Source organism: Bacillus sp. 1NLA3E (genome assembly GCF_000242895.2).
Classification (GTDB): Bacteria; Bacillota; Bacilli; order Bacillales; family Cytobacillaceae; genus Bacillus_BU.
Genome location: NC_021171.1, coordinates 115343 through 230685, shown reverse-complemented (window position 1 = coordinate 230685; position 115343 = coordinate 115343). Strand labels below are relative to the sequence as shown.

General features: G+C 40.1%; 110 protein-coding genes, 20 tRNA genes, 6 rRNA genes, 1 pseudogene, 1 riboswitch and 1 other annotated feature (2 of these 139 running past the window's edge). Of the genes and pseudogenes, 10 read left to right on the top strand and 127 right to left on the bottom strand.

Annotation, left to right across the window (positions count from 1 at the left end; translation table 11 throughout):
- From B1NLA3E_RS01250 to moaC, 4 genes are all read right to left on the bottom strand, one after another.
- A protein-coding gene (locus tag B1NLA3E_RS01250) for an FAD-dependent oxidoreductase (RefSeq protein ID WP_015592049.1) crosses the window boundary here: on the bottom strand, window positions 1-213 show its beginning. It extends 1512 nt beyond the left edge of the window; the window shows 213 of its 1725 coding nt (coding positions 1-213); it begins with the start codon at window positions 211-213; the stop codon falls past the left edge of the window.
- Between the two features lie 210 nt (window positions 214-423).
- Window positions 424-1875 carry a PucR family transcriptional regulator gene (locus B1NLA3E_RS01245; protein WP_187292133.1) on the bottom strand — a complete coding sequence of 484 codons (1452 nt, stop codon included), beginning with the start codon at window positions 1873-1875 and terminating at the stop codon, window positions 424-426.
- Window positions 1876-2512: 637 nt separating this feature from the next.
- Window positions 2513-3166, bottom strand: a complete 654-nt coding sequence (locus tag B1NLA3E_RS01240) for a redox-sensing transcriptional repressor Rex (RefSeq protein WP_015592047.1) — start codon at window positions 3164-3166, stop codon at window positions 2513-2515.
- 25 nt (window positions 3167-3191) lie between these two features.
- A complete protein-coding gene (moaC, locus tag B1NLA3E_RS01235) occupies window positions 3192-3686 on the bottom strand; it encodes a cyclic pyranopterin monophosphate synthase MoaC (protein ID WP_015592046.1) in 495 nt (164 codons plus the stop codon).
- A gap of 144 nt (window positions 3687-3830) precedes the next feature.
- Between moaC and B1NLA3E_RS01230 the strand changes: the two genes are divergently transcribed.
- Window positions 3831-5756, top strand: coding sequence for an ABC-F family ATP-binding cassette domain-containing protein (locus tag B1NLA3E_RS01230; RefSeq protein ID WP_015592045.1), 1926 nt, complete (start codon window positions 3831-3833; stop codon window positions 5754-5756).
- Between the two features lie 901 nt (window positions 5757-6657).
- On the opposite strand, the gene tsaD is transcribed toward B1NLA3E_RS01230, so the two are convergent.
- The 20 genes from tsaD to B1NLA3E_RS01130 all read right to left on the bottom strand — a co-directional run bounded on the left by tsaD (window position 6658) and on the right by B1NLA3E_RS01130 (window position 16400).
- Complete coding sequence (gene tsaD, locus B1NLA3E_RS01225; RefSeq protein ID WP_015592044.1) at window positions 6658-7680, bottom strand: tRNA (adenosine(37)-N6)-threonylcarbamoyltransferase complex transferase subunit TsaD; 1023 nt, start codon at window positions 7678-7680, stop codon at window positions 6658-6660.
- Window positions 7677-8126: a ribosomal protein S18-alanine N-acetyltransferase gene (rimI, locus tag B1NLA3E_RS01220; protein WP_015592043.1), complete on the bottom strand. Its 450-nt coding sequence runs from the start codon at window positions 8124-8126 to the stop codon at window positions 7677-7679. Before rimI ends, tsaD begins: the two co-directional genes overlap by 4 nt.
- A 20-nt stretch (window positions 8127-8146) precedes the next feature.
- Entirely contained in the window at window positions 8147-8848 is a 702-nt protein-coding gene (gene tsaB / locus B1NLA3E_RS01215) for a tRNA (adenosine(37)-N6)-threonylcarbamoyltransferase complex dimerization subunit type 1 TsaB (RefSeq protein ID WP_015592042.1), read from the bottom strand.
- Entirely contained in the window at window positions 8848-9300 is a 453-nt protein-coding gene (gene tsaE, locus B1NLA3E_RS01210; protein WP_015592041.1) for a tRNA (adenosine(37)-N6)-threonylcarbamoyltransferase complex ATPase subunit type 1 TsaE, read from the bottom strand. The genes tsaB and tsaE overlap by 1 nt, the downstream gene beginning before the upstream one ends.
- A gap of 221 nt (window positions 9301-9521) precedes the next feature.
- Window positions 9522-9595: transfer RNA gene (locus tag B1NLA3E_RS01205), tRNA-Met, on the bottom strand.
- 60 nt (window positions 9596-9655) lie between these two features.
- A 5S ribosomal RNA gene (gene rrf / locus B1NLA3E_RS01200) occupies window positions 9656-9772 on the bottom strand.
- A 74-nt stretch (window positions 9773-9846) separates the two neighbouring features.
- Window positions 9847-12783: ribosomal RNA gene (locus B1NLA3E_RS01195) — 23S ribosomal RNA — on the bottom strand.
- A gap of 204 nt (window positions 12784-12987) precedes the next feature.
- Window positions 12988-14537, bottom strand: a 16S ribosomal RNA gene (locus B1NLA3E_RS01190).
- Together the 16S, 23S and 5S rRNA genes with 12 tRNA genes alongside form the textbook arrangement of a ribosomal RNA operon.
- A 113-nt stretch (window positions 14538-14650) precedes the next feature.
- Window positions 14651-14724 (bottom strand) — tRNA-Gly (locus B1NLA3E_RS01185).
- A gap of 28 nt (window positions 14725-14752) precedes the next feature.
- A tRNA-Pro gene (locus B1NLA3E_RS01180) sits at window positions 14753-14829 on the bottom strand.
- A 6-nt stretch (window positions 14830-14835) separates the two neighbouring features.
- Window positions 14836-14912 (bottom strand) — tRNA-Arg (locus B1NLA3E_RS01175).
- A gap of 73 nt (window positions 14913-14985) precedes the next feature.
- Window positions 14986-15071: transfer RNA gene (locus B1NLA3E_RS01170), tRNA-Leu, on the bottom strand.
- Between the two features lie 62 nt (window positions 15072-15133).
- Window positions 15134-15218: transfer RNA gene (locus B1NLA3E_RS01165), tRNA-Leu, on the bottom strand.
- A gap of 15 nt (window positions 15219-15233) precedes the next feature.
- Window positions 15234-15309: transfer RNA gene (locus B1NLA3E_RS01160), tRNA-Lys, on the bottom strand.
- Window positions 15310-15319: 10 nt separating this feature from the next.
- Window positions 15320-15394: transfer RNA gene (locus B1NLA3E_RS01155), tRNA-Gln, on the bottom strand.
- Between the two features lie 22 nt (window positions 15395-15416).
- Window positions 15417-15493, bottom strand: a tRNA-Asp gene (locus B1NLA3E_RS01150).
- A gap of 13 nt (window positions 15494-15506) precedes the next feature.
- Window positions 15507-15578, bottom strand: a tRNA-Glu gene (locus B1NLA3E_RS01145).
- A gap of 11 nt (window positions 15579-15589) precedes the next feature.
- Window positions 15590-15680 (bottom strand) — tRNA-Ser (locus B1NLA3E_RS01140).
- 7 nt (window positions 15681-15687) lie between these two features.
- A tRNA-Asn gene (locus B1NLA3E_RS01135) sits at window positions 15688-15762 on the bottom strand.
- 164 nt (window positions 15763-15926) lie between these two features.
- A complete protein-coding gene (locus tag B1NLA3E_RS01130; protein WP_015592040.1) occupies window positions 15927-16400 on the bottom strand; it encodes a SprT family protein in 474 nt (157 codons plus the stop codon).
- 94 nt (window positions 16401-16494) lie between these two features.
- Here B1NLA3E_RS01130 and cmpA point away from each other — a divergent pair, with 94 nt between their 5' ends.
- Window positions 16495-16608, top strand: coding sequence for a cortex morphogenetic protein CmpA (gene cmpA / locus B1NLA3E_RS24585; RefSeq protein ID WP_144061411.1), 114 nt, complete (start codon window positions 16495-16497; stop codon window positions 16606-16608).
- Between the two features lie 18 nt (window positions 16609-16626).
- On the opposite strand, the gene B1NLA3E_RS01125 is transcribed toward cmpA, so the two are convergent.
- The 6 genes from B1NLA3E_RS01125 to acpS form a co-directional block, all read right to left on the bottom strand.
- Complete coding sequence (locus B1NLA3E_RS01125) at window positions 16627-18804, bottom strand: Tex family protein (protein WP_015592039.1); 2178 nt, start codon at window positions 18802-18804, stop codon at window positions 16627-16629.
- 279 nt (window positions 18805-19083) lie between these two features.
- Window positions 19084-19434, bottom strand: coding sequence for a type II toxin-antitoxin system PemK/MazF family toxin (locus B1NLA3E_RS01120; protein WP_015592038.1), 351 nt, complete (start codon window positions 19432-19434; stop codon window positions 19084-19086).
- Window positions 19435-19438: 4 nt separating this feature from the next.
- Window positions 19439-19720 (bottom strand): CopG family ribbon-helix-helix protein, encoded by a 282-nt coding sequence (locus tag B1NLA3E_RS01115; RefSeq protein WP_015592037.1) that lies wholly within the window; start codon window positions 19718-19720, stop codon window positions 19439-19441.
- 164 nt (window positions 19721-19884) lie between these two features.
- On the bottom strand, window positions 19885-21045 hold the full coding sequence (alr, locus tag B1NLA3E_RS01110) for an alanine racemase (RefSeq protein ID WP_041580210.1): 1161 nt from the start codon (window positions 21043-21045) through the stop codon (window positions 19885-19887).
- A gap of 259 nt (window positions 21046-21304) precedes the next feature.
- On the bottom strand, window positions 21305-22318 hold the full coding sequence (locus B1NLA3E_RS01105) for a LolA family protein (RefSeq protein ID WP_015592035.1): 1014 nt from the start codon (window positions 22316-22318) through the stop codon (window positions 21305-21307).
- 183 nt (window positions 22319-22501) lie between these two features.
- Window positions 22502-22867, bottom strand: coding sequence for a holo-ACP synthase (acpS, locus tag B1NLA3E_RS01100; RefSeq protein ID WP_015592034.1), 366 nt, complete (start codon window positions 22865-22867; stop codon window positions 22502-22504).
- Between the two features lie 108 nt (window positions 22868-22975).
- On the opposite strand from acpS, the gene B1NLA3E_RS01095 reads away from it, so the two are divergent.
- The gene (locus tag B1NLA3E_RS01095; RefSeq protein ID WP_015592033.1) at window positions 22976-23710 is read left to right on the top strand and encodes a rhomboid family intramembrane serine protease; all 735 of its coding nucleotides are present in this window, start codon (window positions 22976-22978) and stop codon (window positions 23708-23710) included.
- 42 nt (window positions 23711-23752) lie between these two features.
- Here the strand turns inward: B1NLA3E_RS01095 and B1NLA3E_RS01090 are convergent, their stop codons facing one another.
- The 8 genes from B1NLA3E_RS01090 to B1NLA3E_RS01055 form a co-directional block, all read right to left on the bottom strand.
- Complete coding sequence (locus B1NLA3E_RS01090) at window positions 23753-25192, bottom strand: PH domain-containing protein (protein WP_041580209.1); 1440 nt, start codon at window positions 25190-25192, stop codon at window positions 23753-23755.
- On the bottom strand, window positions 25185-25664 hold the full coding sequence (locus B1NLA3E_RS01085) for a PH domain-containing protein (protein ID WP_015592031.1): 480 nt from the start codon (window positions 25662-25664) through the stop codon (window positions 25185-25187). The genes B1NLA3E_RS01090 and B1NLA3E_RS01085 overlap by 8 nt, the downstream gene beginning before the upstream one ends.
- Before the next feature lie 368 nt (window positions 25665-26032).
- Window positions 26033-26998 carry a UV DNA damage repair endonuclease UvsE gene (gene uvsE / locus B1NLA3E_RS01080; RefSeq protein WP_015592030.1) on the bottom strand — a complete coding sequence of 322 codons (966 nt, stop codon included), beginning with the start codon at window positions 26996-26998 and terminating at the stop codon, window positions 26033-26035.
- Window positions 26999-27098: 100 nt separating this feature from the next.
- Window positions 27099-28556: a DEAD/DEAH box helicase gene (locus B1NLA3E_RS01075; protein ID WP_442852653.1), complete on the bottom strand. Its 1458-nt coding sequence runs from the start codon at window positions 28554-28556 to the stop codon at window positions 27099-27101.
- Between the two features lie 325 nt (window positions 28557-28881).
- A complete protein-coding gene (gene hemY, locus B1NLA3E_RS01070; protein WP_015592028.1) occupies window positions 28882-30282 on the bottom strand; it encodes a protoporphyrinogen oxidase in 1401 nt (466 codons plus the stop codon).
- 288 nt (window positions 30283-30570) lie between these two features.
- Window positions 30571-31947 carry a UDP-N-acetylmuramoyl-tripeptide--D-alanyl-D-alanine ligase gene (locus B1NLA3E_RS01065; RefSeq protein WP_015592027.1) on the bottom strand — a complete coding sequence of 459 codons (1377 nt, stop codon included), beginning with the start codon at window positions 31945-31947 and terminating at the stop codon, window positions 30571-30573.
- Between the two features lie 82 nt (window positions 31948-32029).
- Window positions 32030-33112 (bottom strand): D-alanine--D-alanine ligase, encoded by a 1083-nt coding sequence (locus tag B1NLA3E_RS01060; RefSeq protein WP_015592026.1) that lies wholly within the window; start codon window positions 33110-33112, stop codon window positions 32030-32032.
- 171 nt (window positions 33113-33283) lie between these two features.
- Window positions 33284-34060 (bottom strand): hypothetical protein, encoded by a 777-nt coding sequence (locus tag B1NLA3E_RS01055; RefSeq protein WP_015592025.1) that lies wholly within the window; start codon window positions 34058-34060, stop codon window positions 33284-33286.
- 257 nt (window positions 34061-34317) lie between these two features.
- On the opposite strand from B1NLA3E_RS01055, the gene mgtE reads away from it, so the two are divergent.
- On the top strand, window positions 34318-35676 hold the full coding sequence (mgtE, locus tag B1NLA3E_RS01050; protein ID WP_015592024.1) for a magnesium transporter: 1359 nt from the start codon (window positions 34318-34320) through the stop codon (window positions 35674-35676).
- 126 nt (window positions 35677-35802) lie between these two features.
- On the opposite strand, the gene B1NLA3E_RS01045 is transcribed toward mgtE, so the two are convergent.
- Entirely contained in the window at window positions 35803-37128 is a 1326-nt protein-coding gene (locus tag B1NLA3E_RS01045) for a hemolysin family protein (protein WP_015592023.1), read from the bottom strand.
- 361 nt (window positions 37129-37489) lie between these two features.
- Here B1NLA3E_RS01045 and B1NLA3E_RS01040 point away from each other — a divergent pair, with 361 nt between their 5' ends.
- Together B1NLA3E_RS01040 and B1NLA3E_RS25085 are read left to right on the top strand one after the other, a co-directional pair.
- On the top strand, window positions 37490-38356 hold the full coding sequence (locus B1NLA3E_RS01040; protein WP_015592022.1) for an SPFH domain-containing protein: 867 nt from the start codon (window positions 37490-37492) through the stop codon (window positions 38354-38356).
- 12 nt (window positions 38357-38368) lie between these two features.
- Window positions 38369-38533 carry a hypothetical protein gene (locus B1NLA3E_RS25085; RefSeq protein WP_015592021.1) on the top strand — a complete coding sequence of 55 codons (165 nt, stop codon included), beginning with the start codon at window positions 38369-38371 and terminating at the stop codon, window positions 38531-38533.
- Window positions 38534-38614: 81 nt separating this feature from the next.
- Here B1NLA3E_RS25085 and B1NLA3E_RS01035 read toward each other — a convergent pair whose 3' ends face one another.
- From B1NLA3E_RS01035 to B1NLA3E_RS01005, 7 genes are all read right to left on the bottom strand, one after another.
- A complete protein-coding gene (locus B1NLA3E_RS01035) occupies window positions 38615-40138 on the bottom strand; it encodes a putative bifunctional diguanylate cyclase/phosphodiesterase (RefSeq protein ID WP_015592020.1) in 1524 nt (507 codons plus the stop codon).
- 134 nt (window positions 40139-40272) lie between these two features.
- A riboswitch (cyclic di-GMP riboswitch) is annotated at window positions 40273-40353 on the bottom strand.
- A gap of 116 nt (window positions 40354-40469) precedes the next feature.
- On the bottom strand, window positions 40470-41159 hold the full coding sequence (locus tag B1NLA3E_RS01030; protein WP_015592019.1) for a DUF421 domain-containing protein: 690 nt from the start codon (window positions 41157-41159) through the stop codon (window positions 40470-40472).
- A gap of 129 nt (window positions 41160-41288) precedes the next feature.
- Window positions 41289-41912, bottom strand: coding sequence for a GyrI-like domain-containing protein (locus B1NLA3E_RS01025; protein WP_015592018.1), 624 nt, complete (start codon window positions 41910-41912; stop codon window positions 41289-41291).
- 314 nt (window positions 41913-42226) lie between these two features.
- Entirely contained in the window at window positions 42227-43384 is a 1158-nt protein-coding gene (locus tag B1NLA3E_RS01020) for a mannitol-1-phosphate 5-dehydrogenase (RefSeq protein ID WP_015592017.1), read from the bottom strand.
- A gap of 1 nt (window position 43385) precedes the next feature.
- On the bottom strand, window positions 43386-43823 hold the full coding sequence (locus tag B1NLA3E_RS01015) for a PTS sugar transporter subunit IIA (protein WP_015592016.1): 438 nt from the start codon (window positions 43821-43823) through the stop codon (window positions 43386-43388).
- 2 nt (window positions 43824-43825) lie between these two features.
- Window positions 43826-45949 carry a BglG family transcription antiterminator gene (locus tag B1NLA3E_RS01010; RefSeq protein WP_015592015.1) on the bottom strand — a complete coding sequence of 708 codons (2124 nt, stop codon included), beginning with the start codon at window positions 45947-45949 and terminating at the stop codon, window positions 43826-43828.
- Between the two features lie 422 nt (window positions 45950-46371).
- Window positions 46372-47793, bottom strand: a complete 1422-nt coding sequence (locus tag B1NLA3E_RS01005; RefSeq protein WP_015592014.1) for a PTS mannitol transporter subunit IICB — start codon at window positions 47791-47793, stop codon at window positions 46372-46374.
- A gap of 157 nt (window positions 47794-47950) precedes the next feature.
- Here B1NLA3E_RS01005 and B1NLA3E_RS24580 point away from each other — a divergent pair.
- A pseudogene (locus B1NLA3E_RS24580) lies at window positions 47951-48258 on the top strand (IS110 family transposase); the annotation flags it as partial.
- 511 nt (window positions 48259-48769) lie between these two features.
- Window positions 48770-49915: an HD-GYP domain-containing protein gene (locus tag B1NLA3E_RS00995; RefSeq protein ID WP_015592012.1), complete on the top strand. Its 1146-nt coding sequence runs from the start codon at window positions 48770-48772 to the stop codon at window positions 49913-49915.
- On the opposite strand, the gene B1NLA3E_RS00990 is transcribed toward B1NLA3E_RS00995, so the two are convergent.
- The 21 genes from B1NLA3E_RS00990 to B1NLA3E_RS00890 form a co-directional block, all read right to left on the bottom strand.
- Window positions 49907-50350, bottom strand: a complete 444-nt coding sequence (locus B1NLA3E_RS00990) for a hypothetical protein (protein ID WP_015592011.1) — start codon at window positions 50348-50350, stop codon at window positions 49907-49909. The two genes, B1NLA3E_RS00995 and B1NLA3E_RS00990, sit on opposite strands and share 9 nt — an antisense overlap.
- Before the next feature lie 443 nt (window positions 50351-50793).
- Window positions 50794-51411, bottom strand: coding sequence for a nitroreductase family protein (locus B1NLA3E_RS00985; RefSeq protein WP_015592010.1), 618 nt, complete (start codon window positions 51409-51411; stop codon window positions 50794-50796).
- 381 nt (window positions 51412-51792) lie between these two features.
- A complete protein-coding gene (glmS, locus tag B1NLA3E_RS00980) occupies window positions 51793-53595 on the bottom strand; it encodes a glutamine--fructose-6-phosphate transaminase (isomerizing) (RefSeq protein ID WP_015592009.1) in 1803 nt (600 codons plus the stop codon).
- 475 nt (window positions 53596-54070) lie between these two features.
- Entirely contained in the window at window positions 54071-55423 is a 1353-nt protein-coding gene (gene glmM, locus B1NLA3E_RS00975) for a phosphoglucosamine mutase (protein ID WP_015592008.1), read from the bottom strand.
- 33 nt (window positions 55424-55456) lie between these two features.
- Window positions 55457-56689, bottom strand: coding sequence for a CdaR family protein (locus B1NLA3E_RS00970; RefSeq protein WP_015592007.1), 1233 nt, complete (start codon window positions 56687-56689; stop codon window positions 55457-55459).
- Window positions 56682-57509, bottom strand: a complete 828-nt coding sequence (gene cdaA / locus B1NLA3E_RS00965) for a diadenylate cyclase CdaA (protein ID WP_015592006.1) — start codon at window positions 57507-57509, stop codon at window positions 56682-56684. The genes B1NLA3E_RS00970 and cdaA overlap by 8 nt, the downstream gene beginning before the upstream one ends.
- 302 nt (window positions 57510-57811) lie before the next feature.
- A complete protein-coding gene (locus tag B1NLA3E_RS00960; protein WP_041580208.1) occupies window positions 57812-58441 on the bottom strand; it encodes an anti-sigma factor family protein in 630 nt (209 codons plus the stop codon).
- Window positions 58442-58457: 16 nt separating this feature from the next.
- Entirely contained in the window at window positions 58458-59021 is a 564-nt protein-coding gene (gene sigW / locus B1NLA3E_RS00955) for an RNA polymerase sigma factor SigW (protein WP_015592004.1), read from the bottom strand.
- 278 nt (window positions 59022-59299) lie between these two features.
- Window positions 59300-60196 carry an arginase gene (rocF, locus tag B1NLA3E_RS00950; RefSeq protein WP_015592003.1) on the bottom strand — a complete coding sequence of 299 codons (897 nt, stop codon included), beginning with the start codon at window positions 60194-60196 and terminating at the stop codon, window positions 59300-59302.
- 161 nt (window positions 60197-60357) lie between these two features.
- A tRNA-Lys gene (locus tag B1NLA3E_RS00945) sits at window positions 60358-60430 on the bottom strand.
- A 4-nt stretch (window positions 60431-60434) separates the two neighbouring features.
- Window positions 60435-60509: transfer RNA gene (locus tag B1NLA3E_RS00940), tRNA-Gln, on the bottom strand.
- A 68-nt stretch (window positions 60510-60577) separates the two neighbouring features.
- Window positions 60578-60662 (bottom strand) — tRNA-Tyr (locus tag B1NLA3E_RS00935).
- A gap of 6 nt (window positions 60663-60668) precedes the next feature.
- Window positions 60669-60744: transfer RNA gene (locus B1NLA3E_RS00930), tRNA-Thr, on the bottom strand.
- Between the two features lie 18 nt (window positions 60745-60762).
- A tRNA-Val gene (locus tag B1NLA3E_RS00925) sits at window positions 60763-60838 on the bottom strand.
- A 6-nt stretch (window positions 60839-60844) separates the two neighbouring features.
- A tRNA-Glu gene (locus B1NLA3E_RS00920) sits at window positions 60845-60919 on the bottom strand.
- Window positions 60920-60938: 19 nt separating this feature from the next.
- Window positions 60939-61011 (bottom strand) — tRNA-Thr (locus tag B1NLA3E_RS00915).
- Between the two features lie 40 nt (window positions 61012-61051).
- A tRNA-Asn gene (locus B1NLA3E_RS00910) sits at window positions 61052-61126 on the bottom strand.
- 20 nt (window positions 61127-61146) lie between these two features.
- Window positions 61147-61263: ribosomal RNA gene (rrf, locus tag B1NLA3E_RS00905) — 5S ribosomal RNA — on the bottom strand.
- A 118-nt stretch (window positions 61264-61381) separates the two neighbouring features.
- A 23S ribosomal RNA gene (locus B1NLA3E_RS00900) occupies window positions 61382-64318 on the bottom strand.
- Between the two features lie 200 nt (window positions 64319-64518).
- A 16S ribosomal RNA gene (locus B1NLA3E_RS00895) occupies window positions 64519-66068 on the bottom strand.
- A 272-nt stretch (window positions 66069-66340) separates the two neighbouring features.
- Complete coding sequence (locus B1NLA3E_RS00890; protein ID WP_015592002.1) at window positions 66341-66571, bottom strand: hypothetical protein; 231 nt, start codon at window positions 66569-66571, stop codon at window positions 66341-66343.
- 132 nt (window positions 66572-66703) lie between these two features.
- On the opposite strand from B1NLA3E_RS00890, the gene pdaB reads away from it, so the two are divergent.
- On the top strand, window positions 66704-67456 hold the full coding sequence (gene pdaB, locus B1NLA3E_RS00885) for a polysaccharide deacetylase family sporulation protein PdaB (RefSeq protein WP_015592001.1): 753 nt from the start codon (window positions 66704-66706) through the stop codon (window positions 67454-67456).
- 80 nt (window positions 67457-67536) lie between these two features.
- Here pdaB and B1NLA3E_RS00880 read toward each other — a convergent pair whose 3' ends face one another.
- On the bottom strand, window positions 67537-68166 hold the full coding sequence (locus B1NLA3E_RS00880; RefSeq protein WP_041580207.1) for a KinB-signaling pathway activation protein: 630 nt from the start codon (window positions 68164-68166) through the stop codon (window positions 67537-67539).
- Window positions 68167-68371: 205 nt separating this feature from the next.
- Between B1NLA3E_RS00880 and gerD the strand changes: the two genes are divergently transcribed.
- Window positions 68372-68962 (top strand): spore germination lipoprotein GerD, encoded by a 591-nt coding sequence (gerD, locus tag B1NLA3E_RS00875; protein WP_015591999.1) that lies wholly within the window; start codon window positions 68372-68374, stop codon window positions 68960-68962.
- A gap of 66 nt (window positions 68963-69028) precedes the next feature.
- Here the strand turns inward: gerD and B1NLA3E_RS00870 are convergent, their stop codons facing one another.
- The 59 genes from B1NLA3E_RS00870 to sigH form a co-directional block, all read right to left on the bottom strand.
- On the bottom strand, window positions 69029-70087 hold the full coding sequence (locus B1NLA3E_RS00870) for an Mrp/NBP35 family ATP-binding protein (RefSeq protein WP_015591998.1): 1059 nt from the start codon (window positions 70085-70087) through the stop codon (window positions 69029-69031).
- A 149-nt stretch (window positions 70088-70236) separates the two neighbouring features.
- Window positions 70237-70956 (bottom strand): N-acetylmuramoyl-L-alanine amidase CwlD, encoded by a 720-nt coding sequence (gene cwlD / locus B1NLA3E_RS00865; RefSeq protein ID WP_015591997.1) that lies wholly within the window; start codon window positions 70954-70956, stop codon window positions 70237-70239.
- A gap of 114 nt (window positions 70957-71070) precedes the next feature.
- Window positions 71071-71514: a YbaK family protein gene (locus B1NLA3E_RS00860; RefSeq protein ID WP_015591996.1), complete on the bottom strand. Its 444-nt coding sequence runs from the start codon at window positions 71512-71514 to the stop codon at window positions 71071-71073.
- A 133-nt stretch (window positions 71515-71647) separates the two neighbouring features.
- Window positions 71648-73231, bottom strand: a complete 1584-nt coding sequence (locus tag B1NLA3E_RS00855; RefSeq protein ID WP_015591995.1) for a SagB family peptide dehydrogenase — start codon at window positions 73229-73231, stop codon at window positions 71648-71650.
- Window positions 73232-73255: 24 nt separating this feature from the next.
- Window positions 73256-75196 carry a TOMM precursor leader peptide-binding protein gene (locus tag B1NLA3E_RS00850; protein ID WP_015591994.1) on the bottom strand — a complete coding sequence of 647 codons (1941 nt, stop codon included), beginning with the start codon at window positions 75194-75196 and terminating at the stop codon, window positions 73256-73258.
- Window positions 75196-77145, bottom strand: a complete 1950-nt coding sequence (locus B1NLA3E_RS00845) for a putative thiazole-containing bacteriocin maturation protein (protein WP_015591993.1) — start codon at window positions 77143-77145, stop codon at window positions 75196-75198. The genes B1NLA3E_RS00850 and B1NLA3E_RS00845 overlap by 1 nt, the downstream gene beginning before the upstream one ends.
- A gap of 424 nt (window positions 77146-77569) precedes the next feature.
- Window positions 77570-77860, bottom strand: coding sequence for a heterocycloanthracin/sonorensin family bacteriocin (locus tag B1NLA3E_RS23465; protein ID WP_083935033.1), 291 nt, complete (start codon window positions 77858-77860; stop codon window positions 77570-77572).
- A gap of 275 nt (window positions 77861-78135) precedes the next feature.
- Entirely contained in the window at window positions 78136-78528 is a 393-nt protein-coding gene (rpsI, locus tag B1NLA3E_RS00835) for a 30S ribosomal protein S9 (RefSeq protein WP_015591991.1), read from the bottom strand.
- A 21-nt stretch (window positions 78529-78549) separates the two neighbouring features.
- A complete protein-coding gene (rplM, locus tag B1NLA3E_RS00830; RefSeq protein WP_015591990.1) occupies window positions 78550-78987 on the bottom strand; it encodes a 50S ribosomal protein L13 in 438 nt (145 codons plus the stop codon).
- A 190-nt stretch (window positions 78988-79177) separates the two neighbouring features.
- A complete protein-coding gene (truA, locus tag B1NLA3E_RS00825) occupies window positions 79178-79915 on the bottom strand; it encodes a tRNA pseudouridine(38-40) synthase TruA (RefSeq protein ID WP_015591989.1) in 738 nt (245 codons plus the stop codon).
- A gap of 13 nt (window positions 79916-79928) precedes the next feature.
- Window positions 79929-80726 carry an energy-coupling factor transporter transmembrane component T family protein gene (locus B1NLA3E_RS00820; protein ID WP_041580205.1) on the bottom strand — a complete coding sequence of 266 codons (798 nt, stop codon included), beginning with the start codon at window positions 80724-80726 and terminating at the stop codon, window positions 79929-79931.
- Window positions 80723-81592: an energy-coupling factor ABC transporter ATP-binding protein gene (locus B1NLA3E_RS00815; protein ID WP_015591987.1), complete on the bottom strand. Its 870-nt coding sequence runs from the start codon at window positions 81590-81592 to the stop codon at window positions 80723-80725. Before B1NLA3E_RS00815 ends, B1NLA3E_RS00820 begins: the two co-directional genes overlap by 4 nt.
- Window positions 81568-82407, bottom strand: a complete 840-nt coding sequence (locus B1NLA3E_RS00810) for an energy-coupling factor ABC transporter ATP-binding protein (RefSeq protein ID WP_015591986.1) — start codon at window positions 82405-82407, stop codon at window positions 81568-81570. Before B1NLA3E_RS00810 ends, B1NLA3E_RS00815 begins: the two co-directional genes overlap by 25 nt.
- Window positions 82408-82842: 435 nt before the next feature.
- Window positions 82843-83205, bottom strand: coding sequence for a 50S ribosomal protein L17 (gene rplQ, locus B1NLA3E_RS00805; RefSeq protein WP_015591985.1), 363 nt, complete (start codon window positions 83203-83205; stop codon window positions 82843-82845).
- Between the two features lie 80 nt (window positions 83206-83285).
- Window positions 83286-84230 carry a DNA-directed RNA polymerase subunit alpha gene (locus B1NLA3E_RS00800; RefSeq protein ID WP_015591984.1) on the bottom strand — a complete coding sequence of 315 codons (945 nt, stop codon included), beginning with the start codon at window positions 84228-84230 and terminating at the stop codon, window positions 83286-83288.
- A gap of 170 nt (window positions 84231-84400) precedes the next feature.
- Window positions 84401-84790, bottom strand: a complete 390-nt coding sequence (rpsK, locus tag B1NLA3E_RS00795) for a 30S ribosomal protein S11 (RefSeq protein WP_015591983.1) — start codon at window positions 84788-84790, stop codon at window positions 84401-84403.
- Window positions 84791-84814: 24 nt separating this feature from the next.
- Window positions 84815-85180, bottom strand: coding sequence for a 30S ribosomal protein S13 (rpsM, locus tag B1NLA3E_RS00790; RefSeq protein ID WP_015591982.1), 366 nt, complete (start codon window positions 85178-85180; stop codon window positions 84815-84817).
- A gap of 24 nt (window positions 85181-85204) precedes the next feature.
- The gene (gene rpmJ / locus B1NLA3E_RS00785; protein WP_000868344.1) at window positions 85205-85318 is read right to left on the bottom strand and encodes a 50S ribosomal protein L36; all 114 of its coding nucleotides are present in this window, start codon (window positions 85316-85318) and stop codon (window positions 85205-85207) included.
- Between the two features lie 36 nt (window positions 85319-85354).
- On the bottom strand, window positions 85355-85573 hold the full coding sequence (infA, locus tag B1NLA3E_RS00780) for a translation initiation factor IF-1 (RefSeq protein WP_015591981.1): 219 nt from the start codon (window positions 85571-85573) through the stop codon (window positions 85355-85357).
- A 111-nt stretch (window positions 85574-85684) separates the two neighbouring features.
- A complete protein-coding gene (gene map, locus B1NLA3E_RS00775) occupies window positions 85685-86431 on the bottom strand; it encodes a type I methionyl aminopeptidase (RefSeq protein ID WP_015591980.1) in 747 nt (248 codons plus the stop codon).
- A complete protein-coding gene (locus B1NLA3E_RS00770; protein WP_015591979.1) occupies window positions 86428-87078 on the bottom strand; it encodes an adenylate kinase in 651 nt (216 codons plus the stop codon). The genes map and B1NLA3E_RS00770 overlap by 4 nt, the downstream gene beginning before the upstream one ends.
- A 58-nt stretch (window positions 87079-87136) precedes the next feature.
- Complete coding sequence (secY, locus tag B1NLA3E_RS00765; protein WP_015591978.1) at window positions 87137-88426, bottom strand: preprotein translocase subunit SecY; 1290 nt, start codon at window positions 88424-88426, stop codon at window positions 87137-87139.
- Entirely contained in the window at window positions 88426-88866 is a 441-nt protein-coding gene (gene rplO, locus B1NLA3E_RS00760; RefSeq protein WP_015591977.1) for a 50S ribosomal protein L15, read from the bottom strand. Before rplO ends, secY begins: the two co-directional genes overlap by 1 nt.
- A gap of 30 nt (window positions 88867-88896) precedes the next feature.
- A complete protein-coding gene (gene rpmD / locus B1NLA3E_RS00755) occupies window positions 88897-89079 on the bottom strand; it encodes a 50S ribosomal protein L30 (protein ID WP_015591976.1) in 183 nt (60 codons plus the stop codon).
- A 13-nt stretch (window positions 89080-89092) separates the two neighbouring features.
- Entirely contained in the window at window positions 89093-89593 is a 501-nt protein-coding gene (rpsE, locus tag B1NLA3E_RS00750; RefSeq protein WP_015591975.1) for a 30S ribosomal protein S5, read from the bottom strand.
- Window positions 89594-89617: 24 nt separating this feature from the next.
- Window positions 89618-89980: a 50S ribosomal protein L18 gene (gene rplR / locus B1NLA3E_RS00745; protein ID WP_015591974.1), complete on the bottom strand. Its 363-nt coding sequence runs from the start codon at window positions 89978-89980 to the stop codon at window positions 89618-89620.
- A 32-nt stretch (window positions 89981-90012) separates the two neighbouring features.
- Complete coding sequence (gene rplF / locus B1NLA3E_RS00740) at window positions 90013-90549, bottom strand: 50S ribosomal protein L6 (protein WP_015591973.1); 537 nt, start codon at window positions 90547-90549, stop codon at window positions 90013-90015.
- A 31-nt stretch (window positions 90550-90580) separates the two neighbouring features.
- Entirely contained in the window at window positions 90581-90979 is a 399-nt protein-coding gene (gene rpsH, locus B1NLA3E_RS00735; RefSeq protein WP_015591972.1) for a 30S ribosomal protein S8, read from the bottom strand.
- 30 nt (window positions 90980-91009) lie between these two features.
- The gene (locus tag B1NLA3E_RS00730) at window positions 91010-91195 is read right to left on the bottom strand and encodes a type Z 30S ribosomal protein S14 (RefSeq protein WP_015591971.1); all 186 of its coding nucleotides are present in this window, start codon (window positions 91193-91195) and stop codon (window positions 91010-91012) included.
- Between the two features lie 25 nt (window positions 91196-91220).
- The gene (gene rplE, locus B1NLA3E_RS00725) at window positions 91221-91760 is read right to left on the bottom strand and encodes a 50S ribosomal protein L5 (RefSeq protein ID WP_015591970.1); all 540 of its coding nucleotides are present in this window, start codon (window positions 91758-91760) and stop codon (window positions 91221-91223) included.
- Between the two features lie 26 nt (window positions 91761-91786).
- Window positions 91787-92098, bottom strand: a complete 312-nt coding sequence (gene rplX, locus B1NLA3E_RS00720) for a 50S ribosomal protein L24 (RefSeq protein ID WP_015591969.1) — start codon at window positions 92096-92098, stop codon at window positions 91787-91789.
- 37 nt (window positions 92099-92135) lie between these two features.
- Window positions 92136-92504, bottom strand: coding sequence for a 50S ribosomal protein L14 (gene rplN / locus B1NLA3E_RS00715; protein WP_015591968.1), 369 nt, complete (start codon window positions 92502-92504; stop codon window positions 92136-92138).
- Window positions 92505-92544: 40 nt separating this feature from the next.
- Window positions 92545-92808, bottom strand: coding sequence for a 30S ribosomal protein S17 (rpsQ, locus tag B1NLA3E_RS00710; RefSeq protein WP_015591967.1), 264 nt, complete (start codon window positions 92806-92808; stop codon window positions 92545-92547).
- Between the two features lie 20 nt (window positions 92809-92828).
- Window positions 92829-93032 (bottom strand): 50S ribosomal protein L29, encoded by a 204-nt coding sequence (gene rpmC / locus B1NLA3E_RS00705; protein ID WP_015591966.1) that lies wholly within the window; start codon window positions 93030-93032, stop codon window positions 92829-92831.
- Complete coding sequence (gene rplP / locus B1NLA3E_RS00700) at window positions 93022-93456, bottom strand: 50S ribosomal protein L16 (protein ID WP_015591965.1); 435 nt, start codon at window positions 93454-93456, stop codon at window positions 93022-93024. Before rplP ends, rpmC begins: the two co-directional genes overlap by 11 nt.
- A 1-nt stretch (window position 93457) precedes the next feature.
- Window positions 93458-94114, bottom strand: coding sequence for a 30S ribosomal protein S3 (gene rpsC, locus B1NLA3E_RS00695; RefSeq protein WP_015591964.1), 657 nt, complete (start codon window positions 94112-94114; stop codon window positions 93458-93460).
- Window positions 94115-94117: 3 nt separating this feature from the next.
- Window positions 94118-94459: a 50S ribosomal protein L22 gene (gene rplV / locus B1NLA3E_RS00690; protein WP_015591963.1), complete on the bottom strand. Its 342-nt coding sequence runs from the start codon at window positions 94457-94459 to the stop codon at window positions 94118-94120.
- A gap of 18 nt (window positions 94460-94477) precedes the next feature.
- Entirely contained in the window at window positions 94478-94756 is a 279-nt protein-coding gene (gene rpsS / locus B1NLA3E_RS00685; RefSeq protein ID WP_015591962.1) for a 30S ribosomal protein S19, read from the bottom strand.
- Window positions 94757-94816: 60 nt separating this feature from the next.
- On the bottom strand, window positions 94817-95647 hold the full coding sequence (gene rplB, locus B1NLA3E_RS00680) for a 50S ribosomal protein L2 (RefSeq protein WP_015591961.1): 831 nt from the start codon (window positions 95645-95647) through the stop codon (window positions 94817-94819).
- Between the two features lie 29 nt (window positions 95648-95676).
- Window positions 95677-95961, bottom strand: coding sequence for a 50S ribosomal protein L23 (gene rplW / locus B1NLA3E_RS00675; protein WP_015591960.1), 285 nt, complete (start codon window positions 95959-95961; stop codon window positions 95677-95679).
- On the bottom strand, window positions 95961-96584 hold the full coding sequence (gene rplD / locus B1NLA3E_RS00670) for a 50S ribosomal protein L4 (protein ID WP_015591959.1): 624 nt from the start codon (window positions 96582-96584) through the stop codon (window positions 95961-95963). The genes rplW and rplD overlap by 1 nt, the downstream gene beginning before the upstream one ends.
- Before the next feature lie 27 nt (window positions 96585-96611).
- Window positions 96612-97238 carry a 50S ribosomal protein L3 gene (gene rplC / locus B1NLA3E_RS00665; RefSeq protein WP_015591958.1) on the bottom strand — a complete coding sequence of 209 codons (627 nt, stop codon included), beginning with the start codon at window positions 97236-97238 and terminating at the stop codon, window positions 96612-96614.
- Between the two features lie 38 nt (window positions 97239-97276).
- The gene (rpsJ, locus tag B1NLA3E_RS00660; RefSeq protein WP_009791329.1) at window positions 97277-97585 is read right to left on the bottom strand and encodes a 30S ribosomal protein S10; all 309 of its coding nucleotides are present in this window, start codon (window positions 97583-97585) and stop codon (window positions 97277-97279) included.
- Window positions 97586-97909: 324 nt separating this feature from the next.
- Window positions 97910-99097, bottom strand: a complete 1188-nt coding sequence (tuf, locus tag B1NLA3E_RS00655) for an elongation factor Tu (RefSeq protein WP_015591956.1) — start codon at window positions 99095-99097, stop codon at window positions 97910-97912.
- Between the two features lie 128 nt (window positions 99098-99225).
- Window positions 99226-101304 (bottom strand): elongation factor G, encoded by a 2079-nt coding sequence (gene fusA, locus B1NLA3E_RS00650; RefSeq protein WP_015591955.1) that lies wholly within the window; start codon window positions 101302-101304, stop codon window positions 99226-99228.
- A gap of 54 nt (window positions 101305-101358) precedes the next feature.
- Complete coding sequence (rpsG, locus tag B1NLA3E_RS00645; protein ID WP_015591954.1) at window positions 101359-101829, bottom strand: 30S ribosomal protein S7; 471 nt, start codon at window positions 101827-101829, stop codon at window positions 101359-101361.
- Between the two features lie 38 nt (window positions 101830-101867).
- Window positions 101868-102290 (bottom strand): 30S ribosomal protein S12, encoded by a 423-nt coding sequence (gene rpsL / locus B1NLA3E_RS00640; RefSeq protein ID WP_015591953.1) that lies wholly within the window; start codon window positions 102288-102290, stop codon window positions 101868-101870.
- Window positions 102291-102393: 103 nt separating this feature from the next.
- Window positions 102394-102642: a 50S ribosomal protein L7ae-like protein gene (locus tag B1NLA3E_RS00635; protein WP_015591952.1), complete on the bottom strand. Its 249-nt coding sequence runs from the start codon at window positions 102640-102642 to the stop codon at window positions 102394-102396.
- Between the two features lie 163 nt (window positions 102643-102805).
- Window positions 102806-106405, bottom strand: coding sequence for a DNA-directed RNA polymerase subunit beta' (rpoC, locus tag B1NLA3E_RS00630; RefSeq protein ID WP_015591951.1), 3600 nt, complete (start codon window positions 106403-106405; stop codon window positions 102806-102808).
- 131 nt (window positions 106406-106536) lie between these two features.
- Window positions 106537-110097, bottom strand: a complete 3561-nt coding sequence (gene rpoB, locus B1NLA3E_RS00625; RefSeq protein WP_015591950.1) for a DNA-directed RNA polymerase subunit beta — start codon at window positions 110095-110097, stop codon at window positions 106537-106539.
- 270 nt (window positions 110098-110367) lie between these two features.
- Window positions 110368-110970 (bottom strand): class I SAM-dependent methyltransferase, encoded by a 603-nt coding sequence (locus B1NLA3E_RS00620; protein WP_015591949.1) that lies wholly within the window; start codon window positions 110968-110970, stop codon window positions 110368-110370.
- Window positions 110971-111103: 133 nt separating this feature from the next.
- A complete protein-coding gene (rplL, locus tag B1NLA3E_RS00615) occupies window positions 111104-111463 on the bottom strand; it encodes a 50S ribosomal protein L7/L12 (protein WP_015591948.1) in 360 nt (119 codons plus the stop codon).
- A gap of 54 nt (window positions 111464-111517) precedes the next feature.
- A complete protein-coding gene (gene rplJ / locus B1NLA3E_RS00610) occupies window positions 111518-112018 on the bottom strand; it encodes a 50S ribosomal protein L10 (protein ID WP_015591947.1) in 501 nt (166 codons plus the stop codon).
- Window positions 112019-112051: 33 nt separating this feature from the next.
- Window positions 112052-112190: a sequence feature (ribosomal protein L10 leader region), on the bottom strand.
- A 49-nt stretch (window positions 112191-112239) separates the two neighbouring features.
- Window positions 112240-112938 (bottom strand): 50S ribosomal protein L1, encoded by a 699-nt coding sequence (gene rplA, locus B1NLA3E_RS00605; protein ID WP_015591946.1) that lies wholly within the window; start codon window positions 112936-112938, stop codon window positions 112240-112242.
- Between the two features lie 115 nt (window positions 112939-113053).
- Entirely contained in the window at window positions 113054-113479 is a 426-nt protein-coding gene (gene rplK / locus B1NLA3E_RS00600; protein ID WP_015591945.1) for a 50S ribosomal protein L11, read from the bottom strand.
- A 172-nt stretch (window positions 113480-113651) separates the two neighbouring features.
- Window positions 113652-114185: a transcription termination/antitermination protein NusG gene (gene nusG, locus B1NLA3E_RS00595; RefSeq protein WP_015591944.1), complete on the bottom strand. Its 534-nt coding sequence runs from the start codon at window positions 114183-114185 to the stop codon at window positions 113652-113654.
- A gap of 146 nt (window positions 114186-114331) precedes the next feature.
- Window positions 114332-114514, bottom strand: coding sequence for a preprotein translocase subunit SecE (gene secE, locus B1NLA3E_RS00590; protein WP_015591943.1), 183 nt, complete (start codon window positions 114512-114514; stop codon window positions 114332-114334).
- A 39-nt stretch (window positions 114515-114553) separates the two neighbouring features.
- On the bottom strand, window positions 114554-114700 hold the full coding sequence (gene rpmG / locus B1NLA3E_RS23460) for a 50S ribosomal protein L33 (RefSeq protein ID WP_083935032.1): 147 nt from the start codon (window positions 114698-114700) through the stop codon (window positions 114554-114556).
- Between the two features lie 118 nt (window positions 114701-114818).
- A protein-coding gene (gene sigH / locus B1NLA3E_RS00585) for an RNA polymerase sporulation sigma factor SigH (protein WP_015591941.1) crosses the window boundary here: on the bottom strand, window positions 114819-115343 show its 3' portion. 126 nt of this gene lie beyond the right edge of the window; only the last 525 of its 651 coding nucleotides appear in the window; its start codon lies beyond the right edge, outside the window; it ends in the stop codon at window positions 114819-114821.

Sequence of the window (115343 nt, the reverse complement as noted above, 5' to 3'; positions counted from 1 at the left end):
GTCAGCTTTAAGAGTCTGTTTAATTTTCGAATCAGAAATTTCAGGTGCCTTACCCAGCCAATCTTCGGACGAAGTTTCTGCAGAAGCTCGTGCAGTATCCGCTTTCTCGGAACAACCAGCCAGTAGTCCCGCGGAAGCAACCCCCAAAGCTGCAATTGCTGTTCCTTTAACAAAGTTCCTTCGACTTAACCCCTTCTTCTCGTTTTCGCTCATTAGTACTCTTCCTTTTCTCTATATATTTTGTACTACACAAAAATGCTATCATTTTGTAATTTTCGGCAACATATATCATGGTACAGAATTTACATCGTGATCATTTTCACAATTTGTACTTTCATACTATAAAGTTAAATCAAACAAAAATACCCTGCCAGCTTTGTAGCTGGCAGGGTATTTTTGTTTAGCAAGAAGCTTTATATCGAACTAGAAGAAACTTATTTTATTGTTAGTCCGGTGTGCTATAAACTCAAGTCCTTTAAAGGAAATATATAACTGAAAGAATGTTTCGCCATCGTGTAGGTCAATGTTTGTGATTTCTTGAATTTTATTAATGCGGTAAACCAGGGTGTTTCGATGAATATAAAGGATTTCCTTCGTCTTTAATAAAGCTTTTAGGTTAATAATATAATAGTATAGTGTTTTCATAAATTCAGTATGGTTTTCTTTATCGTAGTTTACCAGACAAAATACAGCTGGATGCAAATAATCCGTAATATCGGTAGTCTTGTTGCCCAATTCAAACAATCGGTAAATAGATAGTTGTTGAAAAAAGAAAACTTTTCCCGGCTTTTGTAAAGATAAACCAATATCCAGAGCATCTTTTGCTTGTTGATAATGTCGCTTGATTTGACAGGGATCGTGAAAGCACATACTAAAACCAGCAGCCATATCACAAGCGTTAAGATAAGTGTTGAGCCTCTCCTGCTCCTGACCCGTCAATTCCTGATTTTCATTATTATGATGGATCAATACAATATGATCTGTGTATACGGCAAAAATACTGTTTTTAAAAATCTTTCCTAGTTCCTTTAATATTGGATGTAATTGCGAGTTTAAATGAGTTGGATTTACTGATTGAATCACAGCCATATAAATATTTTTATTCAATTTCAAATTCAAGGTGCTGATTCGTGCTTCGATAAATTCTCTTTTTTCAATTGAATTTTCCAGCATATCCCTAAGAAAATGCTCATGTAGCATACCCTTGATATTTTTATTAAAGTAGTTGTTTTTCATTTCAAGGGAGATAATCTTGCATATTTTATCAGTCAGAATAAGGTCGCTTTCATCCCAATCAACATATCCTTTCATTACCACTGCATATCCAATGATAACTTTATCCAACATAATGGGCGCATGTATCAGTATGGTATCTTCCGGCAAAGGTTTGTCATGGCCGTAGCACTTCCAAAAATAGGAAGAACCTTTCTCTCGCATCGTATCTAACGCTTTTACCTGAAAAAAAGCTGCCATTGTTTGTTGAATCATCTGCTCATCCTGTCCGGCCATTTTATAAATCTCATTCTCAGGTCTTAAGTTTTGAGAAAAAGCAAGAATTTGAAAACCTAAATCATATATTATAATAGGGTTTCCAAGTAAGGAACAAGCTGTGTCCGCAATGGTTTGCAGATTTCCGGAACATGCAGCGTCTAAAAGCTTTTGAGGAATATAACCTTCATCACTAGATGTGAGGATAATGTTTTGTATCCGCGCATATAACGTATTAACGCTGACCGGCTTCTTAATTAAAATAAGATTGAGCATATCACAAGAAGTCAACTCAGTTGGAATTTCAAGGTCACATAGACACACTAAATTAATAGATGAACAAAACTGCGCTGGGTCTTGGAGTATGAAATCTTTGCAGATATACAAAATGTCATCCTTGAATTCTGACGGGATTTCCTCTATTAAAATGACTGTAGTTACCTTTTCATTTTTCCTGTTATTAATATATAGTTGGGGTTCGAATTCATCAAGCTCACATGAAACTCTGCGCATATTGGTTGTCATATCGGTCACCTCCAAATAAAAGAGCTGTTAACACAAAAAAAGAGGGAATCTCCTCCCTTTCCGCGGACGAACTGCCAAGCCCCCTCGTTCGAGCCTCGCGTGGGGTCATCCCCTTCTTTTTCCGCTGGAATATCGCAAATTCCCTTACAATCAACAAACATCGTTTAACAGACACCCATGCCAATCCCCTCGGCACATCTATAAATAAAAATAACAAAGGAAGTTATCCACAGTTATTTTTTGGGTAGGGCCTATTATTTAAATAAATAGGTCAAATGTGTTGAAAAAACTTAATCAAATACCATTGTATAATTGTCCCATTGAAATAACACAAAGAATAAAAGAATATATCATGACAAAATGCAAAAGTTTTATAGTGAATTCGTATGCAAGGGAAAATTGGAAATTCCCCATATAAAAAACCTGTATAGAATAAATTCTACACAGGTTTGAAAATCATATTAGTTTATCAACGGCCCTCTATGGGTACATTTTTTCCTTATTCCTCTTCTACCTTTGGATAGTGCTTTAAGAAATACACAAGTGATTGTAATTCTACGGCCAAATCAATATGATGAACACGAATGTCCGAAGGAACATTCAATCGTGCTGGCGTAAAATTTAGAATTCCTTTAATAGGACCACTGGTTAACCGATCAGTTGTCGCTTGCGCTACTGGAGCTGGAATCGTCAGAATCGCCACATGAATATTCTCTTCTTTGATTTTTTTCTCTAAATCATCCATATGAGCAACAGGAACATCAAGAATACTTGTTCCAACCTTTGCTGGGTCTACATCAAATGCAATGGCGATCTTCGTATTATTATTTTTTAAAAAATTATAATTTAATAAAGCTGTGCCTAGATTACCTACACCAATTAAAGCTACTTTTGTCAATTCATCCTGATCAAGCGTTTTCCGAAAAAAAGTTAACAGGTAATTCACATTGTAACCGTAGCCCTTTTTCCCTAACGCACCAAAATAAGAGAAGTCTCTGCGTATCGTCGCAGAATCTACTTTGACTGCCTCGCTTAGTTCTGCAGATGAAACGCGCTGTTTTCCGGATGTATGTAAATTTTTTAAGAAACGATAATACAGTGGTAATCTTTTTGCAGTGGCCTGTGGTATTTTGGATGAACCCTCATTTGCCATAACAACTCTCCTCTCCAATATAAAATTATTTCACACGGTTTTCTCTATGAAAATCTCCGCTTTTCCCACCTGTTTTTTCAACTAAAAACGTTTTTCCAATTACCATACCTTTATCGACTGCCTTACACATATCGTAAACCGTTAAAGCACAAACCGAGGCTGCTGTTAACGCTTCCATTTCCACACCTGTATTTCCTTTTGTTTTAACCTTTGCTGAAATGTGCAAAATATAGTCATTATTTTCTTTTCCCCATGAAAAAGAAATATCTACACCATTTAAGGGAATCGGGTGACACATTGGAATAATATCCCAAGTTTTTTTACATGCCATTACTGCTGCAACTTGTGCAACTGCTAGGACATCCCCTTTTTTCATTTCATTATTGGTTATTTTTTCATAAATATCACAGCTAACAGTAATACTTGAATAAGCGAGAGCTGTTCTAATTGTTTCAGGTTTACTGCTAACATCGACCATTTTAGCACGGCCTTCTTCATTAAAATGCGTAAATTCTCCCATATGTACACACCTTTCTAACAAAATCATACACTATTTTTCCAAACATGTATGTATCAACTTGTATTTTCCTTCACAAGATTGGAGTTATTGCTGATATGATAGGAATACGATAAACTTACTCTATCGCAATAGAGGTGAAAAACAATGATATTATTACAAGTAAACCAATTAAATAAATATTATGGTGCAGATCTTATTTTATCTAATATTAAACTAGAAGTACAAACTCGAGATAGAATTGCCTTAGTCGGCCGTAACGGTGCTGGAAAATCTACTCTGCTAAAAATCATTGCTGGGCAGATGTCCTTTGATTCTGGAGAAATCATGAAACCAAAGGAAGTTACGATTGGGTATTTAGCACAAAATACAGGGCTGGAATCAAGCCTTTCCATTTGGGAAGAAATGCTTACGGTTTTTGCTGGATTACGAATTCTTGAACAAAAGCTTCGACAATATGAAGAACAAATGTCTGATCCAGCAATATTAAAAGAAACAAGCACTTACGAAAAATTATTAAAGGATTATGACCTCTTGCAGGTTCAATTTAAAGACCTTGGAGGGTACCAATACGAGGCCGATATTCGTTCCGTTCTTCACGGTTTAAATTTTCATACCTTTGATTATTCTACCAAAATTTCCAGCCTGAGTGGTGGCCAAAAAACGCGGCTTGCACTTGGAAAATTATTATTAACCAAACCCGATATTCTTATTTTGGACGAACCCACCAACCATTTAGACATTGAAACATTGTCCTGGTTAGAACAGTATTTACAAAATTACGAAGGAGCTATTTTAATTGTTTCTCATGATCGCTACTTTTTAGACAAAGTTGTCAACCAGGTTTATGAAATGTCACGGCAACAAATCCTAAAATTCACAGGAAATTATAGTTCCTATCTCGTGCACAAGGCAGAAAACTATGAACGTGAAATGAAGATGTATGAAAAGCAGCAGGATGAAATTACGAAGTTACAAGATTTTGTTGCTCGAAACCTCGCCCGTGCATCCACTACAAAAAGGGCGCAAAGCCGGCGGAAACAACTTAATCGAATGGATGTTATGAACCGGCCTCTAGGAAATGAGAAATCAGCTACATTCTCTTTTGATATTGAAAAACAAAGCGGAAATGAAGTGTTAAACGTCCATTCTGTCGCTGTTGGTTATGGTGAAGAAAGGGTATCTGAAAATATATCCATTCGAATTACCCGTGGGGAAAGTATCGCGCTGGTTGGGCCGAATGGGATCGGTAAATCCACCTTATTAAAAACTATTGTACAAAAACTAGATCCGTTAGCTGGCACATTCCAATTAGGCTCCAACGTCTCGATTGGCTATTATGATCAGGAACAAGCTGAATTAACATCAAATAAACGTGTGTTAAATGAACTATGGGATGAATATCCGTTAAAGCCTGAAAAAGAAGTTCGAACTGTTTTAGGTAATTTTTTATTTTCGGGTGACGATGTTTTGAAAATTGTTTCAACCTTAAGCGGCGGAGAAAAAGCTCGACTTGCCCTCGCCAAGCTTATGATGGAAAAAGCTAATCTCCTCATTCTTGATGAGCCCACGAACCATCTGGATTTAGACAGCAAAGAGGTACTAGAAAACGCCCTCATCGATTATCCTGGAACTATTTTATTCGTTTCACATGACCGTTATTTCATTAATCGAATCGTTACAAAAGTGATCGAATTAGGGAAGAACGGCGCTGTCGAATATTTAGGTGATTATGACTACTACGTTGAAAAGAAACTCGAACAAGTTGAGCTAAAAGCACTTGAGAATACACCTAAGGTGGGGACAACACTTGCTGGCACTCCAGTAAAAAATACTTATCAACAGGATAAGGAAACAAAAAAATTGGAGCGCCAACGACAGAGAAGAATGGAGGAAATTGAGGCGAGTGTCGAAAAATTAGAGACACTGATCTCAACTAACGAACAGCTATTATGTGACCCAGAGATATACCAAAACCATGAAAAAGTGTTGGAGCTTAACGGCCAAAACGAGGCGGCACATTCCACGCTTGAAGAACTGATGGAGGAATGGGCTGAACTTGCTGAGGACTAGGGAAATCTTGAAACGGTAATTATTTTATGCTGTTTTCTAAAAGATTGAATGTATACCTTTAAAAATGAAACTGATTGGAGCGGAAGGTGCTCGACTCCTGCGGGAGCAGCGGGACAGGTGAGACCCCGCAGGCGTAAAACGAGGCCACTGAAAAAGGCTGAGAAATTTTGAGAAAAGCAATTCCCTGAAAAATCCATCCCCACTTTCGATTTAATAATGAGGAGTAAATCGGACTGAATCCTCCACTTCGATAGAGGAAAATGGCGGGATTTTGGGATTGTGTATTGTCAAAAACTTCATTTTAAATAGAAAAGGACTTTTTCAGCAGCCTCCGTAAAACGCCGAGGAGGCTCACCGCACGCCCCGCGGAAAGCGAGCACCTGGAGCGGAAATCAGCCTCTACTCTCATAAGTAAATAGCAACAAATTTTACGAAAACAGCCTTATTTTATAATAAAAAGGCTGTGTTAAAACTCATTGTTGATTGTAGCGGAAATCAACATTCTAATTTTACACAGCAAATAAAAAAACCACAAAACTGACGACTTTTGTCATAACTTTTGTGGTTTTTTTCAAGTTGTTTTTTCGAGATTTATCTACTTTTTTCGATATTTTTCATCCAAATTCGTGAAAATATGTGGGAAATCATAACTGAAAAAGTTATTCATTACTTATTAACAATTTTATTCACATTAAGCTTATTATTTTTACAGCATCCACAGGGGTTTTCCACATTATCCACAATTTCCGCTATACTTATCCACACTATACACATGTTATATACACTTATCCACAAAAAAACTCTTCTTGGCGTAAGAAGAGTAAAATGTTTTTTCGGATTAATTGTGGATAGAAGGATCTGTTTTCAATTAAATGTTGTCGAAAGAACAGAGATTTTCGATTTAATTGTAGATCGTGATGTCCAATCCAGGATTGCCATTTAATGAAAGGTTAGCACGCTTTCCTTTTTCAAATAAAACGCTACCGACTGCTGCAATCATCGCGGCATTATCCGTACATAAGGATAATGGTGGAATGACCAACTCGATTTCGGGAATTTTAGTAAATGCCTCTGTTAGTGCCGCTCTTAATCCCTTATTGGCTGCTACACCACCTGCGAGTAGGACCTGCTTAACTTGATATTCTTTCGCAGCTTTTACGGCTTTTGTAACTAACACATCAATAACACTTTGCTGAAAGCTTGCTGCAAGATCCTCTGGTTTGATGCTCTCTCCACGTTGCTCTGCATTATGAACTGTATTTATTACAGCTGATTTTAATCCACTAAAACTAAAATCATATGAGCCTTCTTCTAGCCATGCTCTTGGCAAGTTGATCGTAGGCTTTCCTTCTTGTGCCATTCGGTCAATATGAGGACCACCCGGATAAGGTTGATTCAGCGTTCGGGCAACCTTATCATATGCTTCACCTGCTGCATCATCTCTTGTTTCACCAATAACCTTAAAATCTCCATGTTCCTTCATATAGACTAGCTCAGTATGACCACCAGAAACAACTAAGGAAAGGAGTGGGAAATTCATTTCAGTCACAAGACGATTCGCATAAATATGACCGGTGATATGATGGACACCGACGAGTGGAATACTATGAGCAAAAGCGATTGCTTTAGCTGCATTTACCCCAATTAAAAGAGCACCAACTAACCCTGGGCCTTCGGTAACTGCAATGGCATCTAAGTCTTTAAAGGTGACTCCTGCTTGTTTCATTGCTTCCTCTAAAACAATTGTAATCTGCTCAACATGGTGTCGCGATGCTATTTCTGGAACAACACCACCAAACCGTTTATGACTTTCAATTTGTGAAGCAATAACATTCGAAACGATTTCCCGTCCGTTTTTTACAATAGCAACTGCCGTTTCATCACAACTTGACTCAATGCCCATTATTAATAGATCTTTTCTCATAACTCCACCCACATTACTAAAGCATCTTCACGGTTATCAGTATAATACCCTTTACGAATTGCACCATCTTTAAACCCTAGCTTACGGTATAAAGCCAGAGCTACTGAATTAGTTACCCTCACTTCAAGTGTCATCTTTACTGCACCCAATTTCTTCGTTACCTCCATTACCTTCAATAACAATGCTTCCCCTAGCTTTTTCCCCCTATGTTCTGGAAGTAGTGCAATATTTGTTATATGAGCTTCATCCACAATCACCCATACACCACAATATCCAACTACCTGTTCGGCCTCTTCAATGACAATATAGACTGCGAACCGATTGCTTGTCAGTTCATTGACAAATGCCTCACGACTCCAAGGGGCAGTAAACGATTCATGCTCTATTTTTAGTACATCATCGATATCTTTTAATTCCATATCTCGGAAAGTTAGTGATCCGTTCATATCATTCTTCCTTCTTTAAACTATTGCATTTCTTTTTTTGCTTCCAACCATTTTGCCTCTGCCTCAGCAAGTCTTATGTAATTCGGTACAAAGGAATGAACATCCTCCCCGGGTAAATCCCTTCCTAACAAAGCCAACTCGGAAGGACGTGGGTTATGTTCTGTTATCTCTGCAAAGTATGCTTGATGTGTAAGAACTTCTTCAATCCCATTCCGATGAATCGGTAAATCATTACCAATAAATAAGATGCTTTCAGATCGTTTTTTCAAGTCCTGCGCCCAGTCCTGTGAAAGTACAAGCTGGTCTTTTTTGATAACTTGCAGTTTTCCTTCATTGAATTGGTAAAGCCCGGTATAAACTTGTCCTCGTCTAGCATCAAATAATGGCGAAATGCTTCCTTGGAAATAACGACCGACTGATGCAGCCAATACTTCTAAGCTGGAAACCCCTACTAGCGGAATATTCAATGTCCAAGCCAGTGTTTTGGCAATCGTTACACCGATTCGCACACCCGTATATGAGCCTGGCCCTTTTGCAACAACTATCTTGGTTAAATCTGAAGGAAGGATATCACAAACCTTCATCAACTCCTCAATTGCTGGCATGACTCGGACAGAATGATTTTTCTTTACATTCGTAATGTATTCACCAATAACCTTATCTTCATCAATGAGTGAAATTCCTAAAGCATAATTAGAAGTATCAATTGCTAATACCTTCATTAGTTAATCTCCTTACATAATTCCTCATAGCGAGTCCCTCGCGGTTTTAAAACAATTTTACGTGCATATTCATTTTCATGGTATAGGTAAATCGTCAATATACTATCAGGTAACTGATCCTTAATGAGATGAGCCCACTCCACAACAGTTACACCATTTCCTTCGAAATACTCATCAAAACCTAGATCTTCAAAAGAATCCTCTACTCTATATACATCCATATGATAAAGCGGAATTCTCCCTTGATATTCTTTTATGATCGTAAAAGTTGGGCTATTGACCGTTCTACTGATACCTAACCCCTCTGCAAGCCCTTTTGTAAAAGTGGTCTTCCCCGCACCTAAATCACCCTCAAGAGCAATCACATCTCCAGGTTGAAGTTTTTGAGCTAGTTGTTTAGCAAATTCTGTTGTTTGTTGCGGATTATTTGAAATGAACTCAAATTCACTCATACCATTTATCACCTTTTTTGTATATTCTTTATACTTTTTCAATAAAAAAACCCTAGGATTCCTCCTAAGGGAAAACATTCTATATGTAGTGTACATGATTTTTACCCTTTGAGCAAAAACAACCATAAAGAATTACTCAATACAGGCTTTGCTCAGAATTTAATATTTTCTTAACTTTGAACAAAAAAAAAGACGAAACAATGTTTCGCTTTTTTAAAGGATTGCGGGGGCAGGATTTGAACCTGCGACCTTCGGGTTATGAGCCCGACGAGCTACCGGACTGCTCCACCCCGCGACGGTATTAATTATTGATTTTCTTACAAACAATCATAACATAAATTATGATTAAAAAACAGCCCGGCAACGTCCTACTCTCACAGGGGGAGAACCCCCAACTACCATCGGCGCTGAGAAGCTTAACTTCCGTGTTCGGTATGGGAACGGGTGTGACCTTCTCGCTATCGCCACCAGACTATTTAATTGGGAATTTTCATTCCCTCAAAACTAGATAATGCAGAAGAAGTTGTAAAACTAATAACACCGTTTTTGGTTAAGTCCTCGATCGATTAGTATCAGTCAGCTCCACACGTCACCGCGCTTCCACCTCTGACCTATCAACCTGATCATCTTTCAGGGATCTTACTAGCTTGCGCTATGGGAAATCTCATCTTGAGGGGGGCTTCATGCTTAGATGCTTTCAGCACTTATCCCTTCCGCACATAGCTACCCAGCTATGCCTTTGGCAAGACAACTGGTACACCAGCGGTGCGTCCATCCCGGTCCTCTCGTACTAAGGACAGCTCCTCTCAAATTTCCTGCGCCCACGACGGATAGGGACCGAACTGTCTCACGACGTTCTGAACCCAGCTCGCGTACCGCTTTAATGGGCGAACAGCCCAACCCTTGGGACCGACTACAGCCCCAGGATGCGATGAGCCGACATCGAGGTGCCAAACCTCCCCGTCGATGTGGACTCTTGGGGGAGATAAGCCTGTTATCCCCGGGGTAGCTTTTATCCGTTGAGCGATGGCCCTTCCATGCGGAACCACCGGATCACTAAGCCCGACTTTCGTCCCTGCTCGACTTGTAGGTCTCGCAGTCAAGCTCCCTTGTGCCTTTACACTCTACGAATGATTTCCAACCATTCTGAGGGAACCTTTGGGCGCCTCCGTTACTCTTTAGGAGGCGACCGCCCCAGTCAAACTGCCCACCTGACACTGTCTCCTACCCCGATCAGGGGTATGGGTTAGAATTTCAATACAGCCAGGGTAGTATCCCACCAATGCCTCCACCGAAGCTAGCGCTCCGGCTTCTACGGCTCCTACCTATCCTGTACAAGCTGTACCAAAATTCAATATCAGGCTACAGTAAAGCTCCACGGGGTCTTTCCGTCCTGTCGCGGGTAACCTGCATCTTCACAGGTACTATAATTTCACCGAGTCTCTCGTTGAGACAGTGCCCAGATCGTTACGCCTTTCGTGCGGGTCGGAACTTACCCGACAAGGAATTTCGCTACCTTAGGACCGTTATAGTTACGGCCGCCGTTTACTGGGGCTTCGGTTCAAAGCTTCGCCTTGCGGCTAACCTCTCCCCTTAACCTTCCAGCACCGGGCAGGCGTCAGCCCCTATACTTCGCCTTGCGGCTTTGCAGAGACCTGTGTTTTTGCTAAACAGTCGCCTGGGCCTATTCACTGCGGCTCTTCAAGGCTATTCACCCTAAAGAGCACCCCTTCTCCCGAAGTTACGGGGTCATTTTGCCGAGTTCCTTAACGAGAGTTCTCTCGCTCACCTTAGGATTCTCTCCTCGCCTACCTGTGTCGGTTTGCGGTACGGGCACCTTTTATCTCGCTAGAGGCTTTTCTAGGCAGTGTGAAATCAGGAACTTCGGTACTATATTTCCCTCGCTATCACAGCTTAGCCTTCACGGTAACGGGATTTTCCTCGCTACCAGCCTAACTGCTTAGACGCGCATATCCAACAGCGCGCTTACCCTATCCTTCTGCGTCCCCCCATTGCTCAAACGATAAAGAGGTGGTACAGGAATATCAACCTGTTGTCCATCGCCTACGCCTTTCGGCCTCGGCTTAGGTCCCGACTAACCCTGAGCGGACGAGCCTTCCTCAGGAAACCTTAGGCATTCGGTGGATGGGATTCTCACCCATCTTTCGCTACTCATACCGGCATTCTCACTTCTAAGCGCTCCACCAGTCCTTACGGTCTAGCTTCAACGCCCTTAGAACGCTCTCCTACCACTGACATCTAAGATGTCAATCCACAGCTTCGGTGATACGTTTAGCCCCGGTACATTTTCGGCGCAGAGTCACTCGACCAGTGAGCTATTACGCACTCTTTAAATGGTGGCTGCTTCTGAGCCAACATCCTGGTTGTCTAAGCAACTCCACATCCTTTTCCACTTAACGTATACTTTGGGACCTTAGCTGGTGGTCTGGGCTGTTTCCCTTTTGACTACGGATCTTATCACTCGCAGTCTGACTCCCACGGATAAGTCTTTGGCATTCGGAGTTTGTCTGAATTCGGTAACCCGATGAGGGCCCCTAGTCCAAACAGTGCTCTACCTCCAAGACTCTTACAACGTGAGGCTAGCCCTAAAGCTATTTCGGAGAGAACCAGCTATCTCCAAGTTCGATTGGAATTTCTCCGCTACCCACACCTCATCCCCGCACTTTTCAACGTGCGTGGGTTCGGGCCTCCAGTAGGTGTTACCCTACCTTCACCCTGGACATGGGTAGATCACCTGGTTTCGGGTCTACAACCACATACTCATTCGCCCTATTCAGACTCGCTTTCGCTGCGGCTCCGTCTTATCAACTTAACCTTGCATGTAATCGTAACTCGCCGGTTCATTCTACAAAAGGCACGCCATCACCCATTAACGGGCTTTGACTACTTGTAGGCACACGGTTTCAGGATCTATTTCACTCCCCTTCCGGGGTGCTTTTCACCTTTCCCTCACGGTACTGGTTCACTATCGGTCACTAGGTAGTATTTAGCCTTGGGAGATGGTCCTCCCTGCTTCCGACCGGATTTCTCGTGTCCGGCCGTACTCAGGATCCACTCAGGAGGGAACGAAGTTTCAACTACAGGGTTTTTACCTTCTTTGACGGGCCTTTCCAGACCTCTTCATTTACCCCGTTCCTTTGTAACTCCATGTTGAGTGTCCTACAACCCCAAGAGGCAAGCCTCTTGGTTTGGGCTATTTCCCGTTTCGCTCGCCGCTACTCAGGGAATCGCATTTGCTTTCTCTTCCTCCGGGTACTTAGATGTTTCAGTTCCCCGGGTCTGCCTTCAATACCCTATGTATTCAGGTAAAGATACTACTCCATTACGAGCAGTGGGTTTCCCCATTCGGAAATCTCCGGATCAAAGCTTACTTACAGCTCCCCGAAGCATATCGGTGTTAGTACCGTCCTTCATCGGCTCCTAGTGCCAAGGCATCCACCGTGCGCCCTTTCTAACTTAACCTAAAGGTTAATCTCTTATTATATAAGAGAGAAAAAAACTAATGTGGTGTTTCTCGGTCTTACAATTCTTCTTCTTACGATTATCTAGTTTTCAAGGAACAAAAAAGCTTTAAGAGATTGCTCTCTCAAAACTAAACAAACAAACCATCAACATCACATCACTATAAGTGTTGTGTTCCGATTGTCTTTACGACAATATCCTTAGAAAGGAGGTGATCCAGCCGCACCTTCCGATACGGCTACCTTGTTACGACTTCACCCCAATCATCTGTCCCACCTTAGGCGGCTGGCTCCTTACGGTTACCCCACCGACTTCGGGTGTTACAAACTCTCGTGGTGTGACGGGCGGTGTGTACAAGGCCCGGGAACGTATTCACCGCGGCATGCTGATCCGCGATTACTAGCGATTCCAGCTTCATGTAGGCGAGTTGCAGCCTACAATCCGAACTGAGAGTGGTTTTATGGGATTGGCTCGACCTCGCGGTTTTGCAACCCTTTGTACCACCCATTGTAGCACGTGTGTAGCCCAGGTCATAAGGGGCATGATGATTTGACGTCATCCCCACCTTCCTCCGGTTTGTCACCGGCAGTCACCTTAGAGTGCCCAACTGAATGCTGGCAACTAAGATCAAGGGTTGCGCTCGTTGCGGGACTTAACCCAACATCTCACGACACGAGCTGACGACAACCATGCACCACCTGTCACTCTGTCCCCCGAAGGGGAACGTCCTATCTCTAGGAGTGTCAGAGGATGTCAAGACCTGGTAAGGTTCTTCGCGTTGCTTCGAATTAAACCACATGCTCCACCGCTTGTGCGGGCCCCCGTCAATTCCTTTGAGTTTCAGCCTTGCGGCCGTACTCCCCAGGCGGAGTGCTTAATGCGTTAGCTGCAGCACTAAAGGGCGGAAACCCTCTAACACTTAGCACTCATCGTTTACGGCGTGGACTACCAGGGTATCTAATCCTGTTTGCTCCCCACGCTTTCGCGCCTCAGCGTCAGTTACAGACCAAAGAGCCGCCTTCGCCACTGGTGTTCCTCCACATCTCTACGCATTTCACCGCTACACGTGGAATTCCGCTCTTCTCTTCTGCACTCAAGTTCCCCAGTTTCCAATGACCCTCCCCGGTTGAGCCGGGGGCTTTCACATCAGACTTAAGGAACCGCCTGCGCGCGCTTTACGCCCAATAATTCCGGACAACGCTTGCCACCTACGTATTACCGCGGCTGCTGGCACGTAGTTAGCCGTGGCTTTCTGGTTAGGTACCGTCAAGGTACCGGCAGTTACTCCGATACTTGTTCTTCCCTAACAACAGAGCTTTACGACCCGAAGGCCTTCTTCGCTCACGCGGCGTTGCTCCATCAGACTTTCGTCCATTGTGGAAGATTCCCTACTGCTGCCTCCCGTAGGAGTCTGGGCCGTGTCTCAGTCCCAGTGTGGCCGATCACCCTCTCAGGTCGGCTACGCATCGTCGCCTTGGTGAGCCGTTACCTCACCAACTAGCTAATGCGCCGCGGGCCCATCTGTAAGTGACAGCCGAAACCGTCTTTCAGCTTTTCCTCATGGGAGGAAAAGGATTATCCGGTATTAGCTCCGGTTTCCCGAAGTTATCCCAGTCTTACAGGCAGGTTGCCCACGTGTTACTCACCCGTCCGCCGCTGATATCAGGGAGCAAGCTCCCATCAATCCGCTCGACTTGCATGTATTAGGCACGCCGCCAGCGTTCGTCCTGAGCCAGGATCAAACTCTCCAAGAAAGTTGATTGACTCATAAAAGTTACGTTGGCTAGTGATCACGACCGAAGTCATTCACACTATAAAAAAATTATATTGTTGACGTTTGTTTGTTTAGTTTTCAAAGAACAATTTTTGGAGCGGGTGATGGGAATCGAACCCACAACAACAGCTTGGAAGGCTGTGGTTTTACCACTAAACTACACCCGCATATTCATTTAAATTCCACTTAAGAAAATGGTCGGGAAGACAGGATTCGAACCTGCGACCCCTTGGTCCCAAACCAAGTGCTCTACCAAGCTGAGCTACTTCCCGTATATATGGTGCGCCCGACAGGGGTCGAACCTACAACCTTCTGATTCGTAGTCAGATACTCTATCCAATTGAGCTACGGGCGCATTAACTAAAAATTAGCAACTTAATTATTATAACAAAACCAATTAACGTTGTCAACATCTTTTTGTGTTTTTTTGGTGCGGCCGAGAGGACTTGAACCTCCACGGGGTTGCCCCCACTAGGCCCTCAACCTAGCGCGTCTGCCATTCCGCCACGACCGCAAATTCACAGCGACAATAAACATTGTACCACCGACTAATAACCACAATCAACTGGTAATTAGTGGTGCGGGTGAAGGGAGTCGAACCCCCACGCCTTGCGGCGCTAGATCCTAAGTCTAGTGCGTCTGCCAATTCCGCCACACCCGCGTATGAAAATGAAAATGGTGAGCCATGAAGGACTTGAACCTTCGACCCTCTGATTAAAAGTCAGATGCTCTACCAACTGAGCTAATGGCTCGAACAAAAAATGGCTGGGCTAGCAGGGATCGAACCTACGAATGACGGAGTCAAAGTCCGTTGCCTTACCGCTTGGCTATAGCCCAATAATTTAAACTTTTAAAAAAATGGCGGTCCGGACGGGACTCGAACCCGCGACCTCCTGCGTGACAGGCAGGCATTCTAACCAACTGAACTACCGGACCAAAATTATTAAAGTGACCCCTACGGGACTCGAACCCGTGTTACCTCCGTGAAAGGGAGGTGTCTTAACCACTTGACCAAGGGGCCTATATATTAACTGGCGGAGAAGGAGGGATTTGAACCCTCGCGCCGGTCACCCGACCTACACCCTTAGCAGGGGCGCCTCTTCAGCCTCTTGAGTACTTCCCCAAATAAATGGCTCCGCAGGTAGGACTCGAACCTACGACCGATCGGTTAACAGCCGATTGCTCTACCACTGAGCTACTGCGGAACAATGATATAGGAAATCTTATTTCGTAATCAACAGTGATATAAAACTTAATATCATCTTATCGACTTTTTTAATTATAAGGACTCTTTGACCAAATGTCAAGAAAAAATTATCACTCATGATTAGCTAATATAGCAGTCACGGTATGTAAATTTAACATGAATTTATTTCTCTGTCAACTCTTTTACTAACACTAGTTTCCCTTTACATTTACCACATACGTATTTTGAAGTATTCACCGCTCTTTTCCGTTTATACAATTGAGAACACTCTTGGCAATTATAGATCAGGACCTTTTTTACCGTTCTCCGTTTCGTTCGGCCAGGAAGAGGCGTACAAAAACGAGGTGCTTCCACCTTCTTAAGCAGTTGTTTAAAATCGTGATCACGATGACGGTATCCCCTACCTTCAAGATGCAGATGGTAATGGCAAAGCTCGTGCTTAATAATACCAATTAGTTCTTTTTCGCCAAAAAGTTCAAAATACTTCTTATTAATATCAATATTATGATTCGCCAGAAGGTATCGTCCACCTGTAGAACGCAATCTCGGATTGAAAAAAGCTTGATGCAGGAAGGACTTTTGAAAAAATCGTATTGAAATTTCTTCAACCATTTCTTGAAGTTTATTGTTATCCAAACCTAATTTCCTCCTCAACACCGAACATGACAAGCTATTATATCATATAATATTGTTAGCTATTTAGTGAAATACTTTTCAGGGGGTTTTGCTAATGCCGACTTGGTTTCAGAACCAAATGCAAAGGGCATATTATGAGAAAAACCGTCATCAAATTAAACTATTAAACCAATGTTGGTTTATATACAGAAAAAAACACTGCCCCTAAGCAGTGTCTTTTTTCTCATTATTTGGAGGGCTCTAACATAGATAAGGAGACTCTGCCCTTTTTCATATCTACTCCATCAACCCAAACCGTTACAACATCACCGACAGAGACAATATCCAGTGGATGTTTAACAAAACGACGACTAAGCTTTGAAATGTGAACAAGACCGTCTTGCTTCACGCCAATATCGACAAACGCGCCAAAATCGACAACATTTCGCACCGTTCCTTGAAGTTCCATACCGGCATGGATATCCTCAAGCTTAAGTACGTCTTTTTTTAACAACGGTGCAGGAAGCTCATCTCGAGGATCTCGTTCTGGTCTCATTAATGCATCGACAATATCCTTCAAAGTTAACTCCCCTATTTGAAGTTCCTCAGCAGTTGCCTTTAAATCAAGGTTAGCTAATACGGATTGCAGCTCTTCGCTTCCCAAATCAGTTGTTTGATAGCCTAAATTTGAAAGTAGGAGTTTTACTTCCCGATAGCTTTCTGGGTGAATGCCTGTCCGATCAAGCGGTTCTGACCCATCAATGATTCTTAGGAATCCAATTGCTTGTTCATATGTTTTAGCCCCGAGACGTGGAATTTTTTTTAGTTGTTTTCGATCTGAAAACTTCCCTTCTTCTTCTCGTTTCTTAATGATATTGTTTGCTACTGTTTTCGAAAGACCTGAAACGTGTTGAAGCAAGGATGAAGAAGCTGTGTTAACATTTACCCCTACTTGGTTAACAGCTGTCTCTACCACGAAAGTTAATGAATCTGATAATTTCTTTTGGGAAACGTCATGTTGATACTGTCCCACCCCAACCGATTTTGGATCAATTTTAACTAATTCTGCAAGGGGGTCTTGCAACCTCCGGGCAATAGAAACAGCACTTCTTTCCTCAACTTTGAAATCAGGGAACTCTTCTCGTGCTAAATCTGAAGCAGAATAGACACTTGCACCAGCTTCATTCACTATCAAATAAAAAATATCTTCACTTTGATCTTTCAGGATGTCAGCGACAAATTGTTCTGACTCACGCGAGGCGGTTCCATTCCCGATTGCCACCATTTCAACTTTATACGTTTCTAGTAGAGAAATGAACTTTTGGCGGGCTTCCTTTTGCTTTGAAACAGGCGGATGCGGATAAATCACATCAATCTTCAATACCTTGCCTGTCTCATCAACAACCGAAAGTTTGCAGCCTGTCCGATATGCTGGGTCTAAACCAAGTACAACCTTCCCCTTTAATGGAGGTTGAAGCAACAGTTTGCGTAAGTTTTCCGAAAAGATATGAATAGCTTGTTCTTCGCCTTTATCTGTCAGTTCATTTCGGATTTCACGCTCAATTGAAGGTTGAATAAGGCGTTTGTATCCATCCTCAATTGCTTCTGTTACTAGTTGAACCGTAACGGAGTGCGGAACCTTTATCCACTTTCGTTGTAAATAGTTCAAAACAGCATCATTGTTCGGCTTAACTGCAACACGCAGAATGTCCTCTTTTTCACCACGGTTTAGTGCTAGGACCCGGTGTGGAACGATCTTACTTACTGGTTCCTCATATTGATAGTACATTTCAAAAACAGCTTTTTCATCTTTATCCTTTTCTTTAACTGAGGATTCCACTATTCCGGTTTTAAATGTTTCTTGACGAATCCACTTACGACTTTCTGCATCATCAGAGATCCATTCTGCGATAATATCCTTGGTACCCGCCAAAGCATCTTCTACCGTTAGTACTTCAGTTTCTTCAGATAGGAATTCCTTTGCTTTTTGTTCAGGATCCCCTGTTTTCGGGAAATTCATAATCCATTCAGCAAGCGGCTCTAACCCCTTCTCCTTGGCAATCGTAGCCTTTGTACGCCGTTTTTGCTTATAGGGACGATATAAATCCTCAACTTCTTGAAGCTTGATCGCCTTATCAATTTGTATTTTTAGGTCTGGAGTAAGCTTGCCCTGCTCTTCAATTATCCGAACAACTTCTCCTTTTCGTTGTTCTAGGTTTTGTATGTATTGCCATCTTTCGATAATATCCCTGATTTGGACTTCGTCTAATGCTCCCGTTTGCTCTTTTCGGTAGCGTGCCATAAAAGGAACCGTATTTCCATCATTGAGAAGGTTAATAACACTTCGAACCTGACCTAATTTCAATGTTTGTTCAGTTGCAATTTGTTTTAAATATTGTTCTTGTTTATCAACGGTTTGTTCCAATTGATTATCCTCCAACGTTCAAATTTTCCCTTTTCATTATTGTAACAAATTTACACACTCATTTGCACAAAGTGACGAGCTTGCTATTAGATAGTATGCTTTTTAAGCATTGTCTCTCAAATATAAAAGGCAAGCCTGTAATAGGCTTGCCTTAATGTTGTTTTAGGATATGTAAAAGAAACAGGCAAACAAACGTCGCCGTTCCCTTGTAAAACTGTGTTTCGAATAAAAAAATTGAATCATGACAGAAAATGCAATTGAAGCAGTGTACCGATTTTTCTAAAATTCGATGAGCCCTAAACTAACTTGTAAGGCGTCATCCACTTTATCCATCATTTCGTCGTCGAGATGGGTAATTTTATCGGTAAGTCGTTGTTTATCAATTGTTCGAATTTGTTCTAAAAGAATGACCGAGTCTCGTTCAAAGCCGTAACGCTTTGCATCAATTTCAACATGGGTAGGCAGCTTTGCTTTTTGTATTTGAGCTGTAATTGCTGCAATAATGACTGTGGGACTAAACCGATTCCCGATGTCGTTTTGAATGATAAGCACAGGACGAACACCGCCTTGTTCTGAGCCAACAACTGGGGATAGGTCCGCAAAATATACGTCACCACGTTTGACAATCAAGAGATTACCCTCCGCTTACTAGGCGTTCTACTGCGTGTTCTGCCTCATACTCTGCTTGGAATGCTTCCGAAGCAATTGTCAGATTAATTTTGGCCATTTCCATGTAGCCTCGTCTCATAGATTCGCGAATTTGTCTCTTTTTTCGTTCGCGAAGATACATTTTCGTTGCTTGATAAATAAATTCACTACGATTACCGTTTTCCTGTTTTACGAAACCATCCAACTCGATTAAAAGATGTTGCGGTAATTTTACCAAAATCTCAGTTGTTGCGCTGGATTCAGACACAAACATACACCTCCACCATCACTACACACCATTTATCTCTATCCTTTTTTATATTACCACTATTCACCCAGAAAGCAAAGGCAATTCCTGATTATCCTGGATATTCCTCCATTAATAATCGGATTCATATGCACGATATTAGTTATTGCCTATTTAAATTCATTTTACTCCGCAATTGGATTATATATATCAACAACCTCACCTTGCTGCTTATAAATACGGGGAACACGGTTTGAAATGATACATGGAATTTCATAATTAATCGTTTCCGCCCGCTTAGCTATCTCATTCACAGAGATCATATCTCCATCTTGCTCCCCTATCAAGGTAACCTTTGTTCCAACCTGCATCTCATACGGAAGTTTAATCATACACTGATCCATACAAATACGCCCGACGATCGGCACTCTAATTCCATTCACTAAAACTTCTTGCCCTTGCAGTTTACGAATCCATCCGTCTGCATAGCCAATTGGAATGGTTCCAATCCATTCTTCACCTTCCGCTTCATAGGTGGCACCGTAGCTGACCTTTTCTCCCTTTTGGAGCCTTTTTACATGGACTAGGCGCGAATGTAAAGAAAAGGCTTCTTTTAATGGAAACGGAATCTCCGTTTCCATTTCTATTGATGGCGTCAAGCCATACATTGAGATACCCATTCGAACTGCATTAAAGTTTGCATCCTTAAATCTCAATGAGGCAGCGCTATTACTGCAATGAATATATTTTGGACGAATTCGAAACCAATCAACCATTTGTTTAAAGCGTTCAAACTGTTGCATAAAATATTCGGTATTGATTTCGTCAGCAGTGGCAAAATGGGTGAAAACCCCTTCTAGCTCCATTCGGTTATCTTCAATAATCCTATTTTCCACTAATTGAAGTTCCTGTTTATCCCGAATTCCAATCCGTCCCATTCCTGAATCAATTTTTACATGAAGCTTTAAGACTTGATCTCCTGTTAAATAGGCCTTCGCTTCTTCAAGCCAATCTACTCGAAACACGGTTAGGGTTACGTGATGATCTACCGCAAGACTCACATCCTGTGGTCGACTTGCCCCCAACACAAGGATTGGTGCCTTAATCCCTTTTTTTCTTAAGGAAAGAGCTTCATCTAAAAAGGCTACCGCCAAATAGCTTGCACCTGCAACAATAGCGGTGTTGGAAATTTGAACATCTCCATGCCCATAAGCATTTGCCTTAACAACGGCCATAATCCCCACATTATCTGGTAATCTCTCTCTTAAGCCCTTTATGTTTTCCGAGACCCGGTCTAAATCGATTTCCACCCAGGTATCTCGGTAAAAATATCCTTGCTCATCCAATCCGTCCACTTCCTTAACCCCGTTCATTTTTCCCGTTTTAACAGGCAGTTAAATTCCAGTATGAAATTTCACTTTATACTATGTTGATTATCAAACTCCTTATTTTTTTTGTCAAATAAATTTCGTTATTTTTACAGGGTAAAAAGGTTTTGGGTATTAAAAAACAGGCCCGGAAAAATCGAGCCTGCCAACCTGATGCTAATTTCACTCGGATTGAATTTTCTTCTACGCTTATCACCCTAAAATAACAAACGCCGTTCTACTTCACTGCATCCCCTGAAACCGTACGGGCAACCATTGCCATTTCATCTGGACTTAGATCTTTAGATGCTATCGTGTAATCCACCCCTTGGTATGTCCAAGTAACCCGGTTTTGCGACATGACTCCAATTGTATAACCTAAATCAACTGGTTCTCCAACCACTGAAGCTGCAGAAGCTGTCGCCGGCATGATTTCGGTCTTCTCCTGAACTAAAGTAAAAGATTTATCTCCCCCAAAGGTTAAGACAACCCGTTTGCCTGTTTCAGTTTTGAACTCTTTTTCACTGATAAGACTAACACCCGGAAGGTTTTCAGTCGGATATTTGACCGAAAATTCTTTGGATTTTACATCGCCCATTACTGGTACTTCTAATTGTGCACCTGTCATATTCTTTTGCATATCGAAGTCATTCTTGTCAAAACTTGCATCAAACTTGACTGCTGAAAACCGAACAGTAACTAACGCATTCCGATCGGAGTCCATTACTTTAACACTTATCGGGGATAAATCTTTTTTGTTTATCGTAATTTCTTGAAGTGGAAGCATTTTATTATTTTGATATCTCGTTTTCGTTTCAAATACATAATGGTCTTTTGTTGAAGTGAATTTCGCCTGTTTATCTTGGATAATATCCTTAATTAAGGATTCATATAGGTAAGCTTGGCTGCTATTTTGCGGCCAATTGCTTTGGAAACGAAAACTTTTATTAAGAGCAGGTGTAAGCACAAAAACGCCTTGGTCGTTTCGTAAAATCATTTGGCTTTGATCCTTTTTGGCATTTTTTAAATTCACACGGTAGAATGAAGGATCTTTATGCCAAATTTGCACCTCGTATGTTTGTGGCTCCGTTCCCATTTGCAACGTCATTTTGGCATTCGCTTTATAGGAACTTAGTTTAGCAAGTTTTCCATTTAAATCTCTTACCACATCTTCCTGTGTTTTTGTACCGCAGGCTGCCAATACAAAAAACACCATGAGCCCGGCGAGAAGCAACAACCCGTTTTTCCTCATTTCTTCAACCCCTTTAGTCTCATTTCTTCGTAGAAATGGAGAGCCAGCCAGGAATTAGACAATGACGATTGATTGCTCCCGTCCTTTACGTCAATGTTCCCGCCGCCTAACCTTGTCTCTCCTATCGCACTACGAATATATGAGACAACCTAAAGGAATATGCCGGGGAGTGTGTGTTATGTGTTAAATAATTTCTTCCCTTTTTTCAATCACTACTTGAGCAATTGCATATTGTTCGCTATGAGAAATAGACAAATGTACACCCTCGGAAAATGGTTTTATGATAAAGGGTTTTCCTTTTTCATCTTTCTGTATTTCAATATCGAGAAAAGAAAGGTTCTGACCAATTCCTGTGCCAAACGCTTTGGAAAACGCCTCTTTTGCCGCAAATCGCCCTGCTAAAAATTCAATTCTTCTTTTTTCTGAAAGGGCTTCAAAATGATCCTTTTCTAAAGGGGTAAGTACTCGATTTATAATTTTCTTTTGGCGCTGCAATAAATCCTTCATTCGGTTCAGTTCTACGATATCAATTCCAATTCCTTTAATCATATGTCTCTTCCTTCTATTTAATATTGTTCTCGCATAAACTTGGGTACGAGCGTGTTTAGCGCATGGATTTATGTATAATGGTATTATGTAAAAAAAGGTGGGATCCTAATGTTCTCTAGAACGGAAAATTTCCAACAATTTATCCGCTATTATCCAATCGTCTCTACTATTATACTCATACACATTTTATTATATCTAGTTACGCTCATCCCAATTTTCCCAAGCAGACTAATCTTTGAAACTTTGGCCGGGGTCAATCTTTATATAGCAGAAGGGGAATATTGGCGATTCATTACCCCCATTTTTTTACACAGCGGATTTGCCCATATGTTATTTAATAGCTTTTCCCTAGTACTCTTTGGACCAGCCTTAGAGAAAATGCTTGGAAAAACAAAATTCACTCTTCTATATCTTGCTGGAGGAACTTTAGCTAATGTCGCGACATATCTAGTTAATCCTTTATCTTATTCGCATGTAGGATCAAGTGGCGCCATTTTTGCCTTGTTCGGCTTTTACCTCGCCATCATCTTGTTTAAAAAGCACTTATTATCACGCCAGAACTCGCAAATCGTCTTAACCATTACCGTCATTGGGCTAGTGATGACTTTTATTCAACCAAACGTAAACGTTGCTGCACATGTATTTGGCCTGATTTCGGGCTTTTTAATTGGTAGTATCGTATATTTTGATAAAAATGTAAAAGTTACTATACCGTTTTCTGGAAAATTCCAATCAACTAATATTCGCTCGGTCAAACAAAACCTAAAGTCCTTGTCCCCGGGAAAATTAATCTTTTGGGGAGTAGTCCTCGTCCTTGCCATCGTTGGCTTAATCGGTCGTTAAAAAACCTATCCATAAATTGGATAGGTTTTTTCTATATATTTATTATCTCTTATCATGCGAAAACCATTTGAAGACCATCGCAGCATCCTCACGTTCAACATCCACAACTCTACCTCCCCCTCCGCCAAGTCCTGATTTGACTAAAGCATGAATGGACTGGAGTTGGTTTTTCCTTTGAAAAAAGCTTTCATCAGTTCGCAGCGATTGTATTTTCTTCTTTTTCATAAACACAATATGCTTGATCATTCGGCGATATCTTAGGGTAAGCTGATCATCTTCAATACTCCATCCTACATCGCGATAGGACAGATATTGAATGTATGAAACCGGCAAGACCAACAGGAAGGCTAGCCATCCCCATGGTCTACTCACAAAAGGTGGAATGATCACAATCGGCAAAATCACCAGCCATCCTTTTAAAAGATACCTCTTTAAAGCCCGTTTCGGAGCGGGCTGAAGCTTAGGATTAAAATTGTATTCTGGTAGCCACTCCCCTAATATTTCTTGAATCTTGGTTCTACTTACTATCGGAAGCATCATCACTTTTGCCAAATCACCATTCTCAGCCGATCCTCCCGCATTCTCTAAATAAACCGTTCCATAGCCAAACGGTTGCCTCAGCAGGTTCTGCGTTATCCTAATTGATTGAATTCGGTTTAATGGAACGGTGATTTGCCTTTTCTCGATTAATCCCCTAGAAATCACCAAATCATCTGCAGTTTTCGTCACGGTAAACTGGGCGTATTTTATCATCGTTCCAATTAACGCAAGGATCCAAACCAATAAAAATCCGATAAACACGAGCGTGCTTACCAATACTATTCCATTCTCAATCAAACTTTCAAATCGCTTAAACACACGTTCAAACGGAATGATCTCATCAAATTGTGATAGGAAGGCGATTATTGCTGACATAATTACGCCCACTCCACCAGATGTGGTGGCCAACAATATTAACTCCTTTGGAGAAATTTTATAAATGACATTCGACTCAGGTGCTGAATCAGCCTCTATACTTGTACCTGAACTTTTCACTGCAGATAAGATTGCTTGGAATTGTCTAGCCTCTTCTTTTGAAATGGCTGCAAATACGGCTTCAGCATCTTCATTGCCATTCCCTCCATGCGCCGCTGTTTCAACTTTTAGCTTAACCAGTCCAAATACACGATGAAGAATTCCTTCTGATTGATCAAGGCTTTGGATTCGCTCAAGCGGAATATATCGTTTTTTTCTTACAAATACACCAGATTCAACCCGGAGTTCACCCTCTTCAATCCGGTAAGTAAATCGAAGCCACGAGATAATACCTGTAATCAACGCAAAAATAATAACAGCAAGGGGTATCAACAATGAAAAGATCCCTCTTTCCGAACCTCTACCACCAAATACGGTGAAAGCAAGAATCGGAAAAATCATATCTTTCAATTGTTTTAAAACTGTGGATATAACAGCAACTGGGTGTAGTCGTTTTGGCTCAGACATCCTCATCAGCTACCCTCGCCAATTTTCCTATTTTGAATCGAAGTTCTTCCGCTTCTTCGATATCCAAAGCCGGTATTTCATGGGTTGTTGCCGCAGTCGAAATGGCCACGGTCGCCAAGTTATATTTTTTCAATAGCGGGCCTTGGTTTGTATCAACATGCTGAACACGAATCATTGGGATCAAGGTTCTTCTTGTAAAAATAACCCCATGTTGCAGTTCAATTTCACTTTCTCTTACTTCATACCGCCAGCGCTTCCATTTTAGTTTAGGCATAACGAGGATAAACACGTATGTATAGCTTCCCATAGCGATGACTGCTATCGCCATAATCCAAACAGGCCATTCAAAAATAATGGCTAAGGTCAATATCCCTCCCAAAATAAGTAGGGCAAATATCGAGTTCAGTGCTCCATGGATTCTCCATACCTTTAGTGCCCGTCCAGATATTCTTGTCTGCGGTTCCATTAACATGACGTACCTCCTGCCACTTTTTCTTCCTTAATTATACAGAAGGGATTGAAAATGATAAATACATGGTTAAGAGGTTTTGTTTACAGTAAAAAAACACGCTTGATATACTCCCTATATGAAAAGGAGGTAATCAGCATGTCATGTCCAAAAAGGGCATAATGATCAAAATTTTTTTATTTTAGGCTCTGTTAAACTAGAATGTTGATTTCCGTTCCAGGCGCTTCGCTTTCCGCGGGGCGGGCGGTGAGCCTCCTCGGCGCTAAAGCGCCTGCGGGGTCTCACCTGTCCCGCTGCTCCCGCAGGAGTCTTCGCGCCTTCCACTCCAATCAACATTGTGCAAAAAATCAACATTGTGCTTTAACACAGCTTTATTTTAATAGGAAGCTCGTTTGATCAATTTGCTCAACAGATTCCCAATCGCTTAATTGTTTTGCCAACTGGAACAAGGCCTGATCCTTTTCCTTAGCCTCAATCATACAGTGAATTTCGGGGACTGAATCATTTACCTTTTTTAGAAAGGAAAAAAACAACTCAGGGTCAACATAATCGGCATGCGCACGAAAATCCTGTTTCGATCTTGGACTGGAAATATGCATTTTAAGTGGCAGCTTTGAATGACTCCACGTATTAACCACACGGTCCCAGTCGTTTTCCCACAACGGTTCCTGATGATTAGCTAAATGGTGATGGTAATCGAACACGAGCGGAATACCTAATTTTTCACATAGGTATAGAGTGTCTCCCAGGGTAAAGGAGGTATCATCATTTTCAAGTATGATCATCTTTTGGAGCGATTGTGAAATAAAGCCCCAATTATGAATAAACTGTTCCAATGCCTTCTCCTTATCATGATAAGCTCCGCCTACATGGAGGACGCAACGGTGCTCAGAATCAATTTCCATTTCTTTGAGTAGCGCTTCGTGCATGGCAAGTGTTTTAATAGATGTATTTAGGATGTCTGATTTTGATGAGTTTAAGACGACAAAATGGTCGGGATGGAAGTCAACACGCATTGGGTAAAGCTTAAGATATTCCGCGATTTTAGTGAGTGGATCTGATAAGGCCGTCATATAGTTCCAATCGGCTAATTCCTCATGATTGGCAAGAGGAACAAGCCTTGAGCTTAAACGGAAAAAATGAATGTCATGGCTGACATTGTGCTTTAATAAACGTAGGCAATTATCTAAATTTTTCACGGCAATTCGTTCCAGCTTTCTAATCGCTGCCTCTCGATCCTTTGTTGCAGAAAACTGTTTAAATGTCATCGTTTGAGATGGTGAACAGTTTTGCAGTTGAACACTCATTGCAACATACCCCAAGCGGATGATTGTCATATTAGACCTCCCCTTTCTTTCTCTGTAGTATTCCCATCAGGATAAAAAGGCCAACAAAAAAAGACTGTTGAGAAGTCTCAACAGCCTTTTTTTTGTAAAATTATTTAAAAGTTTTAGTTGGTTTTGAACTGCTATGATTAGTGCGCTTCGCACCACCTGTGCGGTGATTGCTTGGACCTTTTTTTCTGCTGTTGTAATCATTACTTCTTCGTTGATCACGATCATTTGGCTTCCGGTCTCGTCTTTGCGGAAGTGGGCTTTCTTCTGTCAATTGAACTGACGCAGTATCTGGCTTTACTAACATTTTTAACATAGCCGCAACTACTGTACTTGGATCTTGCTGATCAAGCAATTCATCAGCAGCTTCCTTATAATATTGCAAATTATTTGCTTCAATTGTCTGTAGAATTTTCTCGACCACCGCTTTTTGTTGACCTTCAAGAGCCTGGTCTACTGTTGGTGGAACCATCTTTTCCATTTTACGTTTTGTCGTTCTTTCTACGACACTTAAATATGATTTTTCTCGATGAGTTACAAATGTCAATGCCACACCTGTCTTACCGGCACGTCCAGTACGGCCAATACGATGAACATAGCTTTCTGGATCCTGAGGAATATCAAAATTATAGACATGGGTAACACCAGAAATATCTAAACCGCGGGCTGCGACATCAGTAGCTACAAGAACATCTATCGAGCCTTCTTTAAATTTCTTCAACACCGAAAGACGCTTAGCTTGGCTCAAATCCCCGTGGATTCCTTCCGCCATATAGCCTCTTAAATTAAGTGCTTCTGCCAATTCATCCACGCGTCGCTTCGTTCTTCCAAACACGATTGCGAGTTCTGGCGATTGGATATCAAGTAATCTAGTCAGAACATCAAACTTATTTCTTTCTTGTACTTCCACATAAAATTGCTCAACAGAAGATACAGTCATTTCTTTTGTTTTCACACGAACCACTTGAGGTTCCTTCATGAACTTTTCGGCCATTCTTTGAATTGGCATCGGCATGGTTGCTGAGAATAATAGTGTTTGTCGTTCAGCAGGAATTTGGGATAAGATTGCTTCAATATCCTCAATAAAACCCATGTTAAGCATTTCGTCTGCTTCATCAAGAATAGCTGTGTGAACACGGTCCAAACGAAGGTTTTTACGATTAATGTGGTCAATCAAACGACCAGGTGTCCCCACGATAATATGTGGGTTTTTTTTCAAAGCACGGATTTGGCGGTTGATGTCCTGCCCACCATAAATAGGGAGAACACGAACCCTTTTTCCGTATCCGATCTTGTATAACTCTTCCGATACTTGAATCGCAAGCTCACGTGTCGGTGCTACTACAATCCCTTGAATGTAATCAGCATCCTTATCTACCTTTTCAATAAGTGGGATTCCGAATGCTGCCGTTTTCCCCGTACCAGTTTGCGCTTGACCAATTAGATCTTTATTTTCTAAACTTAACGGGATCGTTTCTGCTTGAATTGGAGTAGCTTCCTCAAAACCCATTTTTTTAATTGATTTCATCATTGCTGGGCTAAGGCCCAAATCTTGAAACATTGTCAATTTTTTCAATCTCCTTTTATTGCCTTTAACAAGAATAGTTTTATTTTTATCATTATGTAAAAAGCGATTTTTGATTTGTACTGATTTTCTCAAAAAAAGACATTCTCCAAATGGAGCATGCCCTGTTGTAAGCAATGTTGGCCCGTGTGCTTTGGTATTAATCTTAACACTTTAGCGTACTGATTGCAATAAAATGGATTTGCCAGAAATGGGGTAGTTACGACAATCTCCGCCAGAAATCCCCATAAACATAGGGAGCGGTTAATGATAACGCTACCGCTCTCTTAAACCGCTTATTTAAATCCAGATAATATTTATTTTATAAAAAATCCAATACCTTTTTCATCGCGCCAATACCTTGGTCGATACAATCCGGTATACCTACACCTTCAAACGAACCACCCGCTAAGAAGACGCCTGGTAGCTCTTCACTTAGGGATTCCTTTACGGTCTTCATTCTTTCCTTATGCCCAACTGTATATTGTGGCATGGACTTTTTCCATCTGGTCACAACATGGAATAGAGGTTTTTCGGTAATATCCATTGTTTTATTTAAGTCCTTCAGAACAATTTTAATAATTTCCTCGTCTGACAGATTTACCGCTTCTTGATCTTTCGGTTTTCCGACGTAGCAACGTAGCAGCGCCATACCTTCTGGTGTTGAGCCTGGCCATTTTTTATGGGTCCAAGTGCATGCGGTAATTCGATAATCACTATTACGAGAAACAACAAAACCTGATCCATCGATATCCTGTTTGATTGCTGACTTTGGAAATGCGATCGCCACATTAGCAACTGATGTCGACGGCATTTGCTTAAATGAATCCATAAAGGAATATTCTGCAAGCATTCTTTGGGCATGGAAATGATCTGTCGTAATGATCACACTATCCGCTTTTTCAACTGTGCCATTAGAGAGGGTTACTTCATAGCCATCTGCAGTCTTTTTGACTTTATCAACGGCAGTTCCTTTCATGATTGAACCCTCTAATCGTTTCTCTAGTTGGACAACAATTTCTTCAAGGCCCGTCGAAAGGGAAATGAACATCCCTTTTTTGGCTCCTGGTTTTTTTGCCGTTTTTGGAGGTTCCGGCATCGTCTTCTTTAATCCAAGTACTAGGCTTCGGTAATCCTGTTCCATTTGATAAAAGTTAGGAAATAACGACATTAGGCTTAAATTATCAATATCCCCAGCATAAATACCTGCTAGAAGCGGCTCAATTAAATTTTCGACTACTTCATTTCCTAATCTTCTTCTGAAAAATTTACCTAGAGATTGGTCTGACTGCGGTTTTCCCTTCGGTAGGACAAAATCACCTGCAGCACGCAGCTTTCCTAGTGGAGAAAATAAACCAGAAAAAGCAAACGGAGTCACCTTGGTCGGGATTCCCATAAAAGAGCCCTCTGGCATTGTGTGGAGTTTGCCATCGACAAGAATAAATGATTTACCGGCTGTATTAGAAATAACTTTATCCTTTAGTCCAAGTTCTTCGATTAAATTTAGCCCGCTCTTTTTCCGAGCAATGATCGAATCCGGTCCTTTTTCAATCACAAATCCGTCTTTCTTGACCGTTTCAATCACACCACCAACACGGTTGCTTGCTTCAATCAATTTGATCTCAATCGGCAAAGCTTTTTCTTGAGCTTCCTTTTGTAAATAATAAGCGGCAGATAAACCTGTAATACCGCCACCAACAATGATTACCTTCTTTTTATCCATTAACACGTCACCTGCTTTGTATTTTTCCCCTTCAACGCTTTAACGCATCGGGGGTCAGGCACCCATTAGTACTTTACAGCTTTAATGCACCAACTAGCAGCCCCTTGTTTAGTTTCTATTTTAGCTTAAGTTGGGGTGGAAATAAGGTGGATTCCTTTTTTGTTAGAAAATGTTTGATTTTGTAGTAATATGTAGAAATATTATTCTCTATTAAAAACCCCCTCTTTTTCAAGGTTCTTAGAGGGGGTGTTCAATATTATTTCCAATAAGGATTTTTGTATCCTGCATTTATTTTTTTTGAAGTGAAGTTACTACTTCCTCTAATCTCATTCCCCGGGATGCTTTAACGAGAAGCAACGTGCGATCGTCTGTGTGTTTTTTCAATTCATCGATCAGTGTCTGTTTATCGGAAAAGGAAAGGATTCGTGCTTGTGGTAGCACTGTTTCAGCCCCTTCAGCTATCTTTTTCCCAAGCGGTCCATAAGTAAACACATAATCAATTTTATTTGGGTCTATTGACTGACCAATTTTAAAATGAAATTCTTCTTCCTGTGGCCCGAGCTCAAGCATATCACCTAGGACGAGAATTTTTTTCTGGTAACCTGACAGATTGGAAATAAGCTCTATCGCGGCATTCATGGATGTAGGGCTGGCATTATAGGCATCGTTAATGATTTTCTCACCATTTTCACCATCAACAAGCTCCATCCTCATATTGGTTAACTTTAAGCTTGCAAATCCAACATTCATCTTTTCAAAAGGAACACCAAAATAAGCAGCAGTTAACATGGCTGCAAGTGCATTTAGCACATTATGAGTTCCTAATACCGGTAATGAGAACATCTCACTTACCCCGTTAATTTTAAAGAGATTGCCTTTATCATTTTGACTCATTTCAATTGGATATAGATCATTATTTTCATTTCTTCCAAACGTTTTGACATTTCTTTCACCGGTGTTTTCCAAGCGATTTCTCAGCAACGGTTCATCACCAAGGTAGACAATTAATCCATCTTCAGCCAGTCCAGAGATGATCTCAAGCTTCGCCTCGGCTATACCTTCTCTAGAACCGAGATCTAATAAGTGAGATTCACCTATATTGGTTATGATGACGGCATCAGGTCTTGCCAATTTCGTTAAAAATTGAATTTCTCCCCGTCCGCTCATACCCATTTCAAGTACTGCCACATTCGTGTCCTCATCAAGCCCTAGAATGGTTAATGGGAGGCCAATATGGTTATTATAATTCCCTTCCGTTTTTTGCACTTTATATTTAAGGGAGAGGAGATTGGCAGTCATATCCTTTGTTGTCGTTTTTCCATTACTACCAGTAATCCCAATTACCTTAATATCTAACTCATTTCGATAACTTTTTGCTAACTCCTGCAATGCGGCAAGCGTATCCTCGACCACTACGATCGGCAGGTGCAGTGGTGGATTTGGAACATCCTTTTGCCATAAGGCCGCAGCTGCACCTTGTTTAAGTGCTTGTTCAACAAAGCAGTGCCCGTCTGCCTTTTCCCCTTTAAAAGGGATAAATAAATTTCCATGGCTAATTTTCCGAGTATCAATGCACACACCGCTGATCTCGACATCAGCAAAGGATGACAAATCGTTTTCAACCGAAATCATTTTTTCAATCTGTTTTAGGTTCCTGTTTATCATTTGTTGTGTTGGCCTCCTTTTTTATTTTTATAAAAGGGATTATAAAGAAGGGACACGGCCAAAAGGCCGTGTCATCAAGGGTCTAAAATGTATATTTGATTTGTTGTTTTTCACCATGTCGCTCTAATGCTAGATTTACTAACCGTTCAATTAACTGAGGATACTCAATTCCCGTTTCCTTCCAAAGCAACGGAAACATACTAACCGGTGTAAAGCCAGGCATTGTATTGACTTCATTAATTAACCATTTCCCTTCTTTAGTAAGGAAAAAGTCAGCCCGAACGAGTCCTGCACAATCAAGCGATTTGAAAGCTCTAATCGCTAGTTTATTCATTTCTTGATATTCAGACTCAGTGATAACAGCAGGTATGATTAAGCCTGTATTCCCATCCTCATATTTTGCTTGATAATCGTAAAAATCGGTTTTTGGAACAATTTCTCCTGCAACAGAGCATTCTGGTTCATCATTTCCAAGCACGGCAATTTCAATTTCTCGTGCCACTACACCTTGTTCAATGATAATTTTCCGATCGAATTGAAAAGCCTCTTGAAACGCCTTTTCAAGCTCAACGCGGTTTACACATTTACTGATTCCTACACTTGAGCCTAGATTAGCAGGCTTAACAAAGCAAGGATATCCTATTTCACTTTCAACCTTTTCATAGGTTGCATCTTCAGCATTTTGCCATTCACTACGAATAAACCAAACATAATCCACCTGTGTGAGGCCGGCTTGCGCAAACACATTTTTCATAATGACCTTATCCATTCCAGCTGATGAAGCTAGCACGCCATTACCGACATATGGTAAATTCAGAAGTTCCAACAGCCCTTGAACCGTTCCATCTTCTCCATTCGGTCCATGAAGCAATGGAAAAATAACATCCAATGTTTGTTGGTTCCCCTCTGTTTCAACTTGAAACAGGTTTGGCACTAAACTATCTGAAGGCATTCCCACAGGCGGAGCGAATTCAAGAGCTTCAACATCTTCAACTGGTGCGAATAGCTGTGGGCCCTTTACCCATTGTCCCTTCACTGTTATGTATATAGGAAAAATATCGAATTTGCTTAGATCAAGAGCTTTTATAACAGCCATAGCTGTTCTCATGGACACTTTATGTTCTGCAGATTTCCCACCGTATAATAAACCCAGTCTCGTTTTCATAAACTGAACCTCCATTTTTTTCAATCAAACCTTTTTTTATTTTACCACTTTATTAACAAAGTTGTTCAATGAATTTCCATTACTTTTAATGTATGAACGATTTATCACAGTACAAACCAGTATTCAAAAAAACAACTAAAAAACGGCCGAACATTCGGACCGTTTTAAACTCTATTGGGTAAACAATGCCCACTCTCTTGTCTTTTTTTCTAATACTAGCTTAGCATCACATTTTTCTCTTTTCATTTGGTCAAATTCTTCAATCATGTCATCCATATTGTCAAAGTCACCAATCACCCAGATTGGAATTTCGATACGATTCCTGTTTTGGGTAATATTTCTCAACGAGATTACGGTGCCTTCTCTCATAAATTTTGATAATGAAAGGATAATATCTAAATTTACTGGAGGATAAGATCTTTTTTTTCGGATTCCGATTAGTGTTTTTTCAATCTTCAGTTCTTCCAATTTTATAGCAATCACATTACCTAACATTCGATAAAAATCATTTATTTGGCGATAATACGTTTTGTTAAACCAGCTATCGTAACGGGACAAATAGACATAACGATTTCCGAGCTTGTTATAAAATGGCCCCTTTAAATGTCGCTTCTGGTGCCCTAAGAAGAGTAGTTCAGCTATTTCTTGCCCAGATAATTCATCCAACCCGTCGATTTCCTCAAAGTCGACCCAGCAAAAATCTCCGTAGGCGTAAATATTATCTTTAACTAATTTTCGAAGGCTGTCTCTTGGTACATATTCTAACAATGTGTGGCGATTTAATTCCCCATCGTCAAATTGGTGTTTTATTAACAAAAGATGATTTAAAGACCGCGACAAAGACTGGGCGAACACAGAAAATTCCACTCCATAGGAAATCACATATTGACCGTTTTCATTTAGATGAACATATACTAAATCGCGAATTTCATGATTGTGTTTCTTCAATTGAGATACCCCCGAACATCAAAGCTGGTTCATTTATTAAAAAAGTGGAAAGCTCTAGCCTTAAGAAAAAGACAGTCTCTTATGAAACTGTCACCATGGTTGCAATTCGAACATTCTATCTCTCCTTATTTTAGCAAAAATAACGAAAAATATCTTACCTTCATATAAAAATAAAATTATATTTGGAAATAATTGATTTAGCAAATAAGTTATATATGCATAACATATATATATTGGCGGAAGGAGTGCGAAACTGGATGATCCAAAACATGACTGAAGATCAAATTACCCTACAAATGATTAAAATGTTAAAAGACAGTAGAAAGCAAGAATTTGAGAAAATCCTTGACGAACTCCAACCATATGATATTGCCCACATTTATGAGAATTTACCTGAGAAGCACAAAACTCGCTTTCTTCTATATTTAAACATCGATCGCCTAGCCGACTTAATTCAAGAGCTAAATAAAGAAGAACAAATAGAAGTTTTAAATAAATTGGGTCTTGAACGCAAAGGGAAAGTTCTTGATGAAATGGACAACGATGACCTGGCTTCCCTGCTGGAGGACTTGTCACCTAAAAAAATGGACGCGCTCTTAGCAGAGATGAAGAAAGAGGAATCAAAGATTGTCCAGGATCTCATGAACTACCCTCCAGAAACAGCCGGACGTTTAATGACAAATCGGTTTGTTTGGATTCGTAATGATTATTCAGTCCATGAGGCAGTTGTAAAACTTAAATCTTTCGCAGATTTTGCTGAAACGATTAATTATTTGTATGTAATCGATCAAGACAAGAAGCTAGTAGGGGTTGTGTCTTATCGAGATTTACTGATCTCGGAGCCGAATGAAATGATTAAAAACATCATGTATGAACGGGTCATTTCAGTTTTAGTGACAATGGATCAAGAAGAAGTGGCCACGATGATTCAGCGATATGACTTTTTAGCCATTCCTGTTGTTAATGAGGAAAGTACACTAGTAGGAATCGTTACAGTCGATGATATGATTGATGTTGTTTTAAAGGAAGCCAATGAAGACATCGAAAAGCTATCAGCATCAGGTAAATCCATCGACTTTGATACTAAAGCACTTGTAGCCGCATCGAGGCGGTTGCCTTGGCTCATTTTATTATTGTTTATTGGTCTTGTTTCTGGAAGGATTATCAGTGGCTATGAGGAAACCCTTAAAAAGGTAGTAGCGTTAGCATTTTTTATGCCAATGATTGCTGGAATGACTGGTAATACGGGTACACAATCTCTTGCAGTTGTGGTTAGAGGACTTGTAGCTAAGGACATTGATAAAAAAGTGGTCACAAAACTAATCATGCGTGAACTCATTGTAGGTTTGATTATTGGAGTTACTTGCGGAATATTAATTTCAATTATTGCCTATGTTTGGCAAGGTAATGCCATATTAGGGATTGTTGTTGGTTCCTCGCTTCTCCTAACATTAATCATCGGGACATTAGCTGGAACTATCATCCCACTAATTTTGTATAAGCTAAACATTGATCCAGCAGTAGCCTCAGGTCCACTCATTACCACGCTCAATGATATTTTCTCATTGATCACCTATTTTGGGATTGCCACTACCTTTATTAACCATTTTATGTAGATTTATTGGACACTTCTTTTAAAAGTAGGCTATATTAAAGCTCTATGTTGATTTTGCTCACATGTAGCTAGGAGCAGCAATCACCAGGCAAGTTTAACACAGCCAATAATAAAAAACCGGTGAAGGCTATTCCTCACCGGTTTTAACATTTTCTATTGAAGATTTTTGCTTTTGCACTTCAACATAGAGGATATGGTGGCCATCTAATTCTTTTACTTTAAATTCAAAACCCTCAAAATTCACTATATCACCCAGCTTGACGTCATATTTTTGCGTTAATATCCAGCCGCCAATTGTATCCACATCATCATCTGGAATATGCGTAGCTAATAGATCATTTACATCTTCAATTAATAATTTTGCATCAAAGATATAATGGTTAGTATCCACTTTCCTAATTAACGGAATCTCATCTGAATCAAATTCATCACGAATTTCGCCGACAATTTCCTCCAAAATATCTTCAACCGTAACTAAACCTGCAGTTCCACCGTATTCATCAAGTAAAATCGCCATATGATTCCGTTCCTTTTGCATTTTGAGCAATAGGTCATGGATGGGAATCGTCTCGATCACCCTTATCACTGGGTTAATAAACTGTTCGATTGAGAAGCCTTCCGAATTAACTATTAAAGTTGCGGTTAACAACTCTTTGATATTAATAATCCCGATAATATTATCCTTATCGCCATCAACAATTGGGTATCTGGTAAACTTCTCCTCACTTATCACGACGAACATTTCTTCAAGAGAAGCATCCTTTTCTAAGGTAACAATTTCTGTCCGTGGGACCATTATTTCCTTTGCTAGTCGATTATCGAATTCAAAAATATTGTTCACATAGCTGTACTCTGACTGGTTGATCTCCCCCTGCTCGAAGCTTTCAGATAAAATAATCCGCAGCTCCTCTTCACTATGGGCAATCTCATGCTCAGAAGCAGGTTTCAGTCCAAACAATCCAGTGAATAATCGAGCTGAAGTATTAAGAGTCCAAATAAAGGGAAACAAAATTTTATAAAACAAGATTAGTGGCTTTGAAAAAGATAAAGCAATCTGTTCTGCCTTTTGAATAGCGAACGTTTTTGGTGATAGCTCTCCAATTACAACATGTAAAAACGTGACGATAGAAAAGGCAATGCCAAATGAGATAATGTGTTCAATTGATTCGTTTAGTGGTAAATGTTTGAACACCGGGCGCATAATTGACTCAAAGGTTGGTTCACCAAGCCAACCTAGTCCTAAAGCAGTGATCGTAATCCCTAATTGACACGCCGATAAATATTCGTCCAAATGGGTGATGACTTTTTTTGCAGAAACGGCATTTTTTTTACCCTCTGCCAACAGTTGGTCAATTCTACTTGAGCGGACCTTTACAATCGCAAACTCCGATGCAACAAAAAAAGCTGTCAATGCAATTAAAACTGCAATAATGAAAAGGTTAATAAGTTCCAATGATGAGTCCTACTTATAAAGTAAGACACTCACCTCCCTAAAAATGAGACAGACTTGAATACAGAAGAGCAATAATCAAAATTTCAATTTACATTCATTATCTCCATTATACCTTTTTAACATGAACAACGATGAAAGAAAATGCCTTCAGGAACTTTTTCCTTTATCATTTCCTTCAAAATCACTTGATTTTGACATTCCTTTAAATCATTATCTTTCAATAATTTGCTCATTTTGCTACCGTAATGTTTCTTAGACAAATGGATATCATTTTGTCCGTATTGAAAGTTTTAGATTTGATATTAATGTGATATCATATTGGTATCAAAATAATTTCAGTAGGAAGTGGAGAGTGGTCCTTTTGAAAGAGAAAGAAATATTTAAAGTGAACGGATTTGGTGGGGTTTTAATCGAGTTATTGTTGTTTATAATCATCATTTATTTAATTAGAATTTTTTCACTTAATCAAAATCCAGTCATCCTCATACCATTTGTCGTACTTGCTCTAATTGCTGCCGTTCTATTAACCGGATTTACCATTAATCAACCTAATCAAGCTAAAGTAATCACTCTTTTTGGTTCCTATTTAGGCGTAATTAAGCAAGAAGGATTTTGGCTCTCCATTCCCTTGACCTTAAGAAAAAATGTATCTTTAAGAGTGATTAATTTTAACAGTGAGAAACTAAAGGTTAACGACTTGGAAGGAAATCCAATCGAGATTGCCGCTGTTGTTGTTTACAAGGTTTTTGACTCTGCCAAAGCAGTCTATGATGTTGAGGATTATAAAGAGTTTGTTCATACCCAAAGTGAAACTGGCTTGCGTCACATCGCCAGTCAATATCCATACGACAATTTCAACAATGATTATGAGATATCTTTAAGACAGCACTCTGATGAGGTTGGCGATGAATTAACGAAGGATCTACAAAAACGATTAGTAGTTGCAGGGGTAGAGATTATCGAAGCGCGTATTATGCATTTAGCCTATTCGAGTGAGATTGCCTCATCCATGTTGCAGCGACAACAGGCAAAAGCCATACTTGCAGCCCGAAAGGTGATCGTCGATGGTGCAGTTTCGATGGTTAAATCAGCGATTGAGCAACTAAGCAGTGAAGGTGTCGTGGAACTAGATGAAGAAAAGAAAGCACAGATGGTGAATAACCTTATGGTGACAATCGTCTCAGAAAAAGGGACCCAACCAGTAATCAATACAGGAACCATCTATTAAGGTAGTGATACTATGTCTGAAAAAAAGAAGTTCCTTCTTCGAATAGACCAAAGGACATATGATACACTCGAAAAATGGGCAAGTGATGAGCTCCGAAGTGTCAATGCCCAAATCGAGATCATATTAAAGCATGCTATAAAAGCAGCCGGACGAGGCAAAAAAGAGGAAACAAACTAAATTTGCACCAATTACTCAAAAAGAGGCTGGGTTTCAGATATATCTGAAGCCCAGCCTCTTTGCGTATTTATCTAGCATGATTTAATGACTTAAATTTAGAAGTTTTTCAAATTCTGTTACTTGTAACGGTGGACTATAATAAAAACCTTGAACCACATCACATTTTTTTAAACGTAAGGTTTGGAGTTGTTCTTTCTTCTCAACTCCTTCTGCGATCACAGACATATTAAAACTGTGGGCAACTGTGATGATTGCTTGGACAATACTTAAATTGTTTTCCGAATGATTCATCTGTTGAATAAACGACTTATCAATTTTTAAAAAGTCGAAAGGGAATTTATTTAAATAGCTTAGCGAAGAATATCCCGTTCCAAAGTCATCTAGCGAAAGGAGCACCCCAAGCTTTTTAAGATCTCTCATTTGCTTAGTTGAGTGGCTAACATCAGCCATGGCCATTGATTCTGTAATTTCAAGATTTATATATTTTGGGTCAAGGTCAAGTTCCTTTATGATTGAATCTATTTTGCAAACTAAGTCCCTATTAAGAAACTGCCTTGCTGAAATATTTACAGAAACCATCAGGTTTTTTACCCCTGATCCCTGCCATACCTTAAGCTGTCTATAAGCTTCCTTCATTACCCAGTCACCAATTGGGACAATTAACCCAGTTTCCTCCGCGATCGGAATAAACTCAGCTGGTTGAATGGTCCCCAGTTCGGGATCATTCCAGCGAATTAATGCCTCAACCCCAATCATCTCATTAGTATTTAGAGCAAATTTCGGCTGATAATGGAGCTCAAACTCTTGATTATGTATTGCTTTCCTTATTTTACTCTCTAATTCAAATTTTCTATGGATAAAAGCTTCAATTTCAGATCGGTAAAATTGATAGTTATTTTTTCCCTTTTCTTTTGCTAAATACATGGCGATATCTGCGTTTCGAATCAAAGTATCTACTTCATTTCCATCAAGTGGGGAAAGACTAACCCCAATACTGGACGTGATAACTACTTCATGAACCATAATCTCAAATGGTAGGGATAAGGTTTGTAGAATTTTTTGAGCGATCGCTTCCGCTTCTTTTCTATTGCTATCAGGGAGGCAAATGATGTATTCATCTCCTCCTTGCCTTGCGATTAGTCCTTTAGCTCCAATACAGTCTATTAAACGAATAGCGACCATCTTTAGCAACTGATCACCTATTTTATGTCCCCACGTATCATTTATAGACTTAAACCGATCCAAATCGATAAAAAGAATAGCGACACTTTGATTTTCTCTTTCTGAAATTAATAATTCCTGACCTAAATGTTTACGGACCTTATTCCGATTTGCTAACCCTGTTAATGAATCATGGTAAGCAATATATTTAAAAAGTTTTTCGCTTTCATTCAAACTTTTATTATATTCACTCGTTAGTTTATTCTGGACATTTTTTAAGTCTCTACGTAAAAATACCGCTTTATCATAATGTCTTCCAAAAAACCATCCAAGAGGAATTCCTAACCCAAACTGAAATACTAGAAATTCATGATCAATCCAACTCTCTATGACAAGCCATATGATAGTGACTAATACGGCAACTGTCCTCCCGGTATATTTCATTTCCTCACTCCAGTACATCCAACATGTGGTTAGTTATTTCTTGTGGAACAGCTTTGGTATGTCAATCAATTTTTTTCAAAAAAAATATTCGTACCCAAAGAGACATAACTAGGAGGGTAGAATCATTTTCATTCATCGGTAACCCAGCCGTCATAGATTTCCTTAGACCTGTGGCTTTGCGTCCTTATCTTTCAATAAGTTTGCCTTTATCTGACTATTAAGTTGAATAATTGCTATTCACTGATACTATTTTACTATATTTAATGAAAAATAAGTGTATTTTTAAAAATTTGTATTAAATTCACAGCACTACATTTTTAGGTAATAAGTGTTAATTGTCTCGAAACAAGTCGATAAATAGAGTTCCATTTGTACTAATTACAGCATACTGTACCTGTTCCCTTTTTAAATTTCTTAATTGAAGTTGCTGATTAAGCCATTCCCTTGTGTATTTATCATCAAAATTCTTTTCGATTAGGCTACCCTCCACAATCAGTTCAATCGGGAAATTCAACTTTTGAGTCTGAGCAAACGGAAATAGATCATTTTTGGTAAGGCTTTGGTATTTTGCTTTTTTTAAAACGGATAAATTACCGCTTACCTCTAATAACGCAAACTCCACCTCAGATACATCAAAAATACCTAACTCCCTCAGCTGCTGATTTAAATTATCCAACGTGAATTTGATTTTCTTCATATCTCCCTCTAAGATTTTTCCGTCTTTAATGATCACTGTCGGTTTTCCAGAAAACCAATGGCTGAACCTTCTGCTTCTATAGGAGATTTTTGCTATGAGAAAATACACAATAATAATCGTTAAAAATCCAGCGAGCATGGGAATAAATTTGATATTCGTATCGAACCCCATATTTGCCACAAACGAACCAATTATAAGTGATAAAGCGAAATTATAATAGTTCTTATGAGAATTAACTTGCTTTCCAAGACATATTGCGACCAACATTAACACTAAAAACGCAGTAAATGACCTGACAATAGAAAGTAATACATGCTCAATCATGATATAACATCCTTGATATGAATTTTGTTCTAATTAATTATTCACACTAAAAGTGGAGGTCATACAGAATTGATTCAAACGATTTTAAAAAACCACCTATTCGTTTTCGAATAAGCGGTCTAATATCCATTATTTTTTTGAAACGGGCTGTCTAATGATTGTCTTTAATTTACTAGGGTCTACCTTTCGAAAATCACTTAAATAAATTTCATGGTGTTTTCCTTCAATACGATATCCATTCGCTTGAGCAAACTCATGTAGCTTTACAATGGTTGGATGCTCATCATCAAATTGTCCAACATAAAGAACCTGTGCTGATAAACCCTCATTGTATCCTTCAAATCTTATTTTATCTAATGAAGCTAAGCCCTTCTTTTTTCTTACCGATTCGATTGCATCGTTCATCATTTCTTTAGAGATATGACTTGGCTGCATAATCATCGCGGTCCATTCCCACTCATCTTTTGGAACATGAATAAAATCATTCATCTCATCAATAAACCAAAGTGCTTCCAGCGGCATAACGACATAGTCCAAACCGTTCTTTTTTGATAAAAATTTAACAGAATAGGAGACTGAATATAGTGCTTCAATCGCATCCTTAAAGGCTATGGCAGTGTTCGGGTCCCCCTTGCCATCAATCATTAAATAATTCATCTCAGGTACATCGACAAGGACATTCTTTTTTGGGCAACTGTAAAATTCCTTCAGTTCCTTTTTAAAGTCTACTTTTTGGGCTGATTTTACATCCATTTCAAAATCCTCCTATTTCAACAAATACTCCAACTCTATTTTATCTCAAAATATAGTAATTATTGAGTGTCATCTTTCAAAAAGGCTGATTTCCGCTTCAGGTGCTCGCTTTCCGCGGGGCGGGTGGTGAGCCTCCTCGGCGCTTAAGCGCCTGCGGGGTCTCACCTGTCCCGCTGCTCCCGCAGGAGTCGAGCACCTTCCGCTCCAATCAGTTTCATTTTCAAGGATATGAGTTCAAAAACAACAAAAAAGACTTCCCAATGCAACAGCTTTTCTAATTCAAGCGGTTGCGCTAGGAAGGCTATTTTAATGTATTATTTATTCATCTTCAATTGGTTGTATTGCTCAACAATTCCTTCGAACAAAGGTGATGTTTGATTAAGTTTTGTATACTCCGCAATGGCAGCAACAAGTCCCTTTTCCTTAATGGTGTTTTGAACATGAACAGCATCTTGATCGCCTTCAAAATCATAAAGAAGCGCTGCCGCTATTCCCTTCATGAGGTAGGTCGGCTCTTTCCCTACTACTTCAATAAATTGCCTAGCTGGGCTAACGAGACGATCATTTGGTCCAAGCTTGCGAATAGGCGAACGTCCAACTCTCGTAACTTCATCAATAATATAAGCGTTGGCGAAACGATGTAGAATTTTTTGAATGTATTTGCCGTGTTCATCACGGTTAAATCCATATTTTTCCACCAAAAACTCACCACTTTCTCTAAGCGCGCCTTCAACCAAACCGTTTATTTGTTCATTTTCCATTGCAATGTTAATCGTTTCAATGCCGAAATAATAGCCAAAATATGCAGCCAGCGCATGACCTGTATTGACCGTAAACAATTTCCGTTCAATAAATGGCACTAAATCTTGAACAAAAGTAATTCCGGCAATTTCCGGTTTTTCGCCAACTATTTTTGTTTCTTCAACGACCCACTCATAAAATGGTTCAACCTTCACCATTAACTTATCTTCGTTGATTTGATTTGGAACAATGCGATCAACTGCTGAATCGGGAAAGCCGAAACGTTGGTCAAATAATGACTTTTCCTCATTGGTTAATTTTTCAAATACCTTCTCTTTTAATAAAGAACTGCCGCCAATCATATTTTCACAAGCAATCAGATTTAATGGTTTGTCCGTTATTTCGATTCGCTTACGCAAGCCATCTGCAATTAAATTAGCGATAAGCGGGAGAATGTTTGGACCAATCGCCGTCGTTAAGATATCCGCTTTGGCAATCGCCTCGATCACAAGCTCCGGGTTTGCCTGACTATTAATCGCGCTAACATTGTTAATGACCATTTCTTGTTGAGATGGATCAGCTAGAACAACACGATATTCCTTCTTTTCATTGAGTAAATTTACTATTTCGCTATTTACATCAACAAAACAAGTTTCATATCCAGAATGATAAAGTAAGTTCCCAATAAAACCACGACCAATATTACCTGCTCCAAAGTGTACGGCTAACAAATTAATTCACCCCTTCAAAGATCGACAAAATTTCTTCTGCTGTTGTAGCGTTAACCAACTTTTCGATATTTTCTTCTTCAGAGCAAACGATGGCAATGTTAGATAGAATGTCTAAGTGTTCATTATTTTTTCCGGCAATTCCGATGAGAAGCTTGACGATATTTCCGTTGCCAAAATCGACTCCTTGTGGAACTTGAATAAATGAAATACCAGATTCTTTAACAAACTGCTTTGAATCTTCTGTTCCGTGTGGAATAGCCAAAAAGTTCCCCATATAAGTAGAGGTCAATTCTTCCCTTTCAAGCATTTTCTCGATATAGCCTGCATCCACATAGCCTTTGTCAACAAGGATACTACCCGTTAATCTAATTGCTTCTTCTTTTGTCCCCACAGTTTCATTTAAGCGAATGTTATCTTTAGTTAGAATTGAGTTTGACATATTTATACACTCCTTATTTCCAGTAATTTCTCGTTAAAAAATGTATCAAATCTTGCAGTTAATAGGGCTAAAATTTTCTCATCGTCATTTGATTCAAAAATGGTGATACTTTCTTCGCTTTCTATTAATAAAGAGCTTACATAACTTAATACTTCTAAAGCTCCTTCGGATGCCACCTCTGGGGATAACAGCAACACAATCTGGTTCATCTCCATGATTGAATCATCCATGCCCCGAACCTTTATCGGCTCACGGGTGACATAAATGGTGAAGGATGGTGTAATGACGTGTGTCGATCGAGCATGAAAGAGTGCCATTGTTGTATCAGGAATCCCTAAACCTCCGAGATTTTCCCGTTCAACGATTGCATGAACAACCTTATCAATATCATCGATTAGCTGTTTATCATATAAATCTTGGCAAGCCTGGATTAATATTTCTTTAGTCGTTAAACCCGCTTCCACTTCTTTCATGTCGAAGTCCTGTAATATAGCAGTAATGGCTCCGGCATACTCTTGCAAATCGTACATTTCTTTTAGTAACTTTTTGGATGTTTTCTTGCTCATCCTCTCCGCTTGCGGAAGGTCTAGCTTGGTGTCGCGTCCATTCGTATTGAAACGCTCTTTGATAAAACTACGAATCTTTTCTATTTCTTCTTTATTTAAAATGGGACTGACTAAGATATATTCCATATGAAAATCTGGAATAGGAATCGTGGATATAATCAATTGATAATCCCATTTGTCTAACTTAATTAGATCAAGAACAGATGCACTTTGAATTTCCTTCATCTCCGGAAATTCTTTTTGTAATCTCGTCACAAGCATTTTGGATGTCCCAATGCCACTGGAACATAAAACTAAGGTTTTTATACTTTTAATTTCCTTATTCCCAAGCACCGCTGCACCAAAATGCATGACCAGATAACCTGTTTCTTCTTCTGGAACGATAAACTCCGAAAACACCTCATCAGTTGCTTGTTTCACAATTGAAAATAGTTCGCCATAATCTCGTTTAATCCGATCAAGTAATGGATTGCTTATCCCCATATTTTGTTTAAGGCGAAATATGGCCGGTTTTAAATGCATCGCTAATCCTTCGAATAACGACCGGTTGGTTGATAAGTCTCGTCCTAACCGATTCCCCACATTTTGAATGAGATTTTTCGTCTTTAGCGCAATCTGTAAGCTGGTGTCTTCGATCAAATATTCTTTATCGTGACGTAATTTAGCACCTTTTAAGTGCATCGTAATATAACCGATCTCTGCCTCTGGTATGTTAATTTGAAAAACCTGCTCCAGTTCCTCAACTATCTTTTCTGCAAATTTATATTCTTTGGTTGATTTTTGATTTTCAAGGTAGGATGTATCAATAGAGATCCCTTCCCCTTTTTGAATTCGTTCAACTGCAAGCGCCAAATGAACAACTAAACCAATATAGGCACTATCAGCCATTGAATACGGTAAGTCCTGATTGATCGACTCAATTACCTTTTCAACGATGATGAGTTTGTTCTTCTCGACAAGACCTAAAAGTCGTTCCGAAATCGTATTGATCTGCTGCGATGGCCGTTTTTGAATATTTTCCCTTGCCAGCGCTAAAATTTCTGACTCATCTAGATGCTCGGCAATGATGCCCCGCATCGCTCTTCTTTTAGAACTTTCTGGGCCTTCTATTTCTACGCCATACCCTCTTCTTCGAATTAGTAATAATCCAAGTGAGGAAAGCCGCTCCTCTAATTTCGTCAAATCGTTACTAACTGTTGCAATCGTCACATTTATATCATTTGCGAGCGCAACTAGCTTAACAGGTCCATTTGACTCCAATAAAGCACACAAAATCATCGTTTGCCGTTCATCAGGGGTATACTCTGTATGAAAGAGATTAAACAAAAAAAGTTCAAGTTCCCGAATCTTACCTTTATCTCCCGTCACTTGGACGCCAACACCTGACTTCTTTTGTAAGGAAAGGTCGTATTCTGTTAAAATATCTTCTACATTCTTTAAATCACGATGGACGGTCCTTCCACTCACACCAATTTGATCAGCGAGGTCTTTCACAGTTAACTCATTCGTTTCTGTTAGCAAGATTTCAAGGATTTGTCTTTCTCTTGCGGAAATATACATATTCCTCACTCCGTGGGTACAGTTTACTAAAACCTCGTCCTCCATTCATATCATGTTGACATAATTATCATTTGATATTCACAATATAATAATATAGTGGTATAACGCTCTAAACAACAAGAGGAAAAGTCGATTTAGTCAGAAGAGTTGTTGACAAAATTTTAATGGCTATATTATTCAAAAAAACTTTGTTAAACTAGAATGTTGATTTCCGTTCCAGGCACTCGCTTTCCGCGGGCGGTCCGGGAGCCTCCTCGGCGCTTTCACGCCTGCGGGGTCTCCCGTGACTCGCTTCTCCCGCAGGAGTCTCGCGCCTTCCACTCCAATCAACATTGTTCAAAAAATCAACATTGAGCTTTAACACAGCCTTCGAAAGAAATGAAAAGCCTAGCTGTCGTTATTCAGCTAGGCTTTTCCTAATATTATTTCTTAAAGCTATCTACTAATTCATCATATTTAGGACTATTTAAGAAGTTTTCAACTGAGATGTGCGCAGCATTTGGAAGTTTAGCCTTGGCACGGTCTGTTAAATCCTTATGGGTAATAACCACATCAGCATCAGCAGGTAGATTGTTAATAGCTGTGTTAATTACATTAATATCAAGCCCTGCTTTTTTCATTTTATTTCTTAGGATGGAAGCACCCATGGCACTTGAACCCATACCTGCATCACAAGCAAACACAATTTTGTTTACTTTATCAGTATTAATAGCAGCTTCATTGTTTAACATAGAAGTTACCGAGCTTTTCTTACCTTTCATTTCTTCCATTTTTGCTGCTGCAGAAGTAAGATCTTCCTCTTCATCAGTCGCTTTACTTGTTTTTAGGATCAATGCTGCTACTGCAAATGACACTACTGTAGCCACTAACACACCTGCAAGAACTCCTACATAATTTCCTTTTGGAGTCATTGCAAGTAGAGCGAAAATACTGCCTGGTGATGGAGCTGCAACTAAACCTGCATCCAAAAGATTGAAGGTGAATACGCCACTCACGCCACCAGCCATAGCTGCAAAAATTAACATTGGCTTCATTAAAATATATGGGAAGTAAATTTCATGAATACCACCAAGGAAATGGATAATCACTGCACCAGGAGCTGTTTGTTTTGCTGCTCCTTTGCCAAATAACCAGAAAGCAAGTAGAATTCCTAAACCAGGACCAGGGTTTGTTTCTAACAAGAACAGAATCGATTTGCCTGCTTTTGCTGCTTGATCAATTCCTAATGGACTTAGAATACCATGGTTTATAGCATTATTTAAAAATAGTACTTTTGCTGGTTCAATAAAGACGTTTGCTAAAGGTAACATGTTATGGTCGACAATAAATTGAACGCCTGATGCTAGTACTTTACTCAAACCTTCAACAACTGGTCCGATACCTTTATATGCTAATAACGTCAACGCACCGCCGAGAATTCCAGCTGAAAAGTTGTTAACAAGCATTTCAAAGCCTGATTTAATTTTTCCATGAAGAGCTTGGTCAAGCTTTTTGATCATAAAACCACCTAGTGGTCCCATTATCATAGCTCCTAAAAACATCGGGATATCTGTACCAACGATCACACCCATCGTTGCTGTAGCACCAACAACACCACCACGGATATCATAAACCATTCTACCACCGGTAAAACCAATTAATAATGGCAATAAAAACGTAATCATTGGTCCAACTAACTTAGCTAGATCTGCATTAGGCAACCAGCCTGTTGGAATGAATAAGGCAGTTATAAGTCCCCATGCCATGATTGCACCAATATTCGGCATTACCATGCCGCTTAAATAACTACCGAATTTCTGGATCTTAACTTTAACATCTGATTTATCTTTAACCGATTGGTTCATTATGTTAAATCCCCCTTCAATATGTCTTGTTTATCTTTCTATCTTTATATTAAAGCGTTTGCAAAGCTAAATCTATTTATACAAAATCGCATTTTGTCATTGTGATTGTTGCCAAGATTATTATTTTAGGCAAACAAAAAAGTAATGAAGTGGGCCATTAAATCCGTACCATGTAAAAAGAAATAAAGAGAATCGGGATAATACCCAATCAAAAAGTGACAAAAAGGATGCACTAGTTATCGCTGATATGGTGAAGAATGGTTACTATTCCATCGTTCTTCCAACTTCTGAATCATTTGAAAAACTTCGAGTTCTTATGTCTAACCGTGAGGTGATTGTTAAGTCGTCAGTTCAATCAACCAATTAAATCGTTGGGTAGATATTGTCTTTTCAGAGCTTCGACAAGTGGTTAAAGACGTGACAGGTAAAGGGGCAATTGCAAGCCTTGGCTTATTTCCACCCCCACCGAATTGCGTTTAATACAACCTGACATTTTGTTGAATTTTTGTCACAATAAAACATAAAAATTATTTCAATTTAACATATAATTAATTCGAGATTTATTAATTAAAAGTGTGAGGAGGAGAAAAAATGGCACAAGCATGTGGTTGTGGAAACACCAAAAATCCTAACGGAAACTGTGATGGTTCTCACGCAAATAATAACTGCAAAAAATAAAGAAAAAAGGCTGTCCTTTTTGTTGATTAAAGCAAATTGGACTGCCTTTTTTATACAAATTAATCAATGCATACAAGTTCTGAGCAAAATCCCTTTTTTGCCTCTTTATTATATAAACGCTTTTTGTTCAAAATGGTTTCGTTCATTCCACAAACTGGTTTACTATCTTAAAATAGAATTACATTAATATTAACAATAATGAATGCATCCTCAACTATTGATGATGCAAACACAATAAATTACTAAGAAGACTGTAAACCAAGATTATTCGGAAGTTTAAAGTTTCGAGGAGACAAAAATGAAGATTAATGAAAGATCATTAATAGAAGGATTATCATATGCTTTGGACGTGGCTGAGAAAAACTATTTCTCTCACTCAAAACATGTTGCCTACACATCATTTATGATCACTAAGGAATTAAAATTACCAAAGGAACAACAAAAAGATATTTATTATGCTGCCTTATTGCATGACATAGGTGCAAGTAATTCCACTTCAATTGAAGATCACTGTGTAGTTGGCAGAGATATCATGAAAAATCTTCCAGTAAAAAAAATAATCTCAGAATATGTTTTTTACCATCATGAGCATTTTAATGGCACTGGACCGTTTCAATTGAAAGGAGAAGAAATTCCATTACCTGCGCAAATTATATGTTTTGCAGATTTGTTTGATACTAGCTTTAGACTCCCAGAAAACTTGAATTCAGCTACGCTAAACGAAATAAGTGGTTGGATGAATGATATTCAAACTCTTTTTGACCCATTAATATTGACTACTTTTCATAAACTAATCAAGAAGGAATATCTCCTCTTAGACTATTTCAATTCTGATTTTAATATGATCTTATCTAGAAGAATAGAAATACAAGAGAAATATTTGGATATGGAAAGTATAAAAAGGTTTGCACACGCATTTTCTGAAATTATTGATAGAAGGAGTCCTTTTACCTATCGTCATTCTGTTGGTATTTCTGATTTAGTTACCAAAATAACGAAAAAGTTAAGTTATGATTGTGAAATTCAAAATAAAATGTATGTTGCAGCTTTATTGCATGATGTAGGTAAGTTAGCCATTTCTAATGATATATTAGATAAAGAAGGCAAGCTAACTGAGCAGGAACGTTTTGAAATTAATAAACATGCATATTACACCAGATGGATATTAGAACAAATTGACGGATTTGAAGAAATTACGGAGTTTGCATCCAATCATCATGAAAAGCTTAATGGACATGGCTATCCTTTACATTTATATGGTAATCAAATAGGAGAACTAGATAGGATAATGGCCATATGTGATATCTATCAAGCATTAACCGAGGAACGATCTTATAGAAAGCAAATGCCAATCGAAAAAGTTTGGGCAATTATTGATGAAATGGTTAACCGTAATGAATTAGATGAAGTTTTAGTAAGTAAAATAAAGACTATTTTAAAATAAAAGTAAAAGAGTCCTCCCCTTCATGGAAGACGGGGACTCTTTGTCTTCCACAGAATTGGGTCTAGAAGTAATTTTGATTATAATATGACGAATAATAAATTCAATTCCTAACACAGGAATTAAAGACAACATTTGAATCCAAATAGGACTAAATGATATTCCTAAAATTATATTAGGTGAGTAAATAAGTCCTATTGTGACAAAATCTGCTGTAAAGGCAAATGGGACAAACGAAAAACGAGGATTCTCCCCATCCGCATATTTATAAGCATCGTATATTGCAAACATATAAACACAGGGATAAAACATAGGCCATTGGTGATCCACCACTACTACAGCTTCTTTTGATTTTCCCAAGAAAACTAAACGTGATACCCTGGTAAAAAAACTTCTAACATTAATAGTAAATTCTAAAATGATAAACAAAGTGGCCATTTAAGAGTTGACCAAATCCTGGAAAAGCAACACTCCAGAGAATTGCTTCTAACTTATACGTTTTCTTCATAGTATCAACCTTTAAGATTCGGTTATATCTTGCTTACCTTTTAACTTATCTAATAGTTTTAATACACAAACCCTCTTATCGTAAACAAAGTAAAATTAACACTGGCAAAAGTATGGACAGGTGACCCAAAATTATCAATGTATGATTTTTTGACCCAAACCACACTTAAATTGGGAAAAATAATATATCATAAATGATGTTAGTCATCCCTTCTAAGGGTTCAAATACTTTTGATCATTACTAGGCAATATATATATTTTCGATAAAAAAAGCCTGATTGAATAAATGTATGAAGTATCTTTTTTCTTCTCTTCTAACCGCTTCCCGTCAATAGTAAACGTAACATCATTCTTGTAAATTAAACTATGTAATATTAGTCAATAAAATGTACAAACTCTCCAACAGGCTTTCGATATCCCCGTGGACGAATATTATGTGTGGTCATTTTCCCTATCGGAATCATTAAGATTGGTTGATGATGTTCTGGAATACCATAGATTTTTTTAATTTCCTCGGCATTTTGCACATGCATTGGACATGTATCCCACCCTTTATCCTTTGCAGATAACATAAAGAGCATGGCAGATAAGCAAGCATTTCGGATGTTATCTTCTTCAACAAATTTAGGATTATTTTCAAAAAGGTTATTAATTAATTCAATGGTTCGATTATATTCACATTCGTCAATAATTCCCAATATTTTCATTCCTTCGTACAAGTGAGGAGCTTCTTTGTACCCTTCTTTATTTCCACACACTATTATCGTGGCAGAAGCACTATAGGTTTTGTGCTGTCCAAATGATGCTTCTTTAACCTTTGCTTTCTTTTCCTCTGATGTGACGACATAATAATGCGTTGTTTGAAGATTGTAACTGGAGGGATGGTTCTTAACGGCCTCAAAAATATCTCTTAATTCATTTACTGTAATTTTAATATTTGTTTGGAAGTTTGTGGCCGACCGTCTTGCTTTAGCTAATTCAATAAACTCCATTTTTTATACACATCTCTTTCTATCCTTACTATTATTTTCCGAAAGCACCATTAAAAATATCTTCAAATAAAATATCTCAAGGATGAGATAATAATAAAACGTAGCTTCTTTTATGTCAATAAACTATATTTTATTACTATAATTTCTGTTTTAATATTACTAAAGGGATATTGTAGTCATATTCGATAAACATTTCTTCTCCTCCGAATTCAAAAGAACCCTATCAATTCAATCTTAGATAGGGTTCTTTTGATGTTGTAAATTCTTATTTAATTAAGCAAATCTAAAAAAATTGTTAAACAATAAAATGTAGGTTCCTGACTTTATTGTTATTTCCAATCATTCTTGTCATTCAACAATAAAAACTAATTTCACTTACCCTTATTCAACGGTTACGCTCTTTGCCAGGTTTCTTGGCTTGTCGACGTCACATTCACGGTGAAGTGCAGCATAGTAAGCAAGCAATTGCAATGGTACTACAGAGATAAGAGGTGTTAATAGTTCATTCACTTCAGGAAGTATGAAACGATCTCCGTCTGTTTCTAGCCCCTTCATGGAAATGATACATGTATTGGCACCACGAGCAGCGACCTCTTTGACGTTGCCGCGGATATTCAAACTAACTAGATCTTGAGTTACTAAGGCTATAACCGGTGTGCCTTCTTCGATTAATGCAATCGTACCATGCTTTAATTCACCACCAGCAAAACCTTCCGCTTGGATGTAGGAAATTTCTTTAAGCTTCAATGAACCCTCTAGACAAACATAGTAGTCAGCGCCACGACCAATGAAGAAAGCGTTACGTGTTGTCGTCATGTATTCCCAAGCCATTGCTTCAAATACATCTTTAGAATCAACTAACCCTTCCATTACATTGGCAATGATTCCAAGCTCATGAACTAAATCAATATCAAGCTCCAATCCTCGATAACGACCAACTACTTCAGAAAGAATGGCTAATACAGCAATTTGCGCTGTGTAAGCCTTCGTTGAGGCAACCGCAATTTCAGGACCAGCATGAAGCAACAAAGTATAATCCGCTTCCCTTGAAAGAGTGGATCCTTGGACATTGGTAACGGTTAAGGCTTTATGGCCTAATTCTTTTATTTGAACTAGAACGGAACGACTATCTGCTGTTTCACCACTTTGGGAAATGAAAATAAATAGCGGCTTCTCAGAAAGAAGTGGGATATTATAACCAAATTCACTAGCAATATGAACCTCAACAGGGATTTTGGCCATTTTTTCGATTAGCTGCTTACCAACCAAACCTGCATTATACGAAGTTCCAGCCGCAATAATGTAGATTCTGTCAGCAGCTGCAACCGCATCAATAATATCCTGGTCAATCGTTAATAAGCCTTGTTCATTCTGATACGTTTGAATAATTTTACGCATAACAAGTGGCTGTTCATCAATTTCCTTAAGCATATAGTGGGGGTAGGTTCCCTTTTCAATATCACTGGCATCAAGTTCAGCAGTATACGGTTTACGGGTCATTACGTCACCGTTTAGGTTTTGAATGGTTACTCCGTCTTTCGTAACAATAACCATTTCTTTATCCATTAATTCAACGTACTGATTCGTTACTTGAAGCATTGCCATTGCATCACTGGCAACCACATTGAAATCTTCACCTAATCCAACTAAAAGCGGACTCTTATTTTTTGCAACAAAAATAGTTGCTTCGTTTTGATTGTCTAAAAGAGCAAGTGCATAAGATCCCTTTAATAGTGTTAGCGTTTTACGTAACGCTTCTTCAACAGTTAAGCCTTGACCAACAAATAGTTCAATAAGTTGCACAATGACTTCTGTATCCGTGTCACTTTTCAAAGTAGTATCCTGTAAATACTCGCGCTTTAGAAGATCATAATTCTCAATAACTCCATTATGAACAAGGGTGAAACGGCTAGAATTACTTTGGTGTGGGTGAGCATTGACTTTGCTAGGCACGCCGTGGGTAGCCCAACGAGTATGACCAATTCCTGTGTTGGTAGCAACGGTTGTGTCAACAACCTCTCTCAAGTCAGCAATGCGTCCTTTTTCTTTAAATACTTGAACACCAGCGCCTGTCATAACAGCGATTCCAGCTGAGTCATATCCTCTATACTCCAGCTTTTCTAAGCCCTTTAATAGAATTTCCTTTGAATCTTGACTTCCTATATATCCAACAATACCGCACATTCGTGTGTTCCTCCTTGTTAGACAAGGGGGCAAGTTGCCTTTGGGGGCGGGACTCGCCCCCTTATCTCTGTGTTTTATTTTTATGTCAGCTAGGTTTTCCCCTAACCTTCTCGCGCATGTTCCTTTCTTTTGTCCATCAGGTTACCCCGGTGTTTTGGAAAAAAGGAATTTCGGTTGTGCGTCATCAACCGGGAGGCATCCGCCGAATGTTCGATAAACCTCCTCCTCGTCAACTAATCTACTCTGATTAGTTCAGGCGCTTCTTATATTCGTATTTTTAACCTACTATCCTCCTTAAAAAAGCATAGAAATGCAGGATAATCATATAACAGTTTTCCCTATTAGTCAATTGTTGAACAATCCAAAAAATTGGAAAATCTCAATTCAATCACCTAGGTTCCCTGCAGTTCAACATTTATCCCCTAATAAAAAATATGCATAAGGAGAACCAATGGTTCCCTTATGCATATCCCACTTATTCTTCAGTTAAACCCATTTCGTCTTTGACAACTTCAGCGATTGCTTTAGCAAAGGCTTGGCAGCTTTCTTCAGTCGGTGCCTCAACCATGACCCGAACTAAAGGTTCTGTTCCGGACGGACGAACAAGGACACGACCATTCCCGTTCATTTCTGCCTCCACAACATCAATAACTTGCTTCACTTTTTCATTATCTGTTACATGATATTTATCAGTTACTTTAATATTGACCAATGCTTGCGGGAACTTTTTCATTTCTGCTGCAAGCTCTGACAATGGTTTTTCTGTAACTTTCATGATGTTTACAAGCTGCAACCCTGTTAGAAGTCCATCCCCTGTTGTATTATAATCAAGGAAAATAATATGCCCTGACTGCTCCCCACCGAGATTATATCCATTCTTTCTCATTTCCTCTACAACATAACGATCGCCAACGGCTGTTTGAACGCTTTGAATATTATGTGCTTCCAATGCCCTATAAAAACCAAGATTACTCATTACCGTCGACACAACGGTGCCATGCTTTAATCTACCTTGCTCTTTAAGATATTTTCCGCAAATATACATGATTTGATCGCCGTCGACTATCTCACCATTTTCGTCTATGGCTATTAAACGATCCCCATCACCATCAAAAGCAAGACCTATATCAGCACCTTTTTCTTTAAGAAAAGCGGCTAAGCTTTCAGGGTGGGTTGAGCCAACACCCTCGTTAATATTCAAGCCATTCGGAGAGGCTCCCATCGTGGAAATGTTCGCATCCAAATCGGCAAATAAGTAAGTTGCCAATGATGAAGTGGCTCCATGTGCGCAGTCTAGAGCAACATGAATTCCTGAGAAATCCTCATCCACCGTTTGTTTTAAGTACTGCAGATATTTTTGTCCGCCTTCAAAATAATCATTAACTTGTCCAAGTTTTGCTCCAACTGGTCGTGGGAGTTCGTCAGCTTCCAAATCTAATAACTGCTCTATTTCTAATTCCTGATCATCTGATAGCTTAAAGCCGTCAGGACCGAAAAATTTAATTCCATTATCGGCAACCGGATTATGTGAAGCAGAAATCATAACTCCTGCCTGTGCACCAAGTGCTTTTGTTAAATATGATACTCCTGGAGTCGAAATAACGCCTAATCTCATCACTTCCGCACCTATGGACAACAACCCGGCAACAAGTGCCCCCTCAAGCATATGGCCTGAAATTCGTGTGTCCCTTCCGATTAAAACCTTTGGACGGTCTTTATCCTTTGTTAACACATATCCTCCAAATCGGCCTAATCTAAATGCTAGTTCCGGTGTTAATTCGCTATTTGCAATCCCGCGAACACCATCGGTACCGAAATATTTTCCCATTATGACTATCTCTCCTTCATCAATTCCTAGGTTTTAAACTTCTTTTTTGACAATCGATACTGTTGCAGTTTCCCTCTCCAATTTGACTGTAACGTTGTTGGGACCATTTGTAGAAATTGGAACTTCATGGTCTCCTTCAGTTAAATTGGTGATATTTACCGAAACTTCAAAATCAGAGGCTGTTAATGGCCCTACCACTTCACTTGGTCCCGAAACCGAAAGGTATATTTTACCGCTCGATGGATTCTTAAAAATTAAGTCGTATAATGCCCCTAACCCCTCAGGTTTAATCGAGACATTAGAGATTGTTTTTTGTTCTTCTTTTTTCACCTTAATGGTCGCCTTTACGACTTCTGGTGTTACTTTTGTGACACCATCTGGTACGATGACTGGTACAGTTATCACTGTATCTTCAGTTATCTTACTGATATCTACCTCTACTCGTACACTCTCTGTTGCTTTGACCACATCATCTTTACCAGTTATTTTTGCTTCCTTAATATCCAGGGTGATATCATCAATTGAAATACCATTTTGAGCTGTTCCTGTTTGAATAACATGAATCGGAACAGACTTATTTGAATTTTTAACTGGGATCGTGACCTTAACTGTTGCTGGTTCAATGGTAACATTCAGTTTATTCAATTGCTGATCAAGTACTAATACCTGTGCTTGTTTTACAATCGTTTCTTGTATTGGTCCCTTTACATCAACTGTTGCCTTTACATAATTGATTTTCTCAATATCACCTTTTGCACCAGTTATCTTGACCTTATTTGGTTGAACTACAGGAGGATCAGCTATATAACCCTCATCTAGTAAGTTACGATTATATTCTGCTTCTACTTTAAATTCCTTTGTTACTTTTTCTTGGACAGATACATTAGCGGTTGCCGGATTAACCGTCACCTTCAGTTTATCTGATATATTCTTTACTTTTATTTTTACCTTTTGTTTTCCAATTTTAGCATCCGTTAAATCGACATACACTTCAAAATCCTTTATCGACTTAGCTGTCTGTACAATACTTTTTGGCCCTTGAATAGTGAGTTTCACCGTATTAGGAACACCCGAAACCACAAAATTCTCTGTATCGAAGTAACTTTTTACTGGCACATCTTCAATGGTTTCCACCTTTTGACTAGCTGGAACGTTCTCATCTGTTGCTTTATTTCCTCCTCCATCTGGTACGGATGAAAAAAGGAGAAAAGCTAGTACTAAAGCTACACCTTTCAAAAACCATGGATTATCCATTAGTTTATCCATTTCTTTTTCCCCTCCAGTTCCAACGAGCGGAAGAAGTTGGTTTTAATTTAAACCTACTAACCAATTCATTCTCTAATAACATTTTAAAAGCTTCCAAAGTCAAATCACGATGTAATTCGCCATTTTTGGTTAACGATATATTTCCTGTTTCTTCAGACACTATGACAGTAATACTATCTGTTACTTCACTTATCCCAAGTGCAGCCCGATGACGAGTTCCTAATTCTTTTGAAATAAATGGACTTTCTGATAATGGTAAATAGCATGCTGCTGCAGCTACAAGATTTCTTTGAACAATCACTGCCCCATCATGAAGCGGGGTATTTGGAATAAAAATATTAATGAGCAACTCTGATGATATCTTCGAATTTAATTCAATTCCCGTTTCGATGTAGTCACTCATCCCCGTTTCTCTTTCAATGGAAATAAGTGCACCAATTCTACGTTTAGCCATATAATCCGTCGCTTTTACAATCGCTTCGATAATTTTGTCCTGGTCCTCTTCCTCTGGAGTACCGCTTCTTGAGAAAAACCTACCCCTACCTAGTTGTTCAAGCGCTCGGCGAAGCTCCGGCTGAAAAATAATAATAATAGCAAGGAATCCCCAGGTTAGTGCTTGTTCCATTATCCAGCTTAATGTGTTAAAACCCATATTGTCACTGATAAACTTCACAAGTAGGATGACAAAAATACCTTTCAACAATTGGACAGCTTTTGTTCCTTTGATTATATTGATTAGCTTATATATAACGTACCAAACAAGGAGAATGTCGACGATATCGGCTAAAGAACCCCATATACTAAAATTTGCTAACGACATTGTATTTCCCCCAACATTATAGTGGAAAGCGAAAACGCCCTCGATCAACAAAGATCCATATCCACCTAAGAAAATCTTCACACTATGAGATGGATTAGCTCTAAATTAGTTACTGATATTTAAAAAACTAATATGTTAAATTGATTATAGCCATATGTAACTTTTTTATTATACCATACCTCCCTAAACTTTTATGATTCTTTGTCATTATTGAGGATTTTCCCCCTGAGGTTACAAAAGGGAACATATGACTTTCAAACCAAATCTAATTTAGAAACAGTCACCCATTTTGAGTGACTGTCCTATTTTTCTCCACTATTAAAAACTGATAACATATCATTTGAGGTTTTTTTAATATGATACCATAACCAATCAAATACTTTATTGACCTCTTCAATGTCACCCGTAACCTTCCCAGCAGAAGCAACGTACTGGTCACCGTTTATCACCGTTACATCACCCTGTACTTCCCCTTCTATTCTTAATTTCCCATTTTTTACGATAATGTCACCTTTAACAATCTCGCCTTTTGGCACAGTTACCATATTATTATCAACGACTAAATTTGACTGCTTTGAAACAGAAAATTTTTGATCCTTCTCCCAACTCGAAATAAGGCTACCTGTCATCAATATGATAAATAATGAGGCAGCTGTTAATATTGGATGAAAGGCCAACCAACGCTGGAAACTATTTTTCTTCATTTCATTAGGAAGGTTTGCCATTACCTTTGCCGTAAAGTCTTTAGGTGCTTGTATTGTGGATGTACCTAGACAGTGGAATATAGCAGTTGTCTTTTTAATTTGCTCGAAAAATGCCTTACAATCCTTACAAGTATCTAAATGTTCTTGTAAAACCTTTTCACTTTCGGGTGAGATATCATCATCTAAAAGGCCATGTATAAGTTGGATTACTTCTTCTGGACATTTCAAGGTTTTCACCCTCTCATTAAACATACCGTAATTGATGTCGTAGCGCTTCGCGTCCACGATGAATTCTTGTTTTAACCGTCCCAAGCGGTAACTCCAAAATTTCACTAATCTCGTTTAACGAAAGCTCTTCAATATATTTTAGGATAATTACTGCTCGGTACTTATCCGGCAATTTGGATATTTCCTTCTGAATCTGGTCTTGAACCTCTAGGGTTTCAAGTTCTTCTTCCGGTAAAGCCGTATCTGCAGGTATCTGTGAATACATGGTTAAACCCTCTGTTCCTGACACCTCCGCATCTAAATAGTAATCAGGCTTTTTCTTCCTCAGACGGTCAATACACAGATTTGTTGCTATACGATACAACCATGTCGAAAATTTCAATTTGATATTAAAGCTACTAATATTTACATAAGCCCGGATAAAAGCCTCTTGAGCAATGTCTTCAGCTTCATGACGATTTCCTAACATTCGAAAACAAAGATGAAATACTTTATCTTTATATATCTCAACAATCTCCCCGAAAGCGTTTTGGTCGCCTTTTAGTACCTGCTTTATCCTTTTCTTTACGATTTCTTCCATTCATTTACCTCCGCTCTATGCGGCTATACGATATTACGAATCGATAGCAGAAAAGGTTTCATTTTCTTTAAAATTTTTTCTCCCTTTATCTTAGCAAATCTCTCTTAATAAGTTTAGAACAATCTTGCCGTGAAGTAATAATTATTTATCCTCTCTTTCCAAATTCTCTCTCAAAACCAACATATACACAGAAAAGAGCTACCGCAAAACTCGGCAACTCTTAATTTTGGTTATTAATCATGACTCTTAAAAGATATTATTGTTCAAACCCTTCATTACTATAAGAGTTTTTCACCAAACAAGGAACCCATTAAAGAAACAGCTACGGTAGCTGTTTTATTTTTTTCATCTAAAATCGGGTTTACTTCCACAAATTCTGCAGAAGTAATAATATTTGCTTCAGAAAGCATCTCCATCGCCAAATTACTCTCACGATAACTGATCCCGCCTATAACAGGTGTTCCCACCCCAGGTGCATCGTTTGGGTCTAATCCATCGAGATCCAATGATAAATGAACCCCGTCAGTTTTATCCTTTAAATAGTCAATCGTTTCTTCCATGACTTTTGTCATTCCTAAACGATCAACTTCATGCATGGTGTAAACCTTTATACCTTTTTCTTTAATTAATACTTTTTCTCCGTCATCTAATGCCCTTGCCCCAATAATAACAATATTTTCGGGCTTGATTTTCGGACAATACCCTGCAATTTCAGTGAGAGTAGGATGGCCAATTCCAATACTAATAGCCAATGGCATACCATGAATATTTCCTGATGGAGAGGTTTCTGCTGTATTTAAGTCACCGTGGGCATCATACCAAATGACACCCAAATTTTGATAATGTTTTGCCACCCCTGAAAGGGTCCCAATCGCAATACTATGGTCTCCACCAAGGACAAGTGGAAATGATCCAGCGCTGACCACCTCATCTACCCTTTTTGCAAGGAGCTCGCTTTTTTCGGCAACAAGTTCTAGATTTCGTAAATTGGTGTCCTTCCTGACGACAACTTCTGGTCTTCCAATTGGAATATCTCCTAAATCATCTATCTCATATTGTAAAGTTTTTAGTCTTTCAATCATCCCTGCATATCTCATCGCACTTGGACCCATGTCAACTCCTCGTCGTAATTGCCCCAAGTCCATCGGCATACCAATAATCGAAATCTTTCTCATCGACTTTTCCTCCTCGTGCCTTTTATATATTTTAACTGTTCTGAATTTAATCACCCTTCTATTGTAACCTCTTGGAATTAAATGACTCAACTCAACAAAGTTCTGTATATATATACAGAAAAAGACCTTAATCCAAAAGGATTAAGGTCTTTAATACATAATGAGCCATGAAGGACTTGAACCTTCGACCCTCTGATTAAAAGTCAGATGCTCTACCAACTGAGCTAATGGCTCGTAATGGCTGGGCTAGCAGGGATCGAACCTACGAGTGACGGAGTCAAAGTCCGTTGCCTTACCGCTTGGCTATAGCCCAATAAATTAATTAATAATTTCAAAATAAAAAGGACACCAATTTACTTGTCCATTTTCTTGATATTAAAATGGTGGAGGGGGACGGGTTCGAACCGCCGAACCCCAAGGGAGCGGATTTACAGTCCGCCGCGTTTAGCCACTTCGCTACCCCTCCAAAAAATGGTGCCGGCGAGAGGACTTGAACCCCCAACCTACTGATTACAAGTCAGTTGCTCTACCAATTGAGCTACCCCGGCAAACTTTTGAAAAATATATGGTGGAGGATGACGGGCTCGAACCGCCGACCCTCTGCTTGTAAGGCAGATGCTCTCCCAGCTGAGCTAATCCTCCACATTTTGGTGACCCCTACGGGACTCGAACCCGTGTTACCTCCGTGAAAGGGAGGTGTCTTAACCACTTGACCAAGGGGCCATTATAAAATTCCTATAAGAGCTCCCAACCGGACTCGAACCGGTGACCTCTTCCTTACCATGGAAGTGCTCTACCTGCTGAGCTATGGAAGCATAATACCAAGCCCATAAACCTTTGGTCTATTTAAAAGTTTGGCTCCGCAGGTAGGACTCGAACCTACGACCATTCGGTTAACAGCCGAATGCTCTACCACTGAGCTACTGCGGAATAATAATAATAATGGAACAGCCCGGCAACGTCCTACTCTCACAGGGGGAGAACCCCCAACTACCATCGGCGCTGAGAAGCTTAACTTCCGTGTTCGGTATGGGAACGGGTGTGACCTTCTCGCTATCGCCACCAGACTATTTTTTTCATAAGACATTATTTATTATAATGACTTTTTGAAGTTTTGCAAGAGAAATTTTCATTCCCTCAAAACTAGAAAATGCAGAAGAAGTTGTAAAACCAATAACACCTTTTTTGGTTAAGTCCTCGATCGATTAGTATCAGTCAGCTCCACACGTCACCGCGCTTCCACCTCTGACCTATCAACCTGATCATCTTTCAGGGATCTTACTAGCTTGCGCTATGGGAAATCTCATCTTGAGGGGGGCTTCATGCTTAGATGCTTTCAGCACTTATCCCTTCCGCACATAGCTACCCAGCTATGCCTTTGGCAAGACAACTGGTACACCAGCGGTGCGTCCATCCCGGTCCTCTCGTACTAAGGACAGCTCCTCTCAAATTTCCTGCGCCCACGACGGATAGGGACCGAACTGTCTCACGACGTTCTGAACCCAGCTCGCGTACCGCTTTAATGGGCGAACAGCCCAACCCTTGGGACCGACTACAGCCCCAGGATGCGATGAGCCGACATCGAGGTGCCAAACCTCCCCGTCGATGTGGACTCTTGGGGGAGATAAGCCTGTTATCCCCGGGGTAGCTTTTATCCGTTGAGCGATGGCCCTTCCATGCGGAACCACCGGATCACTAAGCCCGACTTTCGTCCCTGCTCGACTTGTAGGTCTCGCAGTCAAGCTCCCTTGTGCCTTTACACTCTACGAATGATTTCCAACCATTCTGAGGGAACCTTTGGGCGCCTCCGTTACTCTTTAGGAGGCGACCGCCCCAGTCAAACTGCCCACCTGACACTGTCTCCTACCCCGATCAGGGGTATGGGTTAGAATTTCAATACAGCCAGGGTAGTATCCCACCAATGCCTCCACCGAAGCTAGCGCTCCGGCTTCTACGGCTCCTACCTATCCTGTACAAGCTGTACCAAAATTCAATATCAGGCTACAGTAAAGCTCCACGGGGTCTTTCCGTCCTGTCGCGGGTAACCTGCATCTTCACAGGTACTATAATTTCACCGAGTCTCTCGTTGAGACAGTGCCCAGATCGTTACGCCTTTCGTGCGGGTCGGAACTTACCCGACAAGGAATTTCGCTACCTTAGGACCGTTATAGTTACGGCCGCCGTTTACTGGGGCTTCGGTTCAAAGCTTCGCCTTGCGGCTAACCTCTCCCCTTAACCTTCCAGCACCGGGCAGGCGTCAGCCCCTATACTTCGCCTTGCGGCTTTGCAGAGACCTGTGTTTTTGCTAAACAGTCGCCTGGGCCTATTCACTGCGGCTCTTCAAGGCTATTCACCCTAAAGAGCACCCCTTCTCCCGAAGTTACGGGGTCATTTTGCCGAGTTCCTTAACGAGAGTTCTCTCGCTCACCTTAGGATTCTCTCCTCGCCTACCTGTGTCGGTTTGCGGTACGGGCACCTTTTATCTCGCTAGAGGCTTTTCTAGGCAGTGTGAAATCAGGAACTTCGGTACTATATTTCCCTCGCTATCACAGCTTAGCCTTCACGGTAACGGGATTTTCCTCGCTACAAGCCTAACTGCTTAGACGCGCATATCCAACAGCGCGCTTACCCTATCCTTCTGCGTCCCCCCATTGCTCAAACGATAAAGAGGTGGTACAGGAATATCAACCTGTTGTCCATCGCCTACGCCTTTCGGCCTCGGCTTAGGTCCCGACTAACCCTGAGCGGACGAGCCTTCCTCAGGAAACCTTAGGCATTCGGTGGATGGGATTCTCACCCATCTTTCGCTACTCATACCGGCATTCTCACTTCTAAGCGCTCCACCAGTCCTTACGGTCTAGCTTCAACGCCCTTAGAACGCTCTCCTACCACTGACATCTAAGATGTCAATCCACAGCTTCGGTGATACGTTTAGCCCCGGTACATTTTCGGCGCAGAGTCACTCGACCAGTGAGCTATTACGCACTCTTTAAATGGTGGCTGCTTCTGAGCCAACATCCTGGTTGTCTAAGCAACTCCACATCCTTTTCCACTTAACGTATACTTTGGGACCTTAGCTGGTGGTCTGGGCTGTTTCCCTTTTGACTACGGATCTTATCACTCGCAGTCTGACTCCCACGGATAAGTCTTTGGCATTCGGAGTTTGTCTGAATTCGGTAACCCGATGAGGGCCCCTAGTCCAAACAGTGCTCTACCTCCAAGACTCTTACAACGTGAGGCTAGCCCTAAAGCTATTTCGGAGAGAACCAGCTATCTCCAAGTTCGATTGGAATTTCTCCGCTACCCACACCTCATCCCCGCACTTTTCAACGTGCGTGGGTTCGGGCCTCCAGTAGGTGTTACCCTACCTTCACCCTGGACATGGGTAGATCACCTGGTTTCGGGTCTACAACCACATACTCATTCGCCCTATTCAGACTCGCTTTCGCTGCGGCTCCGTCTTATCAACTTAACCTTGCATGTAATCGTAACTCGCCGGTTCATTCTACAAAAGGCACGCCATCACCCATTAACGGGCTTTGACTACTTGTAGGCACACGGTTTCAGGATCTATTTCACTCCCCTTCCGGGGTGCTTTTCACCTTTCCCTCACGGTACTGGTTCACTATCGGTCACTAGGTAGTATTTAGCCTTGGGAGATGGTCCTCCCTGCTTCCGACCGGATTTCTCGTGTCCGGCCGTACTCAGGATCCACTCAGGAGGGAACGAAGTTTCAACTACAGGGTTTTTACCTTCTTTGACGGGCCTTTCCAGACCTCTTCATTTACCCCGTTCCTTTGTAACTCCATGTTGAGTGTCCTACAACCCCAAGAGGCAAGCCTCTTGGTTTGGGCTATTTCCCGTTTCGCTCGCCGCTACTCAGGGAATCGCATTTGCTTTCTCTTCCTCCGGGTACTTAGATGTTTCAGTTCCCCGGGTCTGCCTTCAATACCCTATGTATTCAGGTAAAGATACTACTCCATTACGAGCAGTGGGTTTCCCCATTCGGAAATCTCCGGATCAAAGCTTACTTACAGCTCCCCGAAGCATATCGGTGTTAGTACCGTCCTTCATCGGCTCCTAGTGCCAAGGCATCCACCGTGCGCCCTTTCTAACTTAACCTAAAGGTTAATCTCTTATTATATAAGAGAGAAAAAAACTAATGTGGTGTTTCTCGGTCTTACATTCTTCTTACGATTATCTAGTTTTCAAGGAACAAAAAAGCTTTAAGAGATTGCTCTCTCAAAACTAAACAAACAAACCATCAACATCACATCACTATAAGTGTTGTGTTCCGATTGTCTTTACGACAATATCCTTAGAAAGGAGGTGATCCAGCCGCACCTTCCGATACGGCTACCTTGTTACGACTTCACCCCAATCATCTGTCCCACCTTAGGCGGCTGGCTCCTTACGGTTACCCCACCGACTTCGGGTGTTACAAACTCTCGTGGTGTGACGGGCGGTGTGTACAAGGCCCGGGAACGTATTCACCGCGGCATGCTGATCCGCGATTACTAGCGATTCCAGCTTCATGTAGGCGAGTTGCAGCCTACAATCCGAACTGAGAGTGGTTTTATGGGATTGGCTCGACCTCGCGGTTTTGCAACCCTTTGTACCACCCATTGTAGCACGTGTGTAGCCCAGGTCATAAGGGGCATGATGATTTGACGTCATCCCCACCTTCCTCCGGTTTGTCACCGGCAGTCACCTTAGAGTGCCCAACTGAATGCTGGCAACTAAGATCAAGGGTTGCGCTCGTTGCGGGACTTAACCCAACATCTCACGACACGAGCTGACGACAACCATGCACCACCTGTCACTCTGTCCCCCGAAGGGGAACGTCCTATCTCTAGGAGTGTCAGAGGATGTCAAGACCTGGTAAGGTTCTTCGCGTTGCTTCGAATTAAACCACATGCTCCACCGCTTGTGCGGGCCCCCGTCAATTCCTTTGAGTTTCAGCCTTGCGGCCGTACTCCCCAGGCGGAGTGCTTAATGCGTTAGCTGCAGCACTAAAGGGCGGAAACCCTCTAACACTTAGCACTCATCGTTTACGGCGTGGACTACCAGGGTATCTAATCCTGTTTGCTCCCCACGCTTTCGCGCCTCAGCGTCAGTTACAGACCAAAGAGCCGCCTTCGCCACTGGTGTTCCTCCACATCTCTACGCATTTCACCGCTACACGTGGAATTCCGCTCTTCTCTTCTGCACTCAAGTTCCCCAGTTTCCAATGACCCTCCCCGGTTGAGCCGGGGGCTTTCACATCAGACTTAAAGAACCGCCTGCGCGCGCTTTACGCCCAATAATTCCGGACAACGCTTGCCACCTACGTATTACCGCGGCTGCTGGCACGTAGTTAGCCGTGGCTTTCTGGTTAGGTACCGTCAAGGTACCGGCAGTTACTCCGATACTTGTTCTTCCCTAACAACAGAGCTTTACGACCCGAAGGCCTTCTTCGCTCACGCGGCGTTGCTCCATCAGACTTTCGTCCATTGTGGAAGATTCCCTACTGCTGCCTCCCGTAGGAGTCTGGGCCGTGTCTCAGTCCCAGTGTGGCCGATCACCCTCTCAGGTCGGCTACGCATCGTCGCCTTGGTGAGCCGTTACCTCACCAACTAGCTAATGCGCCGCGGGCCCATCTGTAAGTGACAGCCGAAACCGTCTTTCAGCTTTTCCTCATGAGAGGAAAAGGATTATCCGGTATTAGCACCGGTTTCCCGGTGTTATCCCAGTCTTACAGGCAGGTTGCCCACGTGTTACTCACCCGTCCGCCGCTGATATCAGGGAGCAAGCTCCCATCAATCCGCTCGACTTGCATGTATTAGGCACGCCGCCAGCGTTCGTCCTGAGCCAGGATCAAACTCTCCAAGAAAGTTGATTGACTCATAAAAGTTACGTTGGCTAGTGTCATGACCGAAGTCATTCACACTATAAAAAATTATATTGTTGACGTTTGTTTGTTTAGTTTTCAAAGAACAATTTGTTTATCGTCTCTCAGAGGCGACTTTATTAATATAACATACCGCCATTAACACTGTCAACAATTATTTTTCTTTACTACTAACTGTTCAGCAGCGACGTTTATTAATATACCAAGAATTCATTTATTCGTCAACAGGTTTTTCATTATTTATTTAATACTTTTTAACCCCTTTTGGCTTGTTTCTGTTTAGACGGCATATATCGAAAACATTCCACAGGTGGTGCCACCCGCTTAAAGAGTGAAAATAGGATTTTATATCTTTCTTCCATCGCCCTTTTAACAACATGTTCAATTCTTTCATCCTTTAAATCAAATAATATTTCATCCATTTCCCTTTTTATCAAATACCTGATTTCACTTTCCTCTTTTCCGCTAATCATCATTCCTATCATGAAAACACTCCTTAAAAATATAAATTTTTTTGTAGTGTTTTCCACAATTGGTTTTTTTATTACTGAATTATTATCATAACAACGGATACACCGCATAGGATAGGATTGAGTGAATGGGACGAGGTGATGAGAATGAACTTCTTTTTTGTATTAAATGGAAAGACAGTGAAACATGTCTTTTTGATCATGGTTGCTGCTTTCTTTACCGCCTTTTTCATGTATATGGAAAACGTCTTTCATCTTGCGGTTTTTACAGCTAAGGATGGCCCAAAGGCGATTTACATGGGTGAAAAAGACGTGGCTCTAACTTTTAACATCGGTTGGGGTGATGAAAAGGCTGAGCCAATTATCGACATTTTAGCAAAGGAAAATGTAAAATCAGCAACATTCTTTCTCTCCGGTTCTTGGGCTGAGAGACACCCTGATCTTGTTGAACAAATTGTAAAGAATGGATTTGAAATCGGCATTTTAGGCTATTCTTATCAAGATTACACTGAGCTCGACGACGCAAAGGTTAGAAAAGATTTATTATTAGCTCAAGAGGCATTTAAAAAATTAAATATTAAAGGTATTGGAGTGGCGCGGGCACCAACCGGTCATTTTGATCAAAGGACACTTAAAATTGCTGACCAATATGGATTTACAATTGTTCATTGGAGTATTGATTCAAAGGATTGGACAAATCCCGGGGTAGATGAGATACAAAAAAATGTGTCCAAAGCAAAAAAGGGTGACATTATCCTTTTTCACGCCTCCGATTCTGCCAAACAAACAGCAAAGGCACTCCCATCGGTAATTCAAGAATTACGGAGTAAGGGACTGAAATTTGTATCAGTTTCGGAAATGATTGCAAATGGAAATGCACAATCTTCAGAAATAAACTAAAAAAAGGCCTAAGCCCTATTATAGTCATTATCAGAGGTTCATGTTCATGTTCATGCTCCTGATCATGACTATTTATGGGATTAGGCTTTTACTGCATGCTTTCTTTGCAGTTGCGATTTTTCATTTAACTTATGAAGAATGAGTAATTGGTATGCATTACACACAAGTAACGGGATTAACATAAGATACAACCAGCTTTTCTCATTAACACGCAATGTCGGCATCCACTCCAACACTGTAATCACAACCATGAAAAACAAAGCAGAAACAAATGCATCTTTGCTCGTTTGCTTAGCCTTTTGCCAAGCAATAATCAAACCAAAAACAAAAATGAATAGTGCCACCACAACATACGGGATAAAACTTTCCCCTTTTTTCGCAAAAAACGAGTACCGGAAATAGACTAAATCAAATAAAACAAGAGCAATTAACACAATCTGAACTCTATTCCACAAAGTTGCAGACCTAAAAATCCCTAAAGCAAAGCGGTGTACGGTTAGATAGGCAAAAAAGCCCATTTGACTTAAGACACTAAAGATTAATCCAATTCCCATTAACCAAAACATAATGGAGATAATCTCGCCTACTTCGTAGTCAGTAAAAAAATGGGCGAATTCTCCCCACCGAACTATAAATCCAACAATTCCAGTTGTTACGGCCCCTATTAATAAGGTTGAAAAAAATAATTTTACCATATTACGGCTATTCACAAGTTTTCCTCCAAAATCATTTAATTAATGTTAAGCCAAATCAATTTTTTCTCTGATTAAATGACAACACTATAAATTTTTCAAATATTCACTCCTTGATTGTACCAACCCCGTTTTTAAAAATCTAGGTATTCACATTAAATGCATAATAATTGTCCTTCTTTCTCATTCTATAAGTAAGAATTGCTTTGAAAGGAGCTTTGTTATGTTAAAAGTGTCAAAACCGCTCCTCCTAATTTGTTTGTTATCGTTTATTGCTGGCTGCTCAGATACGGCTACACAAAGTGGACAAGTTAATTATGAAGAAACAAAAAAAATGGTTGTTGATATATTAAAAACAGATGATGGAAAAAAGGCCATTCAAGAAGTGATGACCGATGATAAACTGAAACAACAGCTTGTAATGGATCAAACCGTGGTGAAGGATACAATTGAACAAACTCTCACATCGGATAAAGGCGTGGAATTTTGGAAAAAGGCATTTTCTGATCCAAAGTTTTCTGAAGGAATGGCAAAGAGTATGAAAACAGAAAATCAAGCTTTACTTAAGGACTTAATGAATGATCCTGAATATCGTGGCATGATGATTGAAGTTTTAAAGGAACCGGAACTCCAAAAAGAAGTAACAGACATACTAAAAACAAAAGATTATCGCGATCAAATGCAAAAAATCGTAAGCGATACCTTTGAAAGCCCATTATTTAAAGCAAAAATCCAGGACCTCCTCATTAAAGCGGCTGATGAAGTAAAAAGCGGGAAACAAGGTTCGTCTGGGGATTCAGCAGGTGGCGCTTGAAGCTTGACACTCTATATTTTAATAGGAAAAGCCTCCCAAAAATTTATGGGGAGGCTTTTCTTTTAACTATTTATTTTCAAGTGTATCAATTAAATTTCGAGCGATATCCTGATAAATTTTGCCAAGCTTATGGTCCTCATGATAAATGGAAGGGGCAAAATCCTCTTCATCCCAGTCAGGTTGTCCAAGCGGTAGCTTTCCTAATAGCTTAGTTTGAAGTTCTTCTGCTAACTTCTCCCCACCACCATGTCCGAAAATAAATTCCTTTTCTCCTGTTGCTTTATTTTCAAAATAGGACATGTTTTCGATAACCCCGATGACTTCATGATCGGTCTTGATCGCCATTGCACCTGCACGCGCAGCGACAAATGCTGCAGTTGGGTGCGGTGTTGTTACAATGACTTCCTTGCATGCAGGTAACATTGAATGAACATCTAAAGCAACATCACCTGTTCCGGGTGGAAGATCAAGGAGTAAATAATCTAATTCTCCCCATTGGACTTCGTTGAAAAAGCTATTTAACATTTTTCCAAGCATTGGTCCACGCCAAATGATTGGTGAATTGTCTTCTACGAAGAACCCCATTGAAATAACTTTCACTCCAAGACGGTCAACCGGAAGGATTTTTTCATCCTTAACTACAGGTCGAGATGTAATCCCCATCATATCTGGTACGCTAAAGCCATAAATATCAGCGTCTACTAAGCCTACCTTTTTTCCTAATCGCGCTAATGAAACCGCTAAATTAACAGATACTGTAGATTTACCGACTCCACCTTTTCCGCTAGCGATGGCAATAAAGGTTGTTTTACTTGTTGGGGAAAGTAGACCCTCTTCTTCCTTTTTCGATTCTGTACGGTGCTGCGCTAACACTTCTTCAGGCAGTTCAGTAAACCGCAACCCTACTGTGCTTGCTCCTTCTTCTTTTAAAAGCGACACAATTTGTGATTGAAGCTGAAGCTGTTCAGATGTTCCGGTTTTAGCAATTGCTACCTTTACACTTACATGTGCTTTTTCTTCGTTTATTTTTACTTCTTGAATGGCATTGACTTCCTCGAGCGTTTTATTTAAAAATGGCTCCTTTAATCCGTTTAATAGTTCCAATACTTTGGCCTCTGATATCATTCCTAAACACCCACCTTATGTATTCGTTTGCAAACATAGTATACCATAAATGATAAATTTAACAGTTAATTGAATCACACATAACAACACGATAAGGGTAAAAATTATTTTTTCCCCTTGAATAGAAAAAAGAAGGCCCCATACACCTTCTAGTCTGTTTCTTTCAGTTCCTTTTCAACCGTATAATACCTCAATATCCCTTTATAGATTGAATCAGCAACCATATCCTGATATTTATCCTTTTTCAAATTAGCTTTTTCAGCAGGGTTTGATAAAAAGCCGATTTCTACTAATACTCCAGGCTTTTTAGCATGTTTTAATATATAGACCTGATGGATCGGTTTTGCTTTTCTCTTTGTATTCTCTAAGTTTTCACGAAGTTCATCTTGAATAAACTTTGCCGCTCTTTCATTTTCCTGGTACTGGGGAGCGTAAAAGGTTTGTGCCCCACTCCAACGTGGAGATGGTATCGAATTTAAATGAATACTGACAAAAAAATTCGCCTCTGATGTATTGATTAAATTCAAGCGCTTTTTAAGATCCTCCACTTTCCTTCGGCTATAACCCCTTGTGTCTTTGTCTGCTAAATCACGATCGGTTTCCCTCGTCATGATAACAAGCGCGCCTTGTTCTTGGAGGTAATCCCTCACTTTCAAAGAAACCTTCAGAGCTATATCTTTTTCAAGCGTTTTTTTATCACCGGCACCCCCATCAGGACCGCCATGACCAGGATCAAGCAAAATGATTTTTCCACTTAAAGGGAGATTCCATGATTTCCATGAGTCATCTTCCATAAAATCATATTGTAAAATGAAAAATAAGATGATTAACCCTAAGGAAAATCCACCAATTTTTAATTTTCGCTTCATATGTCCAGGTTCTCCCTCCCGCTTTGTCCCTATACTGTTAACTATATGGGACAAGGCGAGGAATTAGAACGCTAAACCAGCCAGCTATTCGAACTCTGATATAGCACATGTTTATCAATGCAGCTTTAACTTATATCGACGTTCTCCTTTATGAAAACCCTCTTTCCACCATGAAACTACATACTGCTCACACATATAAAATAATGATTCACTTTCAATTCCTTCATTCCCATGGCCCCAATACAAAATAAAATTATATAACGTATCAATAAAATGCTTCATTTCCTGTTCACAGCGCATTTGGACCTGACTTGCTGTTTCTCCGAAATAACCAAACCGGCTCATTCTGGCACCCAACAAATACCCTTCAATTGCTATATCGTAACAGGCCTCTTCCATTCCTGATTTCATTAAAATACCAGATGTAATTCGGGATGAACCAAAGTGTGTTTGAACACTTGTTTTTAGCATTTGAATCGACAAATCACGAAGAAGTGTCCGCTCATATTTAATTTGCTTCTCACGTTTTTTTTCTTTAAAGGTCGTTATCAAGCTCATTTTGTTTTACACCCCTTTGAAGGTATTCTGTTACCTTCTTAAAGGAGACATACAAAATTTGAGTAGCTTTCCATTTCCAATTTTATTGGAAAATACTAGCTACCAAGAAAAGCCCAACCAAATAGCTGGAGTCCTAACTATGCAAACTTCCTTTTAACCAGGCGCGGGGACGGTAAGGACCAATTGGAATTTGGATCAAGCTGGTTTTTTCCTCCGAATCGATCCTGTATAGTTCATCGCATTGGTTCGCATCGAATCCTAACAGTGGATGGCCGCCCATCCCTAAGGCCCCCGCCACCAAGAGCAGTCGTTGCACGAGAATGCCCGCCTCCATCTGTTGAATACGATATCCTCTATAACCTAACTTCTCTTTCATGTGATCCTTGTCTCCTACGATATGCATACAAAGCGGAACTTGAAACAGATTTACATTAGGCATAGTTAATCCAAATTGTAAAAAATGTCGGAAATCCCCCTCAGTTATGCCTTTAAGTGAATGAGCGCTATTATCATAAGCGTAGGCACCATTTGGAACTCCCTCCACGTTGTAAAAGCTGCCATACAAAGAAAGGCGATCCCCAATATTCCCATCTGTGTCGTCAAGGTCATTCTGATAAAAGAAAGACAATGTTTCTTTTAACAAAGTGGCAAGTTGTAATTGACTCACTTTCCCAATTATAAAATCAATATCAGGAGAATGACGTTTCCTGCAAACGGATGCGAAATCATATGAAAGGCTCTCCAAAAATGGCAGCAGGATCATCCCAGTTCCTGAGAAATGTTTCACCTTATTATTTTTCTTTATTTTCACAAATGACTGCGTTGTTCCAAACATTGATGCTTCATTAAGTTTTCTCAGCATTGGATAGTCAAAGACTCTCTTTGACCGATTATAGGAAACGTGCTTTAACAATGGCACTTCCTGACACAATTCAGTAGCTGAAACAATTTCTTCTCTTTTATCATCGTTACCGGCACAATGGATAGATTGATTTATAGCTAATGGGATCACCGCATATACACTTTCTTCCTGTTCGGATAGCCCCAGCAGATGGTTGATAGACCGATCAAGAAATTGGTAGTATACCCGTGAATAAAAGCCCATCCGATTGGCCACTTCAAGCGATTGGCCAATTACCACACCTGCATCTAATCCTTGAAGCCTATATGAAAAATTATTGTATTTATAGAAATTTTTCCAAAAAACCGTCGAGACAAAGACGGTGCAAAAACAGTCAGAAATATGATCGCCTTTTTCAAGACTTCTGGATAAGTAGCAATCGTAACTTCCTTCTCGCACTAAAATAAGGCGGTGGTGTGCCACGTCGTAATGGTAAATCCCCTTTGGAGCGTCCTCCAATTTTAAATACACATATAATTCATTAGGATACAAAGCCCCTCCAGATGGAACAAATCTTCGTACTGACTGAGCAAAGTTCTTCTCCTTTTCCTTAGCCCCCCCGTTTAACGCGGATTGTGAGTATTGAGTAAGTCCATAAACATACCATAAGAAATGACCCAGCTCCTCCAGGCTAGGTTTTAGATGGGTGTCTCTTCTTTTGAGTGTTGTTGGTACATTTCCGGTAAGGGGAATCTCTGGTAAGTCACGGTACAGTTTATAAGGAAGTGGCGCATCTTCCCAATCTACCTGCCAATCCGGCGGATAGATTTTATCCGTATCAAAATGCAGATGGTGTAGAAATGTTTCTGGCTCCAAATCTTTTGTCCTCCTACTCTTCAATTATGGGAACGGATGGGGATAAGGGTTAAGTTGTTCTAACGATAACGGGATATTTGTAAATCCTAGTTGCCTCGGTACATTGAGTACCCTCTCCAGCCCTCTTACACGGATAAGGTGTTGCCCAAATGTCATTGGTAGCATCCCAGGAATCAATACTTTTACACAGAATAATCCGTTCCGTTTGGTTATAGGCGTTGTTTGGTCCACCACAATGACCTCGAGGTTTAATTGGGCAAACCTTTTAAGAATATCCTGAAGATCATCCTTCAAATCGGTGTTTACCGGGGGCTCCTTGAATTCCTCAGCAAAAGTACGTAAAGGACGATGATCATCCAATAAAAAATGAAGTCTTTCCTCTGCTTCGTGCAAACCGTACAACATTCCATGATCCTCCATGGTATGAACTGCGAATGGATCTTGGAGCATCCCTTCATATTTCTGACGGTTTTTCTCCAATTTTTCGTCATGCCTGAACATCATTCCTGCAAGCTCGTAAATCGTGCTTTTTACAGCTCTTATAGGATCAGGGCTAGCTCCGGCTGCACAAATGAGATTTACACCCTTGGATCTTCTGTTTTTTGCCACGGCCCAAACGCTTGGAATCCCATGTTCCATCGTTGAATTGTAAAAATGAAGGTCAAATCCTGCTACCTCACGGATCCGGTCGACCATCAGCTGTAATTCTGTATCGTTAGCAGAACTAAGGTCAATCCGCGGAAGAGGGAGCCTGGCATACCAGGTTAACAAGAATGAATCTCGCTCGATGACCTCCATAATGGCATGGAAAATGGCTTCCTCTAAACTTCCCCCTAATGCACATCCGTTGGAGGTTTCATAAACAAAGCCCTCCCCATTACCCATGCTGTAATACGCGAGTAACTCCGGAACCAGAATAGGACGTTTTTGTAAGAACGAATAACCCCAAACCCAATTCATTGGCTCATCAGGATGAAACGGTTTAAAGGGAAAATGAGGTTTTTCATATTGATCTTTTCCATGTAACCCTACTCTTGTAGGATTTAGCGCATGATTCTCTAAGTTATGATAACTATCACGAACCACCTTCCTTTTGCCTCGAGGCTCGATCCCGCAATATCGCTCCAAACCTTCCAAGATCGCAGTAAGTTCACTCATTTCATAAGAATTTGACCTTCCTGCTACTCCCTCATCCGCTCCAAACAGCGGCATGTTCACTAAAACATCAGCAAACGGCAGCGTGTAATCCAACATTTTCCCATTCATGATCCCTGTACGATAATCGAGATAATCTTTGACGAGAACTGTTTTTAATTCATCCATCGAACGGCAGCGATAACCGCTACCATTAATTTTGGGACTAGATTCTAACCTAATTTGAGCTAATTCTGATGTGTCATCAGGTAATTGATTACATATTGGGCATAATGGATCAGCCAAGAAAAGGTGACGAGAAATCGTTAACGTTCTCAGGTTGGTAATAAACACTGTTTCTTCTAAGTTGCTGGATTCTCCTTGAAGAACTCTCCGTACTTCGTTACATATCAAAGTTGCCATTTGCGATAGTCCCGTTCGCGATGCCCATCCATCACGCAGAACAGCTTCTCCCATGGCCATCCTCATCTGAAACTCCCACATCTCTTGACGATCGGGTCCAGCTATCATGCGCCGGATGTCGGCACAGCGGGAACATCCTGGTATATCGGGGCGTACTAATGGACCAATTATTCCCTCCCCAAACGCAACGAAACCGCGAAGCCACGGGATACCTTTGTTCCTGAATTTTTCTTCCGCTTTTTGATGATTGGATGGATGCCAAGCATCGTGCAACACTAGTGCTAATTCAGCTTTTTCGGGAACTTCTTCTAATAGGCTTTGGCGCTTTACGTGATGGTCTCCAGACAATTGATCATAAACAAAATCCGCTAATAAACCCTGTCCGGCAATTAGAATATGGGCAGCCACTAAGATTCCTCCTCTCGTACCTGCACACCAAACACCCCTGTCAATCCCTGTTTTAAAAAGGGCTCGAAAGTAAGATCATAAACTAATAGCCGTTTGTTGTTTCTGCTCAAGACTTGATTACAAGAATGTAATAGTTCCAATTGTGTCATTTCAGCACAAGAGGGGATATTGATTTGGATTTCCTTTTTTCTCAAAAGAACTCCTGAATCTATCCTTTGCCCCGTTACGGAATCTATCTGGTTTTGAGCATCCGAAAGCGCTTGTTGTAATGCATTTCGTAATGCCAAGGTCGTATTTAAACCTGCTCCGGCATACCAACGACCTTTCGACCTTACCCATATTACTGGGAAACCTAGTTTATCCTCTTTCATGCCGGTTTTCGGTGCACCATTCAAGGTGGTTAGGGCATTAAAATAGAATCTGCATCGTTGATCTTCTATGGTTCCCAGCTTTAAATGAACAATTGTATTCTGTTGATCTATCTTACTTTTTCTCAATTGTTCATCTAAATATCCTTGCAACCCTCGACAAACAGCCTCGGCGAAGGTTTCCCCAGCACCAATGCCAATAAATCCCTCTGGTATGTTCACATCACCCTTATCTTTCTGTTCTCTGATTCCCTTGATCATTTGTGAAACATACATTTCAATACCTGTGAGTCCGGCTTCCTTTTTTGCTTCCTCATGTGTAAAACCAGAACAGATGACCTCTGGGAGGATGTCTGCCGGTCCATTTGAAACTGGATTTACTGCTTGGATATAGCACTGTGAAAGAGGAAGCTGTTTCAAGTTTCGTTCCCCCCAGGTATGAAAAATCCCTGTTTCTTCTGATGTTAATAGACCAAAATATTCAAATAGATTACTTTGTGGTCCCATGTCACTCCATTCTTGCTTTAGCCTTACATCAAGGTTTTCCACCAGTGTAGGCGAAAAGCCTTTGTTCGTAACCAACGGATGTGTGATAAATGAAATCCAGTCTCCCTCTAGTGTTTCAAGATCAAGTTTGTAAATTTTGTTATTCTGATTTGAATCCGCTACACCTGTAGCCTTCTTAAAAAATTCGAATACCATGACATTTGCCAAAATAGATCCAACCGTTGAGGAGAACGATTGTCGCTGACGATCTAATTGCAAAGAGGATTGATGGATTCGGCGCCATGCGGACTCCCAGCATCCCTCTGATTCCGGATGAACCACCGGACCTGCAAGCCCCACTTGTTCTAAACATATGGAGGGTAAAAATACCTTCCTTTGCTCTTTGCAAACCATATTTAGGTCTCTAAGTTCTTCTACATTTCCATCCTGAGAGACATATAGTATCCAATCATATGGCTGCACAGCTAGTTGCCAAAAGCTTTTCCCTTCCCCTTTTTCAAATGGTATCTGCTCTACCTCCAACTCGTTTCCAGCCTTGCTGGCATTGTGTACTAGCTCATTTATCCGCAATCGATTTGTAGGTATTGAATCCGTCAATATGAAATGGAATTTAGGAAGTCCCGATTCAATTAATGCAGAGGCTAATGAAACCATAAAGGGTCCAGATCCGACAGCCAGAACTTTAGCCTGACGGTATTCTTGAAAGCGGAATGCACCTGAGTTTACGAAGCTCTCAATAAATTCAATTTGTGAAGCATACTTTCCGAGAACTAGACTACTTAATTGATGTGGACGATCTTGGCTTACATCTCGAACAAAGCCATTCTTGTACAACGTTTCTCCAATCTCAAATATCCTATTGCGATATGGGGGCGTTAATCCCTCTGTCAAACCTCCTAATGATTGCTCCCCGTTAAACATTGGCATCAATTTTTCAATCCACTGATAGATTGTACTGCCTTCCATACGCAATGAACTTACATTATTTCTAAAATACACACCACCTTGTGGATCAGGTAGATAAAATGTATCTCTTTTTACCTTGAGACGTGAATATGAGTTCAGTTTTGTCATTCAGCTCCTCCTTAATTCTAAACATTCTTTAATGTGCACTATCATTTTATGTACTTTTATTTGTCCATTATGATTAATAAGTAAAGAGTAAGGCCTCTTGCGCTAAACACTCACCTAAATTCAAAATTTTATTTACCAAAAGAAAAGTGTGGTTGATTTCCGCTCCAGGATGCTCGCGCACCTTAGGGGCGGGCGGTGAGCCTCCTCGGCGCTTAAGCGCCTGTGGGGTCTCACCTGTCCCGCTGCTCCCGCAGGAGTCTCGCACCTTCCGCTCCAATCAACTTCTTTATCAACGGTTTACTTTCCACAAAACCTATTTAAAAAACAACAAGTTTTTTTAGAAAACAGCCTTCAAAAAAGAAGTGCCCTTGCGGCAGAGCCAGCAGGGGCACTTCTTTTCATAAAATCACCAATTTGTTGAGAATCACCAACCTCCCCAACAGTTGAAACAGCTAAAACAGCTAAAACAACTAAAACAGCTAAAACCGCCACAACGGAAACCACCACAACGAAAGCCCCCGCAACGAAAGCCTCCACAACGATGAAAGCCTCCACACATCATGCCGCCACAACGCATACCTCCGCACATCATGCCGCCACAACGCATCCCGCCAAACTGGCGCGAATCTTGGATCTGCTGATCAATAGGAATTATCTCACCAACTTGGTAATTATCCATTCCTAACGTTTGAAATTCATCTTGAAAATTCTGCATTTTATCCTCCCCTTTATTTTTATTTATCCGGTTTAACCGAACCTGAAAAGAGAGTTTAACGATGGTAATTTGTCAGGTTGTTATAAATGAGCCATTAGATATGATGTAACTCTCTTCAACAAATTATGATTCCATTTAGGTCGTTGTTACTGATATAACAGCCTATTTTGTGTTGAAAGTATCGTAGAGTGTTTCATCATTGCAGGAAAAAAGCATTTTTAGGCATAAAAAAGACCCCCAACCAAAATGGTTGGGAGCCTTTGAAACGCCAAAAATTAACGTTTTGAGAACTGAGGCGCACGACGAGCACCTTTAAGTCCGTATTTTTTACGCTCTTTCATACGTGCATCACGAGTTAATAATCCTGCACGCTTTAATGTTGGACGGAATTCTGGGTCAGCTTGTAGTAACGCACGAGCGATACCGTGGCGAATAGCGCCAGCTTGACCAGTATAACCTCCACCATTTACGTTTACAAGGATATCATAGCTGCCAAGAGTTTCAGTAGCTACTAGTGGTTGTTTAACAACTTCACGTAAAGCTTCAAATGGAATATAATCTGTGATTTCACGATCGTTGATAAGGATGCTTCCGTTACCAGGAATTAAACGTACGCGTGCAACGGAGCTTTTACGACGACCAGTACCAATATATTGAACTTGTGCCAAGTTAATGCCCTCCTTTAAAAATTATCCACGAAGTGTATAAACTTCTGGTTTTTGTGCTTGTTGTTCATGTTCGCTACCTGCATAAACATGTAATTTCTTGAAAATTTGACGACCAAGAGAATTCTTTGGAAGCATGCCTTTAATAGCAAGCTCAAGCATTTTCTCAGGGTAGTTAGTACGCATTTCAAGAGCTGTTCTTTGTTTTAAACCACCTGGGTGGTTAGTGTGACGGTAGTAGATTTTATCAGTTAACTTTTTCCCAGTTAACTCGATCTTAGATGCATTAATGATGATCACATGATCACCAGTATCAACATGTGGTGTAAAAGTTGGTTTATTTTTACCACGTAGAATTGATGCAACTTCACTAGCAAGGCGACCTAAAGTCTGACCTGCTGCATCAACTACGTACCATTTACGTTCAATATTGTTTGAATTAGCCATAAACGTTGTACGCATGAATTTCCCTCCTAAATAATCTGATTCAGATTGTCCATATATATTTTGACACAAATAGCTCTTCCGGGGCTCATTGTGGGGTTAAAATACATACCATATGATATAATATCGCGTTGTGGGCAGAATGTCAACACCAGGATTAGTTGCCTTAAGAATATAAACTTACCCTTTAAGTCTTAGTGATATTATTTTAATAAAGCACTTCCCATAAATACAACCCATGTGCTGGGGCAGTTTTCCCTGCTGCAGCACGGTCTTTCTTAGCAAGGATCTCCGGGATTGAATACGGATCTCGCTTCCCGTTGCCAACTTCAAGCAACGTTCCAACCAGGATTCTTACCATATTATACAAAAAACCATTCCCAACAACCCGGAAAACTAAAAGGCCATTTTCTTCGAAAAGCTCTAGTTTATGAATCGTCCTTACTCGGTCCTCTTTTTCGGTCTTCGCAGAGCAGAAGCTCGTAAAATCATGAGTGCCAATTAAAAAACGGGACGCAGTTACTATATCTGAATAATTTAACGAATATGAGTATTGATAGGAAAAATATTGTTGAAAAGGATCACGAATAGCTGATAGGTGGAGAAAATAACGATACTCTTTTTCGACAGCATTGAACCTTGCGTGAAATTCAGCTGGCACTTTCTCTACCTGTAAAATAGAAATGTCATCAGGCAGCACCGAATTTAAGGCAATAATCCACCTATCCTCTGAAATCGCTAGACTTGAGTCAAAATTAATGACTTGGCCCTTGGCATGAACCCCTGCATCGGTTCTTCCTGAGGCATTAATAAAAATATGAGCCCCTTTATGGATCTTTTTCAACGCTTTCTCTATTTCACTTTGAACGGTTCGTTTATTTGGCTGAACCTGGTAGCCTGAGAAACGTGTCCCAGTATAAGCAACTTTGCATTTATAACGTTGCATAAGTAAAACCCCATTATGTTCTAAATAAATATAAACACGCCGTAATTACTCCAAGTAGTACAAGCATGCCCGTATCGGCCATTTTCCACTTTAAGAGGCGGTATTTCGTTCTTCCTTCGCCACCACGGTAACCCCTTGCTTCCATTGCCACGGCAAGCTCCTCAGCCCGTTTAAATGAACTGATAAACAAAGGAATTAACAAAGGAACAATCGCTCGAACTCTTTCCTTAATCGGTCCACCGGTGAATTCAACACCCCTAGCAATCTGCGCTTTCATGATTTTATCAGTCTCTTGCATCAGTGTAGGAATAAATCGCAATGAAATAGACATCATTAAAGCTAATTCATGCACCGGAAAGTGTATTTTTTTCAGTGGTCCCAAAAGGGTCTCCAACCCATCTGTTATTTCAATCGGTGTTGTCGTTAGAGTTAATAAAGAAGTCACTAGAATTAATAAGAAGAATCGCATTGAGATGAATATCCCTTGCCTTACTCCTTCTTCATAAATTTTTAACGGACCAACCTGGATTAACAGTTCACCTTCCTTGTTTAAAAATAAATGCATTAATAGGGTGAACAGGATTAGCCATAGTACAGGTTTAAGCCCAGCATATAAAAATCGAAAGGAAATTTTTGAAAGAGCAACGATAAAGAATGTATAAACCGTTAAAATGGCATAGGTAATCGGATTGTTTGCTATAAAGACGATACATACAAATAAAAAGACTAGCATTAGCTTCGAACGAGGGTCCATCTGATGAACAATGGAATCCGCCGGAACATAACGCCCGAAGATCATCTTCTCCATCATTTTGAATTCCCCCTATCCAAAACTAAGGCGATTTTCTCAGTTAATTGTTCCATTGTCAGGCAGGTCTCATCAAGTTTCATTTGAAAGGCTTGCTCAAATTTTTGCTGAAAACGAACCACTTCAGGAACATCTAGACCCAATTCGATCAACCCTTCAGGCGATGCAAAGATTTCTTTAGGAGTGCCTTGTTTATAAACCTCACCTTTTTGCATAATAAAGATTTTATCGGCAAAACGTGCGGCATCCTCCATACTATGGGTAACCAAAATGGTGGTAAGTTCTCTTTCTTGATGGAGACGATAAAACATCTCCATGATCTCTTTACGTCCACGAGGATCAAGGCCGGCTGTCGGTTCATCCAGTACGAGGACATCAGGCTTCATTGCTAGAACTCCGGCAATTGCAACCCTCCGCATTTGTCCACCAGATAGGTCAAACGGAGACCTTTGTAAAATATCCTCTGATAAACCTACCTGGCGGATTGCCGTTTGAGCCCTTACCTTTGCCTCTGCCTCAGATACGCCAAAATTCATTGGGCCGAAGCAAATATCCTTTTCAACGCTTTCTTCAAACAACTGGTGTTCTGGAAATTGAAAAACGATCCCTACCTTTTGACGGATGCTCTTTAAGTTTTTTTCCTTTTTGTTACCTTCAATCGTTCTGTCCCCAATCAAAACTTTCCCTTTTGTTGGTCGTAATAAGGCGTTTAGATGTTGAAGAACAGTCGATTTTCCGGAACCAGTGTGGCCAATTATTGCCATATATGAGCCTGACGGAATATCAATCGAAACATTATGAATGGCAAGCCGTTCAAATGGGGTTCCTTGCTGGTAGCGATGTTCTACTTGTTGTAGTGAGATGTCCATAGTTCGTTCACCAACTCTTCTTCTGATAAAAAGTGTCTCGAGAATGTAAATCCTTTTTTCCTAAGAGCTTTGCTCATTTTTATCGGAAAGGGGATGTCTAGACCTAAACTTATCAATTCTTCATCTAGTTCAAAGATCTGCTCAGGCGACCCTTCCTTGAACAATTCACCCTGGTTCATCACAAATATGCGATCTGCCCTTGCGGCTTCTTCAAGATCATGAGTAATCGAAATAACCGTGATATTTCGACTATCCTTTAACTCTCTCACAATGTTTAAAACTTCTTCACGCCCTCGGGGATCTAGCATGGATGTCGCTTCATCTAAGATGATAATAGCAGGTTGGAGAGCAAGTACACTGGCTATGGCAACCCTCTGCTTCTGTCCACCAGAAAGATGGTGCGGCTCTTGATCAAGAAATTGATCCATCTCTACTTTTTTCAATGAGTCTTGAATCCGTTCTAGCATAATTTCACGCGGAATCCCCATGTTTTCTAAACCAAAAGCCACATCATCCTCAACTGTTGTTCCAACAAATTGATTATCCGGATTTTGAAATACCATTCCAATTTTCTTACGAACATCCCAGACAGTTTCTTCACTTAATTTATATCCACAAACGGTAACACTTCCTTTTTGGGGAAACTGTAAACCATTTAATATTTTCGCAAGGGTAGATTTCCCTGATCCATTATGACCGACTATGGCCAACCATTCCCCTTCAAATACTTCAAAGGATACATTATTTAGTGCGTAGCTTTCCTGGGAATCATATTGAAAGCTAATATTTTCTAGAACAACTAGCGGCTTACTCATGATTTTCCTCCCCCACCTCTTTAGCCTCGCTCCGGCTTCATATTTATCTAGTTTGATTTAATTTTTTACATAAATAAAAAAAGCCTGCACCTCTTCCGATACGAAAAATTAAATCACATTCGTATTCTTCATTCCTAAATAGAATGAAGGAAGAGGTGCTTGAGCTAAACGAGACATGAAATTTGAAGAGCAAAAAGTGCCTAAGGCGCAGTAGCCAACAAATGAAGAGCAAAGGTTATTTGTTTGACCTCAACTATCAAAAGGAAAACATAGTGTAGTTCCTTTTTTCACGCTCATCATAACGCTCAGTATGGGCTTGGTTCAGAAAAGGCATGCTAACCATATAAAGTAGTGAACATGTCCCGCTAAAAGAAAAAGGGCAAAGAACAAGTTTGTCTCTAAACTGTCCTCGCCCTTGTTGTGTGTAGAAGGATATTAAACTAGCTCGATAATGACCATTGGTGCACCATCGCCGCGGCGTGGTCCAATTTTCATAATACGAGTGTATCCACCTTGACGCTCTTCATAACGAGGAGCAATATCAGTGAAAAGTTTTTGAACTGCATCTTGGTTTGTTTCAACATTTGCAATTTCGTTACGAACGAATGCAGCAGCTTGACGGCGTGCATGTAAATCTCCACGCTTTCCAAGAGTGATCATTTTTTCAACTGTTGAACGAAGTTCTTTCGCACGTGTTTCAGTTGTTTGAATACGCTCATTGATAATTAAGTCTGTTGTTAAGTCTCTTAGCATCGCTTTACGCTGAGCGCTTGTACGTCCTAACTTTCTGTATCCCATGAAAGTTTCCCTCCTTTGTTGAAGTCATTCATCCCTATCAAAGTTCACAATAAAATGCTAGTTAATTATGAGTTAACTAGTCAGTCATCTTTTCGTAAGCCTAATCCTAGTTCCTCTAGTTTAGCTTTTACTTCTTCAAGAGACTTTCTTCCTAAGTTACGAACCTTCATCATATCTTCTTCCGTTTTGTTAGCTAACTCCTGAACGGAATTGATACCGGCACGTTTTAAGCAATTATAGGAACGAACAGAAAGATCCAGTTCTTCAATCGTCATTTCTAGAACTTTTTCTTTTTGATCCTCTTCTTTTTCTACCATAATTTCAGCATTTTGAGCTTCGTCAGTTAAACCAACAAAGATATTCAAATGCTCAGTTAAAATTTTGGCACCAAGTGCAATTGCCTCTTTAGGACCTGTACTACCATCTGTCCATACATCAAATGTTAACTTATCATAGTTCGTCATTTGACCTACACGTGTATTCTCTACTTGATATGAAACACGTGATACTGGAGTATAGATGGAATCAATTGGAATTACACCAATTGGTTGGTCTTCTCTTTTGTTTTGATCAGCGGGAGTATATCCGCGACCTCTTCTAGCTGTGAGACGCATACGTAAATGCCCGTTTGAACCAAGAGTGGCAATGTGAAGATCAGGATTTAAGATCTCTACATCACTGTCATGGGTAACATCAGCAGCAGTTACAATACCTTGACCCTTAACATCAATTTCAAGCGTCTTTTCTTCATCTGAATAGATTTTAAGAGCTAACTTTTTAATGTTAAGAATAGTAGATGAAACATCTTCCACGACGCCTTCAATTGTTGAGAATTCATGAAGTACCCCATCAATTTGAATCGATGTGACAGCTGCACCTGGGAGTGATGATAATAGGATACGACGTAAGGAGTTACCCAAAGTAGTACCATATCCACGCTCAAGTGGTTCTACGACGAACTTTCCGTATTTGGCATCATCGTTGATCTCAACCGTTTCGATTTTTGGCTTTTCTATTTCGATCATCAAATATACCCTCCTTCAAAACGTCGAAACCTCGGCAAAACATCTAACCGAAATTCCCCCTGCATACGTTCCCGATTGTGCACAACAACTGGTTTAGATTTCTGTATGAACACAAAAAATCAGTATCACAACCCATTATAGACGTATGATACAAAATCTATACAGAAAAATTAAACGCGGCGACGTTTTGGTGGACGGCATCCGTTATGTGGAACTGGAGTTACGTCTTTAATAGCAGTAACTTCAAGACCAGCAGCTTGAAGAGCACGGATTGCAGCTTCACGTCCTGCGCCAGGTCCCTTTACAGTAACTTCAAGAGACTTCATGCCATGATCCATTGATACCTTTGCTGCAGTTTCAGCAGCCATTTGTGCTGCAAATGGAGTAGATTTACGAGAACCTTTAAATCCAAGTGAACCAGCACTAGACCAAGAAATTGCATTTCCGTGTGGGTCAGTGATCGTTACAATCGTGTTATTGAAAGTAGAACGAATATGAGCAATACCAGATTCAATATTCTTTTTAACACGACGTTTGCGTGTATTAGTTTTACGAGCCATTTAGATGAGAACCTCCTTTACCAATTATTTTTTCTTGTTAGCAACAGTTTTACGAGGACCTTTACGTGTACGAGCGTTGTTCTTCGTGTTTTGACCACGAACAGGTAAACCACGACGATGACGAAGGCCACGGAATGATCCGATTTCCATTAAACGTTTAATGTTAAGAGAGATTTCACGACGAAGGTCACCCTCAACCTTTAATTTATCGATAATGTCACGGATTTTATTTAATTCTTCTTCTGTTAGATCACGAACACGTGTATCTTCAGAAACACCAGCTTCAGCAAGAACTTTCTCAGCAGTTGGTTTTCCAATTCCGTAAATGTAAGTTAATGAGATTACTACACGCTTTTCGCGCGGTACATCAACACCAGCAATACGAGCCATATGAATAGTGCACCTCCTTCTATATTAACCTTGTTTTTGTTTGTGTTTAGGGTTTTCGCAGATTACCATTACTTTACCGCGTCTGCGAATAACTTTACATTTTTCACAGATTGGTTTAACAGATGGTCTAACTTTCATTATTCTAACCTCCTTGATAGTACGGAGTGCAAAGGACTATTTAAAGCGATAAGTGATTCTTCCGCGAGTTAGATCATATGGGGAAAGCTCTACTGTAACTTTATCCCCTGGTAAGATTCTAATGAAATGCATGCGGATTTTCCCAGAAACATGTGCCAATACAGAATGACCATTTTCTAATTCTACCTTAAACATTGCATTTGGCAAAGTTTCAATTACTGTGCCTTCTACTTCAATTACATCATCTTTCGCCATCGAACTGTCTCCCTTCTTTAATCAAGCTACGTATTCAATCATAAAATGCATAGAGGCAAGACCAATTTTCCGTTTGTACTAGATTGAGCATGATTGGTGTGAACCCAATTGCTAAGCTTTGGTTAAAATCTCAAAACCTGTTTCAGTGATCGCGATAGTATGCTCAAAATGAGCGCACCTAAACCCATCAACTGTTACAACTGTCCAGTCATCAGCCAACGTTTTTACATATCGACTTCCTGCATTCACCATCGGTTCAATTGCCAGTACCATTCCAGGCTTTAAACGCGGACCTTTGTTAGGCGGACCATAGTGAGGAATTTGTGGATCCTCATGTAAGTCTTGCCCTACTCCGTGACCAACATACTCGCGCACAATGGAAAAGCCGTTTGCTTCTACATACGTTTGAATCGCATGAGAGACATTTGATAGGCGCTCACCTGGCTTAGCTTCCTTTAGGCCGAGATATAAGGACTCCTCAGTAACCTCTAACAGACGTTTTGAGTTTTCATCAATTTCGCCAACAGGATAAGTCCAAGCTGAATCGCCGTGATAACCGTTGTACTTTGCACCAATGTCAATACTTATGATATCGCCATTGTTTAATACCCGATCACCAGGAATTCCGTGAACAAGTTCATTGTTAACAGAAGCACAGATGCTGCCACGAAAACCATTATACCCTTTAAAAGATGGAATTGCACTCTGCTTACGGATAAACTGCTCGGCAATTACATCCAATTCTTTCGTTGTAATCCCCGGACGAATGTGTTTCTTCAATTCTTGATGAGTGAGAGCAACAATACGTCCAGCTTCGCGCATAATGTCAATTTCGCGCGGGGTTTTACAAATTATCATTTTAAGCCCCCAAGCAATACGTTGATATCAGCAAATACAATTTTAATATCCTGCTGACCATTGATATTGCGTAAATAACCTTTTGTTTCATAGAAATCTAACAACGGTTGCGCTTGAGCAATATTGACATCCAAGCGGTTTTGAACAGTTTCTGCATTATCATCAGCACGCTGATATAATTCACCGCCACAACGGTCACAAGTACCTTCTTGTGCTGGCGGATTAAATACTAGATGATAAGTAGCTCCACAAGCTTTACAGATTCGACGTCCTGTTAAACGCTCCATTAAGATTCCATGATCAACATCAATATTGATGACGTAATTAATTTGTTTATCTAATTGAGAAAGGATATCTTCAAGTGCCTCTGCTTGAGGAACAGTTCTAGGAAATCCATCAAGTAAAAATCCTTTTTCGCAATCGTCTTTACTAAGACGTTCGCGAACGATTCCGATTGTTACTTCATCTGGAACAAGCTGGCCTTCATCCATGAAAGACTTTGCTTGCAATCCAAGTTCTGTACCTTCTTTCATCGCAGCACGGAACATATCCCCTGTTGAGATATGAGGGATGCCGTATTGTTCAACAATTTGTTCTGCTTGTGTACCTTTACCAGCGCCAGGAAGACCCATTAAAACTAAATTCACACGTATTCCCCCTCAGTCTCTTTATGGCTTTAGGGATCTCAAAGTCCCTAAAACCACTCTATTTTATAAAACCTTTATAATGACGCTTAACAAGTTGTGACTCAAGCTGCTTCATGGTATCAAGAGCAACCCCAACAACAATCAGTAAGCTTGTTCCGCCAATTCGTGCAGATTGCGGTAAGTCTGCAAATTTCACAAAGAACACCGGCAATATTGCAATGATAGCTAAGAAAAGAGCTCCAACAAGCGTTAAGCGATATAGTACTTTTGTTAAGTATTCTTGTGTGCTTCTTCCTGGTCGAATTCCAGGAATATAACCACCCTGCTTTTTCAAGTTTTCTGCTAACTGCTCAGGATTTACTTGAATGAAAGCATAAAAATACGTAAAGGCGATAATTAAAGCAACATAGACAATCATACCAACAGGTGATGTATAATCAAACGTCTTTTTGATCCACAACGTTACATCGTTTGTACCAAAGAAAGACGCAATAGTTGGTGGAGTTATAATAAACGAAATTGCAAAGATTACTGGAATTACCCCAGCAGCATTAACCTTTAATGGTAAGTGAGTAGCACCACCTGATGGGCGACCTTCTACCATACGTTTTGCGTACTGAATAGGTATTTTTCGTGATGCTTGCTGAATAAAGATTACCCCGACAACAATTGCTACAATAGCTAGAATAATGATGGCCATTGTGATGATACGTAGGAATAGTTGTTCACCAGCGTCCTGAAATTGTTGAGCGTATATTTGGTTAGCCGTACTTGGAATTGCTGCAACAATACCTGCAAAAATGATAACTGAAATCCCGTTCCCCACACCTTGGGCTGTTATCTGCTCTCCAAGCCACATTAGAAATGACGTTCCAGCAGTTAATACAACAGCAATTAACAAGTAGGTGCCGATTCCAGGAGTTTCAATTAATCGTCCTGAAGCTAAATTGTTGAATCCATAAGACATACCAAGTGCTTGGATAAATCCAAGGATAATCGTGAAGTATCTAGTAAACTGAGCCAATTTTCGGCGACCAGCATCCCCTTGCTTAGACCATTCCGTAAATTTAGGCACAACATCCATTTGTAACAATTGGATAATAATTGATGCCGTAATATAAGGCATGATTCCCATAGCAAAAATGGAGAAGTTTTTTAATGCTCCGCCTCCAAATGTATTCAGAACACCAAATACACCAGTTTGATCTTGTTGTTGTAGCAAAGTTGCATTTACGTGTGGGACAGGAATAAATGTCCCAATACGAAATACAACTAACATTAAAAGGGTGAAGATAATTTTTTTTCTAATTTCACCCACGCGCATAAAATTGGAGATTGACTGGAACATTAAATCACCTCAGTAGTTCCACCAGCAGCTTCGATTGCTCCCTTAGCAGCAGAGGAAAATTTATGTGCTTTAACTGTAAGCTTTTTCTCTACACTACCACTAGCAAGAATTTTGATTCCTGCTTTTTCACTGCTAACTACTCCTGTTTCGATAAGAAGTTCAGGAGTAACCACTGTTCCTTCTTCAAAACGGTTTAAAGCATCAAGGTTTACAACAGCATATTCCTTACGGTTGATGTTTGTAAAACCTCGTTTCGGTAAACGTCTGAATAAAGGTGTTTGACCACCCTCAAAGCCTAAACGAACACCACCACCCGAACGAGCGTTTTGTCCTTTATGGCCTTTTCCGGCAGTTTTTCCGTTACCAGAACCAATTCCACGTCCTTTACGTTTACGTTCTTGACGGGAACCTTCTGCAGGTTTTAATTCATGAAGTTTCATATTGGCACCTCCTTATGAAAAAAGAATCAATTATAGTTCTTTTACAGTAATAAGGTGAGCAACTTTGGTGATCATTCCGCGGATAGCGGGATTATCTTGCTGCTCAACCGTTTGATTCACTTTACGCAAACCTAGAGCTTTAACTGTTTCGCGTTGGTCTTGTGGACGACCAATCACACTGCGAGTGAGGGTAATTGCTAATTTATTCGCCATTTAATTTCCCTCCTTATCCTAACAGTTCTTCTACTGATTTTCCGCGTAACTTTGCTACGTCTTCAGCACGTTTTAGTTGTTTTAATCCGTCTAAAGTAGCACGAACCATATTGATTGGTGTGTTTGTACCTAATGATTTAGATAGGATATCAGAAACACCCGCTAATTCAAGCACCGCACGAACTGGGCCACCAGCGATAACTCCACAACCTTCAGCAGCTGGCTTTAAAAGGATTTCTCCCGCACCAAAATGTCCGATTACTTGATGTGGAATTGTTGTACCTACCATAGGTACTTCAATTAGGTTTTTCTTAGCATCTTCAATTGCTTTACGAATGGCATCAGGTACTTCTTGAGCCTTACCTGTACCGAAACCGACATTACCGTTCTTATCTCCAACAACTACAAGTGCAGAGAAACGGAAACGACGTCCACCTTTAACAACTTTCGCAACACGGTTAACTGTAACTACGCGTTCTTCAAGTTCAAGTTTGTTTGGATCAATACGACGCATCTGTTTTTGTCCCTCCTTTGTCTATTAAAATTCTAAGCCGTTTTCACGTGCAGCATCAGCTAATGCCTGTACGCGTCCATGATAGAGGTATCCGCCACGGTCGAATACAACAGAAGAAATACCCTTTTCTACAGCACGTTTCGCAACTAATTCACCGATCTTTTGTGCTGCTTCAAGGTTTCCAGTTGATTCAAGACCGAAGTCTTTATCTAATGTAGAAGCACTCGCAAGAGTTACTCCATTAACATCATCAATTAATTGAGCATAAATGTGTTTGTTTGAACGGAACACATTTAAACGAGGACGAGCTGGTGTACCGCTAAGTTTCGCACGAACACGAGCATGTCTTTTTCTGCGAGTAGCGTTTTTATCAAGCTTCGTAATCATTTACGTCACTCCTTTCGTTTACCTAGGCAGCATTACTTACCTGTTTTACCTTCTTTACGACGCACAAATTCACCTTCGTAACGAATTCCTTTACCTTTATAAGGTTCTGGTGGGCGAACTCCGCGAATATTTGCTGCTAAAGCGCCGACACGTTCTTTATCTGCACCTTTAACAGAAATTTTTGTATTAGCAGGAACTTCGATTTCTATTCCTTCTTCAGGCTCGATTTCAACCGGATGTGAATAGCCGACATTAAGAACTAGCTTTTTACCTTGCTTTTGGGCACGGTATCCAACCCCGATCAATTCAAGATTTCTTTCGAAACCTTTAGAAACTCCCTCAACCATGTTTGAAATCAAGGCGCGAGTAGTTCCGTGCAATGCGCGGTGTTCTTTAATATCAGATGGGCGAGAAACGTTAACCACGTTCTCCTCAATAACGATTGTGATATCAGGATTAAATGTACGAGACAATTCTCCTTTAGGTCCTTTAACTGTCACAAGGCCATTATTAGCTGTAACAGTAACTCCTGCAGGAATTTCGACTGGTTTTTTACCTACGCGAGACATTTGGTGCACCTCCATTCATTAAAAAACTATATTACCAAATATAAGCAAGAACTTCTCCGCCGATTTGTTGAGCACGAGCTTCTTTATCAGTTACAACACCATTTGATGTCGAAACAAGTGCAATCCCTAAACCGTTTAATACACGAGGAACTTCATTTGATTTTGCATAAACACGGAGCCCAGGCTTGCTGATTCTTTTCAAACCAGTAATTACACGGACATTATTTGCACCGTATTTCAAGAAAATGCGGATGATACCTTGTTTGTCATCTTCGATATATTCAACGTCACGAACGAAACCTTCACGCTTTAAAATTTCAGCGATTTCTTTCTTGATATTAGAAGCAGGAACTTCTAATTTTTCGTGACGAACCATATTCGCATTACGAATGCGAGTAAGCATATCTGCAATTGGATCTGTCATGACCATTTGATTTACCTCCTTCCCAGACTTTGGGTTTTACCAGCTAGCTTTTTTGACACCAGGAATTTGTCCTTTGTATGCTAATTCACGGAAACAAATACGGCAAAGCTTAAATTTACGGTACACAGAGTGTGGACGACCGCAACGTTCGCAGCGAGTATACTCCTGAACCGGATGTTTAGGCGTGCGCTTTTGTTTCGCAATCATAGATTTTTTAGCCACGTTTTCGCCTCCCTCTATTTAGAGATTACTTTTGGAATGGCATTCCGAACTGAGTTAAAAGCTCACGAGCTTCTTCATCAGTATTTGCCGTCGTAACGATAACGATATCCATACCACGAACCTTGCTTACTTTATCGTAATCAATTTCAGGGAAGATTAGTTGTTCTTTCACACCTAATGTGTAGTTTCCACGGCCATCGAATGCTTTCTTTGATACACCACGGAAGTCACGAACACGCGGAAGAGAAACTGATACTAATTTATCAAGGAATTCGTACATACGATCTCCACGAAGAGTTACCTTCGCACCAATTGGCATTCCCTCACGAAGACGGAAACCAGCGATTGATTTTTTTGCACGAGTAACTACTGGTTTTTGACCAGTGATCTGTCCTAGTTCATCAACTGCGATATCAAGTGCTTTTGCGTTTGCAACAGCATCACCAACACCCATGTTGATTACGATTTTATTAAGCTTCGGTACTTCCATTACCGATTTATAGTTAAACTTGCTCATTAGAGCAGGACTAATTTCTTTTACTAACTTTTCTTTTAGGCGGTTCATTATGTGTACCTCCCTTCATTTATAGACTATTTATCAAGAACTTCACCGGATATTTTTGCTACACGTACTTTTTTGCCGTCAACCGTTTGATATCCTACTCGAGTTGGTTTACCAGATTTAGGATCAATAGGCATAACGTTTGATACATGAACAGGTGCCTCGTGGCTAATGATTCCGCCTTGCGGGTTTACTTGAGAAGGTTTTGCGTGTTTTTTCACAATGCTAACACCTTCAACTAGAACACGGCTTTGCTTAGGAAAAGCAGCCAGTATTACTCCCGTTTTGCCTTTATCCTTACCAGAGATGACCATAACTTTGTCACCTTTTTTCACATGCATCAGTAAGCACCTCCTTAAAAGGCATTTGAATTTTTAATTATAATACTTCTGGAGCTAGAGATACAATTTTCATAAAGTTGTTTTCGCGTAGTTCACGAGCAACTGGTCCGAAGATACGAGTTCCGCGAGGACTCTTATCATCCTTGATGATTACACATGCGTTTTCATCGAAACGAATGTAAGTACCGTCTTTGCGACGTGCACCGCTTTTTGTACGAACGATAACAGCTTTAACAACATCACTTTTCTTAACAACTCCACCTGGTGTTGCTTGTTTCACGGTACAAACAATTACATCACCGATGTTTGCTGTCTTGCGTCCAGAACCACCAAGAACTTTAATTGTAAGTACTTCACGAGCACCAGAGTTGTCAGCAACTTTTAAACGTGTTTCCTGTTGAATCATACGTGTAACCTCCCTTCGGAATAGATCTTAATCCGAATAATTAAATAATAACTGCTTTTTCTACCACTTCAACAAGGCGGAAACGCTTTGTTGCTGAAAGTGGACGAGTTTCCATGATACGAACAACATCGCCAACTTTTGCTTCGTTCTGTTCATCATGTGACTTGAACTTTTTAGAGTATTTCACGCGTTTACCATAAAGAGGATGCTTCTTGTATGTTTCGACAAGTACAGTAATGGTTTTATCCATTTTGTCAGAAACAACGCGTCCAGTGTAAACTTTGCGTTGATTGCGTTCACTCATCAGGGCGAACCTCCTCTCAATTATCGAATGTTAACGCCGATTTCTCTTTCACGAATCACAGTTTTCATGCGAGCAATCGCTTTGCGTACTTCACGAATGCGAGCTGTGTTTTCAAGTTGTCCAGTCGCTAATTGAAAGCGAAGGTTGAAAAGCTCTTCTTTTAATGATTTCACTTTTTGTTCTATTTCGGCAGTGGTAAGATCACGAATTTCATCAGCTTTCATTAGATTCACCACCAATTTCTTCTCGTTTTACAAACTTACATTTTAGTGGAAGTTTGTGTGCTGCTAGGCGTAATGCTTCACGAGCGACTTCTTCAGAAACGCCTGCGAGTTCAAACATAATTTTTCCTGGTTTCACGACTGCTACCCAACCTTCAGGAGCACCTTTACCAGAACCCATCCGGACTTCTAGAGGCTTAGCAGTATATGGCTTATGCGGGAAAATTTTGATCCAAACTTTTCCGCCACGTTTCATGTAACGAGTCATCGCAATACGAGCCGCTTCAATCTGACGGTTTGTGATCCAAGATGCTTCAGTAGCTTGAAGGCCAAATTCACCAAAAGCTACTTCGGTACCACCCTTTGCATTTCCGCGCATTTTTCCACGATGTTCACGACGATACTTGACGCGTTTTGGCAATAACATATTATTTGCCTCCTTCCACGGTTTTCTTCTTAGTAGGAAGGACTTCGCCCTTATAAATCCATACTTTTACGCCTAGCTTGCCGTATGTTGTGTCAGCTTCTGCATGAGAGTAATCAATATCAGCGCGAAGAGTATGAAGTGGAACGGTTCCTTCACTATAATGTTCTGAACGAGCGATGTCCGCTCCGCCTAAACGACCGGATACCATCGTTTTAATCCCTTTTGCACCAGCACGCATTGCACGTTGAATGGCTTGTTTTTGGGCCCGACGGAATGATACACGGTTTTCTAATTGACGAGCGATATTTTCTGCGACTAATTTCGCATCAAGGTCTGCTCTTTTGATTTCAAGAATGTTAATATGAACACGTTTCGCTGTAAGTTGGTTGAGTGCTTTGCGTAAAGCTTCAACTTCAGTTCCACCCTTACCAATTACCATACCTGGTTTAGCAGTGTGGACTGTGATGTTCAAGCGGTTAGCAGCACGTTCAATTTCAACTTTTGAAACTGAAGCATCTTTTAAACGTTTCGCGATATACTCACGAACTTTAAGGTCTTCGTGTAAAAGAACGGCATAGTCTTTGCCTGCGTACCATTTTGACTCCCAATCACGGATGATTCCGACACGCAAACCGACTGGATTTACTTTTTGACCCACTGATTATCCCTCCTTCTTTTCTGATAAAACGATGATAATATGGCTAGTACGTTTGTTTATCGCGCTTGCACGGCCCATCGCACGAGGACGGAAACGTTTTAACGTTGGTCCTTCGTTTACATATGCTTGCTCAACAACTAATGAATTGATATCCATTTCGTAGTTATGCTCAGCGTTTGCCATAGCAGATTTTAATACTTTTTCTACGATTGGAGAAGCAGCTTTTGGAGTTAACTTTAAAATCGCTACTGCTTCACCTACTTGCTTACCTCGAATTAAATCTACGACTAAACGAGCTTTACGAGGAGCAATACGAACTGTTCTTGCAACAGCTTTAGCTTGCATCAGAATGCCCTCCTCTCATTAACGTCTTGTTTTCTTATCATCACTGGCATGACCTTTGTAAGTACGAGTTGGAGCAAATTCTCCAAGCTTATGACCTACCATGTCTTCAGTAACATATACAGGAACATGTTTACGACCATCATAAACAGCGATTGTGTGTCCAATGAATTGTGGGAAGATCGTAGAACGGCGTGACCAAGTTTTTACTACTTGCTTGCCTTCAGTTTCATTTAACTTTTCGATCTTATTGATTAAATGCTCATCAACAAAAGGTCCTTTTTTCAAGCTGCGACCCATAGCTGAACCTCCCTTCGCGATTGTTCTACGGTTCGTTTGTTGAACCGTAGGTCAATCCCGTTATTTTTTACGACGACGTACGATAAATTTATCGGATTTGTTTTTCTTCTTACGTGTTTTGAATCCAAGAGTTGGTTTACCCCATGGAGACATTGGTGATTTACGTCCGATTGGAGAACGACCTTCACCACCACCGTGTGGATGGTCATTAGGGTTCATTACAGATCCACGAACAGTTGGACGAATACCTAACCAGCGTGAACGACCTGCTTTACCAATATTGATTAATTCGTGTTGCTCATTACCAACTTGACCGATAGAAGCACGGCAAGTAGCAAGGATCATACGAACTTCACCAGAGTTCAAACGAACTAATACGTATTTACCTTCTTTACCAAGAACCTGTGCGCTTGTTCCAGCAGAACGAACTAATTGTCCGCCTTTACCAGGTTTTAACTCGATATTGTGGATAACAGTACCAACTGGAATGTTTGTTAGTGGAAGTGCGTTTCCTACTTTTATGTCAGCCTCAGGACCAGACATAACCTCTAAACCTACTTCTAGATTTTTCGGAGCTAGGATATAACGTTTTTCTCCATCTACATAATTAATTAGTGCAATGTTTGCAGAACGGTTTGGATCGTATTCAACAGAAGCAACGCGTCCTGGAATGCCATCTTTATCACGTTTAAAATCAATGATACGGTATTGACGCTTATGGCCGCCACCTTGATGACGAACAGTTAACTTACCTTGGTTGTTGCGGCCGCCTTTTCGCTTCAATGGAGCAAGCAAAGATTTTTCTGGTGTGCTAGTTGTGATTTCAGCGAAATCAGAAACTGTCATGCCGCGACGACCGTTAGAGGTAGGTTTGTACTTTTTAATCGCCATTTTTTTCCCTCCTCTTCTTGTTAAAAGAATTATACTTCAAAGAATTCGATTTCTTTACTTTCTTTAGTTAAAGTAATAATCGCTTTACGACGTTTATTTGTGTATCCGCCGAATTTACCCATGCGCTTGAATTTACCTTTGTAGTTCATGATGTTAACTTTTTCAACTTTAACGCTGAAAATTTCTTGGATAGCGTCTTTAACTTGTGTTTTATTGGCTCTTACGTCCACTTCAAAAGTGTACTTCTTATCAGCCATTGCCTCACTGGAACGTTCAGTAATAACGGGGCGCTTAATGATATCGCGAGCATCCATTATGCAAGCACCTCCTCTACTTTTTCAACTGCGGCTTTCGTCATGATTAGTTTATCATGATTTAACACATCTAAAACACTAATTCCGTCAGCAGTAACAACTGTTACACCAGGGATATTTCGTGCAGATAATGCTACATTCTCATCCAAGTCCGCAGTTACAATCAAAGCTTTTGAAGCTACAGAAAGTCCCTTTAAAACTTGTGTGAATTCCTTCGTTTTCGGAGCTTCGAAACCAAGGTTTTCTAATACAAGAATATTCTCTTCTATTAGTTTTGAAGAAAGTGCAGACTTAATAGCTAAGCGACGTACCTTCTTCGGTAATTTATAGCTGTAGCTACGAGGAGTAGGACCAAATACTGTACCACCTCCGCGCCATTGTGGAGAACGAATTGAACCTTGACGCGCACGTCCAGTTCCTTTTTGTTTCCATGGCTTACGACCGCCACCAGCTACTTCAGAACGAACTTTAGTTTTATGTGTTCCTTGACGCAAAGAAGCTCTTTGCATGATAACCGCTTCAAATAACACGTGGTTATTTGGGGCAATACCAAAAACTGAATCATTAAGTTCGATTTCACCAACTTGTGATCCGCTTTGGTTATATAACGCTACTTTCGGCATTGTATTTCCTCCTTTCTACGTGAATTACTATGCTTTTATCGCACTTTTAATTTTAAGTAATGCCTTTTTAGGTCCAGGTACGTTACCTTTGATTAAAAGTAAATTACGTTCAGTATCAACTTTTACAATTTGTAAATTTTGAACAGTCACTTGTTCTCCACCCATACGTCCAGCTAACTTTTTGCCTTTGAAAACGCGGTTTGGAGCAACAGGTCCCATTGAACCTGGACGACGGTGATAACGAGATCCGTGAGCCATTGGTCCACGAGATTGTCCGTGGCGTTTAATTACACCTTGGAAACCTTTCCCTTTTGAAACTCCAGTTACATCAACGATTTCGCCTTCTGCGAAAATATCAACCTTGACTTCCTGACCAACTTCATACTCACCTAAGTTTACTCCACGGAATTCACGAACGAAGCGCTTAGGAGTAGTATTCGCTTTTGAAACATGGCCTTTTTCTGGCTTGTTCGATAGCTTTTCACGCTTATCTTCAAAACCTACTTGAACAGATTCATATCCGTCTGTTTCAACAGTTTTAACTTGAAGAACTACGTTTGCAGCTGCTTGAACAACAGTAACCGGAATAAGATCCCCATTTTCTGCGAAAACTTGAGTCATACCGATTTTTCTTCCTAAGATTCCTTTGGTCATTATAGTCACACCTCCTGTTTTTCTTCATTATTTATTCTTTATAGTTTGATTTCGATGTCCACACCTGACGGTAAGTCTAAACGCATTAGTGAATCAACCGTTTGTGGCGTTGGGTTGATGATATCAATTAGACGCTTATGAGTACGCATCTCGAATTGCTCACGAGAATCCTTGTACTTATGCACCGCACGTAAGATTGTGTAGATTGACTTCTCTGTTGGAAGCGGAATCGGACCAGATACAGCTGCACCTGAACGTTTTGCCGTTTCAACAATCTTTTCCGCAGACTGATCAAGAATTCTATGATCATAAGCCTTTAAACGGATACGAATTTTTTGTTTTGCCATTATTTTCCCTCCTTTTCGCCTATTTTAATATAGACATTCTCCGCGAAAATTTCCCACACACTCGCCATGGCAAAGCGGCCGGGTGTGTCAGCAACCTTCCGCATCATCGCAGTCAAAGACCAACATTGTCTATTATACCGAAAACAAAAAGATAAAGCAACAAATTTCTTTTGCTTCTTTTTGTTTAGCACACTTTTACTATTATAACGAGGCACATTACTAAAAGCAAGTTAGATATATGAATGGCAGTAATTTCTTATTTAAATGAACGCATAAAAAAAACAGATGGGTTGTCACCCATCTGCTTTCATTATTAACTGATTATTACTCAGTGATTGTTGTTACAACACCTGATCCAACAGTACGTCCGCCTTCACGGATAGAGAATCTAGTTCCCTCTTCAATCGCGATAGGAGCAATAAGTTCAACGATCATTTCGATATTATCACCAGGCATTACCATTTCAACGCCTTCAGGAAGAATTACGATTCCAGTAATATCAGAAGTACGGAAATAGAATTGTGGACGGTAGTTTGTGAAGAATGGAGTATGACGTCCACCTTCTTCTTTAGACAATACATAAACTTCAGCTTTAAATTTTGTATGTGGAGTAATTGAACCTGGCTTTGCTAATACTTGGCCACGTTCGATTTCTTCACGAGCAACCCCACGAAGAAGGGCACCAATGTTGTCGCCAGCTTCTGCATAATCAAGAAGCTTACGGAACATTTCAACACCTGTTACAGTAGTGCTCTTAGGCTCTTCTGTGAAACCGATGATTTGAACAACGTCTCCAACTTTAACTACTCCACGCTCAACACGTCCAGTTGCAACAGTTCCACGACCTGTGATTGAGAATACATCCTCAACAGGCATCATGAAAGGCTTATCAGTGTCACGAGTTGGTGTTGGGATATACTCATCAACAGCATTCATAAGTTCATGAATTTTTTCTTCCCATTCAGCTTCGCCTTCAAGAGCTTTTAATGCAGAACCCTTGATAACTGGAATATCATCACCAGGGAATTCATATTCAGAAAGAAGATCACGAATTTCCATTTCAACTAATTCTAGTAACTCTTCATCATCTACCATGTCACATTTGTTCATGAATACAACAAGGTAAGGAACACCAACGTTACGAGAAAGTAGAATGTGCTCACGAGTTTGTGGCATTGGACCGTCAGCTGCAGAAACAACTAGGATACCGCCATCCATTTGTGCTGCACCAGTGATCATGTTTTTAACATAGTCAGCGTGTCCTGGGCAGTCAACGTGTGCATAGTGACGTGCTTCAGTTTCGTACTCTACGTGTGCAGTTGAGATTGTGATACCACGCTCACGCTCTTCAGGAGCACCATCGATTTGATCGTATGCGCGTGCTTCAGCTTTACCTTCTTTTGCTAGAACAGAAGTGATAGCAGCTGTTAAAGTTGTTTTACCATGGTCAACGTGTCCGATTGTACCAATATTAACATGGGGCTTTGAACGGTCGAATTTAGCTTTTGCCATTAGGATTTCCTCCTTTGATTTTAAAAGAAATAGTTAAGTATATTGGTGTATGAAGATAGAACGAATCTATCTTCATAGGAACCATTGCTTATATTAGTATTTATACTTTATTAAAGGCGTAAAATCAATTACTCACCTTTATTTTTTTTGATGATTTCTTCAGAAATTGATTTCGGTACTTCTTCGTAATGATCGAAGTGCATTGAGAACACTCCACGTCCTTGAGTGCTTGAACGCAATGCAGTTGCATAACCAAACATTTCAGAAAGTGGAATCATTGAACGAACTACTTGAGCATTACCACGAGCATCCATACCTTCGACGCGGCCGCGACGAGCAGTAATTTGTCCCATGATATCACCAAGATATTCTTCAGGAATTGTTACTTCTACTCTCATTACAGGTTCAAGAATTACAGGGCTACATTTTGAAGCAGCATTTTTAAGAGCCATTGATGCGGCAATTTTAAACGCCATTTCACTTGAGTCAACATCATGGTAAGAACCATCAAATAGTCTAGCCTTAATGTCTACAAGCGGATATCCTGCAATTACCCCTCTGTCGAGAGCATCTACAAGTCCAGCTTGAACTGCAGGAATGTATTCACGTGGAACAACCCCACCAACGATTCCATTTACAAATTCAAAGCCTTTTCCTTCATCATTAGGAGAGAACTCGATCCATACATGTCCGTATTGACCACGTCCACCCGACTGACGAGCGAATTTTCCTTCAACTTGTGCAGAAGAACGGAAAGTTTCACGATAGGCAACCTGTGGTGCACCAACGTTAGCTTCAACTTTGAATTCACGACGCATACGATCAACGATGATATCTAGGTGAAGCTCACCCATACCAGCAATGATAACTTGTCCAGTTTCCTGGTCAGTGTGTGCACGGAAAGTTGGATCTTCTTCTTGAAGTTTTTGCAAAGCAGTAGTCATTTTATCTTGGTCTGCTTTTGATTTTGGTTCAACAGAAAGTTGAATTACTGGCTCAGGGAAATTCATAGACTCAAGAATTACTTGGTCTTTTTCATCACAAAGAGTATCACCAGTTGTTGTATCTTTTAAACCTACTGCAGCAGCAATATCTCCTGCATGAACTTCGGCAATTTCTTGACGATGGTTAGCATGCATTTGGAGGATACGTCCGATACGTTCGCGTTTTCCTTTTGTAGAGTTCTGAACGTATGATCCAGAGCTTAGTGTACCAGAGTACACGCGGAAGAATGTTAACTTCCCTACATAAGGGTCTGTCATAACTTTAAAAGCTAATGCAGAGAATGGTTCTGAGTCATCAGAATGACGCTCAGCTTCTTCCTCTGTATCTGGAAGATGACCTTTCATAGAAGGTACATCTAATGGAGATGGAAGATAATCAATAACTGCATCAAGCATTAATTGAACACCTTTGTTTTTAAATGCTGAGCCACAGATAACTGGGTAAAACTCAACTTTGTTTGTTCCCTTACGAATTCCGGATTTCAGCTCTTCAATACTGATTTCCTCTCCATTAAGGTATTTTTCCATTAGTTCTTCATCAAGCTCAGAGACAGCTTCAACTAATTTCTCACGATATTCTTCAGCTTGCGCTTTATATTCTTCAGGAATTTCCCGAACCTCGATGTCAGTACCTAGGTCGTTGCTGTAGAAATGAGCCTTCATTTCAACTAGATCAATGATTGCCTCAAATTGATCTTCAGCTCCGATTGGTAATTGAATCGGATGAGCGTTTGCTTGAAGACGATCATGCAATGTTTTCACTGAATATAAGAAGTCCGCACCAATTTTATCCATTTTATTAACGAATACAACCCGTGGAACTCCATAAGTTGTTGCTTGACGCCAAACAGTTTCTGTTTGAGGCTCAACACCAGATTGAGCATCTAGAACAGCAACTGCACCATCAAGTACACGAAGAGAACGTTCAACTTCAATTGTGAAGTCTACGTGTCCTGGGGTATCGATGATGTTTACACGATGGTCTTTCCAAGCTGCAGTTGTTGCAGCGGAAGTGATCGTGATCCCACGTTCTTGTTCTTGCTCCATCCAGTCCATCTGAGATGCACCTTCATGTGTTTCACCAATCTTATGGATACGACCAGTGTAATAAAGGATACGCTCAGTTGCAGTTGTTTTACCAGCATCAATGTGAGCCATGATTCCGATATTACGTGTATTTTCCAAGGAGAACTCTCTAGCCATTTGGTCTTTCTCCTTCCATGTATAAGTGTTTTATAATTGAATAATTCGATTAGACTACCAACGATAGTGAGCAAACGCTTTGTTTGCTTCAGCCATTTTATGAGTATCTTCACGTTTTTTAACTGATGCACCAGTTGCGTTTGCAGCATCAAGGATTTCGTTTGCTAAACGTTGTTCCATCGTTTTCTCTCCGCGAAGGCGAGCGTAGTTTACTAACCAACGAAGACCTAATGTTGAACGACGATCAGGACGTACCTCTACTGGTACTTGGTAGTTTGCACCACCCACACGACGTGCTCTTACTTCTAGAACAGGCATGATGTTTTTAAGCGCTTGTTCAAATACTTCCATCGGCTCTTTACCAGAGCGTTCACGGATAATATCAAATGCTGAGTAAAGAATTTCTTGAGATTTACCTCTTTTACCGTCGATCATCATTTTGTTGATCAAACGAGTAACAAGCTTTGAGTTATAAATCGGATCTGGTAAAACGTCTCTTTTTGCTACAGGACCTTTACGTGGCATATTTTTTCCTCCTTTCAAAGAAGCTAATAGTTAATTAATTATTTTTTTGGTGCTTTCGGTCTCTTAGTACCGTATTTAGAACGTCCTTGCATACGATTGTTCACACCAGCTGTATCAAGTGCTCCACGAACGATGTGATAACGTACTCCCGGTAAATCCTTTACACGTCCGCCACGGATAAGTACAACACTATGTTCTTGTAGGTTGTGTCCGATACCAGGAATGTAAGCCGTAACCTCGATTTGGTTTGTTAAACGAACACGAGCATATTTACGTAATGCAGAGTTCGGTTTTTTCGGTGTCATTGTACCAACACGAGTACATACACCACGTTTTTGAGGTGAAGATACATCTGTTTGTGATTTTTTGAAACTGTTGTAACCCTTATTAAGTGCTGGTGATTTTGATTTTTCCTCTTTTGATTGACGAGGTTTGCGCACTAATTGGTTAATTGTAGGCATGATTTTTCCTCCCTTCATTTTTTTGTGTAAGCCCACACATCCAGGTGGTTCATTTTTGTGCAAAAACAAAGTTCTTGCAGAAACTTATCTACAAAAACAGTTTTTAACAGGTAATAGCCACAGTCGCTGCTCCAACATCTATGCTACATGCTTTCCCTAGTTTTTTCATAGAGTCCACATATGTTATTGGTACGTCCATTTCTTTCGCTGTCTGTAAAACCTTTGCAATCACTTTAAGATCCGCATCAGTTGCAACGATAAGTTCAATGACAACACCAGATTTAAGAGCTTTAACTGTTTGTTTCGTTCCTATGATTATGTGATCTGCCTGTAATACTTTTTCATAAGACATCGTTAATATCCTCCAAAGTATCAGGTAAATAGGAGCACCTTTGATATATTAACACCTTAGCTGATGTATGTCAACATTTCGTTTGTTCTTTTTCGAGATGTATTTAAAACGCGGTACTTGCGAGTAAGTATCACCAGCGAAGTACCGCATTTTTTAATTAATATTACTCAACTGTTACTTTGTCATCTTCAACCTGTTCTTGAAGGATCGGTTCTGCTTGACGATAACGTGGCATACCTGTACCTGCAGGAATCAGTTTACCAATAATTACATTTTCTTTTAGGCCAAGTAATTCATCACGTTTACCTTTAATAGCCGCATCAGTAAGTACTCTTGTTGTTTCCTGGAACGATGCAGCAGATAAGAACGAGTCAGTCTCAAGTGATGCCTTTGTAATACCTAATAACACAGGACGTCCTGTGGCAGGCATTTTTCCAGCAAGTAGAGCCTTTTCGTTGGCATCAGTGAATTGATGTATATCAAGTAATGCTCCTGGCAATACTTCCGTTTCTCCGGAATCGCCAACTCGAACTTTACGAAGCATTTGACGAACCATTACTTCGATATGTTTATCGCCAATTTCTACCCCTTGCATACGGTAAACTTTCTGAACCTCGCGAAGTAAGTATTCTTGTACGGTAGTCATATCAGTAACACGTAACAACTCTTTCGGATCAATTGAACCTTCTGTTAACTCTTCGCCACGGCCGACGTTATCATTGATGGCTACTTTCACACGAGCGGTATAAGGAGCAGTGTAGGTCCGGCTTTCAACAGAGCCTTGAACAACAATCTCATGTTGACGATCTCGGCCTTCATTAATGCCAACTACAACACCCTCTATTTCCGAAATAACAGATTGCCCTTTAGGATTACGAGCTTCAAATAGTTCTTGAATACGCGGTAAACCTTGTGTGATATCGTCTCCAGCAACCCCACCTGTATGGAACGTACGCATCGTTAACTGTGTTCCCGGTTCCCCGATTGATTGGGCGGCGATAATTCCAACTGCTTCTCCCACTTCAACCTCTTGACCAGTAGCTAAGTTACGACCGTAACATTTTTTACATACACCATGACGTGTATTACATGTGAAGGCGGAACGAATCCAAACCTCTTCAATGTTGGCCTCTACAACTTCTACTGAAAGATCCTCAGTAATTAGACCATTTTCAGGAACAATAACTTCTTTTGTTATTGGATGTTTAATGGCCTTTCTAGCATAACGGCCGATTAAACGTTCATCTAATGCCTCAATTACTTCTGTGCCATCTTTAATCGCTCTAATTAATAGACCACGATCTGTTCCACAGTCATCATCACGTACAATGACATCCTGCGCAACATCAACAAGGCGGCGAGTCAGGTAACCTGAGTCAGCTGTCTTAAGAGCTGTATCCGCTAATCCTTTCCGTGCACCGTGAGTAGAAATAAAGTACTCTAATACGGTTAATCCTTCACGGAAACTAGAGATAATCGGTAATTCAATAATACGTCCTGCCGGGTTGGCCATCAGACCACGCATACCAGCTAACTGGGTAAAGTTCGATGCGTTACCACGCGCACCGGAATCACTCATCATGAAAATTGGGTTTGATCTATCCAACGATTTCATCAGTTTTGCTTGAATTACGTCTTTCGCAGAACTCCAGATTGAAATAACACGATCGTAACGCTCTTCCTCGGTAATCAAACCACGTCTGAATTGTTTTGTTACATTATCAACTTTAATTTGCGCGTCATGAATGATTTCTTTCTTTTCACCCAAGACCACAATATCAGCTACCCCAACTGTGATACCTGCTTTTGTTGAATGTTTAAATCCAAGGTCCTTCATGCGGTCAAGCATTTTTGATGTTTCAGTAATTTTGAAACGTTTAAATACTTCTGCAATGACATTTCCAAGAATTTTCTTTTTGAATGGATCGATGATTGGCATACCTTGAATAACTGTTTTTACGTCAGTTCCCTTTTCAACGAAGTATATTTCAGGTGTTTTTTCCTCAAGATTTTCCTTCGTTGGTTCGTTAATATACGGGAAAGACTCCGGTAAAATTTCATTAAAGATCAATTTACCAACAGTTGAAATTAACAATTTATTATTTTGTTCTTCAGTAAAGGTTACGTTTCCTAAAGAACCAGCATGCACCGCTACTCTTGAATGCAAATGAACATAGCCGTTTTGGTAAGCAATTAACGCCTCGTTACGATCTTTAAAGATCATCCCTTCACCAACAGCACCCTCACGTTCCATTGTTAAATAATAGTTACCTAGTACCATATCCTGAGATGGAGTTACAACTGGCTTACCATCTTTCGGATTTAAGATATTTTGTGCAGCTAACATTAACAAGCGAGCTTCAGCTTGAGCTTCGGCAGACAACGGTACGTGAACCGCCATTTGGTCTCCATCGAAGTCAGCGTTATAAGCTGTACAAACTAGCGGGTGAAGACGAATCGCACGACCTTCTACCAAGGTAGGTTCAAAAGCCTGAATCCCTAGACGGTGAAGTGTTGGGGCACGGTTTAGTAAAACCGGGTGTTCTCTAATTACTTCTTCAAGAACATCCCAAACCTCTGGGTTTACACGCTCTATTTTACGCTTTGCTGACTTGATATTATGAGCCAGCCCTTTTCCAACTAGTTCTTTCATCACGAATGGCTTAAATAGTTCTAAAGCCATTTCTTTTGGCAGCCCACATTGATACATTTTTAAGTTCGGACCTACAACGATAACCGAACGGCCAGAGTAATCAACACGCTTACCAAGTAAGTTTTGACGGAAACGACCTTGCTTTCCTTTTAACATATGTGATAAGGATTTTAACGGACGATTTCCAGGTCCTGTAACAGGACGACCGCGACGGCCATTATCAATTAAAGCGTCGACTGCTTCTTGAAGCATACGTTTTTCGTTTTGAACAATAATGCTCGGTGCACCAAGATCTAATAAACGCTTCAAACGATTGTTCCGGTTTATAACACGGCGATATAAGTCATTTAAATCAGATGTTGCAAAACGACCTCCATCAAGCTGAACCATTGGACGCAATTCAGGTGGTATTACGGGAAGAACGTCTAAAATCATCCATGAAGGTTCATTTCCAGAACCACGGAATGCTTCTAGTACTTCGAGGCGTTTAATTGCACGTGTTCTACGTTGCCCTTGTGCTGTTTTTAACTCTTCTTTTAAGCTATCAACTTCTTTTTCTAAATCGATGTCAAAAAGAAGTTTTTTGATTGCTTCCGCACCCATTGAGGCTTGGAATTTATTACTGTATTTATCTCGATATGCACGGTACTCCTTTTCAGAAAGGAGCTGTTTCTTTTCAAGAGCAGTATCGCCTGGCTCAGTTACAACGTAAGATGCAAAATAAATAACCTCTTCCAACGCTCTTGGTGACATATCAAGAACCAAACCCATACGGCTTGGAATCCCTTTAAAGTACCAAATATGAGATACAGGTGCTGCTAATTCGATATGACCCATACGTTCACGACGAACTTTTGCCCGAGTTACCTCTACACCACAACGATCACAAACAACGCCTTTATAACGAACACGTTTGTACTTACCGCAATGACATTCCCAGTCCTTTTGCGGACCAAAAATTCGTTCGCAAAACAAACCGTCTTTTTCTGGTTTTAGTGTACGATAGTTAATCGTTTCTGGTTTCTTAACCTCACCAAATGACCACGAGCGGATTTTATCCGGTGAAGCAAGACCAATTTTCATATACTCAAAATTGTTTACATCTAGCAAGGGGCCTACCTCCCTTTTGATCTTCAGGTTTTCCCTTATTGCAATTGTTTTCCGAATGACTTATATACAGAAAAAATAAATGGCGCTCAGTGAAAACTATTCAGTTCTCACTGAGCTGATATTCTTTATTATTATTCTTTTGTCCCTACTGTTTCCGTCTCAATGCTTTCAAGCTCCGGGGCGATTGTTAACGACTCTGCTTGTTGTGTTTCTTCATCATCTTCTGTGTCTCGCATTTCGATTTCTTGCTCGTCACCAGAAAGAATTTTAACATCCATACCTAAGCTCTGAAGTTCTTTTATCAATACTTTAAATGACTCTGGAACGCCAGGTTCTGGGACATTTTCGCCCTTCACAATAGCTTCATATGTTTTCACACGACCGACTACATCATCAGATTTAACGGTTAAGATTTCCTGTAAAGTATACGCGGCACCATATGCTTCAAGTGCCCATACCTCCATTTCACCGAAACGCTGACCACCAAATTGTGCTTTACCACCAAGCGGTTGTTGAGTAACAAGTGAGTATGGTCCAGTAGAACGCGCATGCAATTTATCGTCAACCATGTGGGCTAGCTTGATCATATACATAACCCCAACAGAAACACGATTATCAAATGGTTCCCCAGAACGTCCGTCATAAAGGACCGTTTTTGCATCTCGAGCCATACCAGCTTCTTCAATTGTTGACCAAACATCTTCCTCACGCGCTCCATCGAATACCGGTGAAGCAACATGAATACCTAGACTTCTTGCAGCCATTCCTAAATGCAATTCTAACACCTGTCCGATATTCATCCGCGAAGGAACCCCTAGTGGGTTTAACATGATGTCGACTGGTGTACCATCTGGAAGATAAGGCATATCTTCTTCAGGAAGAAGCCTAGAGATAACCCCTTTGTTCCCATGTCGTCCAGCCATCTTATCGCCTTCATGAATCTTACGTTTTTGAACAATATAAGCACGAACAAGTTGGTTTACACCAGGAGGTAGTTCATCGCCATCTTCACGATTAAAAACTTTAACATCATGAACGATTCCTCCACCGCCGTGTGGAACACGAAGTGATGTATCACGTACTTCACGGGCCTTCTCACCAAAAATTGCATGTAACAAGCGCTCTTCAGCAGTTAGTTCTGTTACTCCCTTAGGTGTTACTTTACCAACTAAAAGATCACCGTCTTTTACTTCAGCACCAATCCGAATAATTCCACGCTCATCTAAGTTTCGAAGTGCATCTTCACCAACATTAGGGATATCGCGAGTAATTTCTTCAGGTCCTAATTTTGTATCACGAGATTCTGATTCATATTCTTCAATATGAATAGATGTATATACATCATCTTTAACTAAACGTTCACTCATAATAATCGCATCTTCGTAGTTATAACCATCCCATGTCATAAAGGCAACTAGCACATTTCGGCCAAGGGCCAGCTCTCCCTTTTCCATAGAAGGGCCATCGGCAAGAACCTCGCCTTTTACTACATTATCACCAAGGCTGACAATTGGACGTTGATTATAACATGTCCCTTGGTTAGAACGGACAAATTTTAACATACGATATTTATCAAGATTTCCTTTTGTTTCTTGACCGTCCACTATTGAAACACGGCGTACCCATACTTCACGTGCTTCAACATGCTCAACGATACCTGGATGTTTACAAATAACGGCAGCTCCAGAGTCTTTTGCAGACACATATTCCATACCTGTTCCAACTCTTGGTGCCTCAGGTTGTAAAAGAGGAACTGCTTGACGTTGCATGTTCGCTCCCATTAGCGCTCGGTTTGAGTCATCGTTCTCTAAGAACGGGATACATGCTGTTGCTGCAGATACAACCTGTTTTGGCGATACATCCATGTAATCGATGCGATCTCGGTGAATAACTGTGTTTTCACCACGGAAACGAGCAACGATATCTTCATCTAGGAAGGTACCATCATCACCTAAACGCGCATTCGCTTGGGCAACTACATAGTTGTCTTCTTCGTCTGCGGTTAGATAGTCAATACGACTGGTTACTTTCCCTGTTTCAGCATCGATGCGTCGGTATGGAGTTTCAATAAATCCGAAACGATTAACTTTCGCAAACGAAGATAATGAGTTAATTAATCCAATGTTTGGTCCCTCAGGTGTTTCAATTGGACACATACGCCCATAGTGGGAATAGTGAACGTCTCGAACTTCCATACCAGCACGTTCACGTGTTAAACCACCGGGTCCTAACGCAGATAAACGACGTTTATGTGTTAATTCAGCAAGCGGATTCGTTTGATCCATGAACTGAGATAACTGAGAGCTTCCGAAAAATTCCTTAATTGAAGCGATAACAGGACGGATATTAATAAGTTGTTGCGGTGTAATCGTCGCCGTATCTTGAATGGACATTCTTTCACGAACTACACGTTCCATCCGAGATAAACCGATACGGAATTGGTTTTGTAGCAATTCACCCACAGAACGTAACCGTCTGTTCCCTAAATGGTCTATATCATCGGTATTTCCAACTCCGTGTAACAAGTTGAAGAAATAGCTGATTGAAGCAATAATATCGGCAGGCGTAATATTTTTAACTTGCTCTTCAATATTTGAATTACCGATTACGTTTATTACTTTTTCTCCATCATCATTTGGAGCATAAATTTTAATGGATTGAAGGAGGATATCCTCTTCAACCACTCCACCCGCTGGGCTAAAAGATTTATATCCAATATTTTGTTCAAGATGTGGAATAATACGATCCAATGTACGTCGATCCAACGTTGTGCCTTTTTCAGCAATAATTTCCCCAGTTTCAGGGTCTACTAATGTTTCTGCTAAACGTTGACCGAAAAGTCTATTTTTAATATGAAGCTTTTTATTAATTTTGTAGCGTCCCACATTTGCTAAATCATAACGTTTTGGATCAAAAAATCTAGAAACTAATAAACTTTTTGCATTATCCACAGTTGGTGGTTCACCAGGACGAAGACGCTCATAAATTTCAAGTAGCGCTTTTTCAGTACTTTCGGTGTTATCCTTTTCCAACGTATTACGGATGTACTCATTATCTCCAACCAAATCAATAATTTCTGAATCGGCCCCGAACCCTAGGGAACGCAAAAGAACCGTAACGGGCAGTTTCCGAGTACGATCTATTCTTACATACACGACATCCTTGGCATCTGTTTCATACTCAAGCCAAGCACCACGGTTAGGGATTACGGTCGCAGTATACCCTTTCTTACCGTTCTTATCCAATTTTCCACTGAAATAAACACTTGGAGAACGCACTAACTGAGAAACAATGACGCGTTCTGCCCCATTAATAACAAATGTCCCTGTCTCAGTCATTAGTGGGAAGTCGCCCATAAATACATCTTGGTCTTTTACTTCACCAGTTTCTTTGTTCACAAGACGAACTTTTACTCGCAATGGTGCAGAGTAAGTTACATCGCGTTCTTTCGACTCCTCAACGGAATACTTTGGAGCACCTAAGCTGTAATCAATAAATTCAAGCGATAGGTTACCGGTAAAGTCTTCAATTGGAGAAATATCTTGAAACATTTCTCGTAAACCCTCATCGAGAAACCACTGATAAGAAGAAGTTTGAATTTCAATGAGATTCGGTAACTCTAAAACTTCACTGATCCTTGCATAACTTCTCCGCTGGCGGTGTCGTCCATACTGAACTAGTTGACCTGTCAACTGATTCACCCCTCAAATCAAGCGTTATTATTACATCTATTGCCATCTCACGAAGAAAAACGGAAGTTAGATAGCTTTCTAACTTGAATTCCTCGTAAGACAAAAAGAAAAAGGGTTTTTCTGTCAAAAACCGCAATTTCACATGACGAACTATTATTTTGTTAGCTTTTCCGTGAATAACCAAATTTATACAATAAATGATGAATTTAGCATTTTTACGGAAACTAATCTATTGGCATTTTATAATATTAACATAACCACCATGTTGAGTCAATATTTTTTTGCCTTTATTATAAAATACCCCTTACTCTTCGCAACTGTTTCAACTTCATCGAAAAGCTCTGTAAGCTTAGTTATCGCTGATGGTGCACCTTGTTTTTTTTGAATCACAACCCACAATGATCCACCTGAACGAATACGTTGTGAACTTTGCTCAAAAATCGCATGGACAACGTTTTTCCCAGCACGAATAGGTGGGTTGGTTAAAATATCTGAAAATAAGGTTTCGGACACTTCCGACAAACAATTACTTTGATAAATTTGGACATTCGTCAAGTTGTTTAATCCCGCATTTTCTTGCGAAAGTCCCAGCGCTCTTTCATTCACATCTATCATATGTACAGTTGCACTTGGGAAGCTTTTAGCAAGCGAAAGACCAATTGGTCCGTAACCACATCCAACATCAAGGATCAATCCTTGTTCATCAGTAGGTTCGAAAGTATCAATTAAAAGCTGGGAACCAAAATCGACTTCTTTCTTTGAAAAAACTCCGTTATCTGTTTTAAAACGAAAAGGATGTCCCTTTAAGGTAAAGTTCCAGTACTTAGGGTCACTGGCAACATTCTGTTTGCGGGAGTAATAATGATCTGTCATAAAATCACCTCCATTGGAGAGATATATAGAAGACTTCGAGGTCGAAATAAAGCTTTTCCGAAAGGTATTATATGTTATTTGAAAAGAAAAAGCAAAAAAGCTCGCTTATTCAGCGAGCTTTCTCAAAGTAAAATTACTTAACTTCTACGTTAGCGCCAACTTCTTCAAGTTTAGCTTTAACTTCTTCAGCTTCTGCTTTAGAAATGCCTTCTTTAACAGCTTTAGGAGTGTTATCAACAAGTTCCTTAGCTTCTTTAAGTCCAAGACCTGTAAGTTCACGTACAGCCTTGATAACTTTAATTTTTTGATCTCCAGGTGATGCAAGGATTACGTCGAATTCAGTTTGCTCTTCAACAGCAGCAGCGCCACCAGCAGCTACAGCTACAGGAGCAGCAGCAGTTACGCCGAACTCTTCTTCAATTGCTTTTACTAAGTCGTTTAATTCTAAAACAGTCATACTTTTAACTGCTTCAATGATTTGTTCTTTAGTCATTTTATTTTCCTCCTTAGAATGTTGGTTGTTTAATAGTTAACCGATAAAATTAGCTTACGCGCCTTGTTCTTCTTTTTGGTCTGCCACAGCTTTTGTAGCAAGAGCAAGATTGCGAATAGGTGCTTGAAGAACGCTGAGTAACATAGATAGTAAACCTTCGCGAGATGGTAGTTCCGCAAGAGCTTTAACCTCTTCTACTGAAGCAATCGTTCCTTCAATAATACCTGCTTTAATTTCAAGCGCTTCGTGTTTTTTCGCGAAATCATTTAAAATTTTTGCAGGAGCAACAACATCTTCGGCACTGAACGCAATTGCGTTAGGACCAGTAAGAGCTGTGTTTATTTCAGAAAGATCAAGTGAATCTGCCGCACGGCGAGTCATTGAGTTTTTATAAACCTTAAACTCAACGCCTGCTTCACGAAGTTGCTTACGAAGTTCAGTCACTTCTCCAACAGTCAAGCCACGGTAGTCAACCACGATCGTTGATTTACTTGCTTTTAATTTGTCAGCAATTTCTTCTACGATTTGTTTCTTTTGTTCGATAGCGTTGCTCATCTTTACACCTCCTGTAGTTTTACTACATTCATACCGGCCAATAAAAAACCTCCACGTCGAGCAGACATGGAGGATTGTATACAATAGTGAATCTTAAAATCTATCGTATGACCTCGGTAGGATATTAAGTCAAGTTGACACCTACTGTCTGCGGTACAAATGTTATATAATTCAACAACAAATCACATTATATTAAATGTAAATCTGTTTGTCAACATCCATTATTTTACTAAAACAGATGATGGATCAACTTTAACGCCAGGTCCCATCGTTGAAGTAACAGTTACGTTCTTCATATAAGTACCTTTAGCAGCTGCAGGTTTAGCTTTTACCATTGTTTCAAAAACAGTGTTGAAGTTCTCAACTAACTTTTCGTTTTCGAAAGATTGTTTACCGATTGGAACATGGATATTCCCGGCTTTATCAACACGGTACTCAACTTTACCAGCTTTAATTTCGTTGATTGCTTTTGTTACATCAAATGTAACAGTACCTGTTTTAGGGTTTGGCATTAAACCTTTAGGTCCTAAAAGACGTCCAAGTTTACCAACTTCACCCATCATGTCAGGAGTTGCCACGATTACATCAAAGTCAAACCAACCTTGTTGGATTTTGTTGATGAATTCAGAATCTCCCACGTGATCTGCACCAGCAGCTTCTGCTTCTTTCGCTTTTTCACCTTTTGCGAAAACAAGTACGCGTTGCACTTTACCAGTTCCGTTAGGAAGCACAACAGCTCCACGAATTTGTTGGTCAGCTTTCTTAGGGTCTACGCCTAAACGGAAAGCTACTTCAAGAGTTGCATCAAACTTAACAGTGCTTGTCTTTTTTGCAAGATCAATTGCTTCTGCAATTGGGTAAGCTTTAGAACTATCTACAAGCTTCGCAGCTTCTAAATACTTCTTACCTTTTTTAGCCATTTTAAATTTCCTCCTTGAATGTGGTTTTAGCGGAATAACCTCCCACGAATAAAGGTTGCGAGTGAAATCTCAATGCCCCGCAACCTCTTCAAACCCTACAAAAATATTACATGGATTAATCTTCGATAACGATACCCATGCTGCGAGCAGTACCTTCAACCATACGCATAGCCGCTTCAACACTAGCTGCGTTAAGATCAGGCATTTTCTGTTCAGCAATCTCGCGTACGGTCGCACGCTTAACTGTTGCTACTTTATTACGGTTTGGTTCACCAGAACCAGACTTGATTCCAGCTGCTACTTTCAAAAGAACTGCAGCAGGAGGAGTTTTCGTAATAAATGTAAATGAACGGTCCTCAAATACCGTAATTTCAACAGGAATGATTAAGCCAGCTTGATCAGCTGTACGAGCATTAAACTCTTTACAGAATCCCATGATGTTAACACCTGCTTGACCCAATGCAGGACCAACCGGCGGTGCTGGATTTGCTTTTCCAGCTGGGATTTGTAATTTGACTAACTTAATTACTTTTTTAGCCACGAGACACACCTCCTTAAAGTCCGTGATGTGGTAATAGGGAATTCTCCCTCCCACTCATAGAAAAGTCTTTATATTAAGATAAAGAACTTGACATTTGCCTTGTCTCTTAGATGAGACATATTGACCTATGAAATTTTATCACTTTTTCGTGACAATTTCAAGTTCTTTCAAATTATAATTTTTCAATCTGTGTAAAATCAAGCTCCACAGGCGTATCCCGACCGAACATATTAACAAGTACTTTTAATTTTGACTTGTCTTTTTCAATCTCTTCAATAGATCCCGTAAAGTTTGCAAATGGACCTTCCTTAACACGAACCGTTTCTCCTAGTTCAAAGTTAATGTCAATCCGAGTCTCTTCGACACCCATCCGTTTTAAAATTACAACAACTTCTTCATCAAGTAATGGAGTCGGCTTCGAGCCTGATCCTGATGAACCTACAAAACCTGTAACTCCAGGTGTATTGCGGACAACATACCAAGAATCATCCGTCATCACAATTTCCACAAGAACATAGCCTGGGAACACTTTGCGTTTTACCACTTTTTTCTTACCATTTTTAAAATCCGTTTCTTCTTCTTCAGGCACAATTACACGAAAGATTAAGTCTGCCATTCCCATGGACTCAACGCGCTTTTCTAAGTTCGCCTTCACTTTATTCTCATAACCAGAGTAAGTATGAACAACATACCAGTTCTTTTCCATTCAAGAGGACTAATTCGTCCGTCCCTCCCCATCAATAAAATCTTTTTAACAAAACTAACACGTACATTTTTTTACAATGAAAAAACCCGTTAACCGGGCTTCCACATGTCTGCATTATTTTCCATTATACCATGGAATACTAAGGGTTATTCAAGAATTAAGCGAATCAATTCAGAAATTCCATAGTCAAGCGCTGCAAAAAAGAGTGCAAAAAATGTAACCGTTGATAAAACCGTAATCGTATAACGGGTTAATTCCTTACGTTTTGGCCAGCTGACCTTTTTTGTTTCACGAACTACATCACGGAAGAATTTAGTTATGCGTTGCATTAAGTAACCTCCAACTGTCTATCTATAATAACAAAGCAATTATTTAGTTTCCTGATGGATTGTATGAATACCACACGTTTTACAAAATTTCTTTAATTCGAGTCTTACTTGCGTTTCTTTGTTGTTAATTGTTGTATAGTTTCGCGAACCACAGCTCACACAAGCCAATATTACTTTTTTCTGCATAAAAACACCTACTAAATTCACCTATTATTCCTTTAAAAATGTAACATGTCAAGTTATACGTGTCAATAAGCGACAAAAAATTCACAAAACTGTCCTATCATAATAAATACCATTTTTGTCAAATCGAAAACTCGCGAATCTCCAAATATCTTTCTAGTTTCCTTTTCACACGTTGGAGAGCATTATCGATTGACTTCACGTGACGATTTAGTTCCTCAGAAATTTCCTGGTATGATTGCCCGTCCAAGTATAATGCGAGAACTTTTCTTTCAAGATCGCTTAATAGCTCTTTCATCTTAATCTCAATATGATCAAATTCCTCTTGGTTAATTATCAGTTCTTCTGGATCCAATACTTTTGCCCCAGAAAGAACGTCCATTAAAGTTCGATCTGACTCTTCATCATAGATTGGTTTATCCAATGAAACATATGAATTCAAAGGTATGTGCTTTTGCCTGGTGGCGGTTTTTATCGCTGTGATAATCTGTCTTGTAATACATAATTCTGCAAACGCTTTAAAGGAAGTCATTTTTTCTTCACGGTAATCACGAATGGCTTTATACAAACCAATCATTCCCTCTTGGACAATATCCTCTTTATCAGCGCCAATTAAAAAATAGGATCTTGCTTTTGCCCGTACAAA

What these genes read in the sequence shown, in the direction of transcription:
- B1NLA3E_RS01240 (WP_015592047.1), bottom strand. Translation starts at nt 3,166, where the DNA reads ATGGCAAATGAGGGTTCATCCAAAATACCACAGGCCACTGCAAAAAGA.
- moaC (WP_015592046.1), bottom strand. Translation starts at nt 3,686, where the DNA reads ATGGGAGAATTTACGCATTTTAATGAAGAAGGCCGTGCTAAAATGGTC.
- B1NLA3E_RS01230 (WP_015592045.1), top strand. Translation starts at nt 3,831, where the DNA reads ATGATATTATTACAAGTAAACCAATTAAATAAATATTATGGTGCAGAT.
- tsaD (WP_015592044.1), bottom strand. Translation starts at nt 7,680, where the DNA reads ATGAGAAAAGATCTATTAATAATGGGCATTGAGTCAAGTTGTGATGAA.
- rimI (WP_015592043.1), bottom strand. Translation starts at nt 8,126, where the DNA reads ATGAACGGATCACTAACTTTCCGAGATATGGAATTAAAAGATATCGAT.
- tsaB (WP_015592042.1), bottom strand. Translation starts at nt 8,848, where the DNA reads ATGAAGGTATTAGCAATTGATACTTCTAATTATGCTTTAGGAATTTCA.
- tsaE (WP_015592041.1), bottom strand. Translation starts at nt 9,300, where the DNA reads ATGAGTGAATTTGAGTTCATTTCAAATAATCCGCAACAAACAACAGAA.
- cmpA (WP_144061411.1), top strand. Translation starts at nt 16,495, where the DNA reads ATGCCGACTTGGTTTCAGAACCAAATGCAAAGGGCATATTATGAGAAA.
- B1NLA3E_RS01105 (WP_015592035.1), bottom strand. Translation starts at nt 22,318, where the DNA reads ATGAGGAAAAACGGGTTGTTGCTTCTCGCCGGGCTCATGGTGTTTTTT.
- acpS (WP_015592034.1), bottom strand. Translation starts at nt 22,867, where the DNA reads ATGATTAAAGGAATTGGAATTGATATCGTAGAACTGAACCGAATGAAG.
- B1NLA3E_RS01095 (WP_015592033.1), top strand. Translation starts at nt 22,976, where the DNA reads ATGTTCTCTAGAACGGAAAATTTCCAACAATTTATCCGCTATTATCCA.
- B1NLA3E_RS01090 (WP_041580209.1), bottom strand. Translation starts at nt 25,192, where the DNA reads ATGTCTGAGCCAAAACGACTACACCCAGTTGCTGTTATATCCACAGTT.
- B1NLA3E_RS01085 (WP_015592031.1), bottom strand. Translation starts at nt 25,664, where the DNA reads ATGTTAATGGAACCGCAGACAAGAATATCTGGACGGGCACTAAAGGTA.
- uvsE (WP_015592030.1), bottom strand. Translation starts at nt 26,998, where the DNA reads ATGACAATCATCCGCTTGGGGTATGTTGCAATGAGTGTTCAACTGCAA.
- B1NLA3E_RS01075 (WP_442852653.1), bottom strand. Translation starts at nt 28,556, where the DNA reads ATGTTTCAAGATTTGGGCCTTAGCCCAGCAATGATGAAATCAATTAAA.
- hemY (WP_015592028.1), bottom strand. Translation starts at nt 30,282, where the DNA reads ATGGATAAAAAGAAGGTAATCATTGTTGGTGGCGGTATTACAGGTTTA.
- B1NLA3E_RS01065 (WP_015592027.1), bottom strand. Translation starts at nt 31,947, where the DNA reads ATGATAAACAGGAACCTAAAACAGATTGAAAAAATGATTTCGGTTGAA.
- B1NLA3E_RS01060 (WP_015592026.1), bottom strand. Translation starts at nt 33,112, where the DNA reads ATGAAAACGAGACTGGGTTTATTATACGGTGGGAAATCTGCAGAACAT.
- mgtE (WP_015592024.1), top strand. Translation starts at nt 34,318, where the DNA reads ATGATCCAAAACATGACTGAAGATCAAATTACCCTACAAATGATTAAA.
- B1NLA3E_RS25085 (WP_015592021.1), top strand. Translation starts at nt 38,369, where the DNA reads ATGTCTGAAAAAAAGAAGTTCCTTCTTCGAATAGACCAAAGGACATAT.
- B1NLA3E_RS01035 (WP_015592020.1), bottom strand. Translation starts at nt 40,138, where the DNA reads ATGAAATATACCGGGAGGACAGTTGCCGTATTAGTCACTATCATATGG.
- B1NLA3E_RS01030 (WP_015592019.1), bottom strand. Translation starts at nt 41,159, where the DNA reads ATGATTGAGCATGTATTACTTTCTATTGTCAGGTCATTTACTGCGTTT.
- B1NLA3E_RS01025 (WP_015592018.1), bottom strand. Translation starts at nt 41,912, where the DNA reads ATGGATGTAAAATCAGCCCAAAAAGTAGACTTTAAAAAGGAACTGAAG.
- B1NLA3E_RS01015 (WP_015592016.1), bottom strand. Translation starts at nt 43,823, where the DNA reads ATGTCAAACTCAATTCTAACTAAAGATAACATTCGCTTAAATGAAACT.
- B1NLA3E_RS01010 (WP_015592015.1), bottom strand. Translation starts at nt 45,949, where the DNA reads ATGTATATTTCCGCAAGAGAAAGACAAATCCTTGAAATCTTGCTAACA.
- B1NLA3E_RS01005 (WP_015592014.1), bottom strand. Translation starts at nt 47,793, where the DNA reads ATGAACCAATCGGTTAAAGATAAATCAGATGTTAAAGTTAAGATCCAG.
- B1NLA3E_RS00995 (WP_015592012.1), top strand. Translation starts at nt 48,770, where the DNA reads ATGAAGATTAATGAAAGATCATTAATAGAAGGATTATCATATGCTTTG.
- B1NLA3E_RS00990 (WP_015592011.1), bottom strand. Translation starts at nt 50,350, where the DNA reads ATGGCCACTTTGTTTATCATTTTAGAATTTACTATTAATGTTAGAAGT.
- B1NLA3E_RS00985 (WP_015592010.1), bottom strand. Translation starts at nt 51,411, where the DNA reads ATGGAGTTTATTGAATTAGCTAAAGCAAGACGGTCGGCCACAAACTTC.
- glmS (WP_015592009.1), bottom strand. Translation starts at nt 53,595, where the DNA reads ATGTGCGGTATTGTTGGATATATAGGAAGTCAAGATTCAAAGGAAATT.
- glmM (WP_015592008.1), bottom strand. Translation starts at nt 55,423, where the DNA reads ATGGGAAAATATTTCGGTACCGATGGTGTTCGCGGGATTGCAAATAGC.
- B1NLA3E_RS00970 (WP_015592007.1), bottom strand. Translation starts at nt 56,689, where the DNA reads ATGGATAAACTAATGGATAATCCATGGTTTTTGAAAGGTGTAGCTTTA.
- cdaA (WP_015592006.1), bottom strand. Translation starts at nt 57,509, where the DNA reads ATGTCGTTAGCAAATTTTAGTATATGGGGTTCTTTAGCCGATATCGTC.
- sigW (WP_015592004.1), bottom strand. Translation starts at nt 59,021, where the DNA reads ATGGAAGAAATCGTAAAGAAAAGGATAAAGCAGGTACTAAAAGGCGAC.
- rocF (WP_015592003.1), bottom strand. Translation starts at nt 60,196, where the DNA reads ATGAGAAAGATTTCGATTATTGGTATGCCGATGGACTTGGGGCAATTA.
- B1NLA3E_RS00890 (WP_015592002.1), bottom strand. Translation starts at nt 66,571, where the DNA reads ATGATAGGAATGATGATTAGCGGAAAAGAGGAAAGTGAAATCAGGTAT.
- pdaB (WP_015592001.1), top strand. Translation starts at nt 66,704, where the DNA reads ATGAACTTCTTTTTTGTATTAAATGGAAAGACAGTGAAACATGTCTTT.
- gerD (WP_015591999.1), top strand. Translation starts at nt 68,372, where the DNA reads ATGTTAAAAGTGTCAAAACCGCTCCTCCTAATTTGTTTGTTATCGTTT.
- B1NLA3E_RS00870 (WP_015591998.1), bottom strand. Translation starts at nt 70,087, where the DNA reads ATGATATCAGAGGCCAAAGTATTGGAACTATTAAACGGATTAAAGGAG.
- cwlD (WP_015591997.1), bottom strand. Translation starts at nt 70,956, where the DNA reads ATGAAGCGAAAATTAAAAATTGGTGGATTTTCCTTAGGGTTAATCATC.
- B1NLA3E_RS00860 (WP_015591996.1), bottom strand. Translation starts at nt 71,514, where the DNA reads ATGAGCTTGATAACGACCTTTAAAGAAAAAAAACGTGAGAAGCAAATT.
- B1NLA3E_RS00845 (WP_015591993.1), bottom strand. Translation starts at nt 77,145, where the DNA reads ATGACAAAACTGAACTCATATTCACGTCTCAAGGTAAAAAGAGATACA.
- B1NLA3E_RS23465 (WP_083935033.1), bottom strand. Translation starts at nt 77,860, where the DNA reads ATGCAGAATTTTCAAGATGAATTTCAAACGTTAGGAATGGATAATTAC.
- rplM (WP_015591990.1), bottom strand. Translation starts at nt 78,987, where the DNA reads ATGCGTACAACGTTTATGGCTAATTCAAACAATATTGAACGTAAATGG.
- truA (WP_015591989.1), bottom strand. Translation starts at nt 79,915, where the DNA reads ATGCAACGTTATAAATGCAAAGTTGCTTATACTGGGACACGTTTCTCA.
- B1NLA3E_RS00820 (WP_041580205.1), bottom strand. Translation starts at nt 80,726, where the DNA reads ATGATGGAGAAGATGATCTTCGGGCGTTATGTTCCGGCGGATTCCATT.
- B1NLA3E_RS00815 (WP_015591987.1), bottom strand. Translation starts at nt 81,592, where the DNA reads ATGGACATCTCACTACAACAAGTAGAACATCGCTACCAGCAAGGAACC.
- B1NLA3E_RS00810 (WP_015591986.1), bottom strand. Translation starts at nt 82,407, where the DNA reads ATGAGTAAGCCGCTAGTTGTTCTAGAAAATATTAGCTTTCAATATGAT.
- rplQ (WP_015591985.1), bottom strand. Translation starts at nt 83,205, where the DNA reads ATGGGATACAGAAAGTTAGGACGTACAAGCGCTCAGCGTAAAGCGATG.
- B1NLA3E_RS00800 (WP_015591984.1), bottom strand. Translation starts at nt 84,230, where the DNA reads ATGATCGAAATAGAAAAGCCAAAAATCGAAACGGTTGAGATCAACGAT.
- rpsK (WP_015591983.1), bottom strand. Translation starts at nt 84,790, where the DNA reads ATGGCTCGTAAAACTAATACACGCAAACGTCGTGTTAAAAAGAATATT.
- rpsM (WP_015591982.1), bottom strand. Translation starts at nt 85,180, where the DNA reads ATGGCTCGTATTGCTGGTGTTGATGTACCGCGCGAAAAGCGTGTAGTA.
- rpmJ (WP_000868344.1), bottom strand. Translation starts at nt 85,318, where the DNA reads ATGAAAGTTAGACCATCTGTTAAACCAATCTGTGAAAAATGTAAAGTT.
- infA (WP_015591981.1), bottom strand. Translation starts at nt 85,573, where the DNA reads ATGGCGAAAGATGATGTAATTGAAGTAGAAGGCACAGTAATTGAAACT.
- map (WP_015591980.1), bottom strand. Translation starts at nt 86,431, where the DNA reads ATGATAATTTGTAAAACCCCGCGCGAAATTGACATTATGCGCGAAGCT.
- secY (WP_015591978.1), bottom strand. Translation starts at nt 88,426, where the DNA reads ATGTTCCAGTCAATCTCCAATTTTATGCGCGTGGGTGAAATTAGAAAA.
- rplO (WP_015591977.1), bottom strand. Translation starts at nt 88,866, where the DNA reads ATGAAACTTCATGAATTAAAACCTGCAGAAGGTTCCCGTCAAGAACGT.
- rpmD (WP_015591976.1), bottom strand. Translation starts at nt 89,079, where the DNA reads ATGGCGAATAAATTAGCAATTACCCTCACTCGCAGTGTGATTGGTCGT.
- rpsE (WP_015591975.1), bottom strand. Translation starts at nt 89,593, where the DNA reads ATGCGTCGTATTGATCCAAACAAACTTGAACTTGAAGAACGCGTAGTT.
- rplR (WP_015591974.1), bottom strand. Translation starts at nt 89,980, where the DNA reads ATGATTACGAAGCTTGATAAAAACGCTACTCGCAGAAAAAGACATGCT.
- rplF (WP_015591973.1), bottom strand. Translation starts at nt 90,549, where the DNA reads ATGTCTCGCGTAGGTAAAAAACCAGTCGAAATTCCTGCAGGAGTTACT.
- rpsH (WP_015591972.1), bottom strand. Translation starts at nt 90,979, where the DNA reads ATGGTCATGACAGATCCAATTGCAGATATGCTTACTCGCATTCGTAAT.
- rplE (WP_015591970.1), bottom strand. Translation starts at nt 91,760, where the DNA reads ATGAACCGCCTAAAAGAAAAGTTAGTAAAAGAAATTAGTCCTGCTCTA.
- rplX (WP_015591969.1), bottom strand. Translation starts at nt 92,098, where the DNA reads ATGCATGTGAAAAAAGGTGACAAAGTTATGGTCATCTCTGGTAAGGAT.
- rplN (WP_015591968.1), bottom strand. Translation starts at nt 92,504, where the DNA reads ATGATTCAACAGGAAACACGTTTAAAAGTTGCTGACAACTCTGGTGCT.
- rpsQ (WP_015591967.1), bottom strand. Translation starts at nt 92,808, where the DNA reads ATGAGTGAACGCAATCAACGCAAAGTTTACACTGGACGCGTTGTTTCT.
- rpmC (WP_015591966.1), bottom strand. Translation starts at nt 93,032, where the DNA reads ATGAAAGCTGATGAAATTCGTGATCTTACCACTGCCGAAATAGAACAA.
- rplP (WP_015591965.1), bottom strand. Translation starts at nt 93,456, where the DNA reads ATGTTATTGCCAAAACGCGTCAAGTATCGTCGTGAACATCGTGGAAAA.
- rplV (WP_015591963.1), bottom strand. Translation starts at nt 94,459, where the DNA reads ATGCAAGCTAAAGCTGTTGCAAGAACAGTTCGTATTGCTCCTCGTAAA.
- rpsS (WP_015591962.1), bottom strand. Translation starts at nt 94,756, where the DNA reads ATGGGTCGCAGCTTGAAAAAAGGACCTTTTGTTGATGAGCATTTAATC.
- rplB (WP_015591961.1), bottom strand. Translation starts at nt 95,647, where the DNA reads ATGGCGATTAAAAAGTACAAACCTACCTCTAACGGTCGTCGCGGCATG.
- rplW (WP_015591960.1), bottom strand. Translation starts at nt 95,961, where the DNA reads ATGGATGCTCGCGATATCATTAAGCGCCCCGTTATTACTGAACGTTCC.
- rplD (WP_015591959.1), bottom strand. Translation starts at nt 96,584, where the DNA reads ATGCCGAAAGTAGCGTTATATAACCAAAGCGGATCACAAGTTGGTGAA.
- rplC (WP_015591958.1), bottom strand. Translation starts at nt 97,238, where the DNA reads ATGACCAAAGGAATCTTAGGAAGAAAAATCGGTATGACTCAAGTTTTC.
- rpsJ (WP_009791329.1), bottom strand. Translation starts at nt 97,585, where the DNA reads ATGGCAAAACAAAAAATTCGTATCCGTTTAAAGGCTTATGATCATAGA.
- tuf (WP_015591956.1), bottom strand. Translation starts at nt 99,097, where the DNA reads ATGGCAAAAGCTAAATTCGACCGTTCAAAGCCCCATGTTAATATTGGT.
- fusA (WP_015591955.1), bottom strand. Translation starts at nt 101,304, where the DNA reads ATGGCTAGAGAGTTCTCCTTGGAAAATACACGTAATATCGGAATCATG.
- rpsG (WP_015591954.1), bottom strand. Translation starts at nt 101,829, where the DNA reads ATGCCACGTAAAGGTCCTGTAGCAAAAAGAGACGTTTTACCAGATCCG.
- rpsL (WP_015591953.1), bottom strand. Translation starts at nt 102,290, where the DNA reads ATGCCTACAATTAACCAATTAGTGCGCAAACCTCGTCAATCAAAAGAG.
- B1NLA3E_RS00635 (WP_015591952.1), bottom strand. Translation starts at nt 102,642, where the DNA reads ATGTCTTATGAAAAAGTATTACAGGCAGATCACATAATCATAGGAACG.
- B1NLA3E_RS00620 (WP_015591949.1), bottom strand. Translation starts at nt 110,970, where the DNA reads ATGACAGATCATTATTACTCCCGCAAACAGAATGTTGCCAGTGACCCT.
- rplL (WP_015591948.1), bottom strand. Translation starts at nt 111,463, where the DNA reads ATGACTAAAGAACAAATCATTGAAGCAGTTAAAAGTATGACTGTTTTA.
- rplJ (WP_015591947.1), bottom strand. Translation starts at nt 112,018, where the DNA reads ATGAGCAACGCTATCGAACAAAAGAAACAAATCGTAGAAGAAATTGCT.
- rplA (WP_015591946.1), bottom strand. Translation starts at nt 112,938, where the DNA reads ATGGCTAAAAAAGGTAAGAAGTATTTAGAAGCTGCGAAGCTTGTAGAT.
- nusG (WP_015591944.1), bottom strand. Translation starts at nt 114,185, where the DNA reads ATGGAAAAGAACTGGTATGTTGTTCATACTTACTCTGGTTATGAGAAT.
- secE (WP_015591943.1), bottom strand. Translation starts at nt 114,514, where the DNA reads ATGCAACGCATAACTAAATTCTTCCGTGATGTAGTTCGTGAAACAAAA.
- rpmG (WP_083935032.1), bottom strand. Translation starts at nt 114,700, where the DNA reads ATGCAGAAAAAAGTAATATTGGCTTGTGTGAGCTGTGGTTCGCGAAAC.